The sequence below is a fragment of the Aliiglaciecola sp. 3_MG-2023 genome (genome assembly GCF_030548205.1).
GTDB lineage: Bacteria > Pseudomonadota > Gammaproteobacteria > Enterobacterales > Alteromonadaceae > Aliiglaciecola.
Genome location: NZ_JAUORV010000011.1, coordinates 1 through 115343, shown reverse-complemented (window position 1 = coordinate 115343; position 115343 = coordinate 1). Strand labels below are relative to the sequence as shown.

Genomic DNA, 115343 nt, shown 5'->3' with positions numbered 1-115343 from the left:
AGGTTCCGCAATCACTCGAGTATCATCAAAAATGTCTTTGATAGCGGCGCAAATTTCATCGGTATTGACGGTAATAACATCATCAACATATTGCTGACATAAGCGAAACGGCTCAGTTCCAATCGTCTTCACTGCCACACCGTCAGCAAATATGCCCACCGACGCAAGTGGCACAGGCTCACCTGCTTGCAATGCAGCTTGTAAGCAGGCAGATTCATCAGATTCTACCGCAATGATTTTCAAATCCGGTCGTAACTGCTTAAGATAAACGCTGATACCAGCAGCCAAACCACCCCCACCAACAGCGATGAATAAGATATCTAAGTCAGGCAACTGCTCAAGCAGCTCTCTACCAATAGTGCCTTGGCCAACAATGACGTCTTCATCGTCAAAAGGGGCAACCATAGTGTAGCCATTAACTTCGGATAGACGCAGCGCTTCTGCTTTCGCCTCATCAAAGCTAGTGCCATGTAGCACAACGTGGGCATACTCACCACCAAAGCGCCTTACCGCATCCACTTTAATATCTGGAGTAGTTTCTGGCATCACTATTGTAGCTTGGATCTTTTTAATCTTAGCGGAATAAGCAACACCTTGGGCATGATTGCCTGCTGATGCGGCAACCACACCTGCCTGCAATTGCTGCTCAGATAAACATGCCAATTTATTATAGGCACCGCGCAGCTTGAAGGATTTCACCGGTTGCTGATCTTCGCGCTTTAAATAAATATCATTACCTAAAGCACTAGATAAACTGGTTAACCGATTGAGCTCGCTATTTACTGCCACATCATAAACCGGTGACAGTAAAATACGTTTCAAATACTCATTAGCAGATAAACTCATTTAGTCTTCCAATTTCGAAGCATCACGTACTCCGCCTTTATCGGCACTTGTGGCTAATAACGCATATGCTTTTAACGCCAGGGAAACCTTACGCTGACGCGTTGCTGGCTTCCAAGGTCTAGGACTATTATTCATGGCATCGCGGCGAGTTTGTAACTCAGCATCACTGATATCAATTCCAATTTTGCGACCGGGAATATCAATCAAAATGGTGTCGCCTTCTTCCACTAAGCCTATGCCACCGCCACTCGCAGCTTCTGGCGCACAGTGACCAATGGATAAACCAGAAGTACCACCTGAAAATCTTCCGTCAGTGATCAAGGCACACTCTTTACCTAAACCTTTGGCTTTTAGATAAGTGGTTGGGTACAACATTTCTTGCATGCCCGGACCACCTTTAGGACCTTCGTAACGAATAATCACCACATCACCGGCAACAATCTGATCACCCAAAATAGCGGCGACAGCTTCATCTTGGCTTTCAAAAATACGCGCCCGCCCCGTAAATTTGTGGATAGACTCATCTACACCCGCAGTTTTTACAATACAACCATCTTCAGCAATGTTACCAAATAAGACAGCTAAGCCACCCTCTTCGCTAAATGCATTATCGATACTGCGTATACAACCATCGGTACGGTCAGTATCTGCTGTCGGCCAGCGACAATCTTGACTGAAGGCTTTAGTCGTGCGGATCCCTGCAGGGCCGGCTTTATAAAATTCGATGGCTTTTTCGTTAGCTGGGTTGGTTATATCCCAATCCGCAATGACTTCGCCTATTGACTTACCCAACACATGAGGACAGTCGGCATGCAATAAACCCGCACGATTTATTTCCGCCAAAATGCCTAATACACCACCGGCACGGTGCACATCTTCCATGTGGTATTTAGGTGTAGAGGGCGCAACTTTACATAGATGCGGAACTTTACGAGATAAACGATCAATATCATCGAGGGTAAATGGAATTTCTCCTTCTACCGCTGCGGCTAATAAATGCAAAATGGTATTGGTTGAGCCGCCCATGGCGATATCCAGGCTCATGGCGTTCTCGAAAGCTTTAAAATTCGCGATATTGCGAGGTAAAACAGAAACGTCATCTTCTTTATAGTAACGACGGCAAAGCTCAACAATTTGTTTACCAGCTTGTTTGAACAATCCTTCACGATCCGCATGAGTTGCCAACATAGAACCATTACCAGGTAGCGATAAACCTAGAGCCTCAGTTAAGCAATTCATGGAGTTAGCGGTGAACATACCAGAACAAGAACCACATGTAGGACAAGCTGAACGTTCTACTTCTTGACTGTCGTCATCAGTCACGTTGTCATCAACGCCAGCCACCATAGCATCAACCAAATCAAGTTTGATGATTTGATCTGAAAGCTTGGTTTTACCCGCTTCCATGGGACCACCGGAAACAAAAATAACGGGAATATTCAAGCGCATCGACGCCATCAACATTCCCGGCGTGATTTTGTCACAATTAGAGATACACACAATGGCGTCTGCACAGTGGGCGTTTACCATATACTCCACTGAATCGGCAATGATTTCTCGTGAAGGCAAACTGTACAACATTCCGCTATGACCCATAGCAATACCATCATCAACCGCAATAGTATTGAACTCTTTAGCCACACCACCCGCTTCTTCGATACTGCGGGCAACCAATTGGCCCATATCTTTTAAATGTACGTGCCCAGGAACAAATTGAGTAAAAGAGTTAGACACTGCGATAATGGGCTTATGAAAATCGCCATCTTTCATGCCAGTGGCACGCCACAAAGCTCTGGCACCTGCCATATTGCGGCCTTGTGTGGTAGTGGATGAACGTAACTTTGGCATGGTAAAACCCTCTAAATTGAAATCATGTTTACGAAATTAATATGTTTTTGTTTCAGCCTTTAAAAACAAAAACCCCCGCGTTTTACTGCGAGGGTTTGGCAAATCTATAAATACACCTACCCTCGCTAGAGTTTCCCCCGCGCGTCAATAATCACAATCAACACTTGCTCGATAGTTGTATTAAATTTGGTATTCATATTAATAAGATCGTCACTGTTGTATAGAAATATCATGTAACCCCCCGCAGAATCAAGTTTTCAAAGGGCATATATTATTCTTTATACGCCATTTAATTTAATTAACTGGGATTAGAAAAGGGTGAATAGGCTGAGTAATTAGGAACGAGCATCAAAACTAGACCTAAGTTTCTGGCAAAAACATAAAATACTTTCTATTTTTAGCATACAAGTTAAACGCACTGCATAGGGAAGTGTTGATGTCGTTAGCCGTAGTATATTCGCGGGCATCTGTGGGCATAGATGCGCCATTAATCAGTATCGAAGTGCACTTAGCCAACGGCTTACCTGCATTTAACCTAGTAGGATTAGCTGATGCCGCTGTGCGCGAGTCCAAAGAACGGGTTAGAAGCGCCTTGCTCAACTCAGGGTTCGAGTTTCCAGCTAAACGCATTACCATCAATTTAGCGCCAGCCGATTTGCCTAAAGACGGAGGTCGCTTTGATGTACCGATCGCCATCGGTATTATTGCCGCTAGCGGATTAATTGAGATTGAGCAGTTGGAAAAATTTGAGTTTGCCGGAGAGCTAGCATTAACCGGCAGCATTCGCCCCATCTCTGGTGCTTTGCCGTTTAATTATGCTTGTAACAGTGCTAAACGCACAGCCATTTTACCGAAAGAAAACGCCTCTGAAGCCTGCTTAATAGAAGGTAGCAAAGTATTTGCTTTCAATACCCTGTCGCAACTGTATTTACACCTCTGTGGTCAGCAAAAGCAACCCTTAGAGCAACAAAAAAGCAGCATACGCCCTCAGCAATACGAATTTGATATGGCTGACATCAAAGGCCAGCAGCTGGCAAAACGCGGATTAGAAATTGCCGCCGCGGGAAATCATAACATCTTATTTGTTGGGCCGCCTGGCACGGGCAAAACCATGTTAGCCCAGCGTTTGCTAACAATTTTGCCGCAAATGTCTCAACAACAAGCCTTAGAAACCGCCACTGTATATTCCATTAGTGGCCACGAAGTAGATCCAACCACCTGGCTGCTACGCAAATTTCGGCAGCCTCATCATACATCATCAGCCATTGCCCTAGTTGGAGGAGGTAGTAACCCTAAGCCCGGTGAGATAAGCCTTGCCCATAATGGTGTGTTATTTTTAGATGAATTGCCGGAATACGAGCGACGAGTATTAGACGTGCTACGGCAACCCATTGAGTCAGGGGTGGTGTCTATTTCGCGAGCATCCAAACAGGTAAAGTACCCCGCTTCGTTCCAACTTGTGGCGGCAATGAATCCAAGTCCAACGGGTAGCTTACGAGATGGTCGCAGTACTTCAGAACAAGTTTTAAAATACATTAATCGCATTTCCGGGCCGTTTTTAGATCGTATCGATTTACAAGTCGATGTGCCTAAGTTAAGCAATGATGAAATGTATGCTCATGTTCAATACACCTCTGAAACCAGTTCGCAAGTTAAGTCAAGAGTGCTTCAAGCTCGAGAGCGACAAATGCAACGAGCTGGAAAATGCAATGCCCAATTAAGCGCCAATGAAATGGAAACGCACTGTCCACTTGCCCCCGCAGATCGCCAGTTTTTGCAATCTGCGGTGGAACAGCTAGGTTTGTCTATGCGTGCTTTTCATCGTGTAATTAAAGTTGCTCGCACCATTGCTGACTTGTCATTAGAGCCACAGATTACACGAGTTCATTTAGCAGAAGCCCTTGGCTATAGGGCTCTAGATAATATCATCAACGAACTGCGTTATTGAAACTCTGGCTGATTAAAGAACTCTTCAATTAAGGTTTCAGATTGCCGTGACTTTAAACAGCACAATCCAAGTTGATAGGGTTCAATATTGTTGATTCTTATTCGATTTACTCGTCTGCTTGCCATGGAATTATCGAGCACCACCTGGGGTACGATTCCCAAACCACAACCTAAGCCAACCATACTAACAATTGCCTCATTTCCGCCTACCGTGCCATATACTTTGGGTCGTATGCCCATTTCAGAGAACCAGTGATGAACGATCCGTTTTGAAGGTCCACCTTCTGGCAGTACTACTTTGTGATCACGCCAATCCACCTGTTCGAGGGTAGTAATTTGTGAATCTTTGGGTGATATCAGTAACAAGGGTATGGTATCTATCTGTTGAAACTTGATATCTTTGGGCATATCGGGGGCAAAAATCGCAATGGCCACATCCACTTCTTTATTTGCCACTTTGGAAACCGATAACCAGGGATCCCCCGTGGTCAATTGCACTTCAACTTGTGGGTGCTTATCTCTAAAAACAGTCAAAATAGTTGGCAAATGACTTTGGCTGGCCGTGACTGAACAATATAACTTAATTTCCCCAGTTAACATGGGATTGAGCATATCAAGGTCGGCCTTCAAGCTATTCCAGTTTGATAATACATCTTGACTAAATGCCAGCATTTTTTCCCCTGCAAGGGTCATTTTCACCTTACGATTGTCGCGTATGAATAGCTCTGCTCCACATTCTTCTTCCAAGCGTTGGATAGCCCTGCTCAAGGTTGATGGGCTAACAAAAAGCGCGTTTGCGGTTTTGCCAAAATGTAGGCTTTGAGCAAGATGTTGGAACAACTGTAGAGAGCGAAAATCCATAACGTTTCATTTTTTGCAATACTGTATTGCGAATATATCATTTTATTCAACAGAGCGTAAGCAGTAGACTCTATCCATCACAAGTCGTCACTGACTCGATAGAAAAATTAAACAGTAATTTCTGTTCACTCATTGAAAGAACGGAAATGCACATTTTCCAAGTAAAAAATACAGTAGGTACACAATGGCAAATTACTTCAATACATTATCTCTGCGCCAGCAGTTAGACCAATTAGGTCGTTGTAGATTCATGCAAAAAAGTGAGTTTGCTTCAGGTTGCGACGCCCTTAAAGGACAAAAAATTGTCATCGTTGGATGTGGTGCTCAAGGTTTAAACCAAGGTTTGAACATGCGCGATTCTGGTTTGAACATCTCCTATGCGTTACGCCAGGCTGCAATTGATGAAAAACGTGACTCTTACCAAAGAGCCACAAGCAATGGTTTCGAAGTGGGTACATATCAGCAATTAATTCCAGAAGCCGACGTCGTATATAACCTTACGCCTGATAAACAACACTCAAGTGTCGTTGAAGCCGTCATGCCATTAATGAAAGATGGTGCCACACTAGGTTACTCTCACGGTTTCAACATTGTTGAAGAAGGTCAGCAAATTCGCTCTGACATCACAGTGGTAATGTGTGCGCCTAAGTGCCCTGGCACTGAAGTACGCGAAGAATACAAACGTGGTTTCGGTGTACCTACACTAATTGCAGTACACCCTGAGAATGACCCTCAAAATAAAGGCTGGGATATCGCCAAAGCCTTAGCTTCAGCTACCGGTGGTGATCGTGCTGGTGTACTTGAGTCTTCTTTTGTTGCTGAAGTTAAATCAGATTTGATGGGTGAACAAACTATCTTATGTGGAATGCAGCAAACTGCAGCTATTCTCGCTTATGAAAAAATGACTGCCGATGGCATGGATCCAGCCTACGCTGGTGCGCTAATTCAATTTGGATTAGAAACCATCACAGAAGCGCTTAAGATTGGTGGTGTCACTAACATGATGGATCGCTTAAGCAATCCAGCTAAGTTAAAAGCGTTTGAGTTATCCAATCAATTAACTGCAATGCTACGTCCTCTTTTTGAAAAGCACCAAGATGACATCATCAGCGGTGAGTTCTCGAGAACTATGATGGAAGATTGGGCGAACGGTGATGCAAATCTGCTTAAATGGCGCGAAGAAACTGGCCAAAGCGCATTTGAGAATGCACCTGAGTTCAGCGGGAAAATTGATGAACAAACTTTCTTCGACCAAGGTATTTTCATTGTTGCCATGATCAAGTCAGGTGTTGAACTTGCCTTTGATGTCATGGTCGAAGCAGGAATACTACCTGAGTCAGCTTATTATGAGTCGTTACATGAAACACCACTTATTTCAAATACTATCGCTCGTAAGCGCTTATACGAAATGAACGTGGTTATTTCCGATACAGCTGAATACGGTAACTATTTGTTCGCCAATGCTGCAGTGCCACTATTGCGTGAAAAATTGATGTCTACAATCTCTTCAGAGCTTGTCGGTAAGGGGTTAAGTAACACATCAAATAGTGTCGACAACAAAGCATTAGTCGAAGCAAACAAAGCGATTCGTTCAAGTGGAGTGGAAGCCATAGGTGAAACTCTACGTGGATATATGACTGACATGAAAGCAATTGTTGATGTTGCTTAATTAAGTTAGTCATAGACAGTACCAATTTCTGTCGTTAGGTGCTTAAAACTAAGCCCTTTTTGCCCGGTCATTTGACCGGGCTTTTTCTATTTAATAGATACATCTTTTTGATGATAGCGAGTTAACGTGTCTAAAATCTCAGACTAGAATAAAAGTTTGGCATTTTTTTTACCTTTGTTACACTGGTGGTGATAATTTAATCAATTAAAAAAGAGCGAGAATATTATTATCCGTAAAAAATTAGATATGTTTATGGATAGCATCTAAGAGTTAAAAAAAATGCATTTTATGGCAAAAATTGCAAAATTGGGCTGGAAAATTAACTCAAAGTCGTATTAACTCTATCTCTTGATCAAAAAGATCTAACTTCTTTTAAAGTAAAAGAAAAATAATAATTAAAAGTCGCAAAAGCGATACAGTAATACAATTATAATAAAAATTATTTAATTTATTGATTTACATAAACTAAGCCGTAATTTGTAGCCTTAAGTTGAATCATAATGTGATTCGAAGACACTTTTTAGTCTCTGATCAGAAACACAACTTTATTTAAATTTTTCCCGATGCGACTCGATTCGGGGTTATAAGCGTTGGCCTTTTTTTTGCATTAGATGCAGGAAAATTGCGGTATCATAATAAAAATTTTGTTCTAAGTGGAGAGCACTATGAGTTCATCAATATCCAGATTCACTCAAATGGGCGATTGGATCTTCGAAGTGAAAATGGTTAGAGCACTTCGCGTTAAAAAATACGGGGAGCCATATACTGCTCTAGCAACATTGACAGCGAATGGGGAGTCAATGTACATAGATAGTCAACTCACCCGAGAGAATGACGATTTTTCCCGAAAGGATTTTCTAACCTTCTATAAATTTTGCCAAGCGTTAGAAATGAAAAATGTGATTTATGATAAAGTGAAAAACGGTGTACGACATCCTCGCGTTGTAGACATCGTAGAAAACGTCAACCCCTCACCTATAGTGCGTCTTGTTAAGTAAGCCGCGTTTTATTCAAGAATAACAAAATAGACACTACTTGAACGGAATTAAGTTCTCTCTATTTTGTTATTTTGCGGGTGTTACACACCTGTGTTCGTTTATCTTTAGATCCAGCTAACCGAAAGCAAACCAAAGTAATCAAGCCAAAGACTAGAAACCCTAAAGCGATAGGTAATATATCGGTTTTCACAAAACTGCCAATTATCATTGCAACCGGCACAGCAAAGGCGCTACTAAGTGAACCTGTAATCGCTGCCCCCAATCCTGCTATATGTCCCAATGGCAACATTGCCAATGAATTGAGGTTGCCAAACAACACACCAATAAAGAAGAAATTCACAAACAAAATGGCAATGGTAACTAATAGCGGCGGCAATCCTTGATAATAGAAAGTGACGAGAACAAAAATAGTCGACATCACAACAGTCCCACAAATCGCTAAGGTACAAAGCTTGTGCATTCCTAAACTCATCACCAAAGTACCGTTGATAAACGACGCTATGCCGATGGAGAACGCTAATACGGCAAATATTAGGGGGAACATATCACCTTGTGAGTAAAAGTCTTCAAAAATGGTTTGTGAAGCACTTAGGTAAGCAAGGAAAGAACCAAAAATACAGCCCATGGATAAGGTGTACATCATTACCGTTTTTTGAGTCAGAATAAACTTACTAGAAGCCCACAAACTTGAGAACGTAAAAGGTTTGCGTTTTGATTTAGGTAAGGTTTCAGGTTGACGGCTGAAAAACCACACTGCCAGAGCAAACCCGATTATCAAAAAGGAAACAAATATTTCCCGCCAAGAGGCAAAATATAAAATGGTCTTACCAAAAGCAGGGGCAATCATTGGCACCAAAATGAATACCATCATGATAAATGACATCACTCTGGCCATAGCCTCACCTTCAAACTGATCTCGAATTAACGCAATACTCGCGATTCGAGGGCCAGAAACACCAAATGCTTGAATCACTCTACCAAGCAACAACATTTCCATGGATTGGGAAAATAAGCATATGACTGTGCCCAATGCAAACACGATCAAACCTGATAATATTGCTGCTCTTCGTCCTTTAGTATCTGAGTAAGGACCATAATACAGTTGCCCGAACGCCATTCCCAAAAAGAAAATGGATATAATCATGTGGGTGTATTGAGGGCTTTCACTGCCCAGATCACTGCCAATTTGATTGAGTGCCGGTAACATAGCATCAATACTCAACGCTACGATCGATGTCATAAATGCGGTTAAGGCAACAAATTCAAACAGTCCAAGTTTAGGTTTAGAATGTTCGACAATCTCTTCGGTGGTCATTAGTTCGATTAAGTCCTTTTTAATAAAGAAGTTACAAGTAAAACATTAGGTCGTCAGTTACAAATAACGTTAAGGTTAAATTATATAGGAATAGAAGATTCAATTTTAAGATATACGCTATAAACCAGATTAAAATCGTATTATAACGCGTATGTATTCAACCAGTAATTGTTAAAAGTCATAGAAAAATTGACCACTTTATGATTATCACATCAATCCACGCTTAAATCAGTTACCAAACCATTTTTCAGGCTATATACCCAACTGTGAATCTTTAATTTTTGACCACGGGCAAGGGCATCTCTAATAATTGAGTTGCGTTTCACATTTTCAGTTTGTTCGAGTACATTAATTTCACACAGTCGCGCCGATTTTGCGGCACCATTTAGCTTGTTCAGTTCTTTTTCGTGTTTACACGCAATATCACGAATGTGCCCCAGCCAATTGTCCACTAAACTTAAGTTAAGGGGCTCTTGTTGAATTGCTGCATCGATACCACCACAACCATAGTGGCCACAAACAATAACATGCTCAACTTTCAGTACATCAATGGCAAACTGCAAAACAGAAAGACAATTAAAATCCGTATGAACAACAAGGTTGGCCACATTTCTATGAACAAACACTTCTCCTGGGGGAAGGTCGACGATTTGATTTGCAGGCACACGGCTATCTGAACAACCAATCCACAAAAACTTGGGAGTTTGCTGCTGTGCCAAGGACTCAAAAAAGTGTGGCGTGACTTTAGTCGTTCTTTCTGACCATTTACGATTATTCTCTAACAACTGTTCGATTTCGTTCATGAAAATTCGTCTAAAATCCAAAGTTGCGCCATGATACAAAAACCAGCGCAACTCGCATAGAAAAATAATCCACAACTCCCTATCAAAAATTGCTAAGGAAGGGATGTGCAATGCTCAAAAGTGGAACGTGACTTCACACTTCAGTTTAGGGGAGATTGAGATTCAAACTCCTCAAGCAAACGTTTGAATTTTAACTGTCTTTTGTGCATCCATAGCCACATTAAAGGCATACAAACAATATTCAGTATTAACATAACCTTTGCTTTTCGCACTAATTCCTGTTGTTCAACAAAGTCGCCCCAGAAAGCAAAGGCCGCATAACCAACAAAGAACATGGGGGTGATGTAGCATAGCACCTTGTTGACATAAGCGATTTTTATATTCTGCTGATATTGCAGTTTTACCCGTTGGATAAAATCTGATGTTGTTGCTGTTTCAGAGTTGAAACCCAAAGAAAATCGTCTTAACCATAAAAGATAGAAGAACCAGATGCAGACAAATAGAAATACAACACCAATCCAAACACCTTCAAAAGTAGATAATTCCTTAGGGAAAAACCACAAGACTAAAGGCACAGACATAACGGCTAATCCATCCAACATTATATACAAATATTGTTTCATCCTCATTAGCCACCATTGGCGCTTCAAAGATTGAACATTCACTTTAGTCACATCTTGTTGCTGCCAGATTTTGTCTAAATTGAAGTCGTCATTACTCATGATTAATTATCTCCGTTAAAGACTTTTTTGCGCGATTGAGAATCACCCCAACATTAGTTGAGCTAATGCCGCACACCTCAGCAATTTCCTGATAACCCAATCCCTCCATTGACATAGTTACGATTTGCCGAGATTGAACAGGAAGTTGACGAACCGCCTGAAGTAATAAGTTGACCTTATGCTGTTTCGCCAAGTCAGATTCAGGTGAGGGACGACGGTCAGTAAAGGCGCCGTTAGTAGCCGAGGTAGCAATGGTAGAGTGGGGACTTTCTATCTCACAATAGCGTTCACTGGAGGGCTGTTTCGCATGATAAGCAACATGGGTCACCGCTTTATTATGGGCAACCCGTAAAATGTACGTTTTAAGGCTACTATTCCCTTTAAAAGCTTTTAATGATTGCCACACCGCTAAGCTTATTTCTTGCAATAATTCTTGTTGCAAGTGTTGATTGGCCTCGTAACTAGAGGCAATTCGGCTTAGTAGTGGTCCATATTCGGAAACAATGGCATTAAAATCCTTGCTCAATGGTGATCCCTGCAACCTTAAAATTTAAACTCTAGGGTATTAGTCTCCCCCCTGAAAAAAATATTACACAAAATCTGTAATGTTTTTTTCAAAGACAAGACTAAAGCATTAAGCGGTGAATAAACAGAAGCTTTGAATGTGCACTAAATGAATAGAGAAGGTTTTTTATATCACTCACTTGAACCGTTTTTAATAACTAACATAGAGGAAATATCATGAGCGGATTAACAATTACATTAATCATTGTGGCTAGCCTGTCTTTATATTTAGCTGCGGCTTGGTTAGACACAAAACACAATTGGAAATTCATAGATTGGTTCAATGGAGACACCGAAAATCCATTTAAAGCCACAAAAGAGCAGCAATTTCAAACCACGATCAATCATAAGGATCAGGAAATAAAAGACTTAAAAGAGCGTATTCAAGTGCTTGAGAAAATAGTCACCGAACCTGCTTATGAACTCAACCAAAAGATAAACTCACTTTGAGCGATTCCATTACAGCGTGGTTTATTAGCTTTATAAACCACGTTTTTTTAGCTCATTAGCTGGATTTAATCGTTAATTTGGCGGGCTTTAACCCTCTTTAACAACAGTGGCACCTTGCCCATTGCAATCCCATTTCCCAGTAACACTATAAGCACCCCAACCAATGCAGGGAATTGCCACTGATAGCCTTCGAACAACGTTGAAATACCTAACGCCACTAAAGGATACATTAACACCACATAAGCGGCTTTGTCTGAACCAATTTGTTGGACAAGTTTCATATAAGCGCCAAAGGCTAAGACTGAACCAAACACAGCCAGGAAAAGCAGCGACAGGTAATAGTCAGTTGAACTGGGTAATATCAATTCCGCACCATTCAGAAAGGCGTAACCGTATAGAAAAACCAAGGCATAGGTCATTGCCCAAAAATTCATTTGAATCACCGGAGTTCCGTGGTCCAGTATGCGTTCTGAGATAACGTTTCCTAGCGCTGCACAGACAAACGATATACATGCCAGGGTAATTCCCAACGACAAAAACATATGGGTTTGTGCATGTTCAAATTGCGGTACAAAAATCATCGCCATTCCCAGTAAACCAAAGGTTGCGCCAAGCACCACCTCTAAACGAATCGGCTTTTTTAAAAGTAGGCGACGCATAATCACATTAATGTAAATAATGCATGAACTCATAAGCGCGACCACCGCGCTCACTAAATACTTTTGGCTTTCGTATAAAAAGCTGTAATCAAGAGTATAAAGACAGAGTCCCACAGCGGCCATTTTAATATGAATATGCATGGGTAATTTCAGTGGCAACTTCTTATACCAACACACACAACCTAGAATCACAGAAGCGATAGTAAATCGGTAGGCAACCGATAATACTGGATCCACGTCACCCAATTGAAAAGTTATGGCTATCCAGGTTGAGCCCCAAATTAAAGTGCAGCTAATAAAAAGTTGTATATTTGACACGTTAAGGCTCGTTCAAAGTGATTAGTTAGGGATAGTAGCAAATCGTTTTCAAAGGCACGAATTAAGAGTATGCTGTTTTAGCACATTATTGACATTTCAATCATTAAAAGGGACGTTTCAAATGAAAAAGTTAATTGGCTTGTTGCTGCTTTTTTTAGTCATACTTACTGCTATCTTATGGATTCGTACGGAAACCGTCTTTGTAGATAAACAACTTCAAGTTCAACAAATAGAGCGTCAATTACCATTGGATAAAGACGCCGTTGTCAGCAGACTAGCCAAGGGCATTCAATTCAAAACCATATCCTATGATGATCCTAAACAGTTTGATGACAAACCTTTCATTGATTTAAGACGTCATATTCAACAAAGCTACCCTCTCGTGCACCAAATTGCACAACAAAAGACTTTCAGTGAACATAGTTTATTGTATTACTTTCCTGGCACAGATAAGACCTTGAAACCGGCCTTATTTATGGGACACATGGATGTGGTTCCCGTGGACGATGCAACCTTAGATAAGTGGCAACAACCGCCTTTCAGTGGCGCTGTCGTAAACGATGTTATTTGGGGAAGAGGCACACTAGATGACAAAGTGACGGTATTTGCACTATTAGAATCCATGGAATTATTGTTACAGCAAAACAAGTCGTTCAAGCGCGGAATATATTTAGCTTTCGGTCATGATGAAGAGATCGGCGGCTATCAAGGGGCGGCGAAAATTGCAGAGTATTTGCAAGACCAAGGTATCGAGTTTGAATTTGTATTAGATGAGGGCGGAGCCATAACACAAGGCATCATCCCAAAAGTCGAACAACCTGTTGCAATCATTGGTATTGCTGAAAAGGGGATTGTAAACCTTAAACTGACAGTTGATTCCCAAGGGGGGCATTCCTCTCAACCGCCAGAACATTCAGCCCTTGGAATATTAAGTGAAGCTATTGTTAATATCGAAAATAACCAATTCGATACTGATTTAACCTTTAGCAAAATGACATTTGATGCCATTGCCACGTACGCTCCAATGAGCAATCGTTTGCCCATGGCAAATTTATGGTTATTCGAACCTGTTGTCAGCAATGTAATGTTAGATACGCCATCAAGTGCTGCAAGCATCAGAACAACCATCGCTGCCACCATGGCAAGTGGTAGTTCCAAGTCAAACATATTACCTTCTCAGGCATCTGCGGTGATAAACTTTCGAATATTACCCGGGGATACAATTGAAACGGTCAAACAACATGTTATCAATGCCATTGATGATGAACGAGTGGTGGTCAGCGACTTCATGGGAACCGAGCCTTCGGCGGTTTCTCCCACGGATAGTTTTGCTTACAAGCTGATTGAAAAGCATATACGTCAGCAGAATAACGAAGTACTTGTTGCGCCATATTTGCTCGTTGGAGCCACAGACTCTCGATATTATAATGCCCTCTCAGACAACATTTATCGGTTTATGATGATACGTTTGGATCCTGACGGCCTAACGCGCTTTCATGGAATCAATGAACAATTACAAGTGACTGACTATCTAAGTGCAATTCGCTTTTTTCATGCCGTGCTGCAAGAAACCAGTGGTGTCTCAGTACCCCTAAGTGCGAATTAATAGTCAGCTATGACTATAGATACGTATAGACTAAATAGAAAAGAGGGGCACAAATCAGCCAACCAACAAAGGTGCATTTGAAAAAGCTATCACTTGGTGCATCATAGGTAAATGAAGTAGGTTGTTGCGGTGCATCAGCAAAAGGCCTCAGCAGCCTATAAAGTTTGAAAAATCCCAATCCTACCAGGATTGGGATTACGACCACGGCAACAATAAATAGCACAAAGACCCAAGTTTCGAGGGAACCTCTGGCCATTTTAGCGCCTTATGGAATCATAGTTATCCACGAATTTCACCGTCACCATAAACCACAAACTTCTCTGTAGTTAATGACTCGGCACCCATTGGGCCATATGCATGCAATTTACTGGTAGAAATGCCAATTTCCGCACCCAAACCTAGCTCTCCACCATCGGAGAAACGGGACGATGCATTTGCCATCACGACCGCAGAATCCACAACGCGAATAAATTCATTTGCAGCTGAGTAGTCTTGCGTCACTATCACCTCAGTGTGTCCTGACCCATACAAGCCAATGTGTTCAATGGCATGTTCGAAATCATCCACAACTCGTACTGCAATCTCTAAGGCTAAATATTCCGCATGCCAATCATCAACGGTGGCGGGCTCAGCACCGTTAAAATAAGCGATGCTCTTTTCACAAGCGTGGACTCTAACCTGGTGCTCAGACAACATCTTTGCCGCCATGGGTAAAAACTTGTCGGCCACTGACTGATGCACCAACAGGGTTTCAAGAGAATTACACACACTTGTGCGCTGGGTCTTTCCGTTTTCTAAAATGGATAGACCTTTGTTTAGCTCCGCATGCTCGTCAATGTACAGATGACAAACCCCCTTAAAGTGCTGAATAACCGGAATACGACTATTTTCCGTAACAAAACGGATCAAGCCTTCGCCCCCACGGGGAATAATCAAATCAATGGACTCATTTAGAGTCATTAATTCATTCATAACGCTGCGATCGGTATTCGGTACAACCACAACAACGTTAGGATCCAGTTGATGTTTCTCAAAGGCCACCTGAATACACTTTGCCAAAGCTAAATTGGAATGAATTGCTTCCTTACCCCCTCGCAATATCACGCCATTACCGGCTTTAAGGCACAGTGCTGCAGCATCAATGGTGACATTGGGACGAGACTCATAAATCATGGCAATAACTCCTAATGGAATACGCATTTTACCCACGCGAATGCCACTTGGACGTTGTTGAACATGACTTATTTCACCCACAGGATCTCCTTGCTGGACAATTTCAAGTACAGCATTACGGATCCCTTCCAATCTTTGTTCGGTTAATCGTAGGCGATCTTGCATGGATGCATCGATTTGATTTTCTTGAGCGGCATCTAAATCTTTTTGGTTAGCAATTAAAATGTGCTCTTTCTGCACAATTAACTGATCGGCAATTTCAGTTAGCAGTGCATTTTTTGCCTGACTCCCTAAAGAAGAGTAGGCTCTTGCCGCTTTTTTTGCTGCTGCTGCTGCTGCTGCGATTGAAAATGTCATGTAAATATACTCACTGTTGATAACAAAACTGATTAATAATCCTAAAGTAAAACCATATCATCTCTGTGCACCACGGCTTCACCCGATGTGTAACCTAAAACACTTTCGATTTTACTGCTTCGTATTCCTTTTATGCTGTGCAAATCAGACGAATTATATAGTGCCAACCCCTTGGCAAGAGCATGGTTTTGATATTCGATAGTGACGGCGTCACCTGCACTAAAGGTTCCCATCACATCGACAATACCACTTGGCAATAACGAAGCGCCTTTGTTAAGAATGGCAGTTTTAGCACCAGAATCAATGACTATTTTACCACCACTTTTGAGGGTATGTTTTAGCCACTGACGGCGTGCATTTTCACGACTCGCGACCGGCACAAAACGGGTTCCTTGAATCTTCCCATCTAACAATTGGTCAAAGACTTCGCCTTTTTGACCATTAACAATAAGGGTTTGGATACCACTTTGGGTGCATTTTTGGGCAGCTTGAAGCTTGGTTATCATACCACCAGTCCCCATTTTTGTGCCTGCACCACCAGCTAAAGCAAAAATATTTTCATCGATACAAGACACTTCAGCTATGAGGCTAGCATTTGGATTAACTCGCGGATCTTGATCATATAAGCCGTCGACATCAGAACAAATTATCAGAGTATCAGCTTGCGAGACAAGTGCAGTGTAAGCACCTAAATTATCATTGTCGCCAACTTTAAGCTCATTCACTGCCACAGTATCATTTTCATTCACTATGGGTAATGCTTGATGATTTAGCAACTCTCGCAATGTATTTTTTATATTGACGTAGCGAGTTCGACTATGCAGATCATCGTAAGTTAATAATAATTGCGCACAGGGAAAATCAAAAAATCGCGACCAATTAGACATCATCTGCATTTGCCCAATGGATGCCATGGCTTGTTTTTCTGCTATAGATGGTGTGTGGTGTATCGGAATATTTCCTCGCCCCGCTGCTACGCTGCCCGAAGAAACTAAAATAACTTCCTTTCCTTGTTCTCGGCTTGCGGTAATAAAACGCGCGATTGCCAATAAATAATGCCCACTGCAATGCTTTCCATCTGGCGCAATTAATGCGCTACCGACTTTTATAACAGCACGCTGCCATTCAAACTCTTGCATTCGTTTTCTCTACAAATAGAATTATCCGTAGATTACGACAATTCACAAACTAAACAAGGCATTAGGGTTATAAGTTATGGAAAAATAGGAAGGTTAATCTTTCGCGGCCGCAGCTAACTGTTCTTTTAACCATGTTTCGGCTGAATCTACGTCATCAAAAAATTCAAATTGTTCGCCGGCATTTTGATAAATCGCACCTATATGTTGTTTCGCGAAATTAGGAGAATCACAATCATTCACCAATATTGCGCTAGCAATACGGTTCATGGTTTTCTCTTTGCGGACAATCTCCGTTAAACGTTGCCCTGCTTCGTGAACGTAGATACATTCGCCGTGCAAAATGACTAACACAGCCCAAGGCTCCTGAACAAGCTGTTCAAGCATGGGGTTGGCTTGCTCACCAGATTCATCTAACGATTCGAGATTCCAAGGACCCGTCCCTTCAAGCCGCAAAATTCGATCTTTAACGAACAAATCTAACGTACCATGGGCTTCAAACAGTCTGGACACGAACACACCTCCACGGTTAGTTTTTTACTCATCTGAATGAGTATATTTGTTATTTCAACTCAATACTAACAATTTAAAAACATACCTAATACTCAACTCACATTAAAAGCACTTGGTTTGTTATGCGACGTCGATTTTATCTAAATATTTAGCCAATACTCGAAATTTCAGATAATCCAGAAGCTCTTGCTCCTGCTCTGCGATATCACCATCAATGAGACAAATTCCTTGGGCTATAGCCAAGGCTTTTTTAGCATTAAAGCTTAACGGATCTTTTAGAGACATCACAAATTCTTTTGCTTCACCATTTTCCACAGCATCTCGCACCTGATGAATGGATTGGCGTTGAAACTCTTCTAAGTCTTCCTCGCCCTGCCAGTTTATATGGCGATAAACGGAATCGTAATAATCTTGTTCAGATAGGGTGATTTTGCCATCGATACGATAGAACACCATGCATAACTTTAATAATGCTTCATTGAAAGACTGTTCCATTTCAAATTCTACTCCGATATAAGACAAGGGTTTTATTTGCATTAAAAAAGGCATAGTTCACCACAATGCGAATAAAACCAGGCTCGGTTTAACAGTAAAACAAGAAATGGGGACTAAATCTGTTTTTCCAATTCAGGTTGGAGCAGTTAGTTGTCTGTTGGTTGAAGAAGTTGATCTATCTCTTCACGCTGATCAAGGCAAAATAAAACAACCACGTCACCGGGTGTGGCTAATTCAATTGCCTGCTTAGCTCCAGTGAATGGTGAGTCTACGCAATCAATAACCGCTTCGTCGACACCTTTGCTTAGCAGATGATTTTTTACCAGATGTAATAACTCATCGGGTTGGCGGCCGCGCAGATAACGTTCTAATTCCGCAACCACATAACGGTCTGCCTGTAATTTTTGAATTTCGTCGGTGAGTTGTTTGATATCTTCATCGGCTCGATCACCAGCATTACTGAACATCACAATGTAGCGTTTCGCCGGTAATTGTTTAGCAGTATTAATCATCGCTTTAACGCTGTGCGCATTATGGGCAAAATCAACCATCACAGTCGCCCCTTGATAGTCATATAAATTGCCTCGGCCAGGGTTATCCTTTGCCGAGCTACCAAAGTTAATTAGGCCTTGCTTGATCGCTTGTAGAGGTAGTTTTAAGGCCATACATAAGCCGATTACCCCTAAGGCATTTTGGATATTATGCTTAGCCGCACCCTGCATGGTCATGGGTACCGCTTTGACATCTTCAATTATCTGCTTTGTTCCATCGGCAAACATATAAACAAATTGATGGTTATCCACAAATACACACGGAAAACCTGCTTGCTGATTGTGAACAATCAGAGGATTGTTCACATCTTCACTAAACCAACAAATCTGACAGTTCACCTTTTTGGCTTGTTCCACCACTAAATGATTGTCGGCATTCAGTACCAACGTAGAGGTGTTAGCCAAACCTTTGGCAACAACAAACTTAACCTCAGCTAACTCTGCAACAGTATTAATTCCATATTGACCCAAGTGATCACTGGCGACATTGGTGATGAGCGCGGTATTTACCTTATCTATTGGGATCCCTCGACGTAAAATGCCTCCCCTAGCCACCTCTAGAAAGGCCATTTCAGTGCGTTTGTCACGCAACAACATCCTGGCGCCGCCTGGACCAGAATAATCACCTTTATCGATAATCTCATCACCGACTTTGATAAAGTCAGTAGACGTGACTCCAGCGCAAATGCCTGCTGCTTTGGCAATTTCACTGGCTAAGCGCACACTAGTCGATTTTCCGTTAGTTCCTGTGATGAAAGCCCGTGGAATATCCTGATATTTTCCCCATTGCAGTTGGCTATCAGCAGGCAGCTTATCGATGGGCCACACTTCAACTGTAGGTCCTGTTCCTAAACTAAATTCGTCGTCATCACTGATAGCTGTAACATCATGATCTTTAGCCATGGCCAAGATATTTAGCAACTCAGGATTTTGCTCCTCAGCCAGTGCAACCTGCAATTGTTCAACTCGACTTTGCCAATCAATGTTTGCTAGCTGGCAGAGTTGTGAAACAGTCAACTCCCAAGCCAGTTCAGCTAGGTCACAAGCCGTGTAAAGCGCATCCATGGGCGCACTAATGGCCAAACTTGCGCCACCCGCATAGAGCCGGGTAGTAGTGTCTTGTTGCCAATTCATGTTAAGCAACAATTTATCAACCCAGCGCTGCCAAGTGCTGATCACCGTCTGACGATCGATGCCATCGATAAAAACATCTAAAATAGCGCCGGGTTTATCCCACAATAGGTTGGGTCCGGTAAGTCGCCTTACTTCATCTAGTTCTAAACGCATTAGTCAGAATCTTCATCGCGTTCAACCACTAAGCGTACACCTCTTTCATCTTGCACAAGGGTTTGACCAGCATCGAGTTCAAATTTATGCTCCACTGGCGCATAAAGTTTTTCTGGATAATCTTGGGAGGGAACTTCTTCGTTCGACGCACCATCACGATCGGCTTGGAAATGCACAATCTGCTTCCAACAACGGGTTATATTGTCGCCGAGAATAATCAGTAAATCGCCTTTCTGACAATCGGCAAGGGCCTTATCGACAGCGTCTTTTTCAGAAGGAATCACTTGAATATCGTCATCCGACATACCTTGCTCGAGATAGGTTTTGCGCAATAACTGCGGAACCTCGTCAACCCCGCGTCCTCGGCGGTCGTCATCAGCTTTACAAATAACACTATCAAAGCCTTTCGCCGTTATAGTGGCGGCTTCTATTACATCTTCATCTCGCCTATCACCAGGCATGGCAATCACTAAACGACGTTTACCAGTAACGTCTAAACGCATGGCTAAATCGGTGATCGTTTGAATCGCCGCAGGGTTATGGGCGTAATCTAAAATTACCTTAAAGGGGTGTTCATCATAAATATTCAGGCGACCCGGAGCTTGATAGAAGGAAGTATTGAAAATTCGCAGACCCTGTCTAATATCTTCCAATGATGTATTGAAGCAGTAGGCCATTGCAGTGGCAAACATGGCATTCTGTACGTTATGCATTGCCTTGCCTTCAATCGTCGCAGGAATAAGGTGCGTCCATAACAGTGGGATATGTGAGCCCTTGTCATAAATGGTGATCATGTCACCGTTTATGCCTTTTTCCAGCACCACGGCTAAACCACCACTGCGAATATGCTCTCGGACTAAGCCATGGCCGGAGTCGGTAGTGACATAACAAATGCGTTTAGCAGAACAATAGTCGGCCATTTCCAAACAATGTCTATCGTCTGCGTTGAGCACAACACAGTCTTTAGCCACTTCAACCACCACACGTTTAATCTGTGCAAGTTGCTCTAATGTATTTATACCCCTTTGACCTAAGTGATCTGCACTGATATTCAAACAGGCACCCACATCACATTCACTGTAACCAAGACCACGCTTGAGTATGCCGCCTCGTGCGGTTTCCATTATCGCGAAATCAACACTGGGATCGCGCAACACGATTTGTGCTGAGGTGGGGCCAGTCATATCCCCTTTTACGGTTAGATGACCATCAATATACACGCCATCTGTGGAGGTCATGCCAGTGGTATAGCCAACACTCTTCATGATACTGGCAAGCATCCGCGAGGTGGTGGTTTTACCATTGGTGCCGGTAATTGCGGCGATGGGAATACTCGAATTAGCCCCCGGTGGAAATAGCATATCCATCACTTTTCCAGACACATCCCGAGGGGTTCCTTCACTGGGAGCAACATGCATTCTAAATCCAGGCGCGGCGTTACATTCACAAATACCGCCACCAATTTCTTTATAGGATTTGCTGATATCATCGGTGAGAAAGTCGACGCCACCAATATCTAAGCCAATGGCTTTTATTGCCCGTACGGCCATGTCTCGGTTGTCTGGGTGCACAGAATCCGTGACATCGATGGCGGTGCCGCCAGTAGATAGGTTTGCTGTGGAGCGTAAGTAAAATTCTTGCCCTTCTTCCAACACGGTGTTTTTATCATAACCCGCTTCTGCCAATAAGCGTTCTGCCTGGTTATCAAGCTCTAATCGGGTCAGCACTTTTTCATGACCTATACCGCGGCGGGGATCCTGATTAACTATATCCACCAGCTCTTCAATAGTGCTAGAACCATCGCCCACCACATGGCCTGGAACACGTTTCGCCACAGCAACTAATTCATCGTTTACCACCAACATACGGTGATCAAATCCGGTTAAATAACTTTCCACTAACACGGCGCGGCTCGTACCGAATTTCTGCGCTTCATTGAAAGCAGTAACCACCTCTTCATCATTAGTCAGGTTGATGCTAACCCCTCTACCGTGGTTAGCATTGAGTGGCTTAATCACCACTGGGAATCCAATACGGTTAGCCGCTCTTACCGCTTGACGCTCACTATAAATCATCAATTGTTTGGGCACAGGAAGGCCTAAATCATTTAACAAATTATGGGTGTCTTCTTTGTCACAGGAAATTTCAACTGCAATATGCTTTGTTTCACTGGTAATCGTGGCTTGGATGCGCTTTTGGTATTTGCCATGTCCAAACTGAACCAGACTATAATTATTCAATCGCAACCACGGAATGTTTCGCTCTTCAGCGGCTTTGACTAAACTGCCGGTACTAGGACCAAATTCTTTTTTCTGCGCCATTCGCACAAAGTCTTGCAGCTCTTGACTGAAATCAAAGTCGTCATCGATGTCGGCGTTAATTGCAGTTTGGACATTCTCTGGCAACAAGTGAGTAAGCAGTCGCATACCCAAAGCGCCTGCTTCTAAGCCAACATCTTGTTGTTTATATTGATAGACCACATTGTAGCAACCGGGTTTATCTAAGCTACGAGTGCGTCCAAATCCTACAGGCGAACCGGCTAAATTTTGTAGCTCAAGAGCCACGTGCTCCCATATATGTCCCATCCACGTACCTTCATCATCCCGCAGACGACGGATAAAGCCGCCTTCTTCTTGATAAGAGCAGCCGTGACTGTGCAAGCTTGGTATCGCATTGACCAAACCATTAATGAAATCCTCACCTAACTTTACTGAAGGCCAATTTTCAAGCTCTCCTAAGTCGATTTGATATCGAATAACAGGAAAGTTAGCGTAAACATTTGGACCGACATAAACGTTTCTACTGAGGATCTTCATATTATTGGGTTTCCTTGTGTTAATTGCTTTAACAACACGCTTAACGTGAATCACATTGATGAAAGGGAATAGAAAACAATACTACAAGTAATAGACTTAAGATATGGCAGTTTTAGCTTATAGAATTGTAGTAACTAGGCTATATAAAAACAGTGGTATTCGCCACTGTTTTTATATTCAGCATAAACCTAGAATTAGGCGAATGCTTGGCGAGTGCTAATATTGTATCGACTGCCTGAGGCAAGAATATGCACCTTCAAATTAAGCAAGGTTAAGGCGTCACCTCTGCGCGCTTCAGCCATTGAGGAATACTCGATATCGGCGGGATCAACAACGGTTATTGCGCCACTACCGACAACCGTAAATTCATTATTATCATCTATAAAGGCTGCGGTATCTTCGTCTAAGCCGATTCCCACTAAAAATGGATTATAGGAAACCGCACTCAACAACCGTGATAAACGGTTACGCTCATTAAAATGTTGGTCTACCACCACAGTGTTGATCAACCCCATACCCGGCGCTAAATTCACACCGTCTTCGGTAGGTACAATTCCAGTGCTTCCACCGGTAATCATATGCTGAGAAACGATTGCCGCTCCGGCAGAGGTACCTGCAACATGCACACCTTTAGCGTTAATTTGTCGAATGGTTTTGGCAATGGGCGTGCCACCTAAAATAGTCGATAAACGTAATTGATTGCCACCAGTGATAAACACCGCGGTGCAAGTCAGAAGCTGCTCAACATAATCCGGGTTTTGCGCATCTGCGCGTTCACGAATAGGCAAGGAAATTGTTTTTCCTGCACCTAATTCGTGGAATAAATTTTCGTATCGCTGACCAGTATCATCTAACTGTGAAGCGGTTGGAATAACACAAATCACAGCGTCAGCACCACCCGCGAGCTCGACAAATTTTGTTAGTATTTCTGGGTTATCTATTTTCTCTTCGGCGCCGCCGATGGGGATTACATAACCACGTTGCTGTCCTTCAATATTAGGAGACGGCATATTCAATCCTCAAACGTACCTTTTTTTACAAAAGATTTATCAAAAATGTGCCACACACCAAGGGCCATCACGTGGCTGATGCGGGACGAATCGTCAAGTATAACAAGATCTGCGTCAAAGCCAGCCTGTATCTTGCCTTTTTTATGAAAATTCATCAAAGAAGCCACATTTGATGTAAAAAATGGCAGACAATCTTGCAATGGGACGCCATTTTCAAGCAATTCATATAAAACCTGTGTCATGGACTCTGAATTCGCAAAGTCCATTTTGGTTAGGTGCCCTTGTTTATCAAAGCAAGGTAAGCAGCCCCCACCATCGGAACTAATGGTTAGTTTGTCTTGGGGGTAGTCACTGGCGAGATATCGACTCAGGGCATCTGCCGGCTCGTAACCTTCACCGTCGGTTTCAAATGCAGTCACATCAATCCAACACCCTTGATGCGCTAACTCACACGCCTCTTCAAATAAAAACCGTTGGCGATTTACATGGGTAGGATTGAAGGTTCTAGCCGGTATTTCTGAAGCAGATAAAGCTTCACGCACCAAACTCAATCCACGCTCACCATCTCCTAAGTGCAGATGAACAGTGCCAGCTTTGCCTGTCATTAACCTTGCCACATGGGCTTCAGAAGCCACTTTTAGTAATTCATTGAGGGTAGGCTGGCTAGAACGGTGATCACTGATGGCTAACTCTCCCACCGCTACTATAGGATCAACAAACACGATATCGGTCTTAATGGAACCCGTTAACGTGGTTGGCGGTAAGTGATAACCGCCAGTGTAACAATAAGCAGATAAGCCTTCTTCCCGCAAACCATATACCTGAGCTACCAAGGATTCGGTGCTACGAGTTGTGTCATCTGTGCCTAACAACCCAACGGCAGTGGTTACACCAGCACGGGTGAATTGACTCAAAGGAACCGGCGGTACTCGAGTGGCAAATCCTGCTTCTCCGCCACCACCGGTGATATGAGTATGGGCATCAATTAAGCCAGGAATGACCGTTGCCCCTTGCAAGTCAAGCTGTTGCACATCAATGAGAGAATCGAGATTAGGCAGACTATCGAAAATCTGTAAAATTGTTCCACCTCCCACTAAAAGATGCCGATTACCAAGGGCTTCTGGGGCAAAAATGTTGGCATTTTTTAATAGGATTAATGACTGTTTATTCAACCCGATCTCCAATAAGGTGTTTTCACTTAAGACTGCAATCTTAAGTAATAAATCGTAAAAGAAGATTATACACTAGCCATGGGGATAATTTATATCTGCTTGCGATTGCAGAGGGTTTAAGAGGTTTTGTAGAGTGCCAACTCAGCGAACCCTCAACGTTGGCACTATATTTTGTCTCAAACGTATATGTTTTTGTCCCAAATCTGATAGTCAAATGACAAACAACGCACACCAGACTGTAACACTATAATTTTATAGAGTTACCACTCTCCGGTATTTTCCATTGATGCCCAAGGCTCTTGAGGGGCAAGAGCGTCGCCTCGTTGCAGTAGTTCAATAGAGATATTATCAGGGGAGCGCACAAAAGCCATGTATCCATCCCTAGGCGGACGATTGATCACCACACCAGCATCACTTAGTTTCTGACACAAAGTATAAATATCATCAACTTGGAACGCTAGATGTCCGAAGTTTCTGCCACCTGTGTAGGTTTCTGGATCCCAGTTATAGGTAAGTTCTACTAATGGAGCATCATCTTTTTCCGCCCGTTCCACGTCCTCGGGCGCAGCTAAATAAACCAAGGTAAACCGACCTTTTTCATTTTCAATTCGCTTGCTTTCTTGCAAACCCAAGTGTTCACAATAGAATTTTAAAGATGCCTCTAAGTCTGCGACTCGCACCATAGTATGTAGAAATTGCATGAAAAATTTGCCTCTTGAGTAAGGTTAAGCTTGTGTAATCGATTAGGCCAATCCAGACATCTTAGTCATGATTGGCTGGTCATATAGTATGGTGGGTGATTTTGATTATTCAATCTTTTAGTAAGGTTGTTGCATGGAAAATGGCATTTTCAGATTTGTTTCTGTTTTTGGAGGATTGCCAATCATCTCATCATAGGGTGAATCATGCACCATAACAGACCTAAGTACCGTAAATTCAGCAAAAGCGTCACGAACTTGTTGGGTGCTGTGGAAACGCATTAACTGACCGTTTTCATATAACATTCCCTGATTATTGCCAACGTGCAGCTTAAGCAAGTAAATATTCATCTCAAATGACTGCAACTCTAGTTCATCTATAATTTGTTTCTGATTAATTAATTGTTGGTATTCGAATTTCATCTTTAGCTTATCTCAAGATAGGTTTGAAGAGTGCTATTTTGTACGGGTGATAGCAGTGATTGGTTCATGCAAGAACTTGGAGTCACTAACCTGAGTACACTGATAAAACAGACATGCCTTGAAATTTCCTGCTAGATCCCAATCAAAATAGTAGAAACAAATAGTGACATGAGATTTGGAAGTAGTAGTATCTAATGTGTGTTTATTTTTAAAAATAGGTTTAGGAAATTCTCACTTTAATTAGCCAGGGAATGACTTAGGCCATAGGTAGTTTGGCAGCAAAAGATAAACAATTTGTGGACTTTAGTTAAAATAATTCAACGATTTGCTTCCTAGCTTGTCATAATATTATCTGGTTGCGTGTAATTTAGGAAAGAAAATGACTGACGAATCAAACCCCAAATCCATCAAGCCGCACATTATTTTAGCAGTGATTGTGATCTGTGTTTTAGTAATAGGTTATTTTGCTTTTAGCGGCAGTAATGACACTGAAGAACTCCCTGAGCCAATCATTGAAACCCCGATCCCCGATCCAATTGTAGAGGTTGAAGAACAACCAGAATTCGACGAGTACGCTGTTGAAGATGAAGGGGAAACCTTAGAGGAAGAGCCGGTTATTGTTGATTTACCGCCCCCCGAGCCGATTCCGGAGCCAATTGACACTAGCGATGCAGCAGTCAAAACATCCATCATCAGTTTAGCGGATTATGAAGCTGCTGCGAGTTTATTGGTGAATGATGACCTACTTAGACGCTTCGTTGTGTTAACGGAAAACGCGGCTAATCACGATATTGCAACCAATCATCAGGTTATAGTGCCACCGGATCAAAAGTTTCGAGTGTATGAGCAGTCTGACAAGAGTTTTATTGATGCGGCTAGCTTTAAACGATACACACCCTATGTGGAAACCTTAGATTCCATGGATACCAACGCGTTAATTTCACTTTACGAAACCTATAAACCTACAATTTCCGATATTTACGCTGAAATTGGTGATCCCGATGACGATTTTACTTATGTGTTAATGGATGCCATTAATCATCTGTTGGATACCCCTGAGGTTCCCGTGCCAATTGAGGTTTATACCGACAGCGTAATGTACAAATTTGCCGATGAACGCTTGGAAAATTTAACTTCGGTGCAGAAGCAATTGCTAAGAACTGGCCCAGAAAACATGCGTCGCATCAAAGCTAAATTGCGGGAAGTACGAGATGCACTTCAGTAACAAGGGGTTTCCGAAGATTGATAGGGTGACTATCTAATGGATTTGTCTGAATTACAAAACCAACTAGCCCAACAACAAGGTAAAATTCCACCGGTAGAAAAGTGGGATCCTGATTTTTGTGGCGATATTGATATTCACATCAAGCATGATGGAAGCTGGTTTTATATGGGCACACCCATTGGACGTAAACCGCTAGTGAAACTCTTTGCTAGCGTTTTACGTAAAGATCAAGACGAGTATTTTTTAGTAACGCCTGTGGAAAAGGTGCGGATCAAAGTTGATGATGTGCCTTTCATAATCACTCAGTGGGACAAACAAGAAGACTTACTCACTTTTAGCACCCAAACTGACGATAACTTTGTAGTCAGTAGTGATAACCCCGTTGAAATACGCCAAGACGCTGCAACTCAAGCCATGCTCCCCTATGTTAAAGTAAGGCGCAACCTGTGGGCTCGCTTGCATCAAAATGTGTATTATCAACTTATTGAATTAGCCGAGGAGGTCACAGTAGAAGGCGTTCGGCAGTTGCAACTTAACAGTGGAGACTACAACTTTACCTTAGGCACATTTTAAACAAAAGTTTACACTTATTTTAGGCGCTACTTTTGACCTGTTTGATAAATTAACCTAATGTTGATACTTCATCCAATATTGGCAGGGACTCCTTGATGTTTAGCCGTAACGCTCTATTTATAAAAACCTCTTTTCTACTTCTTACTACAGCAACACTTAATCTTAGTCATGCAGCCACCATAATTCATGCGGGAAAGCTCATTGGCGCAGATACTGACGATGTAAAAAATAAGATGTCGGTTATTGTTGAGGACAATAAAATCAGTCGAATAGACAAGGGCTTCACAGCAGCAGGCGACGATGATGAAGTCATCGATTTATCACAGTACACCCTAATGCCCGGCTTGATGGACATGCATACCCATATAAGCAGTCAATTTGAAGGCCCTAGCACATACATGGAAGGCTTTGTTTTAAACGAAGCAGATTTTGCCATCAAAGGGGTGGTCTATGCTAAAAAAACCTTAGATGCCGGCTTTACTACAATACGCAATCTAGGAGATGGCTATAACGAAACCGTAGCGTTGCGCAATGCCATTAATAGTGAAAAGATCCCCGGCCCACGGATATTCACCGCAGCAATGCCCATCGCCACAACAGGCGGACATGCAGATGCAACCAATGGTCAAGCCAAAATCATTCGTCGTGACTTAGGCCCAGAGGAAGGCGTCATTAATGGTGTTGCTGAAGCTAGAAAAGCCGTTAGACAACGCTATAAAGACGGTGCGGACCTGATAAAAATTACCGCCACCGGTGGCGTTTTATCAGTGGCAAAAAGCGGCCAAAATCCGCAATTCATGGACGACGAATTGAAAGCTATTGTGGATACAGCTAAAGACTATGGCATGACAATAGCGGTGCATGCCCATGGCAAAGAAGGCATGCGAAGAGCAATATTAGCTGGCGTGACCTCCATTGAGCACGGTACATACATGGATAAAGAAATCTTCAAACTCATGAAGAAACATAATACTTACTATGTTCCCACCATCATGGCAGGCGATTGGGTGGCTGAGAAAGCAAAAATTGACGGTTTCTTTCCTGACTTAGTCCGTCCTAAAGCAGCACAAATTGGTCCGTTGATTCAACAAACCTTTGCAAATGCCTATAAATCTGGTGTCAAAATCGCATTTGGCACAGACTCTGGTGTATCAGCCCATGGCGACAACGGTCTAGAATTTGTGCTCATGGTTGAGGCAGGCATGAAGCCAATAGAAGCCATACGCAGTGCAACTTATCACGGTGCAAAATTACTCAATGAATTAGATAATTTAGGAACCATAGAAGTAGGTAAATTTGCCGATATGGTTGCCGTTAAAGGCGACCCACTAAATGACATAAAAGAGATGCAAGATATCGACTTTGTAATGAAAAACGGCGAAGTTTTTGTCCATAAACAGTAAACAATAGGCTGGAGCATCTTTTTTCAAACTTCCGGAATGAATATTGGTTGTGCTCGGGTCTCTAATTAAAAGAAACAATAAAACCGTAAACCATTAAGTAATCAAACAAATACATGGAGAAAAGAATGAAATTACGTTCAACAGCTATTGCTTTGCTCACTACCCTAGGGTTAACGGCGAGTCTACCTTCATTGGCCGCCCATCACGAAGTGGGCGATTTGATCAAGTCAGCGATGAAATCAGATGTCAGAACAGAGGCAGAGAAAGAGCGGGACCGCAACAGAAAGCCTGTTGAAACTTTGGAATTCTTTGGCCTTGAACCTGACATGCGGATACTTGAATTGTTACCTGGAGGTGGTTGGTACACCAAAATCCTTGCTCCAGTAGTGCATGATAAAGGCGAATATTATGCTGCTATTGGCACTGGCAATATTAAAAAGTCACTAAGTAATCAGCCAGGTTTTGAAAAAATGAATATTATCGCTGAAGATGCAAAGCTGTATCGTAAAGACGGAGCGCGCTTTTATTCATTAGATTTAGATTCATTCGGCGTTGACGATCTTGATATGGTGCTTACCTTCAGAAATTACCACAACTTTTCAGAAGAAGGCCGCAAAGCGATGAATGTTGCAGCGTTTGAAGCATTGAAGCCTGGTGGAATCTATGCAGTTGTTGATCACACTGCGCGCCATATGGAGCCAGCAAACAGTTCAAACGGCAGACGTGTTGATCCTGTATTGGCTATTAAAGAAATTATCGAAGCTGGATTTGAATTTGTAGATTATAGCGACCTACATTATCGTGAAGACGATGAGTTAGAATATGAAGTAGGCGCAAAATCAGTAACCGGCAACACCGACCGCTGGACCATTAAATTCCGTAAACCAGAATAATTTCAGCGCCAATTTTGAAATGATATAACTTAGTCGGGGCATTAGCCCCGGAAATATAAACTAAATGCCTTTGCGGATTAAATAAATATAGGGGGCGGATTCGGTATGGGAACGCACCAAGGTATGACCCATAAACCGACAAAAACTCGGCACATCTCGGGTTGTAGAATGGTCATCGGCAATAACGCTCAATGACTCACCTTCTTGCATCTTGCGCACTTTCATTCTGACCATCATAACTGGCTCTGGACACCTCAGGCCAAGGGCGTCCAGGTGATAATCAGCTGAGAACTCTTGTGGAACTGAAAAATCAGATCCCATAGTCCTGCCGATATTGTTCAATATTCTTCAAATGCACAGCCATCTCTGGCTGGTCCTTCAAGTACTCCACCAAATCGGCTAAGCAGATAATTGAAGCCACTTGTGTACCAAAATCACGCTCAACCTCTTGAATAGCAGACAGCTCACCTTTGCCTTTTTCCTGACGATCCAATGCAATCAAGACACCCGCGAGGTTTGCGCCCTGAGCATCAATAAGCTGCATGGATTCACGAATAGCAGTGCCTGCGGTGATCACATCATCCACCAGCATAACTCTGCCACTCAAAGGACTGCCCACCAAAGTACCACCTTCACCATGATCTTTCGCTTCTTTGCGGTTAAAGCAATAAGGCGTATCGATGTTGTGTTTGTCAGCCAAGGCAACCGCGGTGGTGGTAGCAATAGGAATACCTTTATAAGCAGGACCAAACAACACATCATATTCAATGCCAGAATCTATTAACGCTTGGGCGTAATATTGTCCTAACTTAGCCAAATCGTTTCCAGTGTTGAACAAGCCAGCATTAAAAAAGTAAGGGCTTTTTCGTCCTGATTTCAAGGTAAATTCACCAAACTTTAAAACCTCGCGGGCAAGGGCGAATTCAATAAATGCTTTTTGATAATCTTGCATGTTTTTACTAACCCGTTCTTAATTTAATGCGCTCTTTTGTTCATCGAATAACTCACGAAGACCATGTTTCGCCAACTCAAGCATTTCGCTCATTTCGTCAAAACTGAAAGGTTCGCCTTCGGCAGTACCTTGAACTTCAATTAACTTGCCAGTTTCAGTCATCACCACGTTCATGTCTGTTTCAGCATCAGAGTCTTCCAAGTACTCTAGATCAGCGATAGCGTTACCTTTATAAACACCCACAGATAACGCGGCAATCATAAACTTAAGCGGATTCGCTTTTAAAATACCTTTGCTGCGCATATAAGTTAAAGCATCAACTAGAGCAACACATGCTCCGGTAATAGACGCGGTACGAGTACCACCATCAGCCTGAATAACGTCGCAATCTAGGGTAATCGTATTCTCACCCAACAATTTTAAATCAACGGCTGCGCGTAAAGAGCGAGCAATTAAACGTTGAATCTCTAAAGTACGCCCACCTTGCTTACCACGAGCCGCTTCACGACCTGAGCGAGTATGGGTAGAGCGTGGAAGCATGCTGTACTCAGCAGTTATCCAACCTTTACCCTTGCCTTTCATAAAGCGCGGCACACCTTCTTCAACGGTAGCGTTACAGATAACTTTGGTATTACCAAATTCAACCAACACCGAACCTTCAGCATGACAGGTAAACTGGCGAGTAATAGTAACAGGACGGATTTGACTGGCAGTTCTTCCACTTGGACGCATTTTTATACTCCTAATTGATATGGCGCAGGATTATACAGTAACTCCACCAAATGTTGCAGTTAGCAATGAAATAAATCCCAAACCTGTAGTCGGGCGCTTTAGCCCCGAGGGTTTAATTGATATTTAAACCCCATGGCCTAAAGACCACGCTACAAAAAACACTGCGGATTGTGTTAATAAGGCGTAAACTATGCCAGCATTAAAACTTTAAATTACCGAGGAATTCCCATGATATACAGCATGACCGCATTTGCCCGTAACGAAATAAAAGCAGAATGGGGCACCGCAATCTGGGAAATTCGTTCGGTAAATCAACGCTACTTAGAAACCTTTTTCCGCCTTCCAGAGCAATTTCGTTCGCTCGAACCAATGCTCCGCGAACGCTTCAGAAAACGCCTACAGCGCGGAAAAGTGGAATGTGCATTGCGCTATATTCCAAACGACGCAGCGGCAGGCGAATTAAGCCTCAATGAAGATCTCGCTAAACAACTTTTAAAGGCCGCTGACTGGGTACAATCACACGGTCAATCAAGCGGTGTAAACCCCGTCGATATCCTACGCTGGCCTGGCGTAATCGCCACTGTAGAAACCGATATGGACAGCATTCAAACCGATATTATGAAAGGATTTGATACCACTCTAGATGATTTCATCCAAGCGCGCGCGGCTGAAGGTGTTAACTTAAAAGAAATGATCGAACAACGCCTCGATGGTATTCAAGAACAAGTGAAAATTGTCAGCGCCAGAATGCCAGAAATTATCACATGGCAAAAAGACCGCCTACTCAGCCGTTTCGAAGAAGCAAAAATAGAACTTGAAGCAAGCCGAGTCGAACAAGAAATGATCATGCTAGCCCAAAAAGTTGACGTTGCCGAAGAACTCGACAGACTCAACTCCCACATAGGCGAAACCCATAAAATCCTCAAAAAAGGCGGTGCATGCGGCCGACGACTCGACTTCATGATGCAAGAATTCAATCGCGAATCAAACACTCTAGGCTCAAAATCCATCCACGCCGACATCACCCAATCAGCAGTAGAACTGAAAGTTTTGATTGAGCAAATGCGCGAACAGATCCAAAACATCGAATAATTTTTTTACCCGTCCAAGAATGTCTTAAAAGCCCTGTTATTTGCTTGTAAATACAGGGCTTTTTTATTTTCCCTTTCAAATCAATCAGTTGGAATCACCGATACGGCGGGGTTCAATCCTCTGGTCGATATCGCTTTCTAACCAGTCCACTGCTCCCGCCCTAATACGAATGGACCGGAAAAAAGCGAAACTATAGCTTCATTTTTATCATGATATTGAAAATATAGTTTCACTATGAATGCCGCCGGATTAAGAGTAAAATAATCACCCAAACACTTTTATGCGCATAAAAATGTAAAATATCACACTTTTATGCGCGTAAAAATGTAAAACAGGTTATAGTATAGGCTGGTTAACAATCTTAATTGGCGGGAAATGACAATGCAGCGCAACTTACTCAACGCCCTAATAGCATGGAAAAATCAATCTGTGCGCAAGCCATTATTGATCGATGGCGCAAGACAAACAGGTAAAACCTATCTGCTGCAAGAGTTGTTTGGGAACACCTTTGCCAACATCCTTCGTATCGACTTCCTTGAAAATCCTGCCTACAAAGAAGCGTTCGATGGCTCACTGTCACCTGTCGAGTTAGTAATGAACATTGAGTTGTTAACCAACCAAGCGTTCAACCCAGAAACCGACCTGCTGATTTTAGATGAAATTGGTGAATGTGAACGTGCCGTTACTTCGCTTAAGTATTTTGCCGAAAAAGCACCGTCCTATTTTGTCGCAGCCAGCGGTTCGAACATTGGTTTGCTCAACACCTTCCCTGTGGGCAAGGTAGAACAATACAATTTACGACCACTGACCTTCCAAGAATTTATATACGCATCCAACGAGCAGGCACTGATCAAAGCATTTGATAGTCAAGCAAGCACACCGGCGGCGCACACTAAATTGATGGATAAACTAACAGACTACTTTTTTACCGGTGGTATGCCCGAAGCCGTTTCTGCTTGGTATCAGTTTAAAGATTCAAGCATTTTAGATCGGGTTGAAAGAGTCACTAAAATTCATGCCGATTTAGTAGAAGGTTATCGCCGCGACTTCGGTAAGTACGCGGGCAAGGTCGATGCCACACTGATTGAATCGGTGTTCAATAGCATTCCAGCGCAGCTATCACTTGTGAGTGATGAGTCTGTTAAACGTTTTAAATTTAAACATGTGCATGAGCGTAAATCTCGTTATAGCGATTTTGAAACAGCGATTCATTGGCTTAACTGTTGCCGCTTAGCCTTGCCAAACTATCCTATTGAAGGATTGCCGAAATCTCCTCTGGCGGCTTATAAAAAAGAGAACATGGTTAAGCTATTTATGTTTGATGTGGGCCTGCTCAATCATATGCTGGGCAGTAGCTATAAAGAGTTAAAGCAACAAAACTATGACTATAAAGGATATGTGGCAGAAAACTTTGTGCAGCAGGAACTCACTGCCATTGGCGTTGACCCAAGTTATTCATGGAATGACGCCCGCGCCGAAATCGAATTTATTTTGGCAACAGATGAAGGAGGTATCATCCCAGTTGAAGTAAAAAGTGGCAAACGTACAAGAGCAAAATCGCTGGCGTCCTACATTGAAAAATGCGCACCAAGTAAAACATTTAAGTTAACTGGCACACAAGGCTCATCAACTTCAGAACGAACCAATATCGTGATGCCCTTGTATTTCACCCAATATTTACCACAGAGATGGTAAAAGCGCTTTGACTATAATCTCGAAGTCCACACAAAGTGACTTTATGTGTAACAATTTTTAGATCTGAATTTTGACATTCGGCCTCTCAGCCAGTCAACGTTTAACCAGCACCGAAGGCTGGTTGCATTAAATAATGAAAAGTACTACTAAGTCTTAAAGACTTTCTCCCATGAATGCAGTTTGAGGGTTTAAACCACGTTAATAATGAAGTAAGAAGGTGTTTATTTTGTCTAAATTAATCATTAGTGAAACACAAGATAAGTTCATTGGTTGTATGCTCGGTGGAGCAATTGGGGATGCGTTTGGCGCGCCCGTGGAATTCATTTCTCGGGAACGGATTCTTGCCTTGCATGGTCAAGAAGGGGTGACTTCGTTACTACCGGCTTACGGAAAAGTTGGCGCCATTACCGACGACACTCAAATGACACTTTTTACCGCCGAAGGCTTGCTAAGAGCCTATGTTAGAGGGAAATACAAAGGAACCACATCGTGGTTAGGCTGCATTGGACATGCTTATCAGCGCTGGTTGCAAACTCAATCCTATGACTCACCTAGCAATCTCAACGTCAGCAATGATGGCGTGCTTTGGCAATACCGAGAGCTTCATGACCAACGAGCACCGGGTAACACCTGTCTAAATGCACTTAGCGTAGCAGGTGGGTTTGCAGAGTTGGCTTTAAATGATAGCAAAGGCTGTGGTGGCGTAATGCGTGTTGCACCTATTGGCTTATTTTGTTGGCGCTTAAAAGACAGTTTTAGTCTTGACGATTGTTTTAAGCTTGGCAGTGATGCCGCTCAACTGACTCATGGTCACCCTACTGGGTATTTAGCCGCTGGGGCGTTTTCCGCCATCATTTATCAACTATTAGAGGGTTACACCTTAGTCGACGCCGCACTTTCCGTTATTCCATTACTTAAAGAGCAACGCAACTCAGAAGAAACCATCGAAGCCATCGAAGCCATCGAGCTAGCGTTAGTGTTATCGAAAACAGAACGCGATTATGCAAAAGCAATTCAACAATTGGGCGAGGGGTGGATAGCCGAAGAGGCACTGGCCATTTCACTATATTGCACCATAGTCGCCAATAACTTTAATCATCTGATGACCATATCCGTTAGCCATGACGGTGATTCTGATTCTACTGGTGCTATCTCAGGTAATTTGTGGGGCGTGCTTTACGGCGTAAAAAGTATTGATGGGCAACTCGTTGAACAAGTTGAATTAACTGAAACTATTCAAGACATAGGCAAAGATTTGTTTGAGTTTCCGACTTGGGAGATAGGTCCGTATTCGTCGAATGGGGAATTCGAGGATCTCATTTCAACAAAATATCCGGGATACTGAATTACCCAATAAAAAAAGCCTATCATAATGATAGGCTTTTCAAATTTAGTAATCAGAGCGCAGTTGCGCGCTCATTACCCAGATTGGCTATTACTCAATCTTATTTTTCGATGACTGCGAACTTACCGTCGGTGTGCACAAATCCCCAAATAGTGTTGCTATCTTTCACATAGCCCCAGTAGCGTTGTTGGCAATTAGCCACTTGGTAACCACCTTCTGGATGTTGGTCAGTCAGTCTGTAATAGGTTGAGTAGTGGTCAGAGTAACCGCTTTCGACGTAACACTCATCAGCAAACGCCGGCACCCATGACTGTGTTGCTTCGTCATAGCGACCAATGGTTAAATCAGTCAAGGTATAGCCTTCAGGTGCGGTCATCACTAACGTCATGGCGTCGGCAAAATCTAAACCATCTGCCAGATAACGTCCGTTCCAGTTGGCGTCATTACCACTAGGATTACCGTTAGCAAGGTCAGGGTTCAATGATGCTTCAATATCGGTACCTTTCACAAATTTTCCATCACGGGTGGTGTGAGTTGGATTATTCACTTCTTCACCGTTTTGGTTAACATAGGTTAGTGAAGCAGACTCTCCCTCAGCCAAAACACCAGCATCGACGTCTACAACTGGAGCAATTAAATCACCATATTGGTTAAAGTACGAACCTTCCTGGGTTTGGTTTCCACTGAGGTATAACACGTCAGATAAAGTGGTAGCGTCGCTATCCACAAACCAACTCATGGAGAATAATTCACGCAGACGTTCCACTTCACCTACAGTAGCGGCATATGAGCTGTTGTAGGTTAAGTTGTAGCCATCGATGATGGTTGCTTGTGAGCCTATATAGCCATCTTCCGCTGGTGTTTCAGAATGGGCATAATAATTTTGGTCAGGCGCAACCACTCTAACGGTTGCGTCAGTGGTACGGGTGTTTTCATCTAACACTTGCCATTCAACTTCGTTACAAGTTTCAGTTGTACTTGCGCCAGCTACCATGTAGTCGCCAGAGTACGTACACCATGCATTTGTATCGTAATCATAATGAGCGCCCAAGTTCATATCCACTTCAGTCAGTGTATGGTCAGCGTAGTATGCTTTGCTGGTAATCTGACGACCGTTAACTTCAACAACCACAAATGAAATGCCATTTCCTAAATCAGACGTTACGCTTGCGTACTTGGTCCCTTCGCTGTTGGTTAAATTTCCCCCAGTGATGGAGTCATAAAAGTTGTTAATGAATAACCCCGTTTCATGGTCATCGTGCATACCGTATAAATCTTCGTAAGCTTTCCATGATGCATTGCCACCGATGATTTGAGTGAAGCCATTGGCGGTATCTTTATCATCAGAGGTGGGGTGAATTAAACTACGAGAGTACTGATGATCATGTCCTGCAATATAAGTAACTTGGTAATTGTTGAACAAGTTTAATATGTCCGCAGCCAGGCCAGGCTCTGCTTCATCTTGCAACTGTAAGTAACCCAATTGGCCGATATCGTAACCATTTAAACTTGGCTCTTCTAGCTCTTCGTATGCACTAGTTGCGTTCTCTAAGGCATTGCTATAAACCGCAATTTCTTCAGCAGATGCACTATTTGCAACGGCATTATCTAAAGTTGCTTGAGCCGCTTCTTTAGCTTCTTGTAAAGCAATTCGTTCAGCTACATATGCATCGTAAATCTCAACTTGATAGGTTTGAGGACGCTTTTTAGTTGATAGCGGCTCGTGTCCAAACGCCACAACATGATCTACGTCTTCGGCGTTGGCGATAATAACTTCTTTCAACCAGTCTCTCAAAATAGTCCATGTACCTCTATAAGCGCTGCTATATAGCTCTGCAAAATAGAAATCTAAAGCAATAAACATGGTTTTGTCTTCAATGAAATAATAAACCAAGTCTTCTGCACCAGGGAAACCAATGGCTTTACCATTGTCTAAATGTTCGCGAACTAAGGAACCAGTATATGCTTGATACAGTCTATAACCTTGGTCAAAATCAACCTGCTCATAACCTTCATAAGGGTTAATATCATTGTAAACATTATTGACTGACTGACGTTCCCACTCTTGTTCGTTGGTAAACCATGCTGGCCAGTTTCTACCATTAACAACTTCGTGATTACCCCGTGCAGGAAAGATACTGACTCCAGCGTCGGTCAATGGTCCTGCAACTTTCTCCATCCACTGCACATAGTCAGACTCAGCTCGATACTCAGTGATATCACCAGTTGCTAAAACTAAATCAACATCTAGCTCTATCATTTTATCGGTAACGGCTTCTACTAAAGGTAAAGGCAGAACTTTCCAGTCAGGACCAAAATCTTTACGATCTTCAGGCGCAACAACAATAGGTTCGCCGGCACTATCTACTTCAATATATGGGTGGAAAGGGTCTTCAACATTAACTAAGTAGCTAACACCATCTTCATCCCAATCGTTGACTTTTACCGCGTCATTTTGACTTTCAGTGCCCGCATCGTAATAACCATCACCGTTGTAGTCTACGCCAACGTATTCTTTGATGGACAAGATGTTACCGTCTTTATCAACGTCAACATACCACGACATATTGTCATCATCTCGGCCTTGAGTATCCGGGAAAATAGCAAAACGTAAAATCTTATCTGAATCTTCAGTTAAGATATTCGCACCGGAAGTGGCGTTACTTCCCAAAATAGGTGCTTGCGCCGTTAAAGCATCGAGGGTTGTTTGCAAGGCTTCAATTTCGGCCTGTAACCCAGCAATATCCTCATCAGTTGTGGCACTGTTGGATGCTTCCTGTAAGGCTACTAACTCTGCAGTCATGGTGTCTATCTGTGCTTGCATTGCAGCAACAGTCGCGTTCAAGGTAGCAACTTCTGCTTCATTGGCAGTATCTATGTTGTCGAGTTCGCTTTGTAACTGTTCAACTTGCGATTGCAGTGCACTCACTTCAGCGTCGTTGTCGTCGCCAATGTTACAGGCACTCAGCACGCTTACAGCGGCTAAGGTTAGCGTGAATTGTTTCAACTTCATGGTAATTTCCTCATTAAAATAATAGTTTTGGGCGAACGTCACTCCGCTTTTTGGGTGACATTACACAAGCTTCTTTGCCCATAAGACGGCGCTAAAATTAATAAGGGGACAGTGTTTTTTTTATATTTTTCAAACAGGAGATTGTCACCAAAATGTCACAATAAAACCGTATTATCGCGCTCCCGCGTAGTTGTAATGCTGAATATTAATTGGCCTGATTAGCATGTTTTCACTGACTGGTTTCATCTAGTTTTTTAGATAAATTTCAAAGTGTTAGTGGTATCGTCAAATGAAGCGTTAGGATTGCCTCGTATTTCGACTTTATAAGTTCGAGCGGATATTCTTATGAAAAAAAATGATCCTTTCGTTAAGCTGATGCCCAAGATTAGAACCTTTGTTCAAGCACGTACCCAAAACGTTGACGTGACTAACGACGTGCTGCAAGAAACTATGTTGCGGACGATTCGTAATAATGCAAAGCAAGATTCAGAACAAAAGTTAGATAATCCTCTCGCATACTTGATTACGGTTGCCAAATCAGCGTTATTTGATCATTGGCGAACGGAAAAAAAACATCTAAGCCAATCAGATATGGTCGACGAGCACACACAAGGTCTGGGCTTAGAAGATAATTTCATTAATTTAGAGCGGGTGAAAATACTATCCAAAGTGATGGAAGATATGCCGCCTTTGCGCCAGCAGGTTTTTAGAATGCGCCGCATAGATGGGATGAGTAGAGAAGCAATAGCAACAGAGTTAGAGTTATCCGTAGAGTCTGTAAAAAAGCACATTAATCGTGCCATGGTAGATATTGCTTTATGCGCGGAAAAAAATGAATGGAAATAAGCATAAAAAATGTCACCTTTCCAAACAATTAGACGTTTAATAAAGAAAATGAAGCAAAATCACCAGGTACATTGAGAACAGTACATGAACAAACAAACATTAGAACAAGCCGCAGATTGGTTTGATCAACAAGACTCTCTTGAGGGTGCACAAGCAACGGAATTTAAGCATTGGTTGGCCACCCCCGAAAATGCTGACGCATACCGCAAAATCAGTCAATTAATGCAGTCTGCAGAAGTAAACGCGGCACTCAACAATAATCTGACAAGCACAATAAGCACTGAAACCCACGAAAAGGATCCCTCTCAGAATAAAGGTAAATCCAAAGTTTTTAGCTTCTATCAATTCAACCCAATCAACATAGCTGCAAGTTTGCTATGTATCGCATTTATTACCTCATTTTTTATTTTTCAGCAAAACACAACTAATGATTCGTCGTCATTAGCCGCTGTACCCAAGCCGATATATCAACAGCAGTTTCAAGCCCCTGTAGGTTCTCGTTCATCTCAAGTTTTGCAAGATGGCACGCAAGTTCACTTGAACGCTGATAGTCAACTGGAAGTGCAGCAAACCAGTACTTCTCGTTATGCCCAAATGACCCATGGACAAATATATTTTGATGTTGCTAAAGACAAAACACGTCCGTTTGTGATTGATGTGGGGGAGGTACAAATACGGGTACTGGGTACAGCATTTGATGTAGACCATACCAATGCGCGTACTTTGATTAGCGTTTATGAAGGCAGAGTGCAAATAAACGCAGATGACGTATTTACCTTAGTTAAAGGCGAACAACTTATAGTGGAAAACGGTCGAGGCAGTAAAGTCACTTTCAAACAGTTGGCCATGCTACCGGCATGGCGCAGCGGTTGGTTAGAAGTTGAACAACAACCACTGCAAGACGTAGTCGCGCATATGCAACGATATATTGAAAAGCCGGTTGAGATTGTCACTCAAGATCTACTAAATCGTAAAATTAGTGGTCGTTTCCCACTTGATAAAGCGGAACAATCTTTGGCGTTAATAGCCAGTGCACACCAATTCACCGTGACCTATGAAGCCAATAAGATCTTGCTTAGCAAATAAGAAAATATCCATCCAATTTGCGTATAGTATTCTAATCGCAGGGATGCGATTGCCAGGGTCTTGTTTTGCTAGTCTAGATACATACAATAATCGACAATTCCGCCGTTATATTCCGACGCATTACCTATTATTGAGTTTGTTTTGTTGTATGCCGCCAGCAATGGCAAAAAATAGCAATTATTTACAGGAAGATGCTCAAAAAGAGCAATTTATTCGAATTCAAAACAGCTCTATTGATGCGGCAATGAAACGCCTATCGTCCGTTTACCAATTCCCCGTTGTGATCAACGGAGTCAGCGATAAAACGGAAACTAACATTAATATTGAGGGTTTTTATAGCCTCACGGTAGCATTGGATAAGATCACCAGTAATAGCCTTTGGAATTACAATATCACCCCAATTGGCATTGAAGTATCCCGTTCAGCCAAACAAGTTTCAACGCCTTCCCAAAGCCACATCAATGAAATCATAGTAACGGGGCTTCGTGCATCTTTAGACAAAGCAAAACAACTAAAAACCCACACAGTGGCGGTGTCAGATGCCATTGTATCTGACGATATGGCAAATTATCCCGATATAAACATGGCTGAATCACTGCAAAGAATACCAGGCGTGGTGATCACCAGAGAAGCCGGGGAAGGCCGTCAAGTTTCCCTACGAGGCACCTCACCTGATTTCACCTTAGTCACCATAAATGGCATGCCTGTGCTGGCAAACAATGATTCCCCCATGGACAGCCGGGTGCAAAAGCAACATGATCGCTCATTCGATTTCAATGTGTTTTCTTCTGAACTATTCAGTCAAGCGCAAGTGCTAAAATCTTACAGTGCAGAGCAAACGACCGGTGGACTAGCGGGCACATTAGCTTTGCAAACCCAGCGTCCATTTGCGCAAAAAGGATTGCAATTTGTGGTAGCGCCGCAACTTGGAATGAATGAATACTCTAGTAACGCCGCGCCGCGGATAACAGGATTGATCTCGAATACCTGGGGGAATTGGGGCGCGTTGTTGTCGGCCTCCTACGGCAAACGATTTGTTGAGGAACGTGGGGCAAATACAATTAGATGGCGGGCAATCTCCCCTAGTGGCATTTCATTAGACTCGTTATCTTTAGAAGTACAACAAGCCTTCGCTAACAATGACGTTATCATGCCCCGGGGCAATCGTTATTCTCTTTGGCGAAGTGAACAACAAAGACGTGGGCTAAACGTGTCCTTTGAATACCAGAATGACAAAGCTAACGCACGTTTAGACATTCTCCACGCGGTATTAAGTGCCAATAGAAATGAGTTCCACCTATATCCGCGCGGCGAGCAATCAACCCCTATAATAACCGGCATAACTGAATTTGTAGATGCGCAACTAAATGCCAATAATGAACTAGTCTATAGTGTTTACAATAATGCCAGAGTAGCAACAGAAAGCCGTGCACAAAGTACCGAAACAGTCTATAAACAGGCGGTATTCAACAGTTCATTTCCCCTATCCAACAAATGGTCACTGGATTTACTGCTAGGGTTAGAAAAGTCTAACTATGACATTCCCACCAGCAACAAAATTTATACCCAAGGCATGTCAGATATTAGTATTGATTACCGCGCAGACCGCTTTTTTGCAGACATTCAATATGGTAGTGATCTCAGCCAACAAGACCTATGGGAAATGCGCGAAATTGATTTAGAAGAGTATTTTGCAAACACCCGCTATCAACACGGAAAAATAGCCTTGAACTACCAGGCCTCACCGAATATTTTGTGGCAATGGGGAGTTGAACATACCACCTTTAACACCCAAACATTATCGGTTTATCAAGGTAATTTATTGTTGGATGAATGGTCGACAACAACGCAATCTTTGCCTTCTGATTATACCCAACTTGTTGATTCTCATCCTAATGTCAATTGGTTGGGCTTACAAACCCACAAGGCAATTCAACACTTTGGAATTGATCCCTATTCACTGGCTAACAATAACGCCTTAATTGAACAGTCTGAGGATGATTTAAAAGAACAAAAATCCTCTGCATTTTTTACCATGCAGTGGCAATACGATAAATTTTTAGTAGTAGCGGGAAGTCGTTATCAACAGGAAATAACCGATGTGACCAATCCTTTTACTGGTCAACATCTCAGCTACAAACATGTAAATTGGTTACCTAGTGTGAACCTGATTTGGCAACCATCATTAAGTTATACTCTTAGATTCAGTGTGTCTCGTAATTTAGCCAATCCATCACTTAGGGATTTAAAAGGCTATGCCAATTATGATCCTACAGAGCAAACTATATATGCCTCAAATCAAAACTTGCAGCCCTATTCCTCGACGAATCTTGACCTTTCTTTTGAGTGGGAGGCAAAGGAGCATATATCATTCACCCTAACGCCTTTTTATAAATCGATTGATGATTTCATAGCCCCGAAAGCAAGCTCATTAACTTTTGCGGAAACTGGGTTAGAAAATATATGGGAAACTGACAACCTAACTGATAACTCTGTTATCACCCTAGTCACCAATCAAAATGCAGAATCTGTGTCTTTAGTCGGATTTGAAACAATGTTGCGTTATGAATGGTCTTATTTGCCATCTATTTGGCAACATATGGGCCTCATCGGCCACGTAAACTATACGGATGGAACAAAAAACTACTTTAACAACGATGGTGAGTTTTTGTTTAACAAGGCGTTACCTTTTTTATCCAAAAAAACCGCTGCTATCACTTTATATTACGACGATAAAACCCTTAGCGGGCGAATCTCTGCATCTTATCGAGACAATTATATTCATCAGGTCAATCCAGAGACCTTAGAAGACGAAGATGAAACCGGTTTTCATGCAACCTTGTATATTGACGCGAGTTTTAGCTTACAGTTGAGCAAACAGTGGCAATTCACTTTAGAGGCACAAAACCTCAGTAACGAACGAGAAGAGCAGTACAGTGACGCTGCTGATCGCCCTTACAATTCAACCACCAGCGGTCGTACCTTTTATCTGGGCTTATTATATAAATATTGAACTCGTATGATGTTAATTGGTTACCCCTACAAACATCTTTGCTGCTGAAATTTATTCTCACTGGCAACCCTAATTAAGCGTTTTACATTCTCAATTTTTGACATAAAGCCTTCAATCTTTTGATATTCATCTCGATAACTCATTCTGCCGAGGACGCCTTTTTTAGCAAATAACTTGAGCTCAGGTTTCAGCTGCTCGTTAATCGATTGAATCTTAGCTAGGGTTTGATTTTGCACCTCAATGCTCTGTTTCGTAAACTTGCTAACAAAACATTGGCATAAATCGACACTTTCGGTTTTACTGGTTTTTCCATCGAATAACCCCAAAAGCTCTTCACCGCTAATATCGTTCAACACTTGAAACTGCGCCATATAATTTACAATGGAGTATTGGTTTTTATCTTTACAACTTGCATAAAGGGTATCAACGGTGAGCTGTTTACTACATGCGCTTACCAGGGTAGAGATGAATAATATCAAGGCCAGAACTTTCACTTTACTTCCTTTTAATGAGCCGAGTAATTACGTCGAAGGGAACGAAAAGGCAGTATAACCAATTGGTTAGGTTAGTACGAATACTGAGTGAAACCATTGTTTTTACTGGCGCGATTACCCAGCCCCCCAGTGCCGAAATTCTGGTGGCTCGTTTAAGATTAACTTAATTGCGGATTACCGGCACGGGTTTCTCTCATTAATTGGGTTAGCTGTTCAAGGCTTTGAGTCGCTTTGTTGTATTGCTCTTGAGCAAGGTTATCTTCTACTTGTTTAGCTAATTCACTGATGCTGTCAAATCCATAGCTCCCTGCAGAGCCTTTTAATTTGTGCATAAGCTGCTGTACTTCATACCAATTTTGCTGATTAACGGCAACCTGGATATCGGATATTTTGCTCTCAAAGCTTGTTTTATAGTCTTCAATTAAACGCTCAAACTCGCTACTAGGCTGAACGCCTTGTTGTTCATTTTTATTCGGCGAATCCAAGTCCATTAATTCCCTAAGTTTTGCGTAAAATGCTTCGGTCTTAATCGGTTTACCAAAATGACCTGTTGCTCCTGCCTGCATCACTTGTTTAATACTTTCGCTGTCGACATTGGCCGTGAGCATTAAAATAGGACATTGCATACCCGAGTCTAATAATTGACGAGTTGTTTCTAAACCGTCCATATCGGGCATTTGCATGTCCATTAACACCAAATCAAAGTGATGTTGCTTGGCTAGCTCTAATGCTTGCAAGCCGCTGCTAGCTAAACTAATTTTCACACCGGTTTTTCTGAGAAGATAGGCCACCAGTTGCAAATTGTCTTGGTTATCGTCTACACACAGAATGTGTCCTGACAAACTTGGTATTTTCACCTCGTTGTGCTGATACTGTAAAGCGATGGCGTCGGCCTCTTTTTGGGTTGTGAGCATTGCCTTATTTTGGGCTTCAGACCAAGGTAGATAAACGGCGAACTGGCTACCTTCCCCCTCCTGAGAGGTAACTTTAATATGCCCGCCCATAATTTCAATGAGTTGTTTGCTGATATATAAGCCGAGTCCGGTACCGCCATATTTACGATTAATCGCCGAACTTCCTTGAGAAAAAGCAGTAAAGAGGCGCAATTGTTGCTCTTCACTCATTCCCACACCACTATCAGACACAACAAAAATTAAACGTCGTTTATAGCTGTCAAAATAAACCTGTAACTCCACCTTGCCAACATCGGTGAACTTGATGGCGTTATTGCATAAATTAAGCAGTATTTGTTTTAATCGAGTAGGATCCGTATTGATAAAGCGCGGCAAAGGAAAGTTGAGTTGCAAATTAAACTCTAAGTTTTTTTCTGCTGCAAAACGCCCCATATAAGACTGAACTTCATTTAACAAACTCACAGTACAACTATCCGTATTTTGCAGGTGAATTTTTCCTGCTTCAATCTTAGACAGATCTAAAACATCATTTATAATGTTTAACAAATATTGGCCGCTACTGTTTATCGCTTGTGTTGCTTGTTGCTTTTCCAGAAGGCTTGCCTGGGCATCGTCTAACACTTGGGTATAACCGATAATGGAGTTCAGTGGTGTGCGAATTTCATGGCTGACGTTGGCTAAAAACCGATTTTTTGCTTCATTGGCAGACTTTGCCAATTCTTGTTCTTTTTGCACAATTTCAATTTGATATTTAGCTTTGTTAGTTTGCCTGATTTCTTCAGCCTGATCTTTTATCTTTTGTTCACGCTCCATCACTGCTTGCTGCATATTCCCAAACTCCAACGCGAGTTCACCCAGCTCACTTTTCTCTGAGACCTGGATCTTTTCACTGTACTTACCACTGGCAACCAACTTAGCCGCATCAAGTAGACGGCCTACTGGTCGGGTTATACTGCGTGCGATGTAGTACGAGCCGATAACCGCTAATAGTAAGCCCAAAGCGAAGAAAGGGATTAGCTCAAACATAAACTGGCGTAACGTTTTCAGCCAAGATTGAATTGAGTCTTGCAATACCACCACAAACTGACGACGGTCATCTTCAAATAATACAAATGGCAGTAATACAGTGTCATGGGTGTCTAGGGTTTGGAACTCGATGGCGCGACTTTGGTCAGGCAACATTAAGCTGGAGTTTCTAATGGCGTCATTGAGTAAATCATCATTGCTTACAGTAGATAATGGCAGCAATGCCTGATTATCACTCACAACGGTAAGGTTGATATCAAGGGAAATTAAACTTTTAATTCGGTTAAACAAGGTCAAGTTAAGCTTTTTGCCCATGATGAGCCAGCCAATCACACCGGGGGCTCTAATCGGTTCGGCAGAAACCAAAAATGGCTCATTTCCCATCATGGTGATCCAAGCTTGGTGTTTTTGTTCATCACTTAATTCTCGACCCAAGGCTTGGGCAACTTGGCTGTCTTGCCCACCATATTGAGAAATGAGGGTAAACTTTTTATCTAACACTAGGGCAACGTCGGCGTCTATACGACTGCCAAAGTTAAATAAAATAGTGCGGATTGATTCTTTGTCTTCTCCTTGGCCAATAGCGCTGCGTAAAGCCCAGTCTTTTGACACAGTTTCGACGTTTAGATCTAACTGGGATTTAGCATTTGCCAGCTCGTTCAAAAATACATTACGGCCGACGTTCAAACGTGATAAAAACTGGCGTTCAGCTTGATTATAGGCGGCGTTGTAAATACTCAATAAGGTTAGCGTAAACACCATACTAAACAGACTCACCACCAGCACAAATATTTTAATTTGTAGCGGCGTCCAGATTAAATGTTTGCGTCTGCCCATAATTGGTTTCACTTTAAAATCGAGTAATTTAATTAACAATGAAAAGAGTTGGCATTGAAGTACGACAGGTTATTTGACCTCTCTTTAGGTAACTCTAACAGAGTGACCCGAGCCCCTTTACATTACTTTCATTGAATTGGATGTATATTTGACACTATCTGTCAGAGTTTTTAACAGGCCCTTCAAGCACCCACGTCACCTAAAACACCTAACTCATTGTTTTTAATAGAAACACAAAACTTGGTTCGATTTATGCTGCTTTAAAATAGTACAGTTTTTTTGATTGGTAACCCCAGAAGTATCAGGTGAAGTATGTCTTGTTTAACTCGAAAATTGCAGCAAAATTTAACACGTTATGTCAAAAAGCACAGTGCTTATATTGCCGATAAGCCAGTAGAATGTGTAAAAGAAGAGTTAGTAGATAAGGGCCTTTGTCCATCACACATCACCGATGACCAAATGCGCGAAATATTACGATGTGCATATCAGTCTGGAAAATAGCCAGGAAGCAATTTACAACCAGTAGTCATTTCAGTGCGCCTAGGTTGTGAATGCTAGGTTAGGCATTAGTTCGGATTAGATGAGTACGCATTAGATGGCAATATTTTCTTCGAAATAGCGATTGAAGTCGATGTCAAATTGACTAGGCTTGACCCCTTTTTCGACCTTCATTTGACTGTGCGCTAGATCGATCTCTTTAATTGGTAAATAGTTACCGGTGCGAGCAGAGTAGAATATTTTCACGACGGGTTTTAATGGCGCAACGTCATTGCAGGTCACCACCATAGCAACTTGTTCGTTATTTAGCTTCACTAAGCTGCCAACCGGGTAGACACCCACACATTTAATAAACTTCTGAACTAAAGTCTGATCGTACATCACCGGTGAATCAGCCAATAGTATTTTTAGGGCTTTTTGAGAAGACATGCCAGGTTTGTAACAGCGATCAGCCGTTATCGCATCGTAAGTATCAACGATGGCTATCATACGACCATAGGAGCTAATTTCATCCCCTCTTAGTCCTTCGGGATAACCATATCCGTCGAGACGCTCGTGATGCTCCGACATGATTTTAATAATATGTTCGGGTAGCCCCATTTCTTCTAAGGTTTGAATCCCATGAAAGACATGATCGCGCATAATATTCATTTCCGGATCGGTAAGTCGACCGGGTTTATGCAATATACTATCTGGAATTTTGATTTTACCAATATCATGTAAAAAACCCGCCAATGCGAGCTCTTGCACTTCAATTTCCTGTAATCCAACAAATTGCGCAAAATTTGCAAGCAATATCGCCACATTGAGGGAATGCTCCAGTAAATAACTGTCTTTTTCTCGGATTTTAGTTAAGCACATCAAGGCATTGGGGTTGCGATCTATTGAGCCAACTAACTGTTCAGTAAATTCTTTAGGCAGTTTCAAATCAATTGGTAAGCCTTTGGCGACCAATTTAAACATCCTATTTTGAATGACTTTACCTTTTTCGTGTAATTGCTTAGCCACAACAATTTCACTATCAAACGAAATATGATCCTTGGGTTTAGCTGGCCCTGTCTGTTCAGGAGAAGGGGGGGTATCTGGGCTTGACTCAGGTTCAGGCACAAACTCTTTGCTGGGATCTATTAACAGCCGGACAATACCTTTTTTCTTCAATTGGCCAACAATAGCGCGCTTAGTCACCTTTCCTTGGCTTTTGATTTTCATATTACCGCGCTGTTCAACAATCGCTTGAACGTACATGCCTGGCTTCAATTCATCAATTGAAATTTCTTTTAACACGGGTCAAAAACTCGTTGCTTAAAACAGTTACACTTAAACATAAACCACGCTGCTGTTTGGTACAAGAAAATTTATATAATCCTTAAATTTATCAGATATTTAGTAGGTCAATTTAAACAGCAGTTCTGCCAAGTCAGGCTGCCATTGAAATTCTTTCAGTTTCACTCTATTACTCAATACTGCAACATTCTCTTGTTGTAATAGCCCAGTTTGCTCATTCGATTTTTCACTTTGCGCCGGAAAGGCAATTTTACCGTCAGAACGAAGCACCCGATACCAGGGTACTTGCAGCGAATCAGGGGCATAACCCAAGGCTTTACCCACTAAACGAGCGCGCCCCGGTAAACCCGCTAAATCAGCAATTTGCCCATAACTGGCAACCCTACCTATAGGGATCTGTAAAACCGTATTCCAAATTCGTTCATAGTGTTGGTGATTCACGATTTTATACTTTTAAGCTAGTCTGCTAACGGATACTGCAAATTCAGTTGCTCAACGTCAACCGGCTCACCACGACGGTTAACCTGACGGTACAAACTTAGATCCGTGGGATTAACAAAACCAGCCACTTGCTCTAAATCATTGAGTCTCGCTCCCTGTACCACCAAATAGGTTAAATAAGTATGTCGCAACGCCGCTACCGAAAACTGCTCCGCAAATGCTAACCCCGCATCATGGGCAATATTTATCATCATCTGATCAAGCTGTTGCGCGTCTAATCGCCCACCTAATAGCAGACTATCTTGTGCTTGATTCACCCTTAGATTTTCAATTATTTGCAAACATTCAGCGCTTACACTCACGCTTCTAGCATATTCACCAGGTATCTCTAGAGACTGGGTGTCTGGGTCAATATCTTGGATTTTCACATGGAGCAATTCAGTGGGACTCACACCATTTAATATCAACGAAATAGCCAATTTTCCATCACGATTTGCCACTTTATATAAACTTTCAACTTCAGACTCAGATAACAGTCGAGCAGCGGTTGGTGTAGTGGCTTGTGCCAATTGCAAAGGCGTTTGTTGATGACCCAATTGGGCGTGTTTTTGCTGTTCTAAAGCGTGTTGTGCCGCTACTTGCTGCTCCAGGGTTAGTCCAGATGAAGGCGGAACAACATTATAACTAGTCATGGTCGGTGCAGGAGCTTTTTGACGATGGATAAAACTGAATATCAACAAAGCAAATAGACTCACCAATACCCCTGCGGCAAGTGCAATGGCGGAATCACGCCAATAATTGGGCGATATAGGATAAGTGGGCACAAAAGGTTGCTCAAGGACGTTAATCTTAGCTTGGAAGGGTTTTTGGACTTCCGTTTCAACCAGTTGATCCTTTAATTGCTGAGCTTGTTCCTGTAACTGACTTAGGGAACGATTCAAGCGACCATATTCTTTTAATTTCTGATTAAAAATGAGGGCGTCTTTGCCCAATTCATCTAACTGTATTTCCAGTTGCTTTTGTTTTTGCTCAGAGGCTACAACCGTGCGTTGCAGGTCTTCTAAATATCGCTTTTGGCTTTCAGCGGCTTCTGCGTCATAACGCGTCTTCAATTCTTGCAGTCGGCGCTTTTTATTCACAATACTCGGATCTAATTCCATGTACTCAGGAGTATATCGTTGCGACAACTCGTAAAGCTCAGCTTCTCTATCTCTGATGGTACTGCGAATACCGTCTAGCCTATTTTTATCCCCAGGATGAATAACTGAATCTCCTTGGGCGATACTTTGTTTCACACTTTCTAAGGTGGCTGTCGCTTCCGCTTGTTGGGTCTCTGCCGTGTCTAACGCTGCTCCCATACTTTTAATCTTTGACAACGCGCGGTTTTCATCGCGCTCCATAGAAATAATGTTATTTTCTTCGCTATACTGCTCAACTAAATCACGCTGCTCAATGATCTTTTGTTCTAACGCTAGAAGCTTTTCCTGCCCTAATGATAAGTCCTCTACAGTGTGCTCCTGAGTTTCTTCTTCTAATCTGGCTAAATACAAAGCTAACCACTGTTCAAGCACGGGTTGTAGATGATTTTTATTTTCACCGGTTGTAAACAAATTAATAATACGACTATCAAGGTGCTCTTCGGTAGACACCATATTGGCCAACTCTTCGGTGCTTAAATTTAGCGAATATGATTGAGCAAGCTCAGTACTTAAACTGTCTAAAATTCGGTTGCTGGTGAGGCGCTTATTGTTGAGGGTTATTTGCTCTTCAGGTACTGCAGTTTGTTGATTGTTAAGTTGTTGAGCATAGCTAAAGTGGATTATTGCTTGGCTTTGATAGATAGGAGAGCGACTCCAAATCCAAATCATAGCGACCACAAATACCAGTAGGAAACTGAGACTCAACACCCACCATTTTTGTTTTTGTAGCTTTTTACTTTCTTCCTCTGAACGCCGATCCGAACTGTCCGTTCCGAATTGTGGCGGGATCACTTCCACGTTTTCACTAAATGACATGTTTTATATCCATATTCCATAAGCGTAGGTTTGAGTTTAAAACAAACACACGAAGATTTTTATACCCAATAGATTATCAGCTATAGTAAGGCTCTGCGAATGATATTAAGTTCCCGAAAAAATAACTCTGGATTCTGATTCAAGATAGATAAACTTTACGCTATTTAATCACAACCCGTTACGGAAAAACATGCTATGAAAAAGCGTCCAATTTGTACACGCTGTCACTATCCGAAAACGGTGTGCATATGCGGATTTATCAGCGAAGTAAAAGTGCCACTACAGTTAACTATATTACAGCACCCGCTGGAATCTAAGCATGGTAAAAACACTGCCAGGTTGCTGCCTTTGTGTATTGAGAATTCGGAAATAATCATAGGCGAAAACCAACAGGACTTTGCTAATATAAAAGCGTCAATTAACGCCCTTGATAACAAGACTTGGGTTTTGTATCCCAATGCCCAAAGTCAGCCCCTCGAAGAGTGTGCTAAACATTACCCGAATACGCTCCCCCATAGGTTAATCGTAATAGATGCCACTTGGCGTAAAGCCACTAAAATGTGGCAATTGAATCCATGGCTACACGAATTACCAAGCTGGCACTTTGATGCTTTACCTGAGAATCAATACCGTATACGTAAATCGACACTTGAGCATAGTCTGTCTTCATTGGAAGCCACAGCCCAAGCACTGAAGATCATATGCAATACAGACACCCAACCTCTGTTAACTTTATTTGAGGCTATGCAACAGCAGCAAGAAAGATACTCCCCATCACAGCAACGTGCTAACAAGGACAATATCGATGGCACCTAATCACTGTTGTTTTTGACGTTTAAAATGAAACCAAGTTGGCAGTCGACCAACCAAAACAACATAGTAGGCAAATATCCCCAAAGCAGAAAAAATGATGCCACTGACACCAGGTTCTTGCCAATTTCCAATCAAAATACAGTAAATAGAAAATGCGATCACCATTAGAGTGGGCGATGCAACGAGTGCGATCATGACACGTACATTCGCAGGGATTTTTGCTGTTTGTTTATCACTATTTGGTGTGACCGGAGATGGTTTAGGTGGTTCTGGTTCCCGTGTCATATTTTACTCTCTGTAATCGTTTTAAGGTTGCAGAAAATCAATCACACTTTTCACAGTGGATTCAGGATCTTCTTCGTGGGGAACATGACCCAGAGTAGCGAAAATAACCAGCTCACTGTTTTCTATTTCTTCTTGAAAACGGCGCCCTAAGTCGACAGGAATAAGGCGATCTTCTTGCCCCCACATAATTAATGTAGGCTGCTTAATTTCAGAAATTCGATTGATTAACTCACTAGGCTGAGTTTGTGCAAAGCGTGCTGCCAACGCCTGCCGGTTGCCCTCACGAGTGGTTAATTGATAATAGCGCTCAACCAACTCAGGGGTGACCTTACTAGGATCACCGTAAACGTTTTTCACACTTTTCACCACTAAACTACGGGGTAACATATCACCGACTAATAATTTAAGTAATGGTTGCTGAGAAATAGTGAAAGCTAAAGGCACAGAAGCAGATTGGTACGGATACCCACTGGCATCCACTAAAATCAGCTTTTCCACTCGTTGCGGATAAAACACCGCCGTTGCCCATGAAATATAGCCCCCCAATGAGTTTCCAGCCAATACAAATCGTTCTATGCCGAGGCTGTCCATAATATCGATAACCGTCTGACTGTATTGCTCAATTGAATAATCATTTTGCGCATGTGGGCCGGTTAAACCAAACCCAGGTAAATCAAAGCGAATCACTCTTCGTTGAGACGCTAATGCTTGTGTCCAGCCTTCCCAGGTATGCAAAGATGAACTGGTACCATGGAGTAAAACAATGGGTAGGGGATCGTTTTTTGGTCCTTCATCACGCAGATGAATTTGCATTCCACCTATATCAATAAATTGCGAAGGGGCCGGCGCCCAGGTAGGAGCAAGTTCTGCTACGGTTTTATCCGGTTGTTGAAACAAAATGAATAACACAACATAGATTGCCACCAGCAACAGAAATAGCGAACCCAATAGGGTTGCTAGTCGTTTTATCATATATCGCCCCGTACTACTTTAATGCCCATAAAACTACTCTCGTTCCTGTTTTGATTGAGTGATAGTTGGCTTTTGCTGAGTATTCTGCAGCAATACAACACTCAAAACCAATAAAGGAATGTTGGTAGTCACTGGATTAAATGCCGACAAAGCTACTTGTGGAATAAAAATTATCGTGAAAACCAGCAAAGCAGCTAAGTTAAGAGCGCTAAAATAAATGAGTAAGGGGTTTTTGTAAAACAAAATTAAAGCGATACCCAACAAGATTTCAGCCACACCTGCACTTTGCGTAAAAACTAAACTGTATTGGGAGTTAAGGCCAAGACTTTCGGTGATAATTCGTTCCAATGGATCCACATGCAATAGTTTAGGAATTAAGCCGTGGTAAATCCAAGCTAAACCTAGGGTAAACCTAGCCAGCTGTACAAGAGACAAATTTAGCAACATGCGAGCTGCTCAAAGCGCAGTTTTTTGCGGTACAAATAAGTAGAAATCAATAAGGGTAAAGGGCTAAAAAAAGCAAAAAGAGGATCATAGTCAATGAAAAATAAAGTACAGAGCACACAACCCAAGGCCCCGCAGAACAAGTGGAAACGATAAAATGAAATACTGTCTTCATAGGCATCGGGGAACAGCAATTTTAATTGCAGTTGCAACATACCCCACACCCCAACTGAACTCAAAATAACCCCAAACACGATTAAGTAGCCTAAATGAAAGCCACGATTAATCATCTTCATTCCCATAATAAATCCAGAATCAATTACAGCAACCCAAATGGCAATCACTGTAAAAAATCCGCAAAGAGATTCAATCAGGAATAGGTTTTTTCTGGCTTTTTTCACCTTTATTAGAGCCCGTTCAACGATCTATTCTGGCACAAATACTAACATGCACAGACTCTGTTTTTAACACCCCAATAAAGGCAAATGTTTAATGTTGTGGTATTTAAGGGCCAGTTCAATGCAGTGGGATAACGCCTTTTCTGGGAGTGGCTGGTTTAAAGGCAAGGAGATAGCTCGGTTGCCAATAAAATTTAAATGGCTAGAGTAAAGTTCTTTGAAGGTTTCTATTAATTTAGTTTGGCAGTGAAGGTACATAAAAATATAATCTGGCTCCGTTGGCTTCCAATCCATACGCAAGGTGCTGCCAGTTTTACAGATATAGCTCGGTTCGCCCCACTTTAACGTCTCTTCAAGTTTTTTGACCTCAGGGCTATTAATTGCCACATGCAAAATCAATTCACGCAAAGCTAACAAGGCTTTGCGCGGTTTTGGCGGGTAACTATTAATTAGCTCTAAAACCAATGGCCCTTGGGTAAACAGCATAGTGATCCTAAGTTTTCGCTATTTCTTCGTTAATATACAAATATTTTCGCAAATTGTATAAAAAACCCAGTAATCGGACCGAAAAACCTAAGTACAGGACCAAGTTAAGACGCTAACCATTCCATAGCAGCTTCAGGATCATCAAAGAACTTCACTTCACCCGAAATAAACCAAGAACCAATCTTAGCCACATAATGTTGCCATTTTTTATTGCCATAAATCGCTATTTTGTTAAATTCATTGTTGTACTTCAAACCAATTTTAAAATCATCCCAGGCTGCCCTTAGCTCCCAACCTTCAAGCTCTGTAGCATCGATGAACGCATTGACTTTGGGCTCTTTCACCTGGGTTAACGCAGAATCGATTAGCGGTGTGATAATTTCGTAGTCTTCGTGAGTTAATTTTCCAACAATTTGCATGGATAGGAAAAAATTCTGTTCCACTCGTTCAATACCAATAGATAAGCCATGTCTTTTAACTTTCATAGTAGTAATTCCTTATGTCCAGATAAAATTTAAATGCTGTCTCGTTTCACTGACTGCATTGTAAAAGTATACTCGCTGTAAGAAACACATTGCGCCTGACAGGTAAATTTTCAAACTGAAAATTTGATTGAAATCAAAGGAAATGAATTTAATTAGTTATTATTGCTTTCAGCATGCTCTGCACAGCAAAGTTTAGATTAAACAACAAGCTTATAAAGGAGGATCCACTCGCTCGGTTACTGATGTATTCACTCGGTACCATCCTGCAATTGAATAGCGATCTCGTTGTGCTGGTAGCACTTCATGGGGGAAATCTTCACTCAAAAACACAACTATGGTGCCCATTAAAGGCACAACTTTAATCCCCTCAATATCGTTGTCGTCGGTAAACAAGACTAGCTCACCTCCGTCATCAATTGCCCAACCAGAATTAAGATATGTGACTATGGATAGCACACGCTGAGCTTCGCCTTTAAACGCATCATAATGACGTTTGTAATACATCCCGGGGGCATAGTGGGCAAAGTGACTTTCGAAGGAAAATAAGCCAAGAAACAAGCGACTGTTTAAGTATCGTTGCAGCTGGGCTGTCCAGCTTAGCCACTCAACTTCCTCTGCTGATTTTCCAGTGATCCAACAAATTTCATCGGTTCTTACAAATTCATTTTGCAGATAATCATTACCACGTCCAATACCAGCCGCCTTAAAGCGTTGCTCGTCTATTCTCAGCTGATATTGACTCATAGCAATACAAAGACTGCTGGGTAACGAAACCGGTTTAATGCTATAGCCTTGCTGATATAAATCATCAGCAATAGCCGAAAACAAAGTTTCGTCAAAACCACTGTCATCACTGTTCTGAACCAAAGGTTGGATGGCGTTCAAGTCTGTTACCTTATAAAAGCCGAATTAAATTGAAGCGAAAGAAAACTTGATAATTGCCTGGAGGTACAAAATAGACAAGACGCCAATTAACGCCTAAATCTTGTGCAATACTCGGCAGGGCGGCGAGTATACGTTTAATTGGCTTTTTTGCTAACAGTTATTTATCTAAAATTTAGCAACATGCTGAGCGCCCACCACCAAATTAAAAAACACCGCTACAGAGTTAGTGCGAATAGTTGTTTAACTGGAGCAATTAACCACAACTGACAGGGCCTTTTGCCATGCTGTTTCGGCATCAAAATCATCAATAAGACCATTACTGTGTGGCTGCTCTGTAAACGCGCCAATACCATGTTGAATCATATAGCTGGGATAGTACGTTGGCATGCCAATATCTTTTATGTAGTCACAAACACCTTTATTGTCTGTGGTTTTCTGGGTAATTTCCGCTAACAGATGATTGAGCGTTTGTTGTTCTTGATTTGCGAATGCTTCCATTCTCAACATCATAACGGCTTGATGTGCCGAACGATCCGCAACCCTGCGGGTATCAAAATAACCATAGCTCATGGCCACTAAGTATAAATCTGACGCCTTTTCATATTCTTTTTGTTCAATGCATTGAGTTAAACCTGAAAATAAATCCGCTGGCGAGTGGGACGGACTCACGTCATCAATACCGACACATCCCAATGCATAGTTTGATTGTAAATTACCCTGGGTATCATAATTTTTGATTTTGCTAGGCGAGGTAGTCTGGCATGCGCTTAAAACGAATAACAATACACATAAGACTAACTTTTTAGTTTTCATAGACGACTTCTTTGTATCTAAATAATTGATTCACGTGAGTGTTAATCTTAACTAACCCGCACTCACTAGCATGTCACTAAACAGTGCTAAACAAAAGCCAAAGACCGCACCCAAAGGCGGTGCCCAATGTTTGTCTAAACGGGATTGCGGTGCAATGTCTTGAAATATGATGTACAGAATACCTCCTGATGCAAACAACATGATTGCACCTAGCACCGCCTCATAATCTGACAAAAAGATATAACCAAAAATTCCAGCAATTGGGCCTAAGGGAATTAATCCCGCCATGGTAAACAGGGTTTTACGCGAATGATTGCCATTTCTGCTATTAATTTCCCGATAACTGTTAAAGCCTTCAGGGAGGTTTTGTAAACCAATAAACACTGCTAACAATGGTGCTACGGGAGAGCCGAGTGCGACTAAGCCGCCTAACGCAATAGCTTCGGGAATGTAATCCAACATCATGCCCATAAGTTGCGGTGAATCGTGTTTTTTTAACCCCAATCGCCGCTCGACAAAGAAGAAAACAAACCCACCGAGTAACAAAATTGGAATAGAAAACAGCGAATGTCCCATATTGGAAATCCCCTCAGGCACTAACACTACCGAGACTGCGCCCAATAAAATACCACCACCAAAGGCAATCACAGAATGGCGAACTTCTCGCTCTATCCACAGAGGGCGAATATGATCAAAGGTGGCCAAAATGCCACCAATAAGTATGCAACTTCCAGATAGACCAGTAAGCAAAACGATAGTTAAAATTTCAGACATTGGGTTCCCACAAAATGGCAAAGATTAAGCCAAACTTTAGCAACAGCTAAGCAGCAGCTAAGCAAAAATTAAAGGATATTTTTAATTGTCTTTTGGTTCATTTCTATCACACTTTTTACAATCTAACATAAAACCTATTTTGGCGTTTCTACCTGACGCTGTTTCAACCCAAGGTCGATTCATCCAAGGTGGAGAATGCCTAACATGTTGATTGTGACCACAGTCCAGTTCAGCTACCCAGTGATTTTCATCGTCTTGGTGATATCCCGTAATCCCGCGCTTCATTTTGTATATCAACTTTATAAAAATTGTCGAATCAAAGGCTCAAAATAGCATGAGTATCAGCCCACCTGTGAACATAATCCCGTAGTATTTAAAGCCAGAAGCAAAACGCGACAACAACCAAAAATACAACAAGGATAACAATGCTAACACTAAACTAAAAAAGAGCGTATGCAAAATGGAAGGGGTAGTAACAAGGCCAATTATAATCAGTGGTAAAATATACAATAACGCTGGTGAAGTGGGCTTATCAACAACATCATGGAGCTTCAGTGCAGCCAGCAACAAAAACAATTTAATCATTAAAAACACAGTGACTCATCCTTGGGAGGTGGGTATCAAGTTAAACACTAGGTACGCACTTTCTATTTTGATTCAATCAAATCCAGTTTATTTCCGTATAAATCTTGAAATACCACAACAGTACCATAGGGCTCTTCCCGTGGCTGCTCATTAAAAACAACCCCTTTTGATTGCATTTTTTTATAGTCTCGCCAAAAATCATCGGTCTGCAGAATTAAGAACACCTTACCACCAGCCTGATTTCCTACTGCAGCAATATCCTGCTCAGACTCTGCTTTGAGCAATAGCAAATGACAATCACCGGAATGGCTGGGGGAGATCTGAACAAACCGATTACTATCGCCAGTGTCGACGTCTTGCGTAATGACAAAGTTTAACTTTTCCGTATAAAACTCGATTGCTTCGGCATAGTTTTCTACTAACAATGCCACGCTGGCAATATGTTGTTTAACAGGCTTGCTCATTCAATAATCCCATTTTGTTGGCAGCTTTGGATGCTAGTACCCCATTCGCATACCAAGTTTCAATTCAACTTAATTATTCTAAAGTATCTTCAATATTTTTATCTTCAGCATTTTTAACTCGTATTTTATTACCGCCAATCATTTTGTAATTTAAGTTTGTGATGGCGGCTTTAGCTTCGCCCGCTTTGGGCATTTCCACAAACCCAAAGCCTTTTGATGCACCACTGTCTTTATCCATAACCAAATTACAAGACTGCACCTTGCCAAACTCTGCAAATAAACGGGTCAACTCATCTTGACTGGTTGTTCGAGCTAAATTTCGGACTAAAATTTTCATTGAGACTCCCTAAAAACGCTGTTGATTGAGGATTCACTTAAATACATGAATATAAAAGCGTCACACTTTGCTCAATAGCAAAACTCGATATTCAGCTAGGCTAATTAGGCAAAAAGTAGCTAGATTATAACATCGATAGGAAATAACACTGACGTTAAAATGAGCCCTTGTACAATCTTTCTAAGCCGATGACGCAATGATTGCTTGCAAGACCTTAAAAAGAAATTTGATTCCTGCCATTTTTTTTCGCCAAATAGAGTAAATCATCGGTGCTACGAATAAACTCACTGACGTTATTATCATGACTCGGATGGGTCGAATACAAGCCAATGCTAGCTGTTAGCATAGGGTTACCGGGTGCGTTTTCATTTCGTATATTAAGGGAGCGGATGTGTTCGAGTAACTCATTAACTAACCCTTTGGCTTGCTCTAAATTAGTATCGCCATACACTATCGCAAACTCTTCTCCACCGTATCGGGCACAAATATCACTTGGTCTATGGACATAATTTTGCAGTATTTCGCCAATAGTTTTTAAACACTGATCCCCCACCTGATGGCCATAACTGTCATTTAATAATTTGAAATGATCCAAATCTATCATAGCAAGGCAAATTGGCATGTTATGGCGGTGACAACGTTCCCACTCACTTTCAATAAATTCATTGAAGTGACGACGATTTGCAATTCCCGTCAATTCATCAATTCGAGAAAGTTTTAATACCTTTTCTTCGGCTAATTTACGCTCTGTAATATTTTGATGGGTGATAACAAAGTAATTAGATTCTGATAGGCGAAACGGCGATATGCGCATCATAAACCAGCGAGCTTCATTTGGGCTGTGGCATGGATATTCTAGATAAAAAACAGAAGAACGTTGCTCAATGACGCTTCTAATTCCCTCTCCAGCGTTTGCTCCAAAATCATCGCCAATGGCGGCAGCTTTATCACAAACCTCTAAATAATTAACACCGTGCCAATCATCTCCTACGCTACAATCATTATTGTTACCAAAATTTGACCAGCTTCGATTGACATATTTAATGTCTCCCGTGCTATCAATTACGACAATATGTTCAGTAATCGAGTCGAGAACTAAGCTTAAAAACTCGAACGAATCTTCCACTCCCCACTCCCTAAAAATATGACTAATTGTGCTTATTCGCAAGCCACTAGTGACGCTTTGAATTCATATTGAATTGTTATTACGACAGACCGAAAAAATTTGTTCAGTGACTAAAAAACAAATTCCCAACAAGGTAACGCCGGCGCACGGAGATTAGCAAACAAACCATGGTTGCGCAAAGTGCGCTTAATGTTACGACCAGTGAAAGATAAATCAGGTTAGATTCCCCCAAAAACAGCGCACAACAAGTTAATATGAATTTTACGTTAAATTTCACATAAATGAGGGTCCGCCCCATTCCTGCTAATAGGAAATTAGTTATAATCTGCCGCCCTCAAATATGGGGGCAGTTTATGCTTAACGTTAATATTGGAACACTTATGACTACCCATACAGCACACATTAATCACTTTCGTAAGAAGACAATTTCCCTAGCCGTAAAAAGTATCTTTATAGCGACTGCAGGGCTAGCGGCCTTGCCTTCACAAGTACTTGCGCAAGTAGAAAATATAGAAGATGAAACCCTCGAAGTTGTTACTGTAACAGCTCGTAAAAAAGTCGAATCAATTCAAGACATACCTGGGGTTGTTAATGTACTCGATGCCAAACAACTTAGAGCCAATGGTACCGCCGATGCGCAAGCGTTAGCCCTAAATACTCCAGGAGTAATTTACAGTGAAACCTATGCTGGCGCTTCTTCACCTAGAATAACGATTCGCGGTGTAGGTGATGATGACTTCAACCCGAATGGCTCCTCTTCAGCCGCAATTCACGTAAATGGTGTCTACCAAGGCACTAATGGTTTATTAAATGGCCAGTATTTCGATATTGACAGAGTAGAGGTATTGAAAGGACCTCAAGGTACTTTATATGGTCGTAATGCGACTGCCGGAGCGGTGAATATCCTAACCAATCGACCTGATATAGATTTTGGTGGATATGTGGATTTAGATGTCGGCAACTATGGTTTATTTCGCGGTGAAGGGGCGGTTGATATTCCCATTTCCGAAGATTTCTTAGTTCGTATTGCAGGTCTGTATGAATCATCTGACGGTTTCTACGAGCACTTAGGTACGGGCCCGGGAACGGGATACACTTATGCAGATGGAACCATTACTCCTCAAGAAAGTGTGGCAGCTCAAGGAGACTGGGGCGGAGCTGATCGTATTTCTGCTCGTGTGACCGCTGAATGGACAGTATCAGACAGCACATTAGTAACAACTAAAATAACGATGGGAGAAGATAATTCTGAATTAGCTATCCCAGATGTCAGCGCGGATAATTGGGCGGAATATGCAAGCTCTGCTGCATTTTTTCTTAACCCACAAGACCCTGCACTTATTGAATTTGCCGATGCATTAGACAATGACCCCTTCACGGTATATTCCAATATGTTACCTAAACTAGACTCTGACCAATTTGGCGCAAACCTGCAAATTGAACATGAGTTTTCAACGGATATGACGGGTACCGTTTTAATTGGCTACGAGTCACTTGACCGTGACTATACAACCTCTGACAACCTACCATTTGCAGTCGCTGATTATTTATTCAGAAATGAATTTTCACAATTGACGATTGAAGCTCGCCTAGCTGGAAGCTATTCAGAAAACGTTAACTGGTTACTTGGCGCTTTCGCCTTACAAGATGAAGTCGACTTTGGCACCAACTTATTGTTCTTAAACTCTGGATTGTGGCAAACCGACGTACAAACAGATTATATTCAAGAACGTGATTCTTTTGGCCTGTTTGCCTCATCAGATTGGACACCGGTAGATTGGTTTACCTTAGAAACTGGCATTCGTTACTCATCAGATGAAGTCACATTCGAGGGGCAAACCCAAAACCTTGACCCTTATGGAGTCTACGGCACAGCCCCCTCTTTTTTCCCTGCAGGAGAGGTGTATATTGGCGTACCTATTGCTCCTTCATCCCCGCTGCTATTCAATGAATCCTTAGATGATAGTGAGGTAACTTGGAAGATCAGCGGAATCTTTACTCCGGCACAACAGTGGCGACTTTATGCAACAGTTAGTACTGGTTATAAAGCTGGCGGCTTCGACGGTTCAACAATACTGACGGCAGAAGAGGCGCTACCAATTGATTCAGAAACCCTAATCGCATACGAAGTAGGTTCTAAATATCGTTCAGACGATGGTTTAGTCTCGGCTGAAGCGAACTTATTTTATTACGATTTTTCTGACTATCAGTCTACGGCAACATTATTCGTCGCAGGGGCCAGCACCAATGTTCGCGCAAATGTGTCAGATGCGACAATTAAAGGTGCTGAATTTGCCTTAACGTTATCACCTATTGACGGGTTAGATATTCGTGCAGGAGCCGCTTTTGTTGAATCACAAATAGATAACTTCCAAGGTGAAGATGCAACTATTGAAGGTAATGATTTACCTTTTTCGCCTGATCTATCTTGGAACTTGGCTGTGGTTTATGCCACCGCCATAAACGATGACTTTACTTTACGTACGCAAATAGATGCCAGTAATACTGGTGAGCACTACCAAACGATCAACAACAATGATGAGGTAGATTCTTACACTGTCGCAAATGCACGTGTGGCATTGGAAACTGAAGATTGGGAAGTGGCGTTGTGGGTAAGAAACTTAGCAGATGAAGACTACAATGTTGGCTTTTTCCCAACAACAGGGTTAACCCCTGATACCTTCTTAAAAGGTGCACCTCGCACCTATGGTGTCAATGTGCTTATGCACTTCTAAGTAGATATACAGCAACCAAAGATTGGTTATTTGACTCTAAAAAGGCGATATGCAGTTTTAATATCGCCTTTTTTAGTTCACAAAAACCAAAGTTAATCTTTCAATGCGACAAAAATCGCAATTAACGAAATCATTCCCCCGTATCGAAAAGCTGATCCCAGCACTGGTGCCAACATTGATTCTGAACGCCATAGTTCAAACCAACTTTCAGCAATAATAATAAAACCGCCGAATAACATAATTATCGCCACCGCACATCCGGTTAATGCGATTTGTTTTGCAGCATTGTATGCCGTACTGTTTGCACTTTGCGCTTTCCACATACGGATAGACCCAAGAGTACACATTCCCCCGGTAGTCAACTTCGCCCCCAGTATTAATAACGCACCAAACCAAATAACAAAGGTATTTGAGGTGGCTTGCCAGCTTTGCGAACCGTCGGGTATGGTAATCATTGACGTTGCAGCTCCCACAGCAGCCAATGTGCCATCCCAATCAATGACATTGTGCAAAGCCCCCACGAAGCCCCAAAGAGCTACGCTAAAAATCATGATTGATTTAGCACGTCTCAACATAAAAATCCCTCTTCTATTTTGTGTTTGCTATCCCTACAACACACTGAGATTGCGAGCCAAAAATTGACGTTATGAATATGCACAGATTTGCATAAATCTATTTTTAATAGCATAGACCTTTTTGACAAAAAACTGAAATAGCCAAACCACTATCCATGGATGTCAGAAATGAAAGATATATCAATTCACTAGTAAAAAACCTCTAAGGATAATTGTTAGCTCACTTAGAGGGGAAACGGCAAATGTTAGTAAATTACATTTAACCTCAAGAGCAACTTAAGAGGCTAAATAGTTAAAATTACATTGGCATTTTGCGGGCTAATTCAAAACTATCATTCAAGGTTCTCGAAAATGCGATTTTACCCACTTTTTTCCGGATGCCTGCACGTCTGAGTTTTAAGATCATGCGCGGCTGCAAACTATTAATAATTAACCCTATATTTTTTTGCTGTAGATCATTAGCGATGGACTCCATCGCCACGATGGCGCTCATATCAAGGAGAGTAACCTCAGACATATCAAGAATAACCACCCGCACATCAGGCCTCACTGACGCAATGGTTTTCAGTGCTTTATGTGCGGATCCAAAAAACAACGCTCCGTTTATATCGTAAACAACCGTGTTGTCAGGCATATCGTAGTCGGCATGATCAGCTTCTATCTCAGAGGTTTGCGTCAAACTAATACTTCTTCGAATAAACAGCATGGCAGCTAAGCCAATCCCTACGCCTACAGCAATGGTCATATCAAATAATACTGTAAGGAGGAAACACAAAATCAACACAATCACATCGTCCCGAGGTGCGATTTTTATGGTTCGAATGAAATACTTAGCTTCGCTCATATTCCAAGCAACCATTAACAACAACGCGGCCATAGAAGCCATGGGTATATAAGACAACAAAGGCGTAAGCAGTAAGATACTGAGTAATATGAATAAGCCGTGGATCACGGAAGAAAGGGGTAGACTTCCGCCGGTTTTCACATTTGCCGCTGTGCGAGCTATGGCAGCGGTAGCAGGCAAGCCACCAAATAATGGAGAAATGATATTACCAATTCCCTGACCGATTAACTCATCATTGGAGTTGTGTTTTTTCCCCGACATACCGTCAGCAACCACGGCACATAATAAGGATTCAAGGGCACCTAGAATTGCGATGGTTATTGCCGATGGAAGCAGCAAGCGAACTAACTCAAAGCTGATACCAATTGGCGCACCATCTGCACCAGGTAAATTCCATGGCCATTCGAAGGTTGGCAAAATTGGAGGAATACCATTTCCCACCACACCATTAATATCATACGAAAAACGACTACCAATAGTGGCAACAGAGAAATCATCTACCGTTAAGCTAAGTAACCATGCAGCAGAGCTGGCAATCAACAAAGCCACCAAGTGCCCCGGAATTTTTGAACGAAACTTTGGCCACAGCAATAACACCACTAAGGTCACAACGCCAATCAAGGTTTCTTGCCACGCCAGGGTAGGCAAGGCTAAAACGATAGCCCCTAACTTATCTAAATAATGGCCATCAAGAGACTCAATTCTTAACCCTAAAAAGTCACCAATCTGAAAGGTAGCGATAACGACACTGATCCCTGATGTAAAACCAACAATCACTGGATAGGGTACGATTTCAATTAGCTTACCAAATTTACCAACTCCCATTAAAACTAGGATAAAACCGGCCATAAACCCGCTCACCAGCAAGCCTCCTAAGCCATACTGCTGCACAATGGGCAGCAAAATAACCACAAAAGCGGCTGTAGGACCGGAGATATTCACTTTAGATCCGCCCGTTAAGGCAATGATGATCCCCGCCACTATCGCCGTATAAAGGCCGTGTTGCGGGGGCACGCCGCTGGCAATGGCTAAAGCCATAGAAAGAGGAAGAGCAATAACACCAACAGTTAAGCCGGCAAGAACGTTAGCCTGAATATCATGGTAGGAGGGTTTACTTTGTAGCGATTTTCTAAGTGCAGATAGCATTTTTGACCTGATTTAAGTTGTGCCCTAACGAGGCTTTAGAAAAAGTCGTTAAATTGAGTCACGTCACAGATTCAGTTAATAATTTGATACAAAAACAGTAAGCTTGTTGAAGAAGGACATTGGTGGCAATAAGCTCAAAAAAATAGATACACCGATTAACTCAATAACGACTCGTTAAGGGTCATTTTGAATTAATTTAGTCTCTTTTAACGCTGGAGGGATATGATTATGACCCAGTTTGAAGAGCACTCGAGCTGTTCCATGCTTGTAGAATAATACCCTTAGGTATATTAGCCATACAATTTTTTACTCGACTTACCACTACTTTAGTTTTCTGTCCAATTCCTAAAAGCGTATTTACGCTGATATCAATATCGTGCTTTGAACGTGAAACCAACTTTTTCTACTCAATAGAGCTATTTAAAGTGTTTTTTAACCTATACTAATTAGAGCAAAATAGGCTCAGACGACAAACCTGTAGTCTGCTTAAATTATACTCTAAAACTCAATGCCGGCGCAAAAAGAAATTAGCCTTAAACCATCATAAAAAAGTGAAAAATCACATAAATTTGATTGTACTCTGTCACTCCCCTCATGTTTTAGCAAAAATGACAACTGGATTTATGATGGATAGAAACAGCTTATTTAAATAAAAAATTTAGACATAAAAAAAATAAGTCATCGGTTATCTATATCTTTTTTGAATACTTGAGCCTCGCTTTGAATTGCAAGGGTGAATTCAACTAAGCGTTAATTAGTGAACGCTAATGCATTTTAGTAAGAAGGAAATTAGTCGATAGCCTTGTATTTATTCAATTTGACACGCCTTTACACCGCCCAACAGGCTAATCATTTGATTTGTATCTTTAAATTAGTCACTATTTTTCTATTAACCGCAATTTACATTCACAAATTTTAATTAAAATATGTAAGACCTTAGGCTTATCGTAATTTTTAAAAAGCTGATCTATCCTACGCCCTCAACATTCATTTGCTTTAAATAAAGCTATTTTTTATTTTTTAAGAGCAACTATGTTGCCGGGGAAATCATGAATACCACGCCGCAAGATGACGTAACATCTGGAGCTGAACAAGTGACGGAGAGTCAAGCTGTTTCCGATAGCTATGAAAAGCTTCACAAACCGAGTTCTGAATTTGAAACTAGGGATGAATACCTAGAGCACGAACTGCAAATTATGCAACCAAAACGCTGGCGGCCTAATTTACCATTTAGAGATTACCGTTTTGAATTCGAAGATACAATTCCAGCTATGGCTGCCACCATTGGTAAGGTGGTTATGGTTGCCGCCATTGCAGCTACCTTTGCTGGTGCACTCGGGCTTGGTGATGAATTTGTTTTAGAGAATGTGCGCTACGAGTTACTCATAGTGTCTTTTTTCATTATTTTGTTTTCAGGCTTTATCCTACCCACTGCCAACTTAGCGGGTACCCATGGGCCGTTAATTCCGTTAATTCCCATCGTTGTTGCCACTGGCGGACATCCAATGGCATTTGGACTGCTTATTGGAGCCTTTGGATTGATTTTGGCATTCAGTAAAGGCGGAAGTTTGCTCGCCCGACTTACCAGTAAAGGGGTATGTGGCGGCCTCTTACTCTATTTAGGCTTTATTGGCACAATTTCCCAAGTCAAAAAGCTGTTTGTGTGGGCTGAAGGTATTGATAAAACCCATATTGCTTTCATCGTTATATTGGCCACTATCCTACTTTATGCATTTTTGGAACACTTCAAAAAACGTTGGTTGGCGGTACCACTAAGTTGCGTATTGGGCGGGGCTACCGCTTTTGCATTAGGCGCCCCCTTTGAGTTCCATACCGCGCCTGGATTACCCAACATGAACCCTATGTATTGGTGGGGAGAAAATACTGGCTGGATGTTAGGTTTGCCGACTATTGAGAGTTTTGTTGTGGTATTACCCTTTGCGATACTTGCTGTAGCCATGTGGTCTCCGGACTTCTTGGGTCATCAAGTTTTCCAAAAAATAAGCTACCCACAGCGTACCGAAAAAGTGCAAATGAACATCGATGACACTATGTTAAGCGCATCAGCCAGACAAACCTTTGGTTCGATTTTAGGCGGTGCCAATTTCGCTTCTTCGTGGGGCACCTATATTGTGCCAGCAGCCATTGCTAAGCGCCCGATACCCGCAGGGGCTATTTTAACCGCGTTATTCTGCGTTATTGCAGGTGTATGGGGATACCCAATGGATCTCGCCATTTGGCAACCGGTGTTATGTGTTGCATTAATAGTAGGGGTATTTATTCCACTTCTTGAAGCAGGCATGGAAATGACCCGTGAAGGCAAAACCACCCAATCTGCGGCCATTGTGGTATTCGCTTCAACCTTGGTGAACCCTGCGTTTGGATGGTCACTGACTATGTTGCTTGATAACCTAGGATTAATAGGCTGTAAAGAAAGAAGTTCTGAGTTAACTCACATGAGTCGTTGGATTATTCCACTTGTCATGTTTGTTATATTAACCAGCGTAATGGCTTTGGTTGGCATGTTGCCGGGTATTCCCGCTTTAATGCCTAGCTTTAGACACTAACCTTCTGTAACACGGTAAGCGCATATTGAGCGCTTGCCGTTGTGTTCCTTTTTCACCAATACGATTAGCTAGCGGCATGCAAACTAATCACAATCGACTTATAGGCTGGTGTGTTACTTTTATCAGCTACACTGCCAATGGGGATCAAATCATTGGTCTCAGGGTAATAGGCCGCGGCACACCCTTTCGGTATAGCATACTCCACTAACGCAAAATCAGTTACTTCTCTGATGCTCGCCTGATCATTCGGCCAATGGCTACGAATCGTGACTTTTTGACCGCTGTGCATCCCCAAATCTGCAATGTCTTCTTTGTTAACAAACAGCACCTTACGAGTGCCACGAACGCCACGATAGCGGTCATTGTTGGTATACACTGTGGTGTTAAATTGATCGTGACTACGAATGGTCATCATTAATAAACAGTCTTCTGGCACATCAATATTGTCGATACTGTGCACCATGAAGTTTGCTTTACCCGTGGCTGTAACGAAGTTTCGCGCGTCCCGCACACCGTTGGGAAGTACAAACTCACCTAACTCATCAATACGTTGATTAAAATTTTCAAAACCGGGGATAACATTCGCAATATGGTCGCGAATAAGACGGTAATCATCCCGTAATGCTAACCAGTTAACACTATCATTTTTAAGCGTCTGCTGTGCAAGCTGAGCAATAATATCTACTTCGCTTTTTAGTAAATCAGATGCAGGAGGGATCTTGCCGTGGGAAGTTTGAATAACCCCCATTGAATTCTCAACGGTGATAGTTTGAATACCACTATTTTGAGTGTCAATTTCAGTGCGCCCTAACGCGGGCAAAATTAATGCTTGCTTGCCAGTGTATAAATGAGAGCGGTTTAGCTTGGTTGACACTTGCACCGTTAACTCACACTGACTTAGCCCTTGTTGATTGGCTTGGTGATCAGGCATGGCCCTGAAAAAATTTCCGCCCAAGGCAAACAGTACTTTTATTTGCCCTTGCTGCATACCATGCACAGTCTCAACTGCATCAACACCGTTGTCTCTTGGCGGGTTAAAAGCAAATTCTTGTTCAAGAGCGTCTAGAAATTCCGCTCTAGGTTTTTCCCAAATGCCCATGGTTCGGTCACCTTGCACATTGCTATGACCTCGCACAGGACAAACACCGGCACCGGGCTTGCCTAAATTGCCTTGCAGCATCAAAAAATTGGTCATTAGTTGAATATTGGCCACCGCATTTTTATGCTGGGTCATGCCCATTGCCCAACAGCAAATAGTTTTTTTCGATTCACAGGCAATATCTGCAGCCTGCTCAATGAGCGCTTGGGATAGACCACTACCCTTTACAATATCCTGCCAACTGGTCTGCTCAATATCGGCCTTAAACTCTTCAAAACCATGGCAATACTGCTCAATAAACTCATGATCCAGTACTGGCTGGTGTTTGTTATCACGTTCAATTAAGACTTTACACAAACCTTTTAATAGCGCGACATCCCCATTTATTTTCACCGGTAAATACAAATCTCGAAGCGCAGTACCGTTGCCAATCACCCCGGACACTTCCTGCGGATTTTTAAAGCGTTTGAGGCCGGTTTCATCCAGCGGGTTGATGGCAACAATTTTTGCGCCATTACGTTTTGCGTCCTGCAGTGTTCCGAGCATTCGCGGATGATTTGTCCCCGGATTCTGACCAAACACAAAAATCGCTTCAGCATGTTCTAAGTCTTCGAGACTGACGGTGCCTTTGCCCACACCGATGGTTTCCCCCAATCCGACACCACTGGACTCATGACACATGTTCGAACAATCCGGAAGGTTATTAGTGCCAAATTTACGGACAAATAATTGATATAAAAATGCCGCTTCGTTGCCGGTGCGCCCAGAGGTATAAAACGCGGCTTGATTGGGGCTATCTAATACATTCAATTGCTTGGCGATGATTGCAAACGCACTATCCCAATCGATAGGTTGATAATATTCCGCGCCCTCCGCAAGCCACATTGGCTCGACTAAGCGACCTTGATCGTTGAGCCAACGGTCAGATTTTTCACATAACTGAGCAATACTGTGTTTAGCAAAAAACTGCGCGTCTGCACGCTTCGTTGTTGCCTCATCAGCCACCGCTTTTGCACCGTTTTCGCAAAACTCAAACGTCGCGCGCTTGTTTAAGGGATCAGGCCAAGCACAGCCAGGACAATCGAAGCCTTCAATCTGATTCAAATCAGACAGAAGCCGCGTGCCTTTAAAGGGCCCAGCTTTCGATGTGACGTTTTTATAAGCAGAAATAACAGCTGGAATACCAGCAGCCCAGTCTTTCGGCGAACTGATTTCGATACGCTGACTATCTGTTGGATCAAATGAAGGCGGTTTTCCATTGGTTGGTGATGCAGTTTTCATGTTGGCTCCTAATATCAAGGTTCACTGAAATTTGTTCGCCATTTCATTATAATGGCATACAACCATCCAGATAGAGGCACCTATGATTATACGCGATAATCCCCACTCACTGCGCTTGTTTTTTATTATAAGAGGCTCGGTTTTACCGCTCATCTATCTGCGAATTATCTTTATTACTTTATTAGGCGCAGGTGTTGCAGCCATCCAACATTTTTACCCTGAGGCATTTCCCGAATTCACACTCGCCCCAGTGGCATTGTTTGGGGTAGCCTTATCGTTATTTCTGGGTTTTCGAAATAATGCAAGTTATGACCGCTGGTGGGAAGGACGTAAACAGTGGGGCAAACTCATAGTCGCTTCTCGTAGTCTCTCCCGTCAGATGACTTCCTATATTGATGACAAGCAAACTGAGGGAGCTGAAACCCAAAAATACATCATCAAACTGATTATTGCATTTAGCCACGCACTGCGACATCAATTACGACACTCTGATCCCTGGCCCGATATTACGCCTTACATTGCACAAAACGATATGCAATTTATACGAAATGCACAAAGCTTATCCGATGGAATTTTGCGTTTAATCGGAATAAGACTAGGAGAGTGTCGACAAAAAAATATGATATCTGACTTTTTAATGCTAAAAATGGATGAACATTTAACAGCCATGGCTGACGTTCAAGCATCGTGTGAGCGTATTCAAAATACCCCGCTTCCCTTCGCATACATGTTACTTGTGCAACGCACCGCATACTTGTATTGCTTTATGTTGCCCTTCGGTATTGTCGCTTCACAAGGCTTAATGACGCCGTTATTCAGCGCCATAATAGCCTACACATTTTTTGGTTTAGACGCATTGAGCGAGGAATTAGAAGAACCATTTGGGGTATCAGCCAATGATCTGCCACTGCATGCCATGTCGAGAACGATTGAAATAAACTTGCTCGATATTTTAGGCGAGAAAACACTACCTAGCCCAATCCAACCCCATAATCACCGATTGGAGTAGGCGAAGGTTGTCGAACCGTACTGAGTGAATCAGTTGAAAATCACACTAACGATTTTATATTCCCAAATTACACTTTCGGTAAGTTTTGTGCTAACCATTGTTTAAACTGAGTTTTAGGTAAGGCACCAGATAGACGAGCGACTTCTTTGCCATGATGAAATATCATTAACGTTGGAATGGAGCGAATTTGATAGCCACCAGCAGTTTGCTGATTACGTTCTGTATCTAACTTTACAAAACAGGCTTGAGTGGACATTTCACTGGCTACTTGTTCAAAGGTGGGCGCAAATTGCTTACAAGGGCCGCACCACGGTGCCCAAAAATCCACCACTACTGGCAAGCCGTTATGGGTAATAAAACGACTGAAGTTTTGGTCAGTAGCAGCAACTGGATGGCTCGATAGAACCGGCTTGCCGCATTTCCCACACAACGGATTATCGGCAAGTTTATTTTTGGGAAGACGGTTTTTTGCATTACAACTTGAACACACGATCTGAATGGTTGAATCTGTCATTTTAAACCTCAGTGAAAAACTAAACTAGAAACCCGCTAACTTCGACTTGGGCTTCAATTTAGTAATATGGGTTTCAAAACGTTCTAATTCAAGCCAAGCAATATTAATCAGTCACAATATAAGTCAAAGGTGGCGCATTTCAGGTTAGAGGGCAGTGCCTTGATGTGTGAGAGAAATACTCACTGTTTTACACACTCGATTGGCATCATTCTGCCAATTTCGACAGTCAAATTATCGCCTTTACCTCGAATAGTGTTAGGCCCATTACTATAAATAAATCCTGATGCACTCTTTTGTTGGGGCAAGGTTATCTCATCTGAATGCCGCAGCAACACAGCGACTTCTTGCTCAGTATAAAATTGCACTCGCAAGCTCTCGCCATTCACACACGTAAAGGCCACATCGTAGTCAGAGCTTGGGCTATTTTGATGCGCAATTGTCGTGCATCCTGCTAACAAACTAAGCAGCACAGAGCTCAACCCGACAATGCTTTTATAATTAAGAGCGTGCATATGGTTACTAGGTCGATTGGCAGAAGTATTAATATTTTCCATGGGATAAAACCTCCTTGAGGTATGTGATAAAAGCCTCATCTTCGAGGTTAAAAAAATCAAAACCGGTACGAGTAAAACCGTCACTGTCCTCGACTTTGATAAGACCAAGGTTACTGTTTTTCTGAGAATACCCGTATTGCAGGTTATAAATCAGCTGATTAAAACGTAAATCTGGGCTTTTGCTCCACAGCGCGTTGATAAGTTCGAGTAATTCAGTAATACGTTCAGGATCTCTCATTATTGAGCACCTTTGTATTCAATAGACTCAACAGCGCCCCTTAAATCACTAATTATCAGGCAAAGTAAACCAATTGAAAAACTGATCATACTTAACATCCAAACGAGACCTCGATACTCCGCAGTGGTCATAGAAACCACTAAATCGCCTTGGTCTCCGGTGACCATTTGCGAACCGGCAAACATAACAAGACTTAAAGAGATAATAATAGAAAGATAACCAAAAAAACCAAAGAATCGAACCCTTGGTAATAATAAGAGCCATTTCTCAGATTTTCGTTTTAAGGAAGGATAAAGATTCATTAGCATCCTTAATAGTGTTTTTACAATGTTGGCTTGAGACACCTAATGTCTTGCTTTCACTTCAGACCGACTTCGAACATCATTGAACAATAACAACCACCAATAAATTTGATGATTGTTGATATTCTTATAATGATAGTCAAAATTTTCATGCTAAACCACGCAATGTGGTCGCGCAGGGGAGTGATACACTTGAGGTGCTTTAACTTTTACTAGCCAAAGGCCACAGATTCAAGGTCGTCATAGCCACAGAAAAAACAGAGGGGGTCTATCAATTTTTTTCTGTGGCACTGAAGAGCCAATTATTTAAGAAACTTAATGCTAAGGGGATAAACCCAAACCTCACCATTATTGGCTTTGATTGCTGCGATAATAGCAAACACTAAGTTAAGTATGGCCAATATAATTAGTCCAAAAACCCCGACAATTAAAAACACTAAAATACCGCAAACTATTGAATAGATAAAAAGGCTAATTAACCAATTAACCGTGATTTTGCCATGTATATCGATAGCTTCATGTTTATCTTTATTCGTTGCCCACATAACGATAGGTAAGATAAATCCCAACCCTGGAATGATAATACTGGTTAGCTGACTCAAATGAATCAGCATACAATAAGTATTTAACGGCATTCCCCAATATTCTTCTTTCTTATCATTCATATAACTCTCCTTGTGGTGGTGGGTTTGGCAGTTTCTGTAAACTTACTTTGTATTTTTATAGCCATCGTTATGCAGAGTATTCGGTAACGTTGGCTACGCATTTGGAACTCCCTAAGATAGCAAATTTTGATATATATTCTAACTGGCTAGGCATTATTTGTTAGTTTGTTGCACCGAAACCAATAAAACGAATTTTAAACCTTTTCGATGTTTGTACGTAGAAGCTGTAATTTATAAAGGAATTATATAATGTTTTCACTCTTTAAAAGCGACCCGGCTAAAAAACTCAAGAAACAGCATGCCATGAAATTAGAAAAGGCAATGCATGCACAACGAAATGGCGATATCAAAAGCTATTCGCAACTCACCTATGAGGCAGAAGAAATATACTCAAAAATTCGCGCCATCGAAGGTAAAAACGAAAACTAATGGGTTAGCCTTATCGAAGGAATATGAACTTCACTCTGATATTCTATTGTTGTTTGAGGCCCCTAAACCTATTAAAAATCTAGAGTTGAGACTTTATTGGCAACAAGCTTAAAAAGTCTACCCAGCGTCGAAGTAACCAACTTGTATCAGGATCGTGGGAATATTTTCTCACATCACCATCATTGTAGTCTGTCCAGATTATATTACCACTTTGCTCATCCCAAGACAGCGTGTAAACGCTTTGTTTGAGATCTGAGTCAAACCATTCCCCTAGAATTTGCGCGGCCTCTTCGGAATGAATTAACATGCCCATCTCGGTATTTTCAGTAAAAGACCTAGGGTCAACATTCAACGAGCCGACAAATAAAGTCTCACGGTCAATTGCAAAAGTTTTGGCATGCAGACTCGCTCTTGAAGAACCAAAATTTGTTTTGTTAGGCATTTTTAGGGCACTTGGATCTGCTTTCATTTCATACAGCTCAACACCAGCCTTAAGTAGTTTTTTACGGGCATTTTTATAGCCAGCATGCACCATAGAGACATCTGTTGATGCTAATGAATTAGTAACAACCCTAACTTGCACTCCTTTTTTTTCAAGGGCCAGCAGAAAATCTAAGCCCTTATCTTTTGGCACAAAATAAGGTGTAATAATGAGTAACTCTTTATGAATATTATGTATTTTCGGTGCTAATTTACTGATCAGGTGAAGTTCAGTTTGATCCCGACTACTTGAAATTTTATCAGGATCATCGTAAATCAACTCAACATTACCGGAGAAAAATGAAAGCTTTTGCTCCAGTAACTGTTTCAGAAAGTTTGACGCACGAACTTTATCCCCATAAACAGAGTTTTGTTGCTCAAGTGCAAAATCAAACAATTCTTCGCGCTTTTTATCAATGTACTGTTTATCGAACATCTTAGGGCGAAGCAATTCAATTGGGTAAGCTAAAGGGTTGTTCCAATATAAATCGTATACCGATGAAACGTCTGCGACTATTGGCCCAATTGAAAGCACATCAAGATCAGCAAACTCTAACTGACTATTGGCGCCAAAATATTCATCCCCAATATTTCGTCCACCAAGAATACTAACTTGGCCGTCTACCACGAAAGACTTGTTGTGCATTCGCCGGGTGATGTCACCAAAGCGGAGCACCATCTGGCTAACTTTATCCACTTTTCGGTTAAAAGGGTTAAACACTCTTACCGAAACTGTGGGGTAACTTGCAAGTAAGGCGAGTGCATCATCATTGGCAGATGAAAAGTTAATATCATCCACTAAAATACGCACTCTCACGCCCCTTTCCGCAGATTTAATCAATTCATTTACCAGCAAATTGCCTGTAACGTCGTTGTGCCAAATATAATATTGCACATCAATACTGGTTTCTGCCTTGGACGCTAATGCCATTCTGGCGACAAAGGCATCTGCACCGTCACTGAGAAAGACAAAGGATGATTCATTTGGATTTGATGGTGTATTGGCAGATGCAAGTTGACTTAACACTGCGTCGGGAGGTGCGATCACGGATAAACTCCGAACTGAATTATTTTTAGGTAAAGATACACAGCCTGTATTTACCGCAATAATAGCAAGTTGAAATAACCATATAAATGCTGTTTTACCTGCATTGAATCGATATCTGGACGCTATCTGTAAGAGAATAAAGTCGCTTTTTTTAATCAATATATTTTCACTGATCTGGCTGTTTTTTAAGCGTCGAGTGTTTGAAGTTTACAACAATTTTATCGCGTTTTGTATGCAGAAATTTGCTAAAACTGATAACTATCAGCTTTAGCAAACCTTAATATCAACTTTATTTTATGCAAAAAACTTTAGCTTGCCTTGGAGTATAGATACCCCATGTAATCGCACCTAAAAAACCATTCAAAAATGAAACGTGAGACTCAACTTTAGCTACTTTGTCTGCGCCACCACAGATAGCGGCAGCATCCATTTCTTGCGTTTGACCAATTCCACTAACAAAAAATGGCTGCATTGTTTCTTTCGTTGGCTCAGTACCACCGCCTCCATTTACATTATAAGTTTGTGTCGCGCAGCTACAAATAGTTAAACTCAATAGCGCTATTCCTAAGATCTTCATATTCTTACGTCCTTTTTACTCTAATCGAATTGAATACCAAAATAGGAAGAGCATCCTATTGAGATATTTGCATTTATAATGTTTAGCCTCGCAGCCGACGAATCAAAGTCATACAGCAACTCACGAGGGGAAAAATTGCACCCCTTTAATCTCTTAGTTTCAATTCACCCATTTCTCCATAAACCCAGCAAGTCTTTTCAGTCCTTCCTCTAACTCTGATTCTGCTGAAGCAAATGATAGACGTACAAAGTGGTCGCCTTGGTATTCACCAAAATCATTGCCTGGCGTTAGCGCCACATGGGCTTCCTGTAAAACACGATCGCAAAACGACATGGCGGAAAGTCCGGTGCGGCTCACGTCGATGTAAACATAAAACGCACCGTCTGGTTGAACGGGCACGTCTAAACCGCATTTTTTTAATCCCGCCAACACCAATTCTTTACGAAACCTAAGGGTCTCTCGCCGTGATTCGCAGACGGCAATGGATGCAGGGGTAAAACAGGCTAATGCGGCTTTCTGGGCGAGCGTAGATGGGCAAATATAATAGTTTTGCGCCATGCGTTCCATCACAGGCACCGCGCGTTCAGGCACTACACACCAACCTAACCGCCACCCCGTCATACCAAAGTATTTGGAAAAGCTATTGATAACCAACGCCTCAGCATCAAATGACAAAGCCGTAACGGGCTGAGTATTGGCATCGCCGTGATGCAAATTTAGATAGATTTCATCAATAATGCGCCATGCTCCACGGCTTTTTGCGAATTCACACATTGCCGCCAGTTCATCAGGCGCGACAGCCGTACCTGTAGGGTTAGACGGCGTAGCCAACATCAAACCACGAGTCCCCGGTTGCCAATGTTTTTCAAGCAACGCCATGTTCAACTGAAAACGTGTCTGCGCTTGGGTGGGCACCAACTGTACGTTCCCACCAAAACTCTTAATAAATTGACGGTTACAAGGGTAGCAGGGATCGCCCATAATGACCTTATCACCGGGATCGACAAAGGCCGCAGATAACAACAATAAAGCCGCAGAAGCCCCAGCGGTTACCACCACACGGTTAGGATTCAAATCAACATTGTGCGCCGTTTTGTAAAATCCCGCTATGGCCGCCCTCAATTCAGGCAACCCCAAAGCTGAGGTATAAGGAAGAGGGGCTGTGGTAGCTAACTGCTGCATAGAAAGCAACACATCAGGTGGTGCGCCAAAATCAGGCTCACCTATGTTTAGCTTAACAACATGATGCCCCTGGGCTTCTAATTCGGCAGCTTTAGCCCCAAAGGCCATAGCAAAAAAGGGGGAAATACCTTGCGCACGTTGAGAATATTGCAAATGATACAACTCGACTTATTGATGAAAATAATTTGCTAATTAAAGCAAAGATGAAGGTCTATTATTTTGCCATTTTTAGCCAAGCAAAACATCACTAATTGTTATTTTCAGGCTTCACAATGGTTACTGCTGGACGAGCTTGCTCGTTAACGGACAGTTGAAAGATATCGGGACGGGAATAGTGCCCGGCGGGGTCTAAATCATATCGAGCTTTAACAATCTCGTCTAAATCAATCTCAGCGCATATTAATCCCTCTTCATTGTATATAGGGCCTGCTAGTACCTCACCCATAGGTGAAATAATCACGCTACCGCCTCTAATTAGAGGTTTATCTTTTGGCCAAGATGGATCTATGCTGGTTTCTGCAGTCGGTGCAGGTTGATATTGACAAGCACTGACTAAAAAGCAGCGTCCTTCATAGGCGATGTGTTGCATGCTTGCCTGCCATATATCGCGATCGTCGACCGTTGGTGCACACCAAATTTCTATACCTTTGGCATACATGGCTGAGCGTAACAATGGCATGTAATTCTCCCAGCATATGGCCGCACCAATACGCCCTGCAGATACCTCTAATACAGGTAATGTCGAACCATCACCTTGCCCCCAGATTAATCGTTCACTGGCGGTGGGCATCAATTTACGGTGCTTATTAATTTCACCTTTTTCGGTAATGAATAACGCCGTGCAATAAAGAGTTGAACCACCGCGCTCGATAATCCCTATCACGATTGACGTATTACAACTTTTTGCCAGTTCAACCAACTCTTGCACTTCCGGACCATCAATATCAACTGCTTGCTGCCAGTAATGTAAAAAGTCTTCACGCCCTTGCTCCGTTCGATATCCCACTTTAGTGCCAAAGTCAGCTCCTTTGGGGTAGCCCCCCAATAGTGCTTCTGGCATCACTAACAAATCACATTTGGAATCTAAAATACGCTCTTTATAACCTAAGATCAGTTGTAACGTTTGCGCCGTTCCTTGGGAGGAAGAGCCAATCTGTAACGCGGCGATAATCTTCTTTTTCATCGGGAATTCTCAACGTAATTTAAGCCAAAATTTGGATTTCTGACCTGCTGATTAAACAAGTATGCTTACTCTTTTTTACTTCTAAATATCTTATCAAATGCGTCATACACGGCTAAATGCAAAGTGTCGCCATGACTTAGTTGCTCAAAATAATTAAAGTAAACGGTATAGTGCGAAGGTGTATTTGCTTTAACTTTTTCAAATAGCGCTTTTGCTACTCGCTCCATTATTTCACCTTCTTTTCCTACACCTATATAAATGGACTTGGGCGAACTAGAGGTTAACGCTACGAATTCTAATAGTGACTCATCATCCCACCATAAACTCGGACTAATAATAATGTAATTATCGAAGAGATTGGGTGCTTTGAATAAAATCTCAGTGGCCAGCAATCCCCCTAATGATTGACCAATAATGGTTTTTTTCGAGTTTGTACGATAGTTATTTTCGACTAATGGTTGGATTTCTGTGCCGATAAACTGAATAAATTGTTCAGAGCCTCCACTTGTTGGAAAGTCTTTTTGATCTAAAAGGTTATTAGTGGGATAGGTGAAATCGCGCTTCCTATCAACATTTTCAATACCTACAACAATGCTCTTGGGGAGTTGATTTATCCAAGAAAACGAGCCAAATTGGACTAAGCCCGCTAAATGAATGAAATCTTCAGAAGCAGATCCATCAAGCAGATAGATAACTGGATAATGTTTATCAATAGCCGCGTCATAGCTACTTGGCAGGTAGATATTAAGCACTCTACTTTCATCTAACACAATAGAATGAAATTCGATGGTATCACCAATCGTAAATTGACTTTTAGCCATTATTTCAGGCTTGCTTTGCGCCGCACATAACGCACAACTAGCAATAAAGCATAAAACGATAATTAACAACTTCGGGATATTCATAACACTCCTAATTTGCATTCAATTTTCATGTTATAAAAACGCATATTCAGCAATGTATGCAACAAAATATTATTTCATCCATTGTAAGACTCCATCCATATTTAGACTTATTCGAGCAATTTAATAGCAAGACTTTCAGCTAGTCTAACTGTCTCAAAGCGGCTAAATGTAGTGTTCTTTAGTTTGTTGAGGTGAAGATCAATGTTGTAATCAGTGGCTTCAAAAATTCCACATTTCGCACTTTGCATTCATTCATTCATTGTTAAATATTGTAAGCAATGAAGCAACGACAAGCATCGCTGCTCTAAACGCGTGTATCGTGCAACATAGCCGCCACGCGATAGAGCATCAATTCCGCATTTAGCAACTCAATGTTGGTTTGTATCACTTTCATTTTCGCTTGAATTTCGTTGGATACTCGCGCATTTAAGGTAAACATATCACTGTCTCCCGCATCGAATCGCTGGCGCTCCATGTTTGATAATTGCTGTGCTAGCTCAGCGTTTTGTTGTTGTAAATCTGCGATATCTTTAGCCTGAATCCAATATTCGTAGGCTTTTTCGAAAGCTTGTTCTAAAGATTGTTTAGTGGAAAGGTATTTATTACTCAATTCGCGTTGTTTCGATGCCAGCTTCACCTGCTCAGCCTTTGCTTTTCTATTTCCCAAGGGATATGAAAATGATAATCCCAATTTACTTTCCGTCCCGTCAAGTGAATTGGGCCCACTACCTATATCTCGTGCAATGGAGGCTTTAAAATCAAGTTTTGGTAAAAGCGCATTTTCCGCCAATGCATACTTGTTCTGTGCAACGCTTTGATCCATACGTAATAATGCTAACTCTGGGTGTTGGCCTATTTGCTGACGCAAAAGCGCAATCTGCGTATTGGTAACATGAAACGGCCACTCTATATTGGCTGGGGGTGTTACTGTAGTAACCAGAGATTGCATTTTTCCGGTACTGTTGCGCCAATAATATGATAACGATTGAGCATGTCCATTGCGCTTTTGCTTAAGCTTTGCCACCAGCAAACGTTGCTCTAGTATATTGGCCCTAAATTCAGTTAACGTGGCGCGTGCCAAATCACCCCTCTCAACCCTGGTAGTAAGCGCTCGCTCACGCTCAGTAGCTGTTGCTAATAAAGACTCAACTTCAACAACTTGCAAAGCACTTTCATACCAAGATAAATACTCTGCAATTCCTTTATACAAAAAACCGTTTAATAGCTCCTGTGCTTGGGCTTGCCACTGCATACCTGCAAGTCTGGCATTTTTTAACCATACTCTGCGTTTATCGACTTCTCTATTTTTTAACAGTGAGACAGCGATACCCACGCTGGCTTCTCCACCAGAGAGGGTTTCGTATTCTTGTTCATAAATAGGAAAGTCGCCATCGGCGATGCGGTACTCGGTGTAAACCTCGCCACTGAAAAATGAAAGTGGTTTTACTGCTCGTTGTTGTAGTGCCAAACCATCATAATATCCACTCACCCGACTCGATGTTTGTTGTTCAACAAAAGGGTCGAACTCACTCAAAGCAATATCCACCTCAGCTGAACTTTGAATTTCGCCTTCAGCAATGGCCTGTGTGTAAGGGTGATGGTATTGCATGGCTTGGATTAGCTCTGAGACCGTTGGGGCGGGCGCTTTTGCTGTTAGAGGTGGCTTAGCAAACACGATATTTAGTAAACCAGCGCAAAGCAGGCCTGTTACTATGCTTAGAGGTAATTTAATCATCGTGCGCTACCAACTTGCCGTTTCTGATTGGCTATCAGTTGCTTTAGCCGTTTGCTGGGGAGGAAAGTTATTTAGCTGCCGCCATAATTCATAACCTAACTTCACTTCCTCTAACAGTACCCAGGCTTTGACTCGACTTCCCAGACGAGTGGCACTTTCTCTAGGCCATGGTACATCATTTTTATCTGGTACTATCCAGACTTGAAACGTCCCTACATTACTTGCAACGGGCTCCACATACTCCACTTCGCCACCAAACGTACCGATTGAACTACCCGGCCAACCACTAAACTGAAACACGGGCCAACCTTCGAATTGCAATCGCACCTTTGCCCCCTTTTTAACAAGGGGAGCATCTAGACCAGTAACCGTAATACGAATGCTACGCTTAGCATTCAACGGAATAAACTGCCCGAGTACCGAACCGGCTTTAACAAAAGTCGACATGCCTCCCGAATAAAGACGAATTATAGTGCCATCCACGGGGGCCACTTTGGTTTGAATAGACTGCCGAGACAAACTCATACTAACCTCATTGATAGCCGATAATGAACTCGCTGCTTTAGCCTTTAATTCTTGCACTTTGATCTGTGCCGCTTCCACTTCTTTACGAGACACTAATCCTTGTTCTTGCAGTCCTGTTTGGCGGGCTAGATTATTCATTGCATTTGCCACTGCAGTCTCGTTTGCCTGATGACCGGCTTTGGCTGCGGCAAGCTGAGATTGCATTTTTTCCAATCGACCAGCATCAGTATCAATCAAAGTGACAATAGGATCTCCAGCCTTTACCTGCATACCTTCTCGCACATGCCACTGCTTAATTTGACCATCAACTAACGCACTGATAGCTTGCGTTCTATCCACAGGATCTAGGGAATCTACTGCACCAGTGCCGTACGCCGTTTGCATCCACGGAGTAAACCATAGAATCAGGGAGGCACATATCACCAAGGAAATGACTAGGCCACATACAACTTTATGAAGCTTAGGAACATGCTGGGATGAAAGTGAACTGACGTTATTGATAAAACGTTTTTCTGCACTATTCATCAGCAGCCTCCTGTTGCTGTTTTGACTGTTGGTTTAAGTCAATTGTGGGGCCGCGCTCTACGATACTTGCGGTGTCTTCAAGGTAGATAATCCCATCTAAAGAGTCTTGCTCAGGCGTATTGGTGAAGTACAACACTGTACACTTAAGTTGAGTTAACCGCGCAAGTAAACGTAATCTCAATGCTAAAGGTATGGCATCAAAATGCTGATTAATAATAAGTACTTTAGGCTCTTCGATAATTACCGCAACCAGCTTCAACAGCAAAAACTCCAGAGGTTGAAGTGGAGCACCTAACACAGAAATTTTGGAGTCAAGGCCATTTGGTAACGCATCAACCACTGAATCTAACTCAACAGCGGCTAAAGCGGCACGTATCTCAGCGAAACTTGCACGAGGATTAGCTAGGCGCAAATACTCTTCAATAGTACATTCAACAATTAAAGAGCGGTCTAGCGTATTAATCCCTTGTCGCAACTCATAGGTATCGAAATCATATAAACTTAAGTCACCTAATAATACTTCACCTTTTTGCGGTTTATCGTAACGCTTCATCAGCCCAATAATTTGTTTTTGCACCCAACTCTTGTTAGTAGTAATAAAGTACTTACTACCGGCTTCAATTTTAAGGTCGATAAAACAAGTATCCTCGCCATGACTTAACCGCAGCTTATTAAACACCAGCTGGGACGAGGTGGGAACGCGATCCGCCTGCTCATTCACATCTTCTTGCGGAATAACCAGGGTCGAACCGATTTTTTCAGCCGCACCATACAATTCATAATACAATTTCAAATATTGGGTAAAGCGCGATAAACCAAAAAACACGGCGGACATGATTAACTCAGCCGCAACTAACTGACCAATAGATAACTGCCCCTGCACCACTAACACACCACCAATCCCCAACAAAGCGGCACTGGCAGAAGCATAAAGAAGTAGAAACATAACCACTTGTGAAAACGTATAGTGAAAGTGGCTTTTGTGTTTATTCAGGTAATTATTGATGAATGTATCCGTGCTTCTGCCGGCGTATTCAACGTGAGCGGCAGATTTAAAAAACTCATGAGCACCGGCAATATCATTTAGCCATTTGGCAGAGTCATACTTCGCATGGGAAAGCTCAATGGCTGAACGTTTAGCCCCAGTACCCCATATTTTCCAAATTGCATACATGACGAGTATGAGGACTAAATTAAATGCAAATAATATCGGGTGATAGAAAGACACCAGCGTAAAACCCACTAGCATTTGCAACACTAAAGCGAATCCGTCGACCATCAGCGAAGGTATATTCTTCTGTAACGTCATAATGTCGAAGTAACGCTGAGTGATGTTGGTATTTTGCCGCCCTTCAAAAAAGCTATGGGCTGCCATAATCGTTTTTAAGCTTATAATGGCAGTAAGGCGGGCGTAAACTTTACGCTCGTAAAACTCCATAATACGCATTCGAAGCGCACTCAAGATACCTGAGATAAAAAGCGTTAAAAACAACACAATAGCAAGAGTTACTACGGAACGAGTAGAGCCAATATTGGCAATACTATTGATAAGTGTTTGTACCGCAATAGGCACAGCGAGTGTCATTAAACTGATGGCGACACCGTAGGCAATTGCCACCCAGAAAAAGCCCGACTCCGGCTTTAGTAACCCGAACAGTGTTTTTCTGGTTGCTTGTAAATTGATTACTTTTCCCATAATTCCTTCATTAGCATCCAAAACACATGTTGTAGTGAGAGTAAACTGAAAACAATAATACTTAAATCTGTTATATTCTTCCTAGTTCATCGGAAAAACCTGACATATGCACCATTTAAACTATCATCATCTTTACTATTTCTATTTGATTGCTCGTGAAGGCAGTATTGCCAAAGCCGCTAAACTACTTCACGTTACGCCGCAGACAGCTAGTGGCCAACTTAGCACTTTCGAGAATCAACTGGGTTATTCACTTTTCGACAGAATCAATAAGCGTTTATATCTCAACGACAAGGGAAAAGTTAGTTTCCAGTATGCCAGTGAAATATTTCAAAAAGGCCATCAACTAGCAGAAATTCTTAGCAGTGACGACGATGTGAACTCAAAAGAGTTTGTTATTGGGATTACAAACGGCGTTCCCAAAGTACTTTTCTACGATTTTGTTCACGACACGATGCGCAACTTTGCTAACGTAAAATATGTCATAAAAGAAGACAGCTTCGATGGGCTACTTAAAGAACTGGCCATCAATGCCATCGACTTCATAGTTGCTGACCGAGGTATAGCACCAGGCACTCAAATAAACGCCAACAGTCACTTTTTAGGAGAAAGCTCGTTAAGTTTTTTTGCTAAAGAGCCACTTCTCAATCAGCACTCATTTCCAGAATGTTTGAATCATATGCCATTACTTATTCAAGGTAATACATCAGGCATACACCATGCCCTTACCAGTTGGCTTGAAAGTGAACAGCTTTACCCTAAAATTGTCGCCGAATTTGACGACAGCGCATTACTTAAACTGTTTGGAAGTGAAAACTTAGGTGCATTTTGTGCACCTTCTGCCATTTCCGCACATGTTGAAACCCAATACGGCGTGCATTGTATTGGCCAAGCCAATAACTTAAATGAACGCTATTATGCTATCACCGGTAAAAGCCGCGCCGACTACACCATTATTGAGGCAATTATCAAAACTGCGCAATGTATATTGAATAATTCAGACTAAACCTACCGTTCGAAACTTAAAACCTTCACGTTAGTTTAAAGTCGCGGTTATTCAATCAACGAGTTGAATATCAAGGCTTTCAAGTAATCTAACCGCCTCAAAGCGACTAAACTTGGCATTTTTGAGTTTGTTACGATGAATATCAATGTTGTAGTCAGTGGCTTCTGAAAAGTCCACACCCGACAAATTGGTATTATCGAAAAAACTCCCTTGCAGCTCGCTAAAGGTGAAATTTGAATGGCGAAAATCACCTTCACGAAAATCCACATTTTGCGCTTTGCATGCTTCCATTGTTAAATCTTGTAAACAAAGCCCATAGAAGGAACTATCGTTAAGAATAGATTGATAGAACTTAACCGGAGAGTTATAGATTAATTCTGACCAAGCTACGTTAGTCCAATCTATCCCAATTAATTTAGAATCTCGAAAGCTAACATCAGTGAATATGCAATATGCTATTTGTGCATTACTCAAATTACAGTGACTAAACTCACAGTCGATAAACGTGCATCTTTTAAATGCAGTGTCGCTGAAATTGCACTTGTCAAAGGTACAGCTTTCAAATTCTTTCGACGAAACCTCTTCACCGGATAAATCTAAACTGTCAAATTTATCAGACCAAAACGCATTTTTTTGTTCTAAATTCAGCAACTCTTTAAGCTCCTTGATATGCAATACTTGCCGTCTCATTTACCGTTAACTGTCGCCGCAACGAGATATAATTTCATGCTTTAAAATACTTCAATTCCGTGACTGCTTAACCAATATTCGTCTAATTCCCAAGTGACGCGGTTAACGTCCTCTTGTTGCTTTATTAATTCGGCAACTTTCGACTGAGTAGCAGCTAATGTCTGCTGTGCTTCCACCATTTTTGACGAGCTTTCACTTTCATTGCGAAGCTCAGGAAACAGCTGCCTTAAAACGGTGACTGCTGATACTTTCCCCGAGCGTGGACTCGATATGGTGGCTACACCGTCTTCAAAAGAGACGACACTAAAGGGATATGGATAATTATCAATTTCACTGTTGTCTGCCAATACATTATTTAGTTGATACACTCGCAAATCAAAGAAAAAGAACCACCACAAAAAAATGATACCAACTACTATCAACAGACGCTTTTTAATAACTTTGCTCATTTTTATTCCTAAATTTCAAATTGCAGTACAAAGCAGATAATGCACACCTCAAATTAAGCTAAATAGTTAATTCAGTACTTTATAAAGTCATGCCGCGACGAACGGATAAATACCTATAAATCTAAAAGTGCCGGTACATATTTTGGGTGTCACACTCCCCCCTCTTTGTCATACCCATTACAGTGTCACTGCATAAAGAAGGGAAACGCCTAATACAAAAAACACGAAACGTACACCGGTTTCCCGCAGTCCTTCAGCCTGTTTAATCTCAGGAATCAGATCTGCGCCTGCGATATACAGAAAATTACCCGCTCCCAACGCCACCAGAAAATACACATTCATATTTTGCCCAACAGCATAGGCAATAACACCGCCAAGGGGAAAGGTGAGAGCCGAAATAAAGTTATAAATTAATGCTTTGCGACGTGAATAGCCTGCATGAACCATGGCTCCAAAATCACCTATTTCTTGAGGAATTTCATGCAACGCGGCGGCCGTCCAAGCAGCAATACCAGCCCGTATATCGACAAGGAAGATAGCCCCAATAGCCAGCCCTCCAAGAAAATTATGCACCCCATCAGCAATAAGCAACAGCGGACCTAATGGCCGAACATGTTCAGAAGGTAATCGGTGGCAATGGTGCCATTCGAGCAGTTGGTCAAGGGCGAAAAAGGCGGTAAAGCCAGCGACCACCCATAGCATCACCATGCTCTGCGCTTCCGATGCGTTGAGTGCATGGGGAAGCATGTGAAAGAAAGCGCCCCCAAGCAATGAGCCCGCAGCAAAAGCGACTATCGCCTTTAGCCAGCGCTGCAAAATATCTTCAGGCAATAAAATGAAAAGCCCACCAATGATGGCTATAAGACTCATGATGAAACCAAAAACCAGAATAATCAGTAATGTGGTATCCAAATTCCTATCCTTGCTCAGTGATAAACAACGTTTAGCCCAGCGAAGTTTGACAGCGTACTGAATAGCGCTGCCACTGCAGCTCACCATATTGCGTGACATGACGTTAAATGCTAAACGTCATTCCATGTAAAAATTAAAACGAAGGGAGAGTAGACAACGACTTTCTAATTTCCCCTTTTTCACTTACCCAAATGCCCGGTATGGCATTATTTTCTAGTCTAATGCAGGCACATGCTGATCGACTAGAATCTGATTTCCATCAGGATCTTCAATAATAAAAAATGCAGGCCCGGTGCTCGTCTCATCAGCTTCTGCAAGGGGTACAATGCCTTTTGCTTTGAGTGTTTTTTGTAGCGCCCGAACATCGGTAAATTGCGCTAACTCTTTCCCATCATTATCCCAACCTGGGTTAAAGGTCAAAATATTCTGCTCGAACATTCCTTGGAACAAACCAATAATCGTGCTTCCATTTTGCAGAACTAGCCAGTTTTGCTGCTGATCTCCCGCTCTGACAGTGAACCCTAATTTTTCATAGAACGCTCGAGATTCCACAATATCTTTAACCGCAAGACTGACAGAAAAATTCCCAAGCTCCATGGCAGGTTTATTCGGCTGAGCAGGTATTTGCGAAGTCGGCTTAGCGACACAACCGCATAAAAACACAATTAACAGTAAAATAGGTTTCATCATAGTCTCCAGATTTTTTATGGCTAACCCTTGGTATAGAGTTAGGTTGTGCAACATATTTTGAGCATTAGTTGAGTATAGATATTACCCAAAAAGCTCATCAAGTCGATAAATCTGTTTCGTATTTGCCGAAGTATGGCTAATTGAAATCATTTTTTTCGCCACCTCATCACCAGAGATAGGCCGATAGCGTTTTAAAAATGGAAGCTTACATAAAATAGGCAGGATCCAACTTGCCACGCTTTCCCCTAACCGAAAGGTTTCCCGCTCTCCAATAAGGAGTGAAGGTTGCACAATACTTATACGTTTAAAAGGTAGCACACACACGGCGTCTTCCAACTCGCCTTTCATCTTGAGATAAGGGCTGATGCTCTTCCCATTCGCACCGCTAGATGAAACAAGAATATAGTGATTAACGCCGTTTTCGGCGGCTATTTTGGCCGCGTGATACTGATAATCAAAATCAACTTTTCGTTGTTTTTGCACAGAACCGGCTTGCTTCGCAGTTGTGCCTAAACAAGAAAAAAGTACATCACCTATAAACACATCGCTGTATTGTTCTAGTTCGTCAAAATTAACCACTTGGTTAACGATTTTGTTAGATTGATACTCAACTGGCCGCCTCGTAACAGCAACGACCTTTTCAACGCCTTCGTCTGCCGCTAATCGATTAACTAGATTTTTACCAATTAACCCTGTCGCTCCCAAAACTAATGCTGTTTTCATTAATTAACTTCCACTTTTTAGAACGTCCATATTACAGTCAACTATTGAAAACGAAGTTTACCAGTTATCATAGATTCACAAGAGAATCATTTCCCTGCCTAGCACCTTAGTTTTTGTCCATAGACAATAATCTAGCAGCGTTGTCGTAAAGAATTGCGCGTTTCTGCTTTTCAGATAAAAAGTGGGCAGACTCAATCACCTCAAGACTTCCCGAAATAGCTCCCCAATAATCAGAGCCAAAAACGATCCTATCTTCGTGGCCTGCCTCAACAAAGGTATTGATTGCACTATGTACTAGAGGAGTGGGAACTAGGGTCATGGGTGATGTCTCAACCATCACATTTGGGAACTTGTCGAGCAACATTAACGCTTCTTGAACAAAATCAGGTCGAAATACGTGATACAAAACTAAACGAAGTTGGGGATAGCGAGTTAGAATTGGCTCATAAAGTGCGGGGCGTGCTAAACGTTCGTCAAAGTCCGCGCAACATCCCTCAACTCGGCCTTCTGGAGGTGGCCCTGCATCTGCGTGCACTAGAACCAACAAGTCATGCTTAGCCGCAAGCGCATAATATGGCCACATGCGAGGATCGTTGGGCGCAACGCCAGCATACACGTTATACAATTCGCCAATGGCGCCAATTCTTCCAGCATCAACCTCTTTGCTTAGCCAATCTAAATCGGGCCAATCGCCACCGTCCTTAAAACACGGAAATAAATTTGGATCCACGCCATCCGAACAAGGAAATGCCACACTGCCTATGAGACGGCTAGGATCGGCACTGCGAATCCGCTCTACGTCAGCGGGAGGACCACCAATCACACCTCTGACGATAGAATGGGCGTTCAACGTATCGAGCAAGTAGCGTGTCTGAGCCTCATCCGCAGTCTCGTTTAATTCAGTTGAATACCAACGTGACGCGGAGCTGCTTGGCCCAGCATGAAGGTGAAGGTCGATGACGGATGATGCCATTGTCGGCATAACCGAACAGCCCCACATCAGTACGAGACTTGAAAGTGAGAGAAAGATTTTTGATTCAAACAAGTTGCTACCCCCTTCAAGTTAAAGGCTTTATGAGCAATCAGACGATGGAAATAATGGCTTGCTGAGTCAAATCCATCTGGTAAGGCAAAAATTGAATAGTCACTGATATTAATGACAAAATCCGAGCTACCATTAGTATAGTTGATATTTATTTCGTCGAAAATAGAAGCATCGAAAAACCGATGTTTGCTGAGATCGTTAAGTTGGCCAGCAGCAACCTTACCCCTTTATATAGACACCCATGACATTAACCCTTTATGTAGACACCCATAACGTTTGTGCAACCTCATTTCAACAAAACCACGTACTTTCAATAAGAACTTGTATAATCTGGTTTTTAGCCGATTTCATTCAACCATTGGCGCCCGTTAGTTAGTAACTATTGTGAACACAAGTAGGGATTTAAACACCGGCATCAATCAAAGTAAGAATGACTGTAGGAACCTAAGTATGACAACTCGTATTAACGCAGACTTTGCACAACGTATTGTGATTCGTCCGGATGATTATCAATGGGTTGACTCGCCTATGCTAGGTGTTGAACGAATGATGCTGGACAGAATTGGCGATGAGGTGGCTAGGGCCACTTCAATCGTTAGGTATGCAGCGTTTAGTGAGTTTTCAGCACACACTCATTCTGGTGGGGAAGAGTTTTTTGTACTGGAAGGTGTGTTTGCAGATGAACATCAAGATTATCCCCAAGGCAGTTATGTGCGTAACCCGATAGGGACCTCGCACACTCCTCAAATTGGCAAAGAAGGCGCAATTATCTTTGTTAAACTCCATCAATTTGAACAAGCCGATGATGCACAAAAGGTGATTCATACTCCCACGCAACCTTGGCAACAAGGGCTTGTTGATGGGCTAACCGTCATGCCCTTACATCACTTTGGAAGTGAACACGTTGCTTTAGTTAAGTGGGCGCCAAATACCCAATTTAATAGCCACCAGCATTGGGGAGGCGAAGAAATTTTCGTTTTAGATGGCACCTTCCATGACGAACATGGCAGCTATCCTAAAGGTACTTGGTTACGAAGCCCCCACTTAAGTCGGCATACGCCGTTCACCAAACAAGACGGCGCATTAATTTATGTGAAAACGGGGCATTTAGGATAAGGCCTCGCATTTGCAAATCTCTCACTCTGCAAAATCGTGCAAAGAGGTGAATTGTTCTAGCGCTTTTGGAAAGTCATCTCGTCAAAAACGCGGTAATTTGATGAATTCACGGCAAAGCCCGCAAGACTAATTCCATAACCGCTTTGTACCCAATAAATAGTAAGCCCCATAAACACAGCAAACGCTAGAACTCACCAACCAAAAGGCAATTGAGTTTTGATGCACCACTGGATCTGATATTACAAAAGGAAGTATGAAGCCAGCAATGCCACGAATAAGGTATACGGCCGTGATGAGCAGCAAAGATGTTTTTAAAAACGGTAATTTAAAAATTAAACCCGCACCAGAAAAAGCGTAAAGCCCCCAAACACAAAGGATGGAGGCGATAACTAAGGTAGCAATTGTGGGATAGGAGTCTCCCGCAGCTGCCATTTGGGCCATTCTTTCCCCAGCTCCGAAAAATCGATACCAGTCAGGTCCACCAAAGATACAACTAATATGCAGCAGCGCTGCGAAGAAGCTTAAGCAACCAGCGATAATGAGTAGGTTATTTTTTTGCATTCACATCCTTTTTGCAGATAACGCAGTGTTAAATGGTTTATTTATAATTGAAATATATGTAACGCCGAACTTAGCCATATATTTTGTGTTTGTTTCAACTGTAACTGCAATCTAAAGAGGCTTTTCCTGATGAGCAAGCATCGTCATGTATTTTGTAAATCGTCTTTGTCTCGTTTCAGCTTTCTTCGCACTCGTTAGGCCATAAGCAATAACATATCGGTTTGATTTATTAAGGGTTTCAAAAAACTGTTTTGCGCGGGGTTGGCTTTCAAGTGCTGCGATGAAATCATCGGGCACTTCAATTTCACTCACCACATAAGCTTTTTCCCAACGCCCATCAGCTTTGGCAGCATTCACATACACAAGACCAGGCTCCATCATTCGACCTTCGCTTATCAATAGTGCAACATGTTCTGTGTTTCTTTTAGACCAATTACTTCGAGCCTTTCTGGGAGTGATTCGCTGCAGATAAGATTGAGCATCGAAGGATTTCTTTATACCGTCAATCCACCCCCAACATAAGATCTCTTTTACCACATCATTCCAAGTCACACTTTGAATTCCAGAACTTTTCTTGAATATATTGATCCACAATTCAGTTTCAGTTGCATGATTTAACTTTAGCCACTGCCCGAGCTCAGCAGGTGCTGCAAATGATTTTATTTTCAATGTGTTAGGTTCAGGCATTTACTTCGATTCTCTATTCATAACATGATGTATAGCAACACAAAACAAACTCACGCCTAAATTTGGCAATGAATTAAACTCAGTTAGTGGGTGCGTACCTCACTGCATTTGATTGATATGGTAAATCACAATTTAATAATCACAACGTCTAGTATAGAGTATTGAGACACCCAATTTTTTACCTTGACACCCATAGTTAAAACCAATTTCAAACGAATCAACAGTAAAAAGTGTTTTACATCAAGTTGCTTTGAGGTTTGCAATAAAAATATGCGGCGATTTTTGAATATCTGAGGGTTAATGCAGCATTAATATTAATTTAACTCATATTCCTAGCAGCAAGAATTGCCCATCGTGTGGGGTGCTTTAAATGAATTTGGATAGTTAGTTCTTTAGAATTGCTGCAATAACGTTTTGGCCTTTGTTATCCCTCGTATTCGTTGATGGCCTATATGTCGTTTAAATTGTTGCATCATGTGCTCACTGCCTACCGCAGTGTGAAAGTGTTTTTCAAACTCTGTGGTAAGCGTTATCCATTGGGCCGAATTAAGGCCAAGACGTTCTAAAATGGTACTATGATGATTCTCTATATAACCTGCTTTATCTTCTCGAATACAACGACCAGTGCAATCCACTAATTCACAATAATCGATAAGACTAAAGGCGATACCTTTAGGCATATTTTGTTTATAGTTACCCACAAAACGCATCAATTTTTTTGGTTGTTCATCTTTAATTAATGCCCGCATACGTTGTTGAATACTGGTGTGTTTTGAGGTTTCTGGCGTTTTTTCGATTTTGGCTCGAATTGGGTTTAAATCTACATAGGCCATACAAGCTAAAACGGCTGGCTTATCCAATAATGCTTGAGATTTAAATCGTCCTTCCCAAAATCTACCCGTGCAGTTATCTTCTTTATTCGCCTCTCTGGCTATGTGTTCATTGAGGTTGCGCATGAACCAACTGACATCATACAAACGTTGACGATAAATATGAATCGTTTCATTCAATGTGATTAGCTCACTTTGACTGAGCGACTCATCACGCATAAACCGCTGGCTAAGTACTGTGCCTTTGTGCAGTTGATGCCAACGATAAACCACTTCTTTTAACGACCAGTTATCGGCTTCTTCTTTATCCACACACAACACAATATGAGTATGGTTACTCATGACCGCATAAGCACAGATATCAATGGCAAAAACAGAGGCCAAAAAAAGTAAACGTTGCTCGACCCAGCCCCGCCTATGTTCAAAACTTTGTCCCGTAAACTTATCTTCACCGCACAAAAACGAGCGACGAACACAGCGGGAAACGCAATGATAATAGGGCGTATCAATGAGACTAATTTGAGATTTACGTGATTGAGGCATAGCTAACCATCCTTGGTTATTTTAGTAACTTAAAGCCTAGAACATCTAACAAAAATTACCACTTAATCATCACTTTCTTATGGATGTCTTATTAACCATATATTATGGGTGTCTTATTAAGTCGGTGTCTTAGTAAGTCCCTGTGTCGCTAGCGATGCTGCCGTCTGCGAGCGTTATTATGCGGTCGCACTGAGCGGATAGTTTCGCATCATGTGTAACCAAAAGTACGGCGCAACCAAATTTCTGATTGAACATGCGAAATAAGGCGAAGACCTCGTCTGCAGTTTTGCTATCGAGATTGCCTGTGGGTTCGTCTGCCAGTAACAGGGCAGGTTGGGTTACCAATGCTCTTGCAACAGCCACACGTTGTTGCTGACCTCCAGATAGTTGATCAGGTTTGCGTTGAGCGTAATCGGCCAGGCCCACTTCGGCGAGGAGACTATGACCAAGCTCGCGCTGCTCGGCGCTAGGCTTTCCATGAGTGACCATCAACGGCATGAGGACATTCTCTAGGGCCGTGAAAGCCTGAATAAGATGGTGGAACTGAAATACAAATCCGATCCTGCTACCACGTAAAGCGGTGCGCCGACTGTCATCACTGGTTCGGGTAGCCTCACCCAGCACCTCGATTTCTCCTGCGGTTGGCGTATCGAGTAAACCAATCAGATTGAGCAAAGTACTTTTGCCTGAACCGGATGTTCCAATCAGCGCGGCAAAGTCGCTGCGCTGAAGACTAAGGTCAAGCCCATGCAACACTTCTACTTCAGTTGGCAGACCTAGGTTGTAACTCTTCCTCAATCCTTTTAGCCGCAGCACCTCTTGGCGCTGATTGTAGGCAGCGACTTCAGACATGACGGATTGCCTCTACCGGATCAAGATGCGCTGCACGGTATGCTGGAATCGAAGCTGAAATGATTCCAGTCAGAGTTGCCAGCACGGTAGCAGCCACCAGCAAACTGAGATCCACCGGAATGAAAAACAGTCCCGGCCCGAACGTGTTAAAGATCCAGACCAGCATATAACCGCTAATGCCGCCCAGCAGTGAGCCAAACAGCCCAAATAGTGCACCCTGAATAAGGAATACAAGCAACATCTGAGTACGTGTGATACCAATGGCGCGCAAGATACCGATTTCTCGGGTTCGCTGCACAACGCTTACCGAGAGCACGCTAGCAATACCCAGCGCCACGCTCAAACCTACAAACATGCTGATCATATTTGTCGACAAGCTTTGACTCTGCAAGGCATTCAGCAGCTGCGCATTAGTTTCCATCCAACTTTCAACTTTCTGGTCGGTCAGTCGGCTTATGCGTGTCGCCATAATGTCTGCGCGAAAAATATCGGTGACAGTCATGTCGATAACCGTCGCCGCACCAGGCAGGTTTAACAATGACTGCGCCTGACTCATATCTAAGTAAACATACCGCGCATCAAGCTCACGCACCCCTAACTCAAAAATTCCGGCGATACTCAACACACTGTCGCCGCCTTGCCCAGTCTGCAATCTTAGCTTGTCGCCGGCACTGACGCCAAGCTCAATAGCCAGTTGCTTGCCAATCACAGTTTTACCAGCACCGACCTCGAAAACGCCTTCAATGATGTCTTCGCTGATGGGCAGAATCCGCTGGTAACGCTCGCTGTCTATGCCGACCAGTGCCACCGACTCAAGCGCTTCACCACGACGAGCAAATGCTGGTCCGGAAATAATGGGTGATACCGCCGTCACATTTGGCAATGTGTCTAGCACATCACGCAGTTGCAACCAGTTATTTATTGAGCGCAGTCGTTGCGCACGCTTGCTTTCCAATACTAGCTGTACGCTGTCATCAGCATCAGCTAGCGCTAGAATGTGGTTTACCTCATCGGGGGCCGACAACCTAATATGTGACTGGGTACCCAAAGTACGATCAATGATGTTGTCTTGAAGGCCGGTGATCAGTGCGCTGATAAACACGATAACGGCAACCCCAATACCAATGCCGATTAGAATTAACGCACTTTGTGAGCGACCTTCGCGCAAGAACCTAATAGCGATTGTCGATTCGGTCCATATGCCTGTCATTCAAACTTAACCGGCGTTTCGCGAGCGGTAGCTGCATCAGTTACCTTGGTTGGTAGTGTTACATCATCTTCACGGGTACGCACCCGTCTGCCATCCTCCAGCGCAGAGTCTATGTTGGCAATAATTAGGTCGCCGTTTACTAATCCATTAGTAATCTCTGTTTGCCCCATTCCGCGCAAGCCAATCTTCACTTTCGTGCGCTGCAAGCGACCATTACTGACTTTCCAAACGTGTGCTGAGTTGCCGTCAATATCATCAAGTACATCGTTGGGCACGACAAGTGCGCGCTCCCGTCGACCGGTTTCGATATTAACTGTGACCGTCATATCTTGACGCAGAAAATCTGGAATAGCTTCTAACTGTAAACGAATATCAATACTGCCACGCTCTGGATCCACCGCTGGCGCGATGAAACTCAAGGTAGCCGAAAACGGACGATCTGGATAGGCATCCGTTACGCATAACGCCGTTTGCTCTAAACCCAAGACCGAGAGATTCCTTTCATCCACCGGCACCAGTAATTCAGTTTGGCCAGCACGAGCAATTTCAAAAAGCACGCGACCAGGTTGCACAACGTCGCCCGGCTCAGCATTTCGTGTCAACACCGTACCACTGACTTGGGCGCGCACTATTGTTTTTTCCAGTGCAGCGCGTGCGGCCGCCAAGCGTTCGCTGGCAGCGACATCACTTGGGTAGCCAGCAGCCAACATCTCAGCAGCAAACTTGGCTTGCTCAAGCGCTGCCCGCGCTTCAGTTTCCTGTTCAACGGCCTGTTCTACAGCTTCATGGGAAATTAGTTTTCGTTGCAATAGATCCTTTCGACGTTGCGCTTCGCGGCTGGACTGCTCAAACCGCGCTTCCGCCTGCCTCAACGTCGCATCGGCCTGCGGTTTACTCGATTCACGAAGCTCTGCAAGCGCAGCTTGTGCTTCTCTAACGCGAGCGAGTTGTTCATTGTCATGCAGCACCGCCAATACGTCTCCAGCCTGAACATCATCCCCTTCGCGAACAAGACGCTCGGCAATCACACCGGAAATTTGTGCGCCTACTTGAGCCCGCGATCCCGACGTAACCCGTCCAGTCGCAACCACAGTCTGCACCAATGGCTTACTTTGGATACGATATACAGCCAACTCTGGCCCCTGCAATTTGTTCACCATCATCCATGCACCCAGCACGATGATGATAATAAGCAAAATTAGGTAAGACGTTCGTTTACCTGTAAGTTTCACTGGAATCTCTCAAGGCGCAGCAAGGGGCGCCACTCTTTAATGATAATTCGGAAAATTAAGCACTGAAGGACGCGAACTAGCGAAGTGGCCTCACGTTGAGCTCGATAGACCATCAATCGCCAAGCCGCCCAAAAGGATGTCACTCCAATTTTATCTTTATGATTTTTCAAGGTAACAACATCGCCTTTACTATCTTTACCTAATAAATTGGCTGAGATATCACCTAATACTGTTTTAGTAATACTATTTAGCGAAAAATCGACAATTAAGAGAAAGATTATTCGAGTGAACATATTTATGACTCTCTTCCAGCTAACATCCGAATTTACTTCACCAATTTGCCTATCGATGCCATGCCGCCATAAGCCGTTAGCATAACAACATTGATTAAAATTATTACCCTAGACTAAACCATACCGTCAGAAAACTGCAACCGTTGATAAAGGTTACAGTGAGCTAAATTTGATAAAATTACTTGAAGGAAACGTATTTATAGTAGGTAAAGCAGTTAGGCGATTACTGAAAAAAGCAGTCGTTAACTCGAAGGAATTCGAAACAGCAAATACAGCAATATAGATAGTCACTGAATTATACGATTTACCAGTTTAAATATATTGACGTGATTTCATTGTTGACAAATTATCTTCACCTTTCATAATTAATTCCCTTGCTGGTATTTTTTACCTTCGTTTGTTGTTGCTTCTGTTGCAGATTATTCTTTCATGCTGCTTCGCACAGGGTGTTTCCAGAAACTCTTTTGTCCAAGAAGAAACCACCTTTTCAAGTAGCATTTTAAAACTAAATGCTAGAGAGATAAGCAAAATCTATCATAGGTACACAATAAGAAAACCATGCCGTCTTTTTCTGTCATCAACGTAAAACTGACTTATAAGATATCTGCGGATTTATAGCCAAGCACTATGTGAAAAACATGTATAAAGAGGTAACAGCATTGCGTTTATGGATTAGCTTCACACTTATTTTTGGCGTCATAGCATATGCTCATTCTTCGAGTGTCAGTGAAGCTTTGCTATTTAAACGTACTTTGACAACTCAAGATGGCTTATCTCAAACAACCGTTTATGACATTGAACAAGATTTAAATGGTTATATTTGGCTTGCGACTCAAAGAGGAATAGATAGGTTTGACGGTTTTTCTTTCGTCAATTTTGAGCAAACAGCTAATTCGGAAAGTGGCTTGCGCTCAACTCGCATTAACGATCTTGAGCTTAATCATGAGAATGGCAACTTATGGCTGGCTACCACAAACGGGCTACATCGATTCAATGCTGAATCAGGACAAATGGAAGATATTCACCTCTCTTCGCAGGTAGGAGAGGGGTATCAACGAATATCAGCTTTGCATTTTGACCAAAATAACGATCTATGGCTTGAAGCAGATACAAAGCTATTCACTAAAGCAAATTTAGCAGAGAGTTTCAGTGAAGTATTAATACCCAACCCTCCCAAACAGTTGACCATATTTGACATAGACTCTGATCAGCAAAATGTACTTTATTTTGCCACTAACGCGGGCGTACTTAGGCTAAACACCCTCACCCAAGAATGGTTACCCACCTTAGTTAGTGATATTTTAGTATGGTCTGTATTTATCGACTCAAATCAAAATCTTTGGGTTGGAACAAACGGCAAAGGCCTGTTTCATTTTACCTTTGACACGAATTATGAGCTTATCAAAACACAGAATTTTTCCACAGAGCAAGGTCTTTCTCATGGCATTGTTAACGACATTGAACAAACAAAGTCGGGCCAGATTTGGGTGGCCACTAACTCCGGTCTAAATATTTTTCAAAAGATGAAAAATGGGCAAGCACTCACCCTACTGCAAACATCAAAAACAGATTCAGATAATAAATCAAAAATAAACGCTTTATTCATCGATTCATCAGACCAAGTACTATATGGAACGTTAGTCAGTGGTTTTAGTATTGTTTCTCCACAATCATTGCTATTTCGAAAGGTTGTTATAAACCAAAATAAAGTCGCTTATGCTACGGAAGTAGATAAACATGGGACTCTCTGGGCAACCTCCCCTGAAGGCCTTTGGAAGGTAGCACCAAACTTAGATACAAGTGAGTTATTAAACTTTGAAGATGGTGACATTAACCAAGGCACGAATAATATTCTTTTGGGCACATATTATTCAGCTACGAACGACGTTTTATGGATAGGCACGAGAGTGGGATTAGCTCGTCTAAATAGCACTGCAGACGGTATAGTGAGTGTTGGTTTTGAAGGCATACCCATATACTCTGTAGAGAGCGACAAGCAAGGAAATCTTTATGTAGGAACCGTATCGAATGGAATGTACCACTATAACCCAAAAACGGCTGAAATTATTCATCATTATGAATCAGACAGAGTGCTAGGTATCCACGTTAGCGGACCAGAAAAAGTATGGTTAGCAACGCCTAAAGGATTAGTAAAAGTAAACCCCCGTGAACAAACCCAAGTTAACTATGAACACCATGCTAGCCAGCCTAATTCTTTGCCAGGTAACTACGTATCATGGATATCCAAAAAATCTGAAAACCAGTATTTAGTGGCAATTCAATCAAAGGGCTTGTTCATAATGACAGAAGATGAAGAGTCAGGCAGTTTACATTTTTCAGAGCTATTTCCTACTAGCCGTTTGAAAGATGCTTCCATAGCCGCAATAGCGCAAGATCAGCAGCAAAACTATTGGGTTAGCAGTATAAAAGGTATTGCTAAAATAGCAGCAGACTTATCAACGTTAGAGTTTTACGACAGTGCTGATGGAACAGCTGCAGGCGGATACTTTATTGGTGGAAAATCTATCAACTCAAACGGTCGTATTTTTTTTGCTGGTTCAGACGGCATAACGCATTTTCATCCCGACGAAATTGTAAGACCTAAAAGTAACCCTAAGTTACATATTACAAATATCGATATATTAAATGACGATCTAGGTAGTCGCGAAATTAACGCAACTAACAAACCTTTAGCATCAATCAATGATTTGTCTTTAGCACTAGAACATCGTGACATAGTAGTAACTTTTGAGTTTGCGGCAACCGAACTGTTTGCCCCAGAGAAAATAAAATATGCACATAGGCTAATTGGCTTTAACTCTCAATGGCAGGAACTCAAAAACAACAAGCGCTCAATCACTTATACATCTTTAGATGCCGGCAACTATGTACTTGAAATTAAAGCCACCAATAGATATGGAAAATGGATATCAGACCATGTGTCGATGGATATAAAAGTTTCACCACCTTGGTATTGGTCAAATGTCGCGATTGTATTTTGGATAGTATTAGCACTGCTCAGTATTTACTCCTATGCTCGCTGGCGCTCTTACAGTTTCTACATGCGTTCACAGCAGTTAGCGAATGAAGTGACTAACAAAACTCGAGATTTGGCACTCGTTAACGACAAATTACGTAAACTTTCAGATTTGGACCCTCTGACAAATATATATAATCGCAGGGGCTTTACCCAGGCGGCTATAAATAAGCTAGCAGAGTCAAATGGAAGCAATCAGGTTTTCAGTATCGTTTTATTTGATATTGATTATTTCAAAAGTATAAACGATACCTATGGACATGATGTTGGAGATGAGGCCTTAATTGCAATATCTCAAAAAATTGAAAATTCTTTAGGCTTAGATGACAAACTAGGCCGCTGGGGAGGAGAAGAGTTTATAGCACTGTTGAGCACTGAGAGTATTGAAATAGCTTTCCAAATAGCAGACAGAGTAAGAAGCCAGGTCGCGGCGCTAACACTTAAATCGGCAGGTGAAAGATTCAAAGTAACACTTTCCGGCGGCATAGCAGTTATGCAAACAGACAACAATTTAGATAACTGTATAAAGCAGGCCGACCAGTTACTTTTTCAGGCCAAAGAAAATGGTCGGAATCAAATTGCTTACAAGAGTACACCCTAGTTTCGTAAGCTCGGTAGTAATGGTTATTAGCATCCCTATATCAAAAAAGCTGCAAATCCCCTAAGCACAGGAAGCAGTATTTCACGATTTTTAAACATGGGGGTCTTAATAATGGCTTTAGCATCCCTATATCAAAAAAGCTGCAAATCCCCTAAGCACAGGAAGCAGTATTTCACGATTTTTAAACATGGGTGTCTTAATAACTGGTATTAGCATCCCTATATCAAAAAAGCTGCAAATTCCCTGAGCATAGGAAGCAGTAGTTCACGATTTTTAAACATGGGTGTCTTAATAACTTTAATAACTGTTATTGAGCCCCAAAGTAAATTGCAGGTATTGAGAGCCCAATAAATAGAATGCCTAACCAATAACTATTTCCTTTAGCTAGCCGAGCGTTTGACTCATCACCTTGTTGATACAGCACATTTGCACGTTTTCCTACGGGTATAATTTTAGAATTAAATGATGTTTTCGATTTTACTTCGTAAACTTTTCCATTTGCTGAAAAGTCAAAACTAGGTCGGTACATTGTGCATATGCGTCCATCTTTGTTTTTAGATTCATATTCATCATAACGAAGAATCTTTCCGTATACTTTTATTGCCCCTTTATTAAATCGGTAATAATCAAAAAGAATGAACAACCCTAGAGAGCCGAACCCGATGCCTCCTATCAATGGAATAATATTCACTCACACCTCCCTTTCATATAAAAATGCCACAACGCGCAAAATGCGGCTAAAATACTTAGACAACTAATGCTTTAAACAAAGAGTGATTTAACTAACTTGTTATAAGTACCTCACCAAACCAACCAAAATTAAAATCAATGAAAGAAAAAAGTATGTATAGCTATCAGAATTGAAACCCACATTCTGTTTAAACCAAATTTTTACAGGTTTACTAAACATTAATGGGGTTAGCAACAAGCCTCTAAGAAGACATAAAGCACTCACGGCCATAGCGATTGAACTGAAATTAAGGGTATTAGTTCGATAAACAGCCTTGGCTTCCATAGAACTTGGTTTCATCAAAATGTTTGGAATGCCGGATAAAGAGGTGAATAAATATTGGCGAAATTAAAGAACAAGAAACAAAATCCAACGAGTTTTTGTCGCTATCTAACAGTTTGATATGTACTAGAACTGTCAATAATCTTATAGCCATTCGCTTCATGTTCGTTGACACATGCTTGAAACTTATTCTCTAATTTAATTTCATCAAACCAGCCAAGTGCATAAGAACGACATTTGACTTTCATTTTTTCCGAGTTAATTAAGACAGCCTCTTTTTTTAGCTCTGCAAAACCAAGTGTGTAAGCTAGCTCTACAAATTTTAAATTTATAAAATAGCCGACAACAACTGCAACTAAAACGAATATAATTTTCTTCAAAACAACTCCAAAATTTGACCATTAAATTGCTACATTACACCCACACCAGAGACCTGCAAGGTGAGACCTTCTTTGCTCTAGCAAAAACGGGGAGGCGTAAAAAATAGCTGACTTTCGCGTTTTTGTGGTTTTTTGTTAGCAGTGCATTTCATTACTTAATAACCCAGGATGTCATTAACTGGCATATTTCCACTAAAAAAACCTTCAAAAACTAGTGAACTCTTTCTCTTCTTGCATCGAACTGATCTCTAGTTATATTGGTTATTTCAGACTCATCATTTTGGTCATATTGACAACCCAACGAAAGCATCAAATAACTATATATTCTCATGACGCACCATGAAAGCTCTCTGGGAATTGCGATACTATGACCTAAACTTAAAGTTTTGCATTAGTTCGCGAACAACTATATGAGACTGCCAAACAATTTGCCATAGAGCAACTTTAGCTCTTTGCTCTTCGACAAATCAACTAGCACTCCAAACCTCTCAATTTCTTTAGCCTAGCCATGAAAAAAGTAAGGATTAAATCAGATGTCGATGATAAAGAGTGTACATGTTCGAAATACTGGCTACAGACAAGTTTTTTTCAATTTTAAAAACGTTTGCCGTTTCTATAGTGACATAAGAATGCCGGTACTTTTCACAGGCGACATTGAATTTCAGCATGACAACCAGAAATTTAGTTGACATTATCAACCCAACCCATTAAAGTTGATAAGGTCAACCAAATAGAAGAGTCAAATCATTGTGAACCATATCAAAAAAATTGTAGTTTTACTGCCTGTAGCCATGCTACTGACTGGATTATTAACGGCCATTATGACATCCGTAAGTATTCAACCAGAACAAGCTTTCATTCCAACTTGGTTAGAAGCTTTCACCTTTGCATTTTTGATTATGCTGCCTTGTGGCGGTGTTATCTTTTATTTCGTTAACAAAGCAGTACAACAAATGTTTGGTTCATTTACGGTTTTACAACGCAATTTAATACATGGTCTAACTATGGCGTTTATCATGGAAACCATTTTAGCTTTGGTGACAACCGCGAGCAATCGAGGCTTCCCCTCATTCGAGTTATTCTTTAAAGAAGCAGCATTAAGCCTAGTAGCAGCATTGCCTATAGGTATTGCAATGGCGTGTTTAATGAGCTTAGTTGTAAAACCTAAACTTGAAGCGCATTTTGCGTCAGGTACTAATGCATGAAGACTAGCGCAACAACTGCTAAGCAAAGTTGGCAAGATAACCTACAAAAGACCCGATTTGTGATGGACACCATATTGCTGGTGTCCTTTCTCATTGTGCTCGCACCACAATCTACAGGAATAGTGTTACACGAATGGCTGAGCCTAGTATTCCTCATCCCTTTTGTGATCCATATCCTTTTGCACTGGCACTGGTTTCTTAGCAGCTTCAAACAACTTATGCGCGCTAAAACACTGCGAGAACGTTATAATTTTGTTCTAAACTACACCTTATATTTACTGATGTTATTCGTGTTGGTTAGCGGTTTCTTGGTGTCTGTTGCATTGTTTCCTGCTTTAGGGATCCCATTAGAAATACAAGATTTTTGGTCGAAGATGCACCACGATTCAGCCACCCTGATTATGCCTATATTGGGGCTACATTTAGCCCTTCATTTCCGTTGGATTAAAACCCTAATCGTACAAATGAAAAAGAAGGCGGTGTCATGAAGTTTGTAAAGAAAAATTGGAAATCGCGTTCTACTATTGTTGTTGGAATATCTCTACTCGTTGGCATACTGATGATAGCGCTTGAGCAAACGCAATTTGCTATTGATATCAACTCTGCTGGCTGGCACCACGGCGGCGAAGGAGAAGGTAGACCCAATATTCCTGGGGCAGTGCTATTCATATTGCCTTTCGTAAAAGCCTTGGCCTTAATAGGAGTGCCGCTATTAGTAGCCCGCCTCATTGTTAATATTATTGGACTTTTTACCCGCAAACGTTAACGACAAAACTAGTGGATATCAACAAACTCGACTTAAGGCTTCTTATTACCTTAAAAACGCTAATTCACGAGAAGCATATTAGCAATACAGGGTTAACCCTGAATATGAGTCAATCTTAAAAAAAGCCGAGAAAATCTCGGCTTAATCAATTCCTGTTAACCCTAACAGCTAACCACAATCTAACGGCAATAACGTTGATATTGAATAACCGCCCTTAGACGACTTCAATAATGTCGTTCACCGCTAGGCGAGCTTTAGGTAAACCATAGTTCCAGTCCTCTTCTTTATTCTGATAACCCATAGCTAGGGCCACTTCACATACATGACCATTCAATTCTGTTTCAAAAATTTCACCAATTAACTCAGGATCCACTCCTTCCATTGGCGTTGAGGCAATACCTAAGCGGGCCAAGGTATGTAAAATATTACCAAGGGCTAAATACACTTGCGCTTTGGTCCAACTTGCATTGTTGCCATTTTCGTCGGTATTCATTTCAGCAAAGGCATATGCGCCCATAAAGTTGTCATACATTTCAGCGGGAAGATGACCTGAACTCACTTCTGCATCAACACGTTTGGCAAACTTTTCTTTGGTAAACTTAGGATCATAAGCAAGTAAAAGTGTATGTGATGCTTCTTTTGCATGAGGTTGATTAAACTGATGTTTATTAGCAAAAGTATCGTGTAAACGCTGTTTACCTTCATCACTTTCTACAAGAATAAATTTCCAAGGTTGTGAATTAATTGAAGAAGCCGACAAACGAATAGCTTGCTTAATCACTTCAATATCTTCAGCTGAAATACGTTTTGCACTATCGTATTTTTTTGCAGTGTAGCGTGTGCTTAAATCTTTGATAATTTGATGAGACATAATCATTCCGTCCTACTTAATAAATGACTTCTAATAAAGCCTGTAAAATAATTAAAACGAAGTTTACGCTATATCTTTTTTATTGATAATATAGTAAATAGTTGAAATACTTTATACATTAAATTAATAATAATTTATTCATCTGCGTAAAGTACCCAGCTTAAAAGAGTTGACCTAGGGCTAAAGATTCAAAGTAAAAGCCTCAATAATCCCATAAACAAACCTAGGGATCGAGCTAAGCAGAGACAGCTATTATTCGCGGAGTCAAAACGAAATTAATCGGGTAAGGGTGATCTGTTTCTTACGCTATGGGTGTCTTGGTTACATGGTTATGGGTGTCTTGTTAAGTATTGTTAGCATAGGCTCATATATCTATAGAAAATACAGGCCCAACAACCCATTTTCTATACAGCCACGCCTATGTTCATAACTTTGCCCTGTTACTTCCCCTTCAATTAACACACTAAAGCCTAGAGCAAAGCTGAGATTTAACTACTTTTTTAGAATGGGTGTCTTGTTAAGTATCTTGTTAAGTAAGTGGGTGTCTTGTTAAGTAAGTGCTGTTATTTCAGCAAAACTATTACAATAAATGAAGCAAATTACACTGTCAGTTATTTTTACAGTTAATTAAAACACCCCAAAAAAAACAACATAATAAACTTAAAATCATAAGCTTACTATTTGGCACGGTATGTGCCTAGGGGTTTCGGTGTATAAATTGGAATCAGTAAAATATGAAAAAAATAGTACTAGCTAGTATCTTAATGGCCTCTTCTATGGCTAATGCAGATGTAATTGATCTTGACTTTGGTGAGGTTAATCTTGAATCAGAAATTTTGAGTTCAAGTTCTCTAAGTTTTACGTCACCGGCCGCTACCTTTAATGATGTATCTTTGTATGCACAAATTGTTGCATTAACTTTATATAAAGATGGTGGTAGCACAACCAGTGGTTCTGTCGCTGATGATATAATTATTAATCAGGGTGGTAATACGACAACGACTTACGCATTCACTTTATATGAAGATAGTGAATTCACTGAAGTCTTTTCACCTAACTTTGACTTTTCTTTCAATTTATTTTTCTATGATATTGATGGTAATCGCAAATTTGGCAATATTTATTACGATGAAGTGACCGTTTACACTCCTTCAGTTGTTGAATACACCACAACCACAGCACTTACTATTTCTGAGAATTCAGATGGATCTATTACAGCATCAGGAAAAGGAACCAATGCTGTAGATGGACAAGATGGTTTAGACTCCTTCAATCAGGACCAAGCTGATGTTGCAGCGTCATTTACATTTACCAATACGTCAACGGTTGTTTTTGACTACACCATTGTAAACACTTTAAATAGCGGCCATCGTAATCTTTTAATTGACGCTAACAACTTATCTTTTGATAATTTTGATACCACTACTACTGATGTAACCACGGTTTCTGAACCTGGAATGGCAGGGTTATTGCTGGTCGGGCTAGGCTTGCTTGGCTTACGTCGTCGTAAAGCTATCAAATAATATCTTTAACAATTTACCGAGTAGGTTAGGTGTCACCACCTTCTCCTACTCAGGTGTTAAAAAGCCCCCCTAAATCAGTTGCTAGTAATAAACATTTAAAGTTAGGTCGGCTGAAAGCAAAGTCATTTTCAAAGGTATATTTAGATGACTGCTTAGGTAAATAGTCCATTTCAATGCCTATGTTATGTTTTATTACTCCGAATAATCTGAATGATGAGAGGTATAAATAAAACAATATAAAAAGCGATACCAAAAATATATTCATCGTCATTAATTAAAGGAAATTCAGCTACCTGTAATATCTCTAAAATAGCAAACCAAACATAAAATATTACAGACAACCAAAGAACCACTTTGTTTCTGAAATATAAAAATGCTGAATAAGAAAATACTAAAGCCAGCACCAACAGAGTTCTTCCTTCAGTAAGAAAAAACAATAAAACTATAAAATATGCTAACTCTAAAACCTTATTCATAAAGCATAACGCTAAGCTAACGGGAAAAGCGCAATGTTAAAATGCGAAGCGGCATTGTGTTTTTGTCTCATTGAGCGTTTTTTTATGTTTTTTTTCCTATAACGCATGGTTACCAATCGCTCGCATATTCTTTATTCGCTTTAAACGCTTCAACTTCTAAAGGTGCTTTATCGTAACCATACTCTGCTAAATCCGAGAAATGCTGAGTTATTATCTGGTCAAGACTGGTTCGTTCAATTTGAAGTACATGTACCAATTCATGAGCTAGCTTTGGCCTATTTAGTACGTAACCATTACGAACATAAATTGAGTATCCGAACACCTGAGCGTTGTTGATTATACCTTCACCAATGAACCCGAGTGCTTCACCTAGTGTTTTAAGCGCAAAGTTTTCGTACGGGAACGGAACTTCTTCCACATATATTACCCTTACTTTTTCTGGGTTTTGAATTCCTATGTCTTTTGCTAAGGATAATTCTTGTGCATTTAGAGGTACTCCAGACTTCAAACCTTCTTTATCTATTTCAACCGCCCAATGAATATACTGTGGTAGCAATATATTTGAGATGATTTTCTGGTATGAGAGTATTGCTACAATGATAGCGACGCTCAAAATGAGCGTTGTAACCTTGATAAACTTCATGTACTTCAAATCCTTTGTTAAAAAATCCTAGTGGCTTGCGAAAAAACATAACGCCTAAACAAACTGCCGAAAGGAGATCAGTTTGTATTTTTGTTAGGTACGTGCATATTCAAAACGATCTAATAACTCTGCTGCAAACAACTTTTGATTATCGTTAAGTGTATCCGCATCCAATAAGGAGCGAACCAACCTCCAATCTTCCTCTGTGGTAATTTTACCTCTGGAGGTGATTTTAAGAAATTTTTTATATGATTTATTTTCTAAATTTGCTAGTGATGGTAAACCGAGTTTAAGTAGTTCAGATTCTAAATGTTCACGTTCTTTAATTTTCATATGAGAACAAATTTCTAGGGCATCTTGAGCTGCTTGACGAACACCTGTAATCGGAAAAGTCATTATATGGTTTTTAGTCAACTTCATTGTCAAATCACTTTGTCCAAAGACGAGCTCAGTAAATTCAGCAAGAAGCTCTTTTTCAGTTTTCACTAAAGTACCTAACAGTTAAATGATGCGGATCCAAAGAACCGCATATTAATTTTTATGTGTTTTGCGTACAAATTGGGGCATAACCTAAACCAACACCCCAGAATATTAATAAGATTACTGAAACAAAAAACCACCACCGATATTTTACAGCCTCGGCCTTAAGATATTTGGTTGTAACCAGTGGATGTAAAGGTCCTAACAGTTCAAAAATAATTACACGTTTTTTGTGTTTTTTCCAATTAGGGGGATTCTCTTGACCAAAAAGCATAATCCCTGAGAAAATAGCGATGAGTATTGTTGGGATAGGCATCCAAAAAAAGATTTTTTCCCATACTTCAACGCAATTAGAAAAGTGAATAGTCATTTGTTCATTACTTGCACATAACTTTCCAATAACGGGCGCAGCCATGTGGGGCATAATGGCGAAGCCGCCCCGTGTGTATGCGTCCCAGCGAACGTAGTGAATGTGTTGATTGGCTTGTTCGCCACGCTTTGTTACGAAGCACTTTTTTGAAACTTACGCATAGCTTTGACGACATTGATAATGGGCAATACCGAGAAGAAAACAAAAATAGCTATAAACAGTAAAAGGTTTAAATAAGCTAAGTAAACCAAAACCCCAGCTAAGATTAGTACTACACATGATAATAAAAAGCTATTACCTACGTATTTGCAGAAAGCAGGTAGGTCGGAAATTTTAGAAAAATCTATTCCGTTAAGCACATCCGCTTTTTGCTTGAAGCTAAGCAGATAGCCAATGATTAAATATATAAAACCGCTTAAGCAGGATATTGAGAGTATTAAAAAACCTGTTTCCATAAAAAATCCTTTGTAGCACCTAACGCCCGCTTTAGCTGTGTTGCCTCCATGACTTCGATTTATATTTTTCAGGTATTTCTTGATCCCAAGGATCATCGTAGCCAATCGATTCCAGAGTATCAAACCATAAATCCCGCTTACTTTCTGGCAACTTAGCGCCGCACCATGGGCAATTATTTATAGTAAGCTGGCTGTTACCATCACCATGCGGAATGGAATATTCATCGAACACTTCATCATAATGTATAGTGGCATCATTGCAATCTTTTGGGTTCGGATGCTGTTCACAATAGAACTCTGCATATTGGGCCATATGAGCACAAGGGTAATCAGCTACGGCCACTCCTCTTTTCTCAAGGGTGTCTACAAGTACTGCATAGCTGCATTCCGAACAAGAACGAAAATGATCCATCACCATTTCTTGGAGATTACTATCGAGGGAATTAATATCACCTTCAATCCAACATTTTTTGAATTCGCTACAGTCCATGACTCTCCTGACAGCTAACGTCCGCATTTGGGGACGACTTGTAGCAACGAAGGAGCGGAAACGCGTTCCGACAACCTGTGTTTGTTATGCCTTTGCTTTAAGCTCATTTATGGCCTTCAGTAGTGCAATTCTGTTTTTTGATGATTTTATCCATTTGGGTAGCCTGCTCGCTAAGGAAGCATTACGCCAACCCAATTCTTCATCTTCTTTTCTCTCTCTCAGATTGGCTGAAACGTAAGATTCCAGGAACTTTAAGTGCTCCTTATTGAAAGCCCATAGAGAATTTCCAACACAATTAGTTCTTAACCATAAGTCAAAACCAAAGTGACCATCAGTTGGGTTATCGCTATTCCAATAAAATATACGCCCATTTGATGATTTATCCATGGTATATCCGCATTCAACACAAGATGCTCGGACTTTATCTTCCCCGAGGGGAATAACTACAGCTTTACTTGAGCATTTAGGACAAGCAATCAAAACTGGGTCAGCTTCTGTAGGTTTGCTAATTGTAAGCCTATGTTCTCGCCCATCTTTAAATCGAATATTACTCATTGTTCCCCCGAGGCATAACTTTTAAATAAGGGCGCAGGCACTTAGGGTATAATGGCGAAGCCGCCCTGCGTGTATGCGTCCCAGCCCGCGTAGCGGGCGAGCTTGATTTTTTTGTTAGATGACTTACTTATCCATCCAACACGAGTCATAAATAAGTGTTCCATTACTAATGAATTTAATCTTATGCACTTTACTGTATTCGTCAATTGGGTTTGGTTCTTCACCTTTTTGAAGGGTGAATATGCTGGAAGAAACAATGTTGCCATTAACCATAACCATTGCTTTTGAATTGAAAAGGCCCGCTTGAAAACCTTTGATTATGAAACTATAAACGTTAATAGCAATTTGTTGCTCTTTCCCTTCCAAGGAGCTTAAATCAGGTTGTAAGAAGCTAATGTTCTTGGCTGGTTTTGTTATTACTTTGAGGCTGTTCGTAAAGTAATTAATGGTTTCGTCTAGGTAGGGAATATAAGGGTTGGGGTTCGATGTAGAAAGTTCGATTAAATCTGATACCGACAAATAAACTCTAGAGTTTTCGTTGGCTAAATACACGGCGGGGTGTTCGATAGACGGCGAATGACCTAACTCTTTTGTTTGAACTACTGGATAGTTATCAAGTGAGCAAGGATCGTATTCAGCTTTGGCCTCGCTACTGAAAAGTAAAAGAAAGAATAAGACGAGCACAATTTTTTCCATGGTTATCTAACTTTTCAATAAGGGGCGCAGGCACGTAGGGTATAATGGCGAAGCCGCCCTGCGTGTTTGCGTCCCAGCCCGCACAGCGGGCGAACTTAATTTTTTTGTTAGGTGGCATGCAGATCTATTGGCTGCACGTTATCCAAGTTGATGTTCCGCTTCGCCTGCCATAGCTCGTAATTGTCTTGCATGCTAAGCCAGCTTTCAGGGCTGCGCCCTAATACTTTTGATAGCCTTAATGCCATTTCTGGCGTTACTGCACTTTTTCCCTTAACGACACGATTTAGTGTAGAAGCGGCAACACCAAGATGAGTCGCAAGTGTCCTGCAACTTATGCCGTGTGGTTCCATGTAAATGGACTCAATAAATTCACCAGGATGTGGTGGGTTATGCATATTCATTAGTGATAATCCTCGTAATTTAAGATGTAAGCATTACCATCCGTGAACTCGAAAGTTACTCTCCAATTACCGTTGATTGATATCGACCAAATATTAGACCTTTCTCCTTTGAGTTGGTGAAGAGAGAAGCCGGGCAAATTAATGTCATCAATATCTTGTGCGGTGTGGATAGCAGCTAATTGCATACGAAGTTTTTTCGCGTGCTTAGTCTGTATGCCTGAAGTTTTTCCTTTTTCGAAAAACAGCTTCAGACCCTTATGTTTAAATGACTTAATCATAGAAGGAGTGTAGCGTATTGCGCAACGCGGTACAACTTAGCGCCTAACGATTTGAATATGGGGCAAATGCAAGTGCTTTGGCCGAAGGCCAGCGAGTATTTGTCCCAGTGAGTTTATGAACAACATAATTCATTTGTTAGTGTTCTTTGACCTGATAGTAAATTTTAATGCACTAAAAGCAAAGAATGGGAGTAAAAGATAAATAGCTAGCAATGCATCCAATCCGAAAACGAAATAAAGCAAACCATTTTTATTTTCTTCGCCACAAAATTCAATCACCAACAAATCAACACAGTAAAATGCAGGAGTCGTCCATATTTCATAAGGTAGCCAAAATAACAAACACATAATTAATATGCGTTTTAACATTTTCAACAGCAATTTGTTACTTGGTCTAATTTTCATTGAACACTAACACCCGCATAACGGGCAAAAATACGTAGGCTAAAATACCAAGCGAAACGCAGGGAGCCTACGTGTTTTTGTCCCTAGCGAGCGCAGCGAGTGTTAATGCGTTTACCATACGCAACTTGCCACACTTGTAGCGCATTGCTACAATGTGATGGTGAACTATTAGGAGACATGTTATGGCAACAGCGAGCGTAAGACTAGACCAGAATTTAGTTGAGAAAGCGACCATTATGGGAAAAGCACTAAACCGAACTATGCCAAAACAGATTGAGCATTGGGCAAAGATAGGCGAAATGATGGAAGATAATCCTGATTTACCATACGAATTCGTAAAACAGGCAATTATTTCCAAAGCGGAAAAAGAGGCAGGAAAGTTGGAGCCTTACGATTTTGGCTAAGATTACCAGTGTTTTACAGACAGCTAATTTCAAGAGAGCAGTAAAGAAGTTACATCAGAACCAGAAAAAAGACTTGGATAAAGCAGTAAAGGAACTGATGGACGATCCTCTACTAGGAGAGCAAAAAAAAGGCGACCTAGCCTTTCTTCGCGTGTACAAGTTCAAGATGGTTAAACAGTTAACCTTACTCGGTTACAGCTACGAGGATGGCACTGTAATACTTGAATTGATAGCACTTGGCTCTCATGAAAACTTTTACCGCGATGTTAAAAAGTTATTCTGACCAATTGCGTATAACGCCTCAAATAAGCGGCGCGCGCTGTTTGCGCGTCCCGCCATAATTTGTTTGTTATATGCAAATTACTCAACAGCCTCACCAGTATTATTTTGATTAATGTCTTTTTTTAACACTAGAATGGCAATATAAATTAAACCGAGTGGCGGAATAAATGCTAATAGCACGCCTATAAATGTAGCTATTTTAGGTGTGCTAGTTTTACGTTTAGCCAAATAATAACTAAGAACGCCGATAACGATCCCAGAGAAAAATATTATCTCTCCTAATAGTGTTGCATTGATATTCATACGCGATTCTCCTTTTGCATATAACGCTTACATTTTGGGCTGCTTTTGTAGTGGCGAAGCCACGGAGAAAGCAGTCCTAAACATGTTTTTGTTACATGATTATTTTCCAGAGCCTGCTTTTTCACCAGTTAAGAATGCAATTGTTCCAGTCACTCCAGCGGTAATGATTGGCGCTATAATCACCCAAAAATCTTTTGCATGCTCAGGTGTTCTAACAAAAACAACACCACCAAAAATAGCAAGAATCGAACAGATCAAACCGACTAAGCATAAAACTCCAACTTTCACCTTCACGTCGCCCGCAGCACGTATCTGGGCTGGGGTTTTAGGTTTGGCTGCATTTTCAATTGCTTTTTGCTGCCATGCTTGCAGTTCATTAGGAAGCGCAGACGAACTTGAAGGAATGGCTGATTGACTTGTTGAAGACCCACTCATTATTTCACCAACCCTTTAACCTTATCTGGAGAAAAAGAAGGTATTTGCTTTTCAATTAACTGGAGCAAGTTGTCTGATTTTACAGAATCTTCTGTTGGTATATTATTAACATCTAATTCAATAAAAATACCTTTATCAATCTTGCCATTCAATTCAAAAATAGCAGTATTCACTGATGTAATATTATTTAGCTGAAACCCATGACTTGAAGACCTCTTGTTAAATCTAAGGTTAATTTCCTCTGCAGTATTTAAATCAACTTTCAAATACTTTTTTGTCATTGATGTGGAAGATGACTTGTCGGGTATAAAAAAATTACCAATAAGACCAAACCGGTTTATTTTTGAGTCATCAAATACCTTGCTAGAAAATAGTTTAACTTTCGCCATGAAATCACGTGTTAGATCAGGCCAGCTAGCTTCATCAGTGAAATCCCCATTTAAAATAAAGTCGACTCTAGAGCAAGAAATATTGCAATTGTATTTACCATTTTCCGAACGCATTTGAACTCTTGGAATATCTGCTGGGGCATCAGCCGGAATTGGTAATATCTGCGGCATCGCATCAAAAAGATTTCCCATTGATGAGTTTATGCCATTCATGAGGCTATCTGGCCTTAATATTAAATTATTAAAGAATAATGCCAGCTGTAACTTAACTATTTTTTCCATATTAATTCTCTAATTCTCCATTTTGGTATGTCATGTAACACCCCGTATTTACTGCACAAACTTGTTGGCTAAACTTGGCGAAGAATGAGCCACAGCCAGCGAGTTTGGGTCAGAAACATACGTTTGTTATGTAACTTTACATTATTTAGCTATTATGCATATTACCGTTATTAGATATAGGTGCTAGAAGTAAATAAAATATCCATGCTAACCAAGAGATAAAAACAATTGCTAAAACCCAAGCCAACTTTTCGCCACCAGTCGTTTTGGTAGATTTAACTATTAATATAATTGGCAAACACCAAATAATAAATACTAGTAATATTTGGGTTATTCCAATAGATCCCATTTATAAAATTCCTCTTTTTGAAGTGACATAACGCTTTGCCAAGGGGCAAATGCGAACGTTGTTGGGCGAAGCCCAGTGAGTATTTGTCCCAGCCGCGCTTTTTGCGGCGAACTTAGGCAACTTGTTATGTGCGTGCATGCTAGAGCACGTGAACATCGTTGATTGTTGCAGCATATTCGTGATTTCCTGTTGGTACGAACTCAAATTCAACAGTTAAGTCTGTTATATCACCATTAGCAGGTAAGTAAAAGCCGAAGATCAATGAGCCTGAATCGGTTTCTAGATACTCAGGGTAACAATTCGCTATATCTTCGTTTTGAAAACTGACAGGGACACTGCTTCCAAAATAACCTTGAACTGCGTCTCTTAGCTTGGATTCTGCCCATACAACACCGTAGTTATTTTTGATATCAATGAGCTTTGCCGCACCTTCAAATTCATTTGTGGCAAGTAAGTTTAACCAGTGTTGACAATAACGTTTAAGTTGATTCTCTTTATCTTCATTGGTGATTGACAGCATCAGATACCTTAAAGCACATAACGCTTAACATATGGGGCGCAAGCTTGTTGGCTATACTTGCGAAGAATGAGCTGAGCCAGCGAGTTTGCGTCCCAATGAGCGCAGCGAATGAACATAATGTTTTTGTTAGGTGCGTGTATATTCAAAACTATCTAATAACTCCGCTGCATAAATTTTTTGGTTTTCATTAAGTGTGTCCGTATCCAATAAGGAGCGCACCATCCTCCAATCATCCTCTTTGGTAATTCTACCTCTGGAAGTAATTTTGAGAAAAGTTTTATATGATTGGTTTTCTAAAATTACTAGCGATGGTAAACCAAGATTCAGTAGTTCTGACTCTAAATTTTCTCGTTGAGTAATTTTCATATGAGAGCAAACTTCTAAGGCGTCTTGTGCTACTTGTCGTACATCTGAAATTGGAAAGGTCATTATATGAGCTTTAGTCAACTTCATTGTTGAATCACCTTGCCCAAAGACAAGTTCAGTAAATTCAGCAAGTAGTTCCTTTTCAGTTTTCACTAAAGCACCTAACACCCGCATAACGGGCAATAACACGTAGGCTAAAATTGGAGCGAAGCGACTGAGCCTACGTGTTATTGTC

General features: G+C 41.6%; 118 protein-coding genes (1 of these 118 running past the window's edge). 30 read left to right on the top strand and 88 right to left on the bottom strand.

Translation table 11 applies throughout. The features are described from left to right. Together ilvA and ilvD are read right to left on the bottom strand one after the other, a co-directional pair. Window positions 1-846 carry the 5' portion of a threonine ammonia-lyase, biosynthetic gene (gene ilvA / locus Q4574_RS13710; RefSeq protein ID WP_303474708.1) on the bottom strand. Its footprint begins 696 nt before the window's first position, so the window shows 846 of its 1542 coding nt (coding positions 1-846); its start codon is at window positions 844-846; its stop codon lies beyond the left edge, outside the window. Next, the gene (gene ilvD / locus Q4574_RS13705) at window positions 847-2694 is read right to left on the bottom strand and encodes a dihydroxy-acid dehydratase (protein WP_303474707.1); all 1848 of its coding nucleotides are present in this window, start codon (window positions 2692-2694) and stop codon (window positions 847-849) included. A 436-nt stretch (window positions 2695-3130) separates the two neighbouring features. Here ilvD and Q4574_RS13700 point away from each other — a divergent pair, with 436 nt between their 5' ends. Further along, window positions 3131-4642 (top strand): YifB family Mg chelatase-like AAA ATPase, encoded by a 1512-nt coding sequence (locus Q4574_RS13700; protein ID WP_303474706.1) that lies wholly within the window; start codon window positions 3131-3133, stop codon window positions 4640-4642. On the opposite strand, the gene ilvY is transcribed toward Q4574_RS13700, so the two are convergent. Continuing rightward, window positions 4636-5502 (bottom strand): HTH-type transcriptional activator IlvY, encoded by an 867-nt coding sequence (gene ilvY / locus Q4574_RS13695; protein WP_303474705.1) that lies wholly within the window; start codon window positions 5500-5502, stop codon window positions 4636-4638. The two genes, Q4574_RS13700 and ilvY, sit on opposite strands and share 7 nt — an antisense overlap. Before the next feature lie 184 nt (window positions 5503-5686). Between ilvY and ilvC the strand changes: the two genes are divergently transcribed. Then, entirely contained in the window at window positions 5687-7171 is a 1485-nt protein-coding gene (gene ilvC, locus Q4574_RS13690) for a ketol-acid reductoisomerase (protein ID WP_303474704.1), read from the top strand. Between the two features lie 665 nt (window positions 7172-7836). Next, window positions 7837-8169, top strand: a complete 333-nt coding sequence (locus Q4574_RS13685) for a hypothetical protein (protein ID WP_303474703.1) — start codon at window positions 7837-7839, stop codon at window positions 8167-8169. Window positions 8170-8227: 58 nt separating this feature from the next. On the opposite strand, the gene Q4574_RS13680 is transcribed toward Q4574_RS13685, so the two are convergent. The 4 genes from Q4574_RS13680 to Q4574_RS13665 form a co-directional block, all read right to left on the bottom strand. Further along, window positions 8228-9484: a multidrug effflux MFS transporter gene (locus tag Q4574_RS13680; protein WP_303474702.1), complete on the bottom strand. Its 1257-nt coding sequence runs from the start codon at window positions 9482-9484 to the stop codon at window positions 8228-8230. Window positions 9485-9696: 212 nt separating this feature from the next. Continuing rightward, a complete protein-coding gene (can, locus tag Q4574_RS13675; RefSeq protein WP_303474701.1) occupies window positions 9697-10287 on the bottom strand; it encodes a carbonate dehydratase in 591 nt (196 codons plus the stop codon). A gap of 140 nt (window positions 10288-10427) precedes the next feature. After that, entirely contained in the window at window positions 10428-11009 is a 582-nt protein-coding gene (locus Q4574_RS13670) for a hypothetical protein (protein ID WP_303474700.1), read from the bottom strand. Continuing rightward, on the bottom strand, window positions 11002-11535 hold the full coding sequence (locus Q4574_RS13665) for an RNA polymerase sigma factor (protein ID WP_303474699.1): 534 nt from the start codon (window positions 11533-11535) through the stop codon (window positions 11002-11004). The genes Q4574_RS13670 and Q4574_RS13665 overlap by 8 nt, the downstream gene beginning before the upstream one ends. A gap of 215 nt (window positions 11536-11750) precedes the next feature. Here Q4574_RS13665 and Q4574_RS13660 point away from each other — a divergent pair, with 215 nt between their 5' ends. Next, window positions 11751-12023, top strand: coding sequence for a hypothetical protein (locus Q4574_RS13660; RefSeq protein ID WP_303474698.1), 273 nt, complete (start codon window positions 11751-11753; stop codon window positions 12021-12023). A gap of 65 nt (window positions 12024-12088) precedes the next feature. On the opposite strand, the gene Q4574_RS13655 is transcribed toward Q4574_RS13660, so the two are convergent. Further along, a complete protein-coding gene (locus tag Q4574_RS13655; RefSeq protein WP_303474697.1) occupies window positions 12089-13000 on the bottom strand; it encodes a DMT family transporter in 912 nt (303 codons plus the stop codon). 121 nt (window positions 13001-13121) lie between these two features. Here Q4574_RS13655 and Q4574_RS13650 point away from each other — a divergent pair, with 121 nt between their 5' ends. Next, complete coding sequence (locus Q4574_RS13650) at window positions 13122-14606, top strand: M20 family peptidase (RefSeq protein WP_303474696.1); 1485 nt, start codon at window positions 13122-13124, stop codon at window positions 14604-14606. Window positions 14607-14885: 279 nt separating this feature from the next. Here Q4574_RS13650 and Q4574_RS13645 read toward each other — a convergent pair whose 3' ends face one another. The 10 genes from Q4574_RS13645 to Q4574_RS13600 form a co-directional block, all read right to left on the bottom strand. Then, a complete protein-coding gene (locus Q4574_RS13645; protein ID WP_303474695.1) occupies window positions 14886-16136 on the bottom strand; it encodes a glutamate-5-semialdehyde dehydrogenase in 1251 nt (416 codons plus the stop codon). Window positions 16137-16177: 41 nt separating this feature from the next. Continuing rightward, window positions 16178-17275 (bottom strand): glutamate 5-kinase, encoded by a 1098-nt coding sequence (gene proB / locus Q4574_RS13640; protein WP_303474694.1) that lies wholly within the window; start codon window positions 17273-17275, stop codon window positions 16178-16180. 93 nt (window positions 17276-17368) lie between these two features. Continuing rightward, window positions 17369-17785 carry a hypothetical protein gene (locus Q4574_RS13635; RefSeq protein WP_303474693.1) on the bottom strand — a complete coding sequence of 139 codons (417 nt, stop codon included), beginning with the start codon at window positions 17783-17785 and terminating at the stop codon, window positions 17369-17371. Window positions 17786-17905: 120 nt separating this feature from the next. Further along, the gene (locus Q4574_RS13630; protein ID WP_303474692.1) at window positions 17906-18334 is read right to left on the bottom strand and encodes a TerB family tellurite resistance protein; all 429 of its coding nucleotides are present in this window, start codon (window positions 18332-18334) and stop codon (window positions 17906-17908) included. Between the two features lie 92 nt (window positions 18335-18426). Next, the gene (locus Q4574_RS13625) at window positions 18427-20118 is read right to left on the bottom strand and encodes a Mur ligase family protein (protein ID WP_303474691.1); all 1692 of its coding nucleotides are present in this window, start codon (window positions 20116-20118) and stop codon (window positions 18427-18429) included. Continuing rightward, a complete protein-coding gene (gene cphA, locus Q4574_RS13620) occupies window positions 20118-22934 on the bottom strand; it encodes a cyanophycin synthetase (protein ID WP_303474690.1) in 2817 nt (938 codons plus the stop codon). Before cphA ends, Q4574_RS13625 begins: the two co-directional genes overlap by 1 nt. A gap of 194 nt (window positions 22935-23128) precedes the next feature. Further along, on the bottom strand, window positions 23129-23944 hold the full coding sequence (locus Q4574_RS13615) for a cyanophycinase (RefSeq protein ID WP_303474689.1): 816 nt from the start codon (window positions 23942-23944) through the stop codon (window positions 23129-23131). Window positions 23945-23946: 2 nt separating this feature from the next. Next, window positions 23947-25116 carry a beta-aspartyl-peptidase gene (gene iadA, locus Q4574_RS13610; protein WP_303474688.1) on the bottom strand — a complete coding sequence of 390 codons (1170 nt, stop codon included), beginning with the start codon at window positions 25114-25116 and terminating at the stop codon, window positions 23947-23949. Between the two features lie 260 nt (window positions 25117-25376). Next, entirely contained in the window at window positions 25377-25817 is a 441-nt protein-coding gene (locus Q4574_RS13605; RefSeq protein ID WP_303474687.1) for a VOC family protein, read from the bottom strand. A 117-nt stretch (window positions 25818-25934) separates the two neighbouring features. After that, window positions 25935-26237: a DUF6482 family protein gene (locus tag Q4574_RS13600; RefSeq protein WP_303474686.1), complete on the bottom strand. Its 303-nt coding sequence runs from the start codon at window positions 26235-26237 to the stop codon at window positions 25935-25937. Window positions 26238-26616: 379 nt separating this feature from the next. Here Q4574_RS13600 and Q4574_RS13595 point away from each other — a divergent pair, with 379 nt between their 5' ends. The 4 genes from Q4574_RS13595 to Q4574_RS13580 all read left to right on the top strand — a co-directional run bounded on the left by Q4574_RS13595 (window position 26617) and on the right by Q4574_RS13580 (window position 30331). Next, a complete protein-coding gene (locus tag Q4574_RS13595) occupies window positions 26617-27462 on the top strand; it encodes a DUF3014 domain-containing protein (RefSeq protein WP_303474685.1) in 846 nt (281 codons plus the stop codon). 36 nt (window positions 27463-27498) lie between these two features. Then, a complete protein-coding gene (locus tag Q4574_RS13590) occupies window positions 27499-28035 on the top strand; it encodes a DUF1285 domain-containing protein (RefSeq protein WP_303474684.1) in 537 nt (178 codons plus the stop codon). A 95-nt stretch (window positions 28036-28130) separates the two neighbouring features. Then, window positions 28131-29438: an amidohydrolase family protein gene (locus Q4574_RS13585; protein ID WP_303474683.1), complete on the top strand. Its 1308-nt coding sequence runs from the start codon at window positions 28131-28133 to the stop codon at window positions 29436-29438. 125 nt (window positions 29439-29563) lie between these two features. Then, window positions 29564-30331: a class I SAM-dependent methyltransferase gene (locus Q4574_RS13580; RefSeq protein WP_303474682.1), complete on the top strand. Its 768-nt coding sequence runs from the start codon at window positions 29564-29566 to the stop codon at window positions 30329-30331. A gap of 60 nt (window positions 30332-30391) precedes the next feature. On the opposite strand, the gene tusA is transcribed toward Q4574_RS13580, so the two are convergent. The 3 genes from tusA to rph are packed head-to-tail and all read right to left on the bottom strand — an operon-like array spanning window position 30392 to window position 32015. Next, a complete protein-coding gene (gene tusA, locus Q4574_RS13575) occupies window positions 30392-30652 on the bottom strand; it encodes a sulfurtransferase TusA (RefSeq protein ID WP_303474681.1) in 261 nt (86 codons plus the stop codon). Next, window positions 30642-31283, bottom strand: coding sequence for an orotate phosphoribosyltransferase (gene pyrE / locus Q4574_RS13570; RefSeq protein WP_303474680.1), 642 nt, complete (start codon window positions 31281-31283; stop codon window positions 30642-30644). The genes tusA and pyrE overlap by 11 nt, the downstream gene beginning before the upstream one ends. A gap of 18 nt (window positions 31284-31301) precedes the next feature. Then, the gene (gene rph, locus Q4574_RS13565; protein WP_303474679.1) at window positions 31302-32015 is read right to left on the bottom strand and encodes a ribonuclease PH; all 714 of its coding nucleotides are present in this window, start codon (window positions 32013-32015) and stop codon (window positions 31302-31304) included. 228 nt (window positions 32016-32243) lie between these two features. On the opposite strand from rph, the gene Q4574_RS13560 reads away from it, so the two are divergent. The 3 genes from Q4574_RS13560 (at window position 32244) to Q4574_RS13550 (ending at window position 36147) form a co-directional block, all read left to right on the top strand. Beyond that, on the top strand, window positions 32244-33107 hold the full coding sequence (locus Q4574_RS13560) for a YicC/YloC family endoribonuclease (protein ID WP_303474678.1): 864 nt from the start codon (window positions 32244-32246) through the stop codon (window positions 33105-33107). Window positions 33108-33488: 381 nt separating this feature from the next. Continuing rightward, entirely contained in the window at window positions 33489-34802 is a 1314-nt protein-coding gene (locus Q4574_RS13555) for an ATP-binding protein (protein WP_303474677.1), read from the top strand. Between the two features lie 226 nt (window positions 34803-35028). Further along, window positions 35029-36147: an ADP-ribosylglycohydrolase family protein gene (locus Q4574_RS13550; RefSeq protein WP_303474676.1), complete on the top strand. Its 1119-nt coding sequence runs from the start codon at window positions 35029-35031 to the stop codon at window positions 36145-36147. A gap of 100 nt (window positions 36148-36247) precedes the next feature. On the opposite strand, the gene Q4574_RS13545 is transcribed toward Q4574_RS13550, so the two are convergent. Then, the gene (locus Q4574_RS13545; protein WP_303474675.1) at window positions 36248-39160 is read right to left on the bottom strand and encodes a metallophosphoesterase; all 2913 of its coding nucleotides are present in this window, start codon (window positions 39158-39160) and stop codon (window positions 36248-36250) included. Window positions 39161-39505: 345 nt separating this feature from the next. On the opposite strand from Q4574_RS13545, the gene Q4574_RS13540 reads away from it, so the two are divergent. The 3 genes from Q4574_RS13540 (at window position 39506) to Q4574_RS13530 (ending at window position 44105) form a co-directional block, all read left to right on the top strand. After that, complete coding sequence (locus tag Q4574_RS13540) at window positions 39506-40006, top strand: RNA polymerase sigma factor (protein WP_303474674.1); 501 nt, start codon at window positions 39506-39508, stop codon at window positions 40004-40006. Between the two features lie 84 nt (window positions 40007-40090). Further along, entirely contained in the window at window positions 40091-41092 is a 1002-nt protein-coding gene (locus Q4574_RS13535; protein ID WP_303474673.1) for a FecR domain-containing protein, read from the top strand. 160 nt (window positions 41093-41252) lie between these two features. Further along, window positions 41253-44105, top strand: coding sequence for a TonB-dependent receptor (locus Q4574_RS13530; RefSeq protein WP_303474672.1), 2853 nt, complete (start codon window positions 41253-41255; stop codon window positions 44103-44105). A 26-nt stretch (window positions 44106-44131) separates the two neighbouring features. Here Q4574_RS13530 and Q4574_RS13525 read toward each other — a convergent pair whose 3' ends face one another. Both Q4574_RS13525 and Q4574_RS13520 read right to left on the bottom strand, forming a co-directional pair. Beyond that, window positions 44132-44599, bottom strand: coding sequence for a hypothetical protein (locus Q4574_RS13525; RefSeq protein WP_303474671.1), 468 nt, complete (start codon window positions 44597-44599; stop codon window positions 44132-44134). Between the two features lie 158 nt (window positions 44600-44757). Next, on the bottom strand, window positions 44758-47376 hold the full coding sequence (locus Q4574_RS13520) for a response regulator (RefSeq protein ID WP_303474670.1): 2619 nt from the start codon (window positions 47374-47376) through the stop codon (window positions 44758-44760). Window positions 47377-47688: 312 nt separating this feature from the next. On the opposite strand from Q4574_RS13520, the gene Q4574_RS13515 reads away from it, so the two are divergent. Beyond that, window positions 47689-47877: a hypothetical protein gene (locus Q4574_RS13515; protein ID WP_303474669.1), complete on the top strand. Its 189-nt coding sequence runs from the start codon at window positions 47689-47691 to the stop codon at window positions 47875-47877. A gap of 90 nt (window positions 47878-47967) precedes the next feature. Here the strand turns inward: Q4574_RS13515 and Q4574_RS13510 are convergent, their stop codons facing one another. The 3 genes from Q4574_RS13510 to Q4574_RS13500 all read right to left on the bottom strand — a co-directional run bounded on the left by Q4574_RS13510 (window position 47968) and on the right by Q4574_RS13500 (window position 51614). After that, a complete protein-coding gene (locus Q4574_RS13510; RefSeq protein WP_303474668.1) occupies window positions 47968-49158 on the bottom strand; it encodes an HD-GYP domain-containing protein in 1191 nt (396 codons plus the stop codon). Window positions 49159-49257: 99 nt separating this feature from the next. Beyond that, entirely contained in the window at window positions 49258-49602 is a 345-nt protein-coding gene (locus Q4574_RS13505) for an MGMT family protein (protein WP_303474770.1), read from the bottom strand. A gap of 14 nt (window positions 49603-49616) precedes the next feature. Then, window positions 49617-51614: a GumC family protein gene (locus tag Q4574_RS13500; RefSeq protein WP_303474667.1), complete on the bottom strand. Its 1998-nt coding sequence runs from the start codon at window positions 51612-51614 to the stop codon at window positions 49617-49619. Between the two features lie 195 nt (window positions 51615-51809). Between Q4574_RS13500 and Q4574_RS13495 the strand changes: the two genes are divergently transcribed. Further along, a complete protein-coding gene (locus Q4574_RS13495; protein WP_303474666.1) occupies window positions 51810-52430 on the top strand; it encodes a tRNA-uridine aminocarboxypropyltransferase in 621 nt (206 codons plus the stop codon). On the opposite strand, the gene Q4574_RS13490 is transcribed toward Q4574_RS13495, so the two are convergent. The 14 genes from Q4574_RS13490 to Q4574_RS13425 all read right to left on the bottom strand — a co-directional run bounded on the left by Q4574_RS13490 (window position 52431) and on the right by Q4574_RS13425 (window position 60481). Further along, complete coding sequence (locus Q4574_RS13490; protein ID WP_303474665.1) at window positions 52431-52712, bottom strand: hypothetical protein; 282 nt, start codon at window positions 52710-52712, stop codon at window positions 52431-52433. 21 nt (window positions 52713-52733) lie between these two features. After that, window positions 52734-53684, bottom strand: coding sequence for an alpha/beta fold hydrolase (locus Q4574_RS13485; RefSeq protein WP_303474664.1), 951 nt, complete (start codon window positions 53682-53684; stop codon window positions 52734-52736). A gap of 33 nt (window positions 53685-53717) precedes the next feature. Then, complete coding sequence (locus Q4574_RS13480) at window positions 53718-54131, bottom strand: DoxX-like family protein (RefSeq protein WP_303474663.1); 414 nt, start codon at window positions 54129-54131, stop codon at window positions 53718-53720. Continuing rightward, window positions 54122-54472, bottom strand: a complete 351-nt coding sequence (locus Q4574_RS13475) for a hypothetical protein (protein ID WP_303474662.1) — start codon at window positions 54470-54472, stop codon at window positions 54122-54124. Before Q4574_RS13475 ends, Q4574_RS13480 begins: the two co-directional genes overlap by 10 nt. 120 nt (window positions 54473-54592) lie before the next feature. Further along, on the bottom strand, window positions 54593-55012 hold the full coding sequence (locus Q4574_RS13470; RefSeq protein ID WP_303474661.1) for a DUF1801 domain-containing protein: 420 nt from the start codon (window positions 55010-55012) through the stop codon (window positions 54593-54595). A gap of 104 nt (window positions 55013-55116) precedes the next feature. Continuing rightward, window positions 55117-55497, bottom strand: coding sequence for an STAS/SEC14 domain-containing protein (locus Q4574_RS13465; RefSeq protein WP_303474660.1), 381 nt, complete (start codon window positions 55495-55497; stop codon window positions 55117-55119). Window positions 55498-55707: 210 nt separating this feature from the next. Next, window positions 55708-56382 (bottom strand): 2OG-Fe(II) oxygenase, encoded by a 675-nt coding sequence (locus tag Q4574_RS13460; protein WP_303474659.1) that lies wholly within the window; start codon window positions 56380-56382, stop codon window positions 55708-55710. A gap of 240 nt (window positions 56383-56622) precedes the next feature. Then, on the bottom strand, window positions 56623-57195 hold the full coding sequence (locus Q4574_RS13455) for a hypothetical protein (RefSeq protein ID WP_303474658.1): 573 nt from the start codon (window positions 57193-57195) through the stop codon (window positions 56623-56625). Window positions 57196-57246: 51 nt separating this feature from the next. Next, window positions 57247-57969, bottom strand: a complete 723-nt coding sequence (locus Q4574_RS13450) for a ZIP family metal transporter (RefSeq protein WP_303474657.1) — start codon at window positions 57967-57969, stop codon at window positions 57247-57249. Between the two features lie 81 nt (window positions 57970-58050). After that, window positions 58051-58254, bottom strand: coding sequence for a DUF3565 domain-containing protein (locus tag Q4574_RS13445; RefSeq protein WP_303474656.1), 204 nt, complete (start codon window positions 58252-58254; stop codon window positions 58051-58053). Window positions 58255-58293: 39 nt separating this feature from the next. Then, window positions 58294-58563 carry a hypothetical protein gene (locus Q4574_RS13440; RefSeq protein ID WP_303474655.1) on the bottom strand — a complete coding sequence of 90 codons (270 nt, stop codon included), beginning with the start codon at window positions 58561-58563 and terminating at the stop codon, window positions 58294-58296. 53 nt (window positions 58564-58616) lie between these two features. Beyond that, the gene (locus Q4574_RS13435) at window positions 58617-59018 is read right to left on the bottom strand and encodes a VOC family protein (RefSeq protein WP_303474654.1); all 402 of its coding nucleotides are present in this window, start codon (window positions 59016-59018) and stop codon (window positions 58617-58619) included. Between the two features lie 73 nt (window positions 59019-59091). Beyond that, the gene (locus tag Q4574_RS13430) at window positions 59092-59355 is read right to left on the bottom strand and encodes an RNA-binding protein (RefSeq protein ID WP_303474653.1); all 264 of its coding nucleotides are present in this window, start codon (window positions 59353-59355) and stop codon (window positions 59092-59094) included. 214 nt (window positions 59356-59569) lie between these two features. Then, on the bottom strand, window positions 59570-60481 hold the full coding sequence (locus Q4574_RS13425) for a sensor domain-containing diguanylate cyclase (protein ID WP_303474652.1): 912 nt from the start codon (window positions 60479-60481) through the stop codon (window positions 59570-59572). Window positions 60482-60861: 380 nt separating this feature from the next. Between Q4574_RS13425 and Q4574_RS13420 the strand changes: the two genes are divergently transcribed. Beyond that, entirely contained in the window at window positions 60862-63216 is a 2355-nt protein-coding gene (locus tag Q4574_RS13420) for a TonB-dependent receptor (protein WP_303474651.1), read from the top strand. Window positions 63217-63308: 92 nt separating this feature from the next. On the opposite strand, the gene Q4574_RS13415 is transcribed toward Q4574_RS13420, so the two are convergent. Together Q4574_RS13415 and dauA are read right to left on the bottom strand one after the other, a co-directional pair. After that, entirely contained in the window at window positions 63309-63791 is a 483-nt protein-coding gene (locus tag Q4574_RS13415) for a DUF2165 family protein (RefSeq protein ID WP_303474650.1), read from the bottom strand. Window positions 63792-64089: 298 nt separating this feature from the next. Next, the gene (gene dauA / locus Q4574_RS13410) at window positions 64090-65781 is read right to left on the bottom strand and encodes a C4-dicarboxylic acid transporter DauA (protein ID WP_303474649.1); all 1692 of its coding nucleotides are present in this window, start codon (window positions 65779-65781) and stop codon (window positions 64090-64092) included. A gap of 1049 nt (window positions 65782-66830) precedes the next feature. Between dauA and Q4574_RS13405 the strand changes: the two genes are divergently transcribed. Beyond that, complete coding sequence (locus tag Q4574_RS13405; RefSeq protein ID WP_303474648.1) at window positions 66831-68348, top strand: DUF3360 family protein; 1518 nt, start codon at window positions 66831-66833, stop codon at window positions 68346-68348. Between the two features lie 64 nt (window positions 68349-68412). Here Q4574_RS13405 and Q4574_RS13400 read toward each other — a convergent pair whose 3' ends face one another. Further along, window positions 68413-70728 (bottom strand): FdhF/YdeP family oxidoreductase, encoded by a 2316-nt coding sequence (locus Q4574_RS13400; RefSeq protein ID WP_303474647.1) that lies wholly within the window; start codon window positions 70726-70728, stop codon window positions 68413-68415. An 82-nt stretch (window positions 70729-70810) separates the two neighbouring features. Here Q4574_RS13400 and Q4574_RS13395 point away from each other — a divergent pair, with 82 nt between their 5' ends. Continuing rightward, window positions 70811-71737: a bestrophin family protein gene (locus Q4574_RS13395; RefSeq protein WP_303474646.1), complete on the top strand. Its 927-nt coding sequence runs from the start codon at window positions 70811-70813 to the stop codon at window positions 71735-71737. Window positions 71738-71804: 67 nt separating this feature from the next. Here the strand turns inward: Q4574_RS13395 and trxC are convergent, their stop codons facing one another. The 5 genes from trxC to Q4574_RS13370 all read right to left on the bottom strand — a co-directional run bounded on the left by trxC (window position 71805) and on the right by Q4574_RS13370 (window position 74010). Continuing rightward, complete coding sequence (trxC, locus tag Q4574_RS13390) at window positions 71805-72251, bottom strand: thioredoxin TrxC (protein WP_303474645.1); 447 nt, start codon at window positions 72249-72251, stop codon at window positions 71805-71807. A gap of 179 nt (window positions 72252-72430) precedes the next feature. Further along, entirely contained in the window at window positions 72431-72805 is a 375-nt protein-coding gene (locus Q4574_RS13385; protein WP_303474644.1) for an MliC family protein, read from the bottom strand. Continuing rightward, window positions 72792-73043, bottom strand: coding sequence for a hypothetical protein (locus Q4574_RS13380; RefSeq protein ID WP_303474643.1), 252 nt, complete (start codon window positions 73041-73043; stop codon window positions 72792-72794). Before Q4574_RS13380 ends, Q4574_RS13385 begins: the two co-directional genes overlap by 14 nt. Beyond that, entirely contained in the window at window positions 73043-73345 is a 303-nt protein-coding gene (locus tag Q4574_RS13375) for a hypothetical protein (RefSeq protein WP_303474642.1), read from the bottom strand. The genes Q4574_RS13380 and Q4574_RS13375 overlap by 1 nt, the downstream gene beginning before the upstream one ends. A 302-nt stretch (window positions 73346-73647) precedes the next feature. Continuing rightward, entirely contained in the window at window positions 73648-74010 is a 363-nt protein-coding gene (locus tag Q4574_RS13370) for a DUF4870 domain-containing protein (protein ID WP_303474641.1), read from the bottom strand. Between the two features lie 249 nt (window positions 74011-74259). Here Q4574_RS13370 and Q4574_RS13365 point away from each other — a divergent pair, with 249 nt between their 5' ends. After that, window positions 74260-74439, top strand: a complete 180-nt coding sequence (locus Q4574_RS13365; RefSeq protein WP_303474640.1) for a DUF6435 family protein — start codon at window positions 74260-74262, stop codon at window positions 74437-74439. Between the two features lie 79 nt (window positions 74440-74518). Here Q4574_RS13365 and Q4574_RS13360 read toward each other — a convergent pair whose 3' ends face one another. The 8 genes from Q4574_RS13360 to Q4574_RS13325 all read right to left on the bottom strand — a co-directional run bounded on the left by Q4574_RS13360 (window position 74519) and on the right by Q4574_RS13325 (window position 84295). Then, window positions 74519-76126 (bottom strand): phosphatidylserine/phosphatidylglycerophosphate/cardiolipin synthase family protein, encoded by a 1608-nt coding sequence (locus Q4574_RS13360; protein ID WP_303474639.1) that lies wholly within the window; start codon window positions 76124-76126, stop codon window positions 74519-74521. 130 nt (window positions 76127-76256) lie between these two features. Beyond that, window positions 76257-76544 (bottom strand): Bor family protein, encoded by a 288-nt coding sequence (locus Q4574_RS13355; RefSeq protein ID WP_303474638.1) that lies wholly within the window; start codon window positions 76542-76544, stop codon window positions 76257-76259. A 159-nt stretch (window positions 76545-76703) separates the two neighbouring features. Beyond that, on the bottom strand, window positions 76704-77879 hold the full coding sequence (locus Q4574_RS13350) for an aminotransferase class I/II-fold pyridoxal phosphate-dependent enzyme (protein ID WP_303474637.1): 1176 nt from the start codon (window positions 77877-77879) through the stop codon (window positions 76704-76706). Window positions 77880-77973: 94 nt separating this feature from the next. Then, window positions 77974-78909, bottom strand: coding sequence for a carbon-nitrogen hydrolase family protein (locus Q4574_RS13345; RefSeq protein ID WP_303474636.1), 936 nt, complete (start codon window positions 78907-78909; stop codon window positions 77974-77976). A gap of 65 nt (window positions 78910-78974) precedes the next feature. Next, window positions 78975-79814 carry an alpha/beta hydrolase gene (locus Q4574_RS13340; RefSeq protein ID WP_303474635.1) on the bottom strand — a complete coding sequence of 280 codons (840 nt, stop codon included), beginning with the start codon at window positions 79812-79814 and terminating at the stop codon, window positions 78975-78977. A gap of 304 nt (window positions 79815-80118) precedes the next feature. Continuing rightward, on the bottom strand, window positions 80119-81549 hold the full coding sequence (locus Q4574_RS13335) for a TolC family protein (protein WP_303474634.1): 1431 nt from the start codon (window positions 81547-81549) through the stop codon (window positions 80119-80121). A 6-nt stretch (window positions 81550-81555) separates the two neighbouring features. Next, window positions 81556-82599 (bottom strand): efflux RND transporter periplasmic adaptor subunit, encoded by a 1044-nt coding sequence (locus tag Q4574_RS13330; RefSeq protein ID WP_303474633.1) that lies wholly within the window; start codon window positions 82597-82599, stop codon window positions 81556-81558. After that, window positions 82592-84295, bottom strand: coding sequence for an ABC transporter ATP-binding protein (locus Q4574_RS13325; protein ID WP_303474632.1), 1704 nt, complete (start codon window positions 84293-84295; stop codon window positions 82592-82594). Before Q4574_RS13325 ends, Q4574_RS13330 begins: the two co-directional genes overlap by 8 nt. A 106-nt stretch (window positions 84296-84401) precedes the next feature. Here Q4574_RS13325 and Q4574_RS13320 point away from each other — a divergent pair, with 106 nt between their 5' ends. Beyond that, window positions 84402-85301: a LysR family transcriptional regulator gene (locus Q4574_RS13320; protein ID WP_303474631.1), complete on the top strand. Its 900-nt coding sequence runs from the start codon at window positions 84402-84404 to the stop codon at window positions 85299-85301. 51 nt (window positions 85302-85352) lie between these two features. On the opposite strand, the gene Q4574_RS13315 is transcribed toward Q4574_RS13320, so the two are convergent. The 6 genes from Q4574_RS13315 to Q4574_RS13290 form a co-directional block, all read right to left on the bottom strand. Further along, window positions 85353-85952 carry a pentapeptide repeat-containing protein gene (locus Q4574_RS13315; protein WP_303474630.1) on the bottom strand — a complete coding sequence of 200 codons (600 nt, stop codon included), beginning with the start codon at window positions 85950-85952 and terminating at the stop codon, window positions 85353-85355. Between the two features lie 80 nt (window positions 85953-86032). Further along, window positions 86033-86440, bottom strand: coding sequence for a hypothetical protein (locus Q4574_RS13310; protein ID WP_303474629.1), 408 nt, complete (start codon window positions 86438-86440; stop codon window positions 86033-86035). Window positions 86441-86617: 177 nt separating this feature from the next. Beyond that, window positions 86618-87352: a ZIP family metal transporter gene (locus tag Q4574_RS13305; protein WP_303474628.1), complete on the bottom strand. Its 735-nt coding sequence runs from the start codon at window positions 87350-87352 to the stop codon at window positions 86618-86620. Window positions 87353-87565: 213 nt separating this feature from the next. Beyond that, window positions 87566-88039 carry a VOC family protein gene (locus tag Q4574_RS13300; RefSeq protein WP_368411643.1) on the bottom strand — a complete coding sequence of 158 codons (474 nt, stop codon included), beginning with the start codon at window positions 88037-88039 and terminating at the stop codon, window positions 87566-87568. A gap of 84 nt (window positions 88040-88123) precedes the next feature. Beyond that, window positions 88124-88765, bottom strand: a complete 642-nt coding sequence (locus Q4574_RS13295; protein WP_303474627.1) for an NAD(P)H-binding protein — start codon at window positions 88763-88765, stop codon at window positions 88124-88126. A 106-nt stretch (window positions 88766-88871) separates the two neighbouring features. Beyond that, a complete protein-coding gene (locus Q4574_RS13290; RefSeq protein WP_303474626.1) occupies window positions 88872-89810 on the bottom strand; it encodes an amidohydrolase family protein in 939 nt (312 codons plus the stop codon). Between the two features lie 450 nt (window positions 89811-90260). Between Q4574_RS13290 and Q4574_RS13285 the strand changes: the two genes are divergently transcribed. Further along, window positions 90261-90926, top strand: a complete 666-nt coding sequence (locus Q4574_RS13285; protein WP_303474625.1) for a cupin domain-containing protein — start codon at window positions 90261-90263, stop codon at window positions 90924-90926. Window positions 90927-91052: 126 nt separating this feature from the next. On the opposite strand, the gene Q4574_RS13280 is transcribed toward Q4574_RS13285, so the two are convergent. The 6 genes from Q4574_RS13280 to Q4574_RS13255 all read right to left on the bottom strand — a co-directional run bounded on the left by Q4574_RS13280 (window position 91053) and on the right by Q4574_RS13255 (window position 96772). Next, window positions 91053-91487 (bottom strand): hypothetical protein, encoded by a 435-nt coding sequence (locus Q4574_RS13280; RefSeq protein ID WP_303474624.1) that lies wholly within the window; start codon window positions 91485-91487, stop codon window positions 91053-91055. Between the two features lie 111 nt (window positions 91488-91598). Then, entirely contained in the window at window positions 91599-92174 is a 576-nt protein-coding gene (locus Q4574_RS13275; protein ID WP_303474623.1) for a YdeI family protein, read from the bottom strand. A 392-nt stretch (window positions 92175-92566) separates the two neighbouring features. Then, window positions 92567-93547 carry a transposase gene (locus tag Q4574_RS13270; protein WP_303474622.1) on the bottom strand — a complete coding sequence of 327 codons (981 nt, stop codon included), beginning with the start codon at window positions 93545-93547 and terminating at the stop codon, window positions 92567-92569. 129 nt (window positions 93548-93676) lie between these two features. After that, window positions 93677-94399: an ABC transporter ATP-binding protein gene (locus Q4574_RS13265; RefSeq protein WP_303474621.1), complete on the bottom strand. Its 723-nt coding sequence runs from the start codon at window positions 94397-94399 to the stop codon at window positions 93677-93679. Continuing rightward, complete coding sequence (locus tag Q4574_RS13260) at window positions 94392-95609, bottom strand: ABC transporter permease (RefSeq protein ID WP_303474620.1); 1218 nt, start codon at window positions 95607-95609, stop codon at window positions 94392-94394. Before Q4574_RS13260 ends, Q4574_RS13265 begins: the two co-directional genes overlap by 8 nt. After that, on the bottom strand, window positions 95606-96772 hold the full coding sequence (locus Q4574_RS13255) for an efflux RND transporter periplasmic adaptor subunit (RefSeq protein WP_303474619.1): 1167 nt from the start codon (window positions 96770-96772) through the stop codon (window positions 95606-95608). Before Q4574_RS13255 ends, Q4574_RS13260 begins: the two co-directional genes overlap by 4 nt. Before the next feature lie 1021 nt (window positions 96773-97793). Between Q4574_RS13255 and Q4574_RS13250 the strand changes: the two genes are divergently transcribed. Further along, window positions 97794-100772 carry a diguanylate cyclase gene (locus Q4574_RS13250; protein WP_303474618.1) on the top strand — a complete coding sequence of 993 codons (2979 nt, stop codon included), beginning with the start codon at window positions 97794-97796 and terminating at the stop codon, window positions 100770-100772. Between the two features lie 307 nt (window positions 100773-101079). On the opposite strand, the gene Q4574_RS13245 is transcribed toward Q4574_RS13250, so the two are convergent. Together Q4574_RS13245 and Q4574_RS13240 are read right to left on the bottom strand one after the other, a co-directional pair. After that, complete coding sequence (locus tag Q4574_RS13245; RefSeq protein WP_303474617.1) at window positions 101080-101463, bottom strand: DUF3592 domain-containing protein; 384 nt, start codon at window positions 101461-101463, stop codon at window positions 101080-101082. 425 nt (window positions 101464-101888) lie between these two features. Further along, the gene (locus tag Q4574_RS13240; RefSeq protein WP_303474616.1) at window positions 101889-102164 is read right to left on the bottom strand and encodes a hypothetical protein; all 276 of its coding nucleotides are present in this window, start codon (window positions 102162-102164) and stop codon (window positions 101889-101891) included. 749 nt (window positions 102165-102913) lie between these two features. Here Q4574_RS13240 and Q4574_RS13235 point away from each other — a divergent pair. Genes Q4574_RS13235 through Q4574_RS13225 form a run of 3 tightly spaced genes read left to right on the top strand, consistent with a single transcriptional unit; the run spans window position 102914 to window position 104135 of the window. After that, window positions 102914-103369, top strand: coding sequence for a DUF2798 domain-containing protein (locus Q4574_RS13235; protein ID WP_303474615.1), 456 nt, complete (start codon window positions 102914-102916; stop codon window positions 103367-103369). Further along, entirely contained in the window at window positions 103366-103857 is a 492-nt protein-coding gene (locus tag Q4574_RS13230) for a DUF4405 domain-containing protein (RefSeq protein WP_303474614.1), read from the top strand. The genes Q4574_RS13235 and Q4574_RS13230 overlap by 4 nt, the downstream gene beginning before the upstream one ends. Then, window positions 103854-104135 (top strand): hypothetical protein, encoded by a 282-nt coding sequence (locus tag Q4574_RS13225; RefSeq protein WP_303474613.1) that lies wholly within the window; start codon window positions 103854-103856, stop codon window positions 104133-104135. The genes Q4574_RS13230 and Q4574_RS13225 overlap by 4 nt, the downstream gene beginning before the upstream one ends. 214 nt (window positions 104136-104349) lie before the next feature. Here Q4574_RS13225 and Q4574_RS13220 read toward each other — a convergent pair whose 3' ends face one another. Further along, window positions 104350-105006, bottom strand: coding sequence for a nitroreductase family protein (locus Q4574_RS13220; RefSeq protein WP_303474612.1), 657 nt, complete (start codon window positions 105004-105006; stop codon window positions 104350-104352). A gap of 734 nt (window positions 105007-105740) precedes the next feature. On the opposite strand from Q4574_RS13220, the gene Q4574_RS13215 reads away from it, so the two are divergent. Further along, window positions 105741-106529, top strand: a complete 789-nt coding sequence (locus Q4574_RS13215; protein WP_303474611.1) for a PEP-CTERM sorting domain-containing protein — start codon at window positions 105741-105743, stop codon at window positions 106527-106529. 182 nt (window positions 106530-106711) lie between these two features. On the opposite strand, the gene Q4574_RS13210 is transcribed toward Q4574_RS13215, so the two are convergent. The 10 genes from Q4574_RS13210 to Q4574_RS13165 form a co-directional block, all read right to left on the bottom strand. Further along, on the bottom strand, window positions 106712-107005 hold the full coding sequence (locus Q4574_RS13210; protein ID WP_303474610.1) for a hypothetical protein: 294 nt from the start codon (window positions 107003-107005) through the stop codon (window positions 106712-106714). 109 nt (window positions 107006-107114) lie between these two features. Beyond that, window positions 107115-107648 carry a hypothetical protein gene (locus tag Q4574_RS13205; protein ID WP_303474609.1) on the bottom strand — a complete coding sequence of 178 codons (534 nt, stop codon included), beginning with the start codon at window positions 107646-107648 and terminating at the stop codon, window positions 107115-107117. Between the two features lie 93 nt (window positions 107649-107741). Next, the gene (locus tag Q4574_RS13200; protein ID WP_303474608.1) at window positions 107742-108134 is read right to left on the bottom strand and encodes a hypothetical protein; all 393 of its coding nucleotides are present in this window, start codon (window positions 108132-108134) and stop codon (window positions 107742-107744) included. Window positions 108135-108186: 52 nt separating this feature from the next. Then, on the bottom strand, window positions 108187-108498 hold the full coding sequence (locus Q4574_RS13195; protein WP_303474607.1) for a hypothetical protein: 312 nt from the start codon (window positions 108496-108498) through the stop codon (window positions 108187-108189). Between the two features lie 131 nt (window positions 108499-108629). Continuing rightward, complete coding sequence (locus Q4574_RS13190) at window positions 108630-108953, bottom strand: hypothetical protein (protein WP_303474606.1); 324 nt, start codon at window positions 108951-108953, stop codon at window positions 108630-108632. Between the two features lie 31 nt (window positions 108954-108984). Further along, entirely contained in the window at window positions 108985-109443 is a 459-nt protein-coding gene (locus Q4574_RS13185) for a hypothetical protein (RefSeq protein ID WP_303474605.1), read from the bottom strand. An 84-nt stretch (window positions 109444-109527) separates the two neighbouring features. Next, window positions 109528-109998 (bottom strand): hypothetical protein, encoded by a 471-nt coding sequence (locus tag Q4574_RS13180; protein WP_303474604.1) that lies wholly within the window; start codon window positions 109996-109998, stop codon window positions 109528-109530. Between the two features lie 123 nt (window positions 109999-110121). Further along, window positions 110122-110694, bottom strand: coding sequence for a hypothetical protein (locus Q4574_RS13175; protein ID WP_303474773.1), 573 nt, complete (start codon window positions 110692-110694; stop codon window positions 110122-110124). A 107-nt stretch (window positions 110695-110801) separates the two neighbouring features. Continuing rightward, window positions 110802-111095 carry a HigA family addiction module antitoxin gene (locus tag Q4574_RS13170; RefSeq protein WP_303474603.1) on the bottom strand — a complete coding sequence of 98 codons (294 nt, stop codon included), beginning with the start codon at window positions 111093-111095 and terminating at the stop codon, window positions 110802-110804. After that, complete coding sequence (locus Q4574_RS13165) at window positions 111095-111373, bottom strand: type II toxin-antitoxin system RelE/ParE family toxin (RefSeq protein WP_303474602.1); 279 nt, start codon at window positions 111371-111373, stop codon at window positions 111095-111097. The genes Q4574_RS13170 and Q4574_RS13165 overlap by 1 nt, the downstream gene beginning before the upstream one ends. A gap of 587 nt (window positions 111374-111960) precedes the next feature. On the opposite strand from Q4574_RS13165, the gene Q4574_RS13160 reads away from it, so the two are divergent. Both Q4574_RS13160 and Q4574_RS13155 read left to right on the top strand, forming a co-directional pair. After that, a complete protein-coding gene (locus Q4574_RS13160) occupies window positions 111961-112182 on the top strand; it encodes a hypothetical protein (RefSeq protein ID WP_013784548.1) in 222 nt (73 codons plus the stop codon). Continuing rightward, window positions 112175-112465, top strand: a complete 291-nt coding sequence (locus Q4574_RS13155) for a type II toxin-antitoxin system RelE/ParE family toxin (protein WP_061997674.1) — start codon at window positions 112175-112177, stop codon at window positions 112463-112465. Before Q4574_RS13160 ends, Q4574_RS13155 begins: the two co-directional genes overlap by 8 nt. Before the next feature lie 77 nt (window positions 112466-112542). Here Q4574_RS13155 and Q4574_RS13150 read toward each other — a convergent pair whose 3' ends face one another. The 6 genes from Q4574_RS13150 to Q4574_RS13125 all read right to left on the bottom strand — a co-directional run. Continuing rightward, window positions 112543-112767 carry a hypothetical protein gene (locus tag Q4574_RS13150; RefSeq protein ID WP_303474601.1) on the bottom strand — a complete coding sequence of 75 codons (225 nt, stop codon included), beginning with the start codon at window positions 112765-112767 and terminating at the stop codon, window positions 112543-112545. A 99-nt stretch (window positions 112768-112866) separates the two neighbouring features. Beyond that, entirely contained in the window at window positions 112867-113202 is a 336-nt protein-coding gene (locus Q4574_RS13145) for a hypothetical protein (RefSeq protein WP_303474600.1), read from the bottom strand. Continuing rightward, window positions 113202-113873, bottom strand: a complete 672-nt coding sequence (locus Q4574_RS13140) for a hypothetical protein (protein WP_303474599.1) — start codon at window positions 113871-113873, stop codon at window positions 113202-113204. The genes Q4574_RS13145 and Q4574_RS13140 overlap by 1 nt, the downstream gene beginning before the upstream one ends. Window positions 113874-114018: 145 nt before the next feature. Further along, a complete protein-coding gene (locus Q4574_RS13135; RefSeq protein ID WP_303474598.1) occupies window positions 114019-114222 on the bottom strand; it encodes a hypothetical protein in 204 nt (67 codons plus the stop codon). A 139-nt stretch (window positions 114223-114361) separates the two neighbouring features. After that, a complete protein-coding gene (locus tag Q4574_RS13130; protein ID WP_303474597.1) occupies window positions 114362-114742 on the bottom strand; it encodes a hypothetical protein in 381 nt (126 codons plus the stop codon). A gap of 126 nt (window positions 114743-114868) precedes the next feature. Beyond that, the coding region (locus Q4574_RS13125; RefSeq protein WP_303474596.1) for a hypothetical protein at window positions 114869-115343 on the bottom strand (475 nt) is incomplete at its 5' end.

Excerpts from the sequence above, each read along its gene's own strand:
- Q4574_RS13465 (WP_303474660.1), bottom strand. The coding sequence starts at position 55,497 with ATGAAAGTTAAAAGACATGGCTTATCTATTGGTATTGAACGAGTGGAA.
- Q4574_RS13490 (WP_303474665.1), bottom strand. The coding sequence starts at position 52,712 with ATGACACGGGAACCAGAACCACCTAAACCATCTCCGGTCACACCAAAT.
- Q4574_RS13160 (WP_013784548.1), top strand. The coding sequence starts at position 111,961 with ATGGCAACAGCGAGCGTAAGACTAGACCAGAATTTAGTTGAGAAAGCG.
- Q4574_RS13335 (WP_303474634.1), bottom strand. The coding sequence starts at position 81,549 with ATGATTAAATTACCTCTAAGCATAGTAACAGGCCTGCTTTGCGCTGGT.
- Q4574_RS13625 (WP_303474691.1), bottom strand. The coding sequence starts at position 20,118 with ATGCGTTTAGAACTAGATGAAGTAAGGCGACTTACCGGACCCAACCTA.
- Q4574_RS13300 (WP_368411643.1), bottom strand. The coding sequence starts at position 88,039 with ATGAAACCTATTTTACTGTTAATTGTGTTTTTATGCGGTTGTGTCGCT.
- can (WP_303474701.1), bottom strand. The coding sequence starts at position 10,287 with ATGAACGAAATCGAACAGTTGTTAGAGAATAATCGTAAATGGTCAGAA.
- ilvC (WP_303474704.1), top strand. The coding sequence starts at position 5,687 with ATGGCAAATTACTTCAATACATTATCTCTGCGCCAGCAGTTAGACCAA.
- Q4574_RS13450 (WP_303474657.1), bottom strand. The coding sequence starts at position 57,969 with ATGTCTGAAATTTTAACTATCGTTTTGCTTACTGGTCTATCTGGAAGT.
- Q4574_RS13480 (WP_303474663.1), bottom strand. The coding sequence starts at position 54,131 with ATGTTGCTAAATTTGTCTCTTGTACAGCTGGCTAGGTTTACCCTAGGT.
- Q4574_RS13130 (WP_303474597.1), bottom strand. The coding sequence starts at position 114,742 with ATGCTGTCAATCACCAATGAAGATAAAGAGAATCAACTTAAACGTTAT.
- Q4574_RS13590 (WP_303474684.1), top strand. The coding sequence starts at position 27,499 with ATGGATTTGTCTGAATTACAAAACCAACTAGCCCAACAACAAGGTAAA.
- Q4574_RS13265 (WP_303474621.1), bottom strand. The coding sequence starts at position 94,399 with ATGTCTGAAGTCGCTGCCTACAATCAGCGCCAAGAGGTGCTGCGGCTA.
- Q4574_RS13445 (WP_303474656.1), bottom strand. The coding sequence starts at position 58,254 with ATGAAGCGCGGGATTACGGGATATCACCAAGACGATGAAAATCACTGG.
- Q4574_RS13285 (WP_303474625.1), top strand. The coding sequence starts at position 90,261 with ATGACAACTCGTATTAACGCAGACTTTGCACAACGTATTGTGATTCGT.
- Q4574_RS13435 (WP_303474654.1), bottom strand. The coding sequence starts at position 59,018 with ATGAGCAAGCCTGTTAAACAACATATTGCCAGCGTGGCATTGTTAGTA.
- Q4574_RS13295 (WP_303474627.1), bottom strand. The coding sequence starts at position 88,765 with ATGAAAACAGCATTAGTTTTGGGAGCGACAGGGTTAATTGGTAAAAAT.
- Q4574_RS13310 (WP_303474629.1), bottom strand. The coding sequence starts at position 86,440 with ATGAGCAAAGTTATTAAAAAGCGTCTGTTGATAGTAGTTGGTATCATT.
- Q4574_RS13270 (WP_303474622.1), bottom strand. The coding sequence starts at position 93,547 with ATGCCTCAATCACGTAAATCTCAAATTAGTCTCATTGATACGCCCTAT.
- Q4574_RS13650 (WP_303474696.1), top strand. The coding sequence starts at position 13,122 with ATGAAAAAGTTAATTGGCTTGTTGCTGCTTTTTTTAGTCATACTTACT.
- Q4574_RS13170 (WP_303474603.1), bottom strand. The coding sequence starts at position 111,095 with ATGAATATGCATAACCCACCACATCCTGGTGAATTTATTGAGTCCATT.
- dauA (WP_303474649.1), bottom strand. The coding sequence starts at position 65,781 with ATGCTATCTGCACTTAGAAAATCGCTACAAAGTAAACCCTCCTACCAT.
- Q4574_RS13470 (WP_303474661.1), bottom strand. The coding sequence starts at position 55,012 with ATGCTGTTTACCCAAGGGCCATTGGTTTTAGAGCTAATTAATAGTTAC.
- Q4574_RS13375 (WP_303474642.1), bottom strand. The coding sequence starts at position 73,345 with ATGAATCTTTATCCTTCCTTAAAACGAAAATCTGAGAAATGGCTCTTA.
- Q4574_RS13580 (WP_303474682.1), top strand. The coding sequence starts at position 29,564 with ATGAAATTACGTTCAACAGCTATTGCTTTGCTCACTACCCTAGGGTTA.
- rph (WP_303474679.1), bottom strand. The coding sequence starts at position 32,015 with ATGCGTCCAAGTGGAAGAACTGCCAGTCAAATCCGTCCTGTTACTATT.
- Q4574_RS13560 (WP_303474678.1), top strand. The coding sequence starts at position 32,244 with ATGATATACAGCATGACCGCATTTGCCCGTAACGAAATAAAAGCAGAA.
- Q4574_RS13140 (WP_303474599.1), bottom strand. The coding sequence starts at position 113,873 with ATGGAAAAAATAGTTAAGTTACAGCTGGCATTATTCTTTAATAATTTA.
- Q4574_RS13280 (WP_303474624.1), bottom strand. The coding sequence starts at position 91,487 with ATGCAAAAAAATAACCTACTCATTATCGCTGGTTGCTTAAGCTTCTTC.
- Q4574_RS13165 (WP_303474602.1), bottom strand. The coding sequence starts at position 111,373 with ATGATTAAGTCATTTAAACATAAGGGTCTGAAGCTGTTTTTCGAAAAA.
- Q4574_RS13615 (WP_303474689.1), bottom strand. The coding sequence starts at position 23,944 with ATGCCGTCTCCTAATATTGAAGGACAGCAACGTGGTTATGTAATCCCC.
- Q4574_RS13395 (WP_303474646.1), top strand. The coding sequence starts at position 70,811 with ATGATTATACGCGATAATCCCCACTCACTGCGCTTGTTTTTTATTATA.
- Q4574_RS13230 (WP_303474614.1), top strand. The coding sequence starts at position 103,366 with ATGAAGACTAGCGCAACAACTGCTAAGCAAAGTTGGCAAGATAACCTA.
- Q4574_RS13255 (WP_303474619.1), bottom strand. The coding sequence starts at position 96,772 with ATGATGGTGAACAAATTGCAGGGGCCAGAGTTGGCTGTATATCGTATC.
- Q4574_RS13260 (WP_303474620.1), bottom strand. The coding sequence starts at position 95,609 with ATGACAGGCATATGGACCGAATCGACAATCGCTATTAGGTTCTTGCGC.
- Q4574_RS13540 (WP_303474674.1), top strand. The coding sequence starts at position 39,506 with ATGAAAAAAAATGATCCTTTCGTTAAGCTGATGCCCAAGATTAGAACC.
- Q4574_RS13340 (WP_303474635.1), bottom strand. The coding sequence starts at position 79,814 with ATGAATATCCCGAAGTTGTTAATTATCGTTTTATGCTTTATTGCTAGT.
- Q4574_RS13135 (WP_303474598.1), bottom strand. The coding sequence starts at position 114,222 with ATGGGATCTATTGGAATAACCCAAATATTACTAGTATTTATTATTTGG.
- Q4574_RS13555 (WP_303474677.1), top strand. The coding sequence starts at position 33,489 with ATGCAGCGCAACTTACTCAACGCCCTAATAGCATGGAAAAATCAATCT.
- Q4574_RS13385 (WP_303474644.1), bottom strand. The coding sequence starts at position 72,805 with ATGGAAAATATTAATACTTCTGCCAATCGACCTAGTAACCATATGCAC.
- Q4574_RS13680 (WP_303474702.1), bottom strand. The coding sequence starts at position 9,484 with ATGACCACCGAAGAGATTGTCGAACATTCTAAACCTAAACTTGGACTG.
- Q4574_RS13185 (WP_303474605.1), bottom strand. The coding sequence starts at position 109,443 with ATGGACTGTAGCGAATTCAAAAAATGTTGGATTGAAGGTGATATTAAT.
- Q4574_RS13330 (WP_303474633.1), bottom strand. The coding sequence starts at position 82,599 with ATGAATAGTGCAGAAAAACGTTTTATCAATAACGTCAGTTCACTTTCA.
- Q4574_RS13180 (WP_303474604.1), bottom strand. The coding sequence starts at position 109,998 with ATGAGTAATATTCGATTTAAAGATGGGCGAGAACATAGGCTTACAATT.
- ilvY (WP_303474705.1), bottom strand. The coding sequence starts at position 5,502 with ATGGATTTTCGCTCTCTACAGTTGTTCCAACATCTTGCTCAAAGCCTA.
- Q4574_RS13660 (WP_303474698.1), top strand. The coding sequence starts at position 11,751 with ATGAGCGGATTAACAATTACATTAATCATTGTGGCTAGCCTGTCTTTA.
- Q4574_RS13150 (WP_303474601.1), bottom strand. The coding sequence starts at position 112,767 with ATGAATATCAATGCAACACTATTAGGAGAGATAATATTTTTCTCTGGG.
- tusA (WP_303474681.1), bottom strand. The coding sequence starts at position 30,652 with ATGGGATCTGATTTTTCAGTTCCACAAGAGTTCTCAGCTGATTATCAC.
- Q4574_RS13485 (WP_303474664.1), bottom strand. The coding sequence starts at position 53,684 with ATGATAAAACGACTAGCAACCCTATTGGGTTCGCTATTTCTGTTGCTG.
- trxC (WP_303474645.1), bottom strand. The coding sequence starts at position 72,251 with ATGACAGATTCAACCATTCAGATCGTGTGTTCAAGTTGTAATGCAAAA.
- Q4574_RS13275 (WP_303474623.1), bottom strand. The coding sequence starts at position 92,174 with ATGCCTGAACCTAACACATTGAAAATAAAATCATTTGCAGCACCTGCT.
- Q4574_RS13515 (WP_303474669.1), top strand. The coding sequence starts at position 47,689 with ATGTCTTGTTTAACTCGAAAATTGCAGCAAAATTTAACACGTTATGTC.
- Q4574_RS13145 (WP_303474600.1), bottom strand. The coding sequence starts at position 113,202 with ATGAGTGGGTCTTCAACAAGTCAATCAGCCATTCCTTCAAGTTCGTCT.
- Q4574_RS13520 (WP_303474670.1), bottom strand. The coding sequence starts at position 47,376 with ATGGGCAGACGCAAACATTTAATCTGGACGCCGCTACAAATTAAAATA.
- Q4574_RS13365 (WP_303474640.1), top strand. The coding sequence starts at position 74,260 with ATGTTTTCACTCTTTAAAAGCGACCCGGCTAAAAAACTCAAGAAACAG.
- Q4574_RS13545 (WP_303474675.1), bottom strand. The coding sequence starts at position 39,160 with ATGAAGTTGAAACAATTCACGCTAACCTTAGCCGCTGTAAGCGTGCTG.
- Q4574_RS13320 (WP_303474631.1), top strand. The coding sequence starts at position 84,402 with ATGCACCATTTAAACTATCATCATCTTTACTATTTCTATTTGATTGCT.
- Q4574_RS13325 (WP_303474632.1), bottom strand. The coding sequence starts at position 84,295 with ATGGGAAAAGTAATCAATTTACAAGCAACCAGAAAAACACTGTTCGGG.
- Q4574_RS13455 (WP_303474658.1), bottom strand. The coding sequence starts at position 57,195 with ATGAAAACTAAAAAGTTAGTCTTATGTGTATTGTTATTCGTTTTAAGC.
- Q4574_RS13535 (WP_303474673.1), top strand. The coding sequence starts at position 40,091 with ATGAACAAACAAACATTAGAACAAGCCGCAGATTGGTTTGATCAACAA.
- Q4574_RS13175 (WP_303474773.1), bottom strand. The coding sequence starts at position 110,694 with ATGGAAAAAATTGTGCTCGTCTTATTCTTTCTTTTACTTTTCAGTAGC.
- Q4574_RS13685 (WP_303474703.1), top strand. The coding sequence starts at position 7,837 with ATGAGTTCATCAATATCCAGATTCACTCAAATGGGCGATTGGATCTTC.
- Q4574_RS13190 (WP_303474606.1), bottom strand. The coding sequence starts at position 108,953 with ATGGAAACAGGTTTTTTAATACTCTCAATATCCTGCTTAAGCGGTTTT.
- Q4574_RS13530 (WP_303474672.1), top strand. The coding sequence starts at position 41,253 with ATGGCAAAAAATAGCAATTATTTACAGGAAGATGCTCAAAAAGAGCAA.
- Q4574_RS13420 (WP_303474651.1), top strand. The coding sequence starts at position 60,862 with ATGACTACCCATACAGCACACATTAATCACTTTCGTAAGAAGACAATT.
- Q4574_RS13355 (WP_303474638.1), bottom strand. The coding sequence starts at position 76,544 with ATGAAGATCTTAGGAATAGCGCTATTGAGTTTAACTATTTGTAGCTGC.
- Q4574_RS13430 (WP_303474653.1), bottom strand. The coding sequence starts at position 59,355 with ATGAAAATTTTAGTCCGAAATTTAGCTCGAACAACCAGTCAAGATGAG.
- proB (WP_303474694.1), bottom strand. The coding sequence starts at position 17,275 with ATGCAAGAGTTTGAATGGCAGCGTGCTGTTATAAAAGTCGGTAGCGCA.
- Q4574_RS13210 (WP_303474610.1), bottom strand. The coding sequence starts at position 107,005 with ATGAATAAGGTTTTAGAGTTAGCATATTTTATAGTTTTATTGTTTTTT.
- Q4574_RS13345 (WP_303474636.1), bottom strand. The coding sequence starts at position 78,909 with ATGAAAAAGAAGATTATCGCCGCGTTACAGATTGGCTCTTCCTCCCAA.
- Q4574_RS13370 (WP_303474641.1), bottom strand. The coding sequence starts at position 74,010 with ATGAATGATAAGAAAGAAGAATATTGGGGAATGCCGTTAAATACTTAT.
- Q4574_RS13405 (WP_303474648.1), top strand. The coding sequence starts at position 66,831 with ATGAATACCACGCCGCAAGATGACGTAACATCTGGAGCTGAACAAGTG.
- Q4574_RS13495 (WP_303474666.1), top strand. The coding sequence starts at position 51,810 with ATGAAAAAGCGTCCAATTTGTACACGCTGTCACTATCCGAAAACGGTG.
- Q4574_RS13195 (WP_303474607.1), bottom strand. The coding sequence starts at position 108,498 with ATGACTATTCACTTTTCTAATTGCGTTGAAGTATGGGAAAAAATCTTT.
- Q4574_RS13400 (WP_303474647.1), bottom strand. The coding sequence starts at position 70,728 with ATGAAAACTGCATCACCAACCAATGGAAAACCGCCTTCATTTGATCCA.
- Q4574_RS13700 (WP_303474706.1), top strand. The coding sequence starts at position 3,131 with ATGTCGTTAGCCGTAGTATATTCGCGGGCATCTGTGGGCATAGATGCG.
- Q4574_RS13220 (WP_303474612.1), bottom strand. The coding sequence starts at position 105,006 with ATGTCTCATCAAATTATCAAAGATTTAAGCACACGCTACACTGCAAAA.
- Q4574_RS13205 (WP_303474609.1), bottom strand. The coding sequence starts at position 107,648 with ATGAAGTTTATCAAGGTTACAACGCTCATTTTGAGCGTCGCTATCATT.
- ilvD (WP_303474707.1), bottom strand. The coding sequence starts at position 2,694 with ATGCCAAAGTTACGTTCATCCACTACCACACAAGGCCGCAATATGGCA.
- Q4574_RS13595 (WP_303474685.1), top strand. The coding sequence starts at position 26,617 with ATGACTGACGAATCAAACCCCAAATCCATCAAGCCGCACATTATTTTA.
- Q4574_RS13605 (WP_303474687.1), bottom strand. The coding sequence starts at position 25,817 with ATGCAATTTCTACATACTATGGTGCGAGTCGCAGACTTAGAGGCATCT.
- Q4574_RS13380 (WP_303474643.1), bottom strand. The coding sequence starts at position 73,043 with ATGAGAGATCCTGAACGTATTACTGAATTACTCGAACTTATCAACGCG.
- Q4574_RS13630 (WP_303474692.1), bottom strand. The coding sequence starts at position 18,334 with ATGCCTTTTTTAATGCAAATAAAACCCTTGTCTTATATCGGAGTAGAA.
- Q4574_RS13585 (WP_303474683.1), top strand. The coding sequence starts at position 28,131 with ATGTTTAGCCGTAACGCTCTATTTATAAAAACCTCTTTTCTACTTCTT.
- Q4574_RS13645 (WP_303474695.1), bottom strand. The coding sequence starts at position 16,136 with ATGACATTTTCAATCGCAGCAGCAGCAGCAGCAGCAAAAAAAGCGGCA.
- cphA (WP_303474690.1), bottom strand. The coding sequence starts at position 22,934 with ATGAAGATCCTCAGTAGAAACGTTTATGTCGGTCCAAATGTTTACGCT.
- Q4574_RS13600 (WP_303474686.1), bottom strand. The coding sequence starts at position 26,237 with ATGAAATTCGAATACCAACAATTAATTAATCAGAAACAAATTATAGAT.
- Q4574_RS13670 (WP_303474700.1), bottom strand. The coding sequence starts at position 11,009 with ATGAGTAATGACGACTTCAATTTAGACAAAATCTGGCAGCAACAAGAT.
- Q4574_RS13500 (WP_303474667.1), bottom strand. The coding sequence starts at position 51,614 with ATGTCATTTAGTGAAAACGTGGAAGTGATCCCGCCACAATTCGGAACG.
- Q4574_RS13225 (WP_303474613.1), top strand. The coding sequence starts at position 103,854 with ATGAAGTTTGTAAAGAAAAATTGGAAATCGCGTTCTACTATTGTTGTT.
- Q4574_RS13215 (WP_303474611.1), top strand. The coding sequence starts at position 105,741 with ATGAAAAAAATAGTACTAGCTAGTATCTTAATGGCCTCTTCTATGGCT.
- Q4574_RS13415 (WP_303474650.1), bottom strand. The coding sequence starts at position 63,791 with ATGTTGAGACGTGCTAAATCAATCATGATTTTTAGCGTAGCTCTTTGG.
- pyrE (WP_303474680.1), bottom strand. The coding sequence starts at position 31,283 with ATGCAAGATTATCAAAAAGCATTTATTGAATTCGCCCTTGCCCGCGAG.